This is a genomic window from Acinetobacter sp. YH12129 (genome assembly GCF_013418685.1).
GTDB lineage: Bacteria > Pseudomonadota > Gammaproteobacteria > Pseudomonadales > Moraxellaceae > Acinetobacter > Acinetobacter amyesii.
In genome coordinates, this window is the sequence record NZ_VPBP01000013.1 from 1 (window position 1) to 81,008 (window position 81,008).

Consider the following 81,008-nt stretch of genomic DNA (forward strand, 5'->3'; position numbering starts at 1 on the left):
TCCAGATTTAAATCCAATAGAAAATATGTGGTCACGAGTCAAGGCGATTCGAACTAAGTTTAGAGTTAAAGATATTGATAAATTATTTAAAGATTACTGTAATGATTTATTTGGTATTTAGCTATAGGTGCAAAAATGACATTGTGTTTCAATAACACAGTGACTAAAGTATCCCTATAAAATTACTGGGTTTTATAAACCACAGTTACAACAAAAACTTGGAGCATTTATGCGAACTCTCTACCAGTTTCCACTCTCACATTTTTGTGAAAAGGCGCGCTGGTTACTCGATCATAAAGAGTTGGATTATGTGGCTCATAATTTAATGCCGGGTGTACATCGTGCATTTGCACAGCTTAAAACAGGGCAAAACAAATTACCGATTTTACGTGATCAAGATCATTGGGTTGCAGATTCAACTCAAATCGCCTTTTACTTGGATGCGACCTACCCCGAACATAGTCTGATCCGTCCAGATGTCAAACTGCGTGAAGACGCTTTAGAAATTAATGAACTCTCCATTGAGTTAGGCCAACATGTGCGCCGTTGGGGGTTGGCACATGTATTAAATGAAAGTGAAGAATCACTTGATATTTTAATTGGTGAAAAGGGCTATTTACGTCAGTTTGAAAAATATTCCAAGCCCATTATAAAGGCACTGGTTTCTAAAGGTTATCAATTAGATACGGATAAGGTTGCGGCTTCACGTGAGCGATTGGACGAAATTGTGGTTGATTTAAATCAACGTCTGATCGAACAAGGTGGGCGTTATTTTGTAGGCGACCGATTAGGTTTGGCTGATATTGCAGTGTGTTCAATGTTGGCGCCGATATTAGAGATTGTTGGAACGCCGTGGGAAAAAGAGCATGGCGAAACCTTGTCAGAAGAGTTTAAAGCTTACAAAGCCTATTTGAGCGATTTGCCTTTAGGTCAATATGTGCAACGTATATACCAAACAGAACGTAACGCACGTGTAGATTGGCGTGGTGTATAAGCTCTTTATATGAAAACTTTGCGTCATACTGCTTTAAAAAAGCGCGCCTAACAGCGCGCTTTTTCATCAGACATTCAATCCTTAAATATAGCTTTGTTGTTGAATATCCAAAATATTCAGCACTGGACTGATACTATCGGCTTGTAAAGTATTCAGCGGCATAACAGGGTAGAATATATTGCCTAGCGCATCCTTAATACTTGGGATGATGGTGGAGATATCAAAATCACCTTGAGCAGAACCTAAATTTTCCAATAGGTCATTAATATTCGGTAATTGGCCCGTGAGGTTTTCAGTCAATTGGTTGAACTGATCCGTGATAGAACCAAGATCAATTTTTTCAGGAGCAAGATTGCCAAGTAAATCGCCAAGATCTGGAATGGTCAGTTGATCGAGGAACTGAGTCGCTTCACCATTGCTGTCCATCAGAGCAATGACTGGTTTCAACGAGTCAATCACTTGATTTAAATTAGTTGAAAGCGTCAGTAAGGCTGGATTGTTGACCACATCCAAAATGGTGCTCACGCTATTTAATACATCATAAATCGCTTTGACGGTTTGAGCCTGATCCGTATCGATGACATCGCTTTTTGCCAGTAAATCTAAAAGCGGATTAAGTCCTTTGATCACCCCTGAAATGGTCTCAGGGATATTGCCTTGGTTGGCTGATGAAATGGCGGTCACTAGATTGGTCACACTTCCAATCACAGTCGGTAAAGCATGGCTCAACTGTTCCATATCAATAGTTGAGTTATCTTTATTGATTGAGGCTAATAAAGGTAGGAGGGCACTCGTTGCACCTTGTGCAATTTGCCCAAAGTCAATGTTTCCAGAAGACGAGCTCCCAATCATCTGAATAATGGGTTGCGCATATTCTAAAACTTGACTGAGTGTATTGATAATTTGCGTTGAATCCGTTGACCCAGTTGCGCTTCCAAGCATAGCAAGCAATGGTTTGATGGCATTTACAGCACTGCTAATATTGTCAGGAAGATTACCTTGATTATTGGTGCTACTCAGTAAACTTTGCAAGCTGTTGACAATGGTAGGTAAGGATTGAACCAACTGATTCATCTCTGTTGAGCCAGCGTTGCCACCTAAATTTTGTAGGAGCGGTTGCAGTGTTGTCATCAAAGTCTTGAGTGCATCCGAATTTGAACCGTTATTGGATGTAAGACTTTGAATCGTGCTAATCACTTGGGGCAGCGTTTTAGTCAGTGCGCTAAAATCAAAAGACTTTGTGCCACCTAAATTACCCAATAATCCTGTCAGCGTATCCGTGATATTGGTTGTAGGTTTAAGCGGGCTAAGTAGGTTACTGACCGTGCTGCTAATTGTACTGAGCTGTAGGGAAGGGCTTAGTACAGAACTTAATTTTGAGCTGAGTGAACTCAGTGATTTAATTGCCATGTTTATTCTTCCGTTTTTGTTTTTTTTGTATATTTATGAACCGCCGCTATTTTTTAATGTAATTACCAAACCAAGTAAATAAGTGAAAAAAAAGAAATGTGACATAGAGCGCACATTGAAAAATAAAGTAAAAATAAAAAATTGAAAAATATAAATAAAATATCTTTCCCTTTTATCTGAAATTGATTTATTCAGATCAATGGAATGCATTTTTGAAGCTTTATTGGTAGGTTGTCTAAAGGCGTTATTTAGAATATAAAAACTAAACTTTGATGAAAAAACATTCATTTAAACACGATATATATGAAAATTATTATGTTCATAATGCATATGAGCTTTATTATTTTTAATAAATCATGCTATACATGAGAAAACTTGCACATAAATGCTGATTTTAAAACTTAAAATAACATTGAAAATGACAACAGGTGTTTGATGAATCTGGATCATCAGCACTGTTTTCAAAAATGGCTGGAGTAGACTGATGGAACTAGACCGTTTTGATAAACAAATTTTAGAAATTTTGACCCATGAAGATGTCAATTTAAATGAACTGTCAGAGCGAGTGAATTTATCGGTCAGTTCAGTTCATCGTCGGATCAAACAATTGATTGATCACAATATTATCAGTGGTCTAAAACGTGAAATTAATTATCAAAAATTGGGCTTTAGTTTGCATGTGCTGCTACAGGTGTCCTTAAGCAAACATGATACAGATACTTTTGCTAAATTTTTAGAAGCATTAGAAAGTATTCCAGAAGTCATTAATGCATTTTTGGTGACAGGGCAGTCTGCCGATTTTATTGTGGAAGTCGTTGCACGGGATATGGAAAACTATAGTGAAATTTTACTCAAGCGCATTGGTAAAATTGAACACGTAGTTGCATTACATTCGAGCTTTGTAATTAAACAATATAATGTTTTTAACTGTAATGGCTTATTAAATAAGGTTTAAATGCAGCCCTCATATATAAACTCAAACAGTTGAAAGCTAGGCAATAAAAAACGCACCGAAGGGTGCGTTTTATACTTCACTCGATTGAACTATAGAGCTTCTAACTCAGCCATCACTTCATCGGTGAATTCAACGTTGGTATACACGTTTTGAACGTCGTCAAGATCTTCAAACATATCAATCATTTTGATGATTTTTTTCGCTTGTTCGATATCTGAAATTAACGCTTTAGTTGAAGGGTTCATGACCACTTCGGCGTTATCAGATTTTAAACCTGCTGCTGCAAGTGCATCCTGAACCTCACCGAAAGTTTCAGGTGTGGTGATAACTAGAATTTCTTCTTCGTCCACTTCGATGTCTTCAGCACCCGCTTCTAAAGCGACGTCCATGATTTGATCTTCTAAAGAAACATCTTCAAAAGTAATCTCACCACGTTTGGTAAACATATAAGCTACTGAACCTGCAGTACCTAAATTACCATCAGTTTTCGAGAAGCAATGACGAACGTCAGGAACAGTACGGTTCAAGTTATCCGTCATTGTTTCAATGATGACCGCAACACCACCAACGCCATATCCTTCGTAGGTTACTTCTTTTAGATCGGTATTTTCTTCACCGCCCACACCACGTTGGATCGCACGGTTAATGGTGTCACGTGTCATGTTTGCAACTAATGCTTTTTCAACAACAGCACGTAAACGTGGGTTAGACGCTACATCACCGCCGCCTAAACGTGCAGCTGTCACGATTTCACGGATAAATTTTGTGAATACTTTAGCGCGGCTCGCATCTTGTTTTGCTTTACGATGCTTAGTATTAGCCCACTTGGAATGACCCGCCATGCGAAATATGCTCCTTGTAGATTGGCCTTATGCCTATCAAATTGAGCAAATTCTACCATAATGGCTTTTTTGTGTGAAAGTACTGGATTTCAGGAATTGAGTAGTTGAAAAAAAAATATCCAAATTTGAGAAAATAATGCGAAATGTCTAAACGCTCGTACTGTAATTTTTCTTATGATGAGAATTGGGCTGAAAGGAGCGAGGTGATCTTGTTATAAAAGGAAGATATAAATGTACAATGCATGGAGCACGATACATTTATATCTTTAAGTACGTATATCTTAAAAAAACGTGAATGGCACTTAGTCTTTATTTTTAGGTTCTGGGATCACGATGTCTAAACCTACTTTATCTTTATAGAGCTGCTTAATTAAAGCTAAATCGTGATCGAGGTCAGTTGGGTAAATCTTACCGAAAATACCGCCTTGTTTGGTTTTTGAGTTGGCATACATTAATACAATTGGCACACCTGCAGCTTTAGCGATATACCAAAAGCCTGTGCGAATCGGTTTTCGTGCTTCACCACGTTCTGCTCGTGTCGCTTCTGGAGCAATGACTAAATTAAATTTTTCATTGGCTTCAAAATGCTCAACCATTTGAGTCACGATGTCTTTATTGGCTTTACGGTCTACAGGAATACCGCCAATCGCTTCAAGAACAGGTTTAAATGGACCTTTAAAGAGTTCTTTTTTTATCAGCGTGTGAATTTTAATGTCGTAAATTTGGCAAAGGGCCAATGAAAGAACAGCATCCATCATTGAGGTGTGTTCAAAGCCGACGATCACTTGTTTATTTTCTAAAACATCAGGTTCTACGTGGTATTTCCAGCCCGCCAATTTAAATGCGGATTCGCCAATAAACTTTTTCAACATAGTCGGTGATACGGTGATTTAAAAAAGGTGTAATTTCTGCTTGTTTGTCCTATGAGTCAAGAGCATTTAAGTGAGCTTTGATCTGAATTGTGCATATATTTCAAATCGGAATAAGAAGGGGGATTGAAGACTGATATTTTTTAGCAATAAATCGGCTAAATTTTATATGGTAAAGCTATCATCATAGATAAAAATACTCTTAAAAATTTGCTAAATATGGCTAGGCACCGTCAGAAATTCTTATTAGACTTTTGTCGTAGGTTAAAAATTTTAGCCTGTTGGTCTTAACTCGATTTCTAACGGAGAACTCAAGCATGATTTATTTAACTGCTGTGTTATTCGCTGTTGCAATGTTTGCTTTGATTGTTATTTGGTCAATTGTTGAGTTTTATTTGGACTTAAGAAAGCCTGAACAGGTTGAGTCTTAATTTTTGCGCTTTTAAAATGCGAAATATATAGTATTTCTAAAAGTCATGAATCAAAAAACATTTGCTTATAATGAATAAAATAATATCTTTTAAGTATAACAAATCGTGACTTAATTTACGGGTATTTAGAACTTAAGCTTTTAAATTTTTCTTGAATGTATTTTTTTATAACCTACTTCTCGTATTAAGCAATCGTGGCTTACTCAAGCTGGCTTGAAGTTTTGTACGTATCTATAGGTTATCTGCCATATCTTTTAAAGCCTTAGACTGACTTTATTTAGTTTTTAACATTAAAAAACCCCTCACGATTAATGCACGTAAGGGGTTGTTTTATATGGTGGGCCCACACAGACTTGAACTGTGGACCAACGGATTATGAGTCCGCTGCTCTAACCAACTGAGCTATAGGCCCTATATTCTGAATGTGTTATTTATCAACAAGTTCAGACGCAAAGCATACTAGCGAAGATTTTTTTAAAAGACAAGCCTTTTTCTTCACGGCTGCACACTAACACAACAAATTGGCTGTAGTTGCAGCAGTTAAGCTTTGATTCGACCAAAATGCACAAAGTGTCAAATCCTATCGTGATGTAAATCACGACAAAAGTTATCAAACAGTCAAAATAACCTTATAATAATGCCCATTCTTGTCAGTACCGTGCCCAACAGCGTATAGATTGGTACTGGCCTCACATTTTTAAGTCAATGTCCTACAGTTATTCGGCTTATGTTTTCATTTTTATGTGTTGCACTGACACATAAGAATATTTAGGTGCCCACATGGAAATTAAGGTTAATTATCTCGATAACCTTCGACAAGAAGCCAAATTTGATGACTTCACGGTAATTGCCGACCAACCTATTCGCTATAAAGGTGATGGTTCTGCTCCCGGACCATTCGACTACTTTTTAGCGTCATCAGCATTATGTGCAGCGTATTTTGTAAAAGTGTATTGTGCGGCGCGAGACATTCCGACAGATAATATTCGCTTATCACAAAATAATATTGTTGATCCTGAAAACCGCTATAAGCAAATTTTCAAAATTCAAGTTGAACTACCTGCGGATATTTCTGAAAAGGACCGTCAAGGTATTTTGCGTTCAATTGACCGCTGCACGGTTAAAAAAGTGATTCAAACTGGTCCTGAGTTTGTCATTGAAGAAGTAGAAAGCATTGATGCAGATGCACAAGCTTTACTTATGCCAAATTTAGCGTCAGACAGTACCACGTTTATTCCGGGTAAAGATCTGCCATTAGAAGAAACCATTGCCAATATGTCAGGTATTTTGGCTGGTTTAGGCATGAAGATTGAAATCGCGTCATGGCGTAACATCGTGCCGAATGTTTGGTCTCTACATATTCGTGATGCACAATCGCCCATGTGTTTTACCAATGGTAAAGGCTCAACCAAAGAAAGCGCATTAGCTTCGGCTTTGGGTGAATTTATTGAACGTCTCAATTGCAACTTCTTCTATAACGACCAGTTCTGGGGTGAAGAGATTGCCAATGCTGACTTTGTGCATTATCCAGATGAAAAATGGTTCCAACCCGGCCCAGAAGGCGAGTTACCTACTGAAATCTTAGATGACTACACACGTGAAATTTATAACCCAGAAAATGAGTTATTAGGTACACATCTATATGACACCAATTCAGGAAATATAGCACGCGGTATTTGCTCTCTTCCATTTGTCCGTCAGTCCGACGGTGAAACAGTGTATTTCCCATCAAACTTGATTGAAAATTTATACTTGTCAAACGGGATGAGTGCAGGGAATACCTTGGCTGAGGCTCAAGTGCAATGTTTATCGGAAATCTTTGAGCGTGCGGTCAAACGTGAGATTTTAGAAGGTGAATTGGCTCTACCAGATGTACCAGAAGAGGTTTTAGCCAAATATCCAAGTATTGTTGCGGGTATTCAAGGCTTAGAAGAACAAGGTTTTCCTGTATTGGTAAAAGATGCTTCACTTGGTGGTCAGTACCCTGTGATGTGCGTAACCTTAATGAACCCACGTACTGGTGGGGTTTTTGCATCTTTTGGTGCGCACCCTAAACTCGAAGTAGCTTTAGAGCGTAGCTTAACCGAGCTTCTACAAGGCCGAAGCTTTGAAGGTCTAAACGATCTACCAAAACCAACGTTTAGCTCAAATGCAGTCACTGAGCCAAATAACTTTGTAGAACACTTTATTGACTCAAGTGGTTTGGTGTCTTGGAAATTCTTTAGCGCACAATCAGACTATGATTTTGTAGAGTGGGATTTCACATCTGAAGGTGAAAATGCCAATGCGGAAGAAGCTGCAGCGATGTTTGCGATTCTAGAAGACATGGGCAAAGAAGTGTATATGGCGGTATACCAGCATCTAGGTGCTACGGCATGTCGTATTTTGGTTCCGGGTTATTCTGAAGTGTATTTGGTTGAAGACTTGGTTTGGGATAACACCAACAAAGCTTTGGACTTCCGTGAGGATATTTTAAACATTCATCGCCTAGATGAAGACGAGTTAGTGTCATTGGTTGAGCGCTTAGAAGAGCTTGAGGTGGATGATTACACGGATATTGTGACGCTCATCGGGATTGAGTTTGATGACAATACCGTATGGGGCCAATTAACGGTTCTTGAGCTCAAACTACTGATCTATATTGCCTTACAAGAATTTGAAGAAGCAAAAGAGTTGGTCGAAACCTTCCTTCAGTACAACACTAATACAGTTGAACGTGGTTTGTTCTATCAATGCATGAATGTGGTTTTAGAAGTTGAATTGGACGATGACTTAGATCTCAATGACTATGAACATAATTTCCGTCGTATGTTTGGTGACGAACGTATGGATGCAGTGATTGGTTCAATGGATGGCAGTCTTCGCTTCTACGGTTTAACTGAAACCAATATGCAACTTGAAGGTTTAGATCGTCATTTACGTCTGATTGATAGCTATAAAAAATTGCATGCTGCACGTGCGAAGTTTGCCAGTCAGAACGTTTAAATCTGGGCTTGTGAATAACGTTACTCATGTGATCATCTATTTGAAAAAACTCTCCTAAGGGAGAGTTTTTTTTGTGCGAAATTTGCTGAAAATTAATCTATATCTGTGATGCTGATATTAATAAAAATCCTTAGAACTCAGGTGAATATAAGGCAGGCTTAAAAATAACCGATTATCCGAAATTGTGTCATTTTAAAGTAAAGATATTTGACTCATTGGAAAAATATGATAATAAATTAGCTATGGCGTGTTTAGGCATGATCATAATATTTCAGGACGAAATATTCAGAAGCACATTAATAAATAAACGGGAGTTTTAACAACATGCTTCAATTATTCAGAAAACTATTTTGCATGCATATTTACGAATACGAGCAAATGGAAGAAATCGGTTCGCACAAGGAATGTCGTAAGTGCGGTGTGACAAAGTAATGCAGAGTCTCAGCCAAAAAAAGTGAGCGAAAGCTCACTTTTTTAATGCCGGTCAATATTGAAATCATTAAAATAGAAATACATTCACAGTTTTTATGCAGATATGAGTAAAGATTTTCAAGCCGAACGTTATACCGTCGATGCCAATATGGCAGATACCATTGCATGGTTATTACAACATCAGGATTGCTTTGAATCTTTTCATTATGATGTGATTCAGCAGCAATTGGTGGTTCAACATGCTAATGGTCAAGACATTATTCGTGAAGGGGATTATTTAAATGCAGGCTATGGAATTTTAATAACAGCACATAACTTTGTTAAGTAAACGATATATTTTCCCTACTCATGGTGATTTAGCCATTTCATTTGTTCGCACCATCTCTTGCATTGCACTTTGATACCTATCACTGATCATTCAATTGAACTAAGCCCCGAACTTCGGGGCTTATTTTAAGCCATTTGCATGGCATCAGTTGAAAGCTGTGCAGCATTTGGTTTGGGCTGTTCAGCCACTAAACCGAGTTTGCTAAATAAAAGCTGATCTTTGCCTTCGCCTGCATTTGGCGTGGTCAGTAGTTTTTCACCAGAAAAGAGTGAATTTGCACCTGCCATAAATGCCAAAGCTTGTTCTGAATCACTCAGGGATTCACGACCTGCAGAGAGTCGAATATAGCTTTTTGGCATAATGATCCGTGCGACTGCAATGGTGCGAATCCATTCGATGACATCGAGTTTCTCAACATCAGCAAGTGGGGTACCTTGAATAGGCACAAGGAGATTGATCGGCACAGATTCAGGGTGAATCGGCAGCGTTGCCAACTCCATCAGGAAGGCGATACGGTCATCACGGCTTTCACCTAAGCCCACAATTCCGCCGCTACAGATTTTCATTCCAGATTGGCGAACATAGTCTAGCGTCGTTAAACGGTCATCATAGCTACGCGTGCTAATGACATTGGGATAATACTCACGAGAGGTATCGAGGTTATGGTTGTAATAATCTAAGCCTGCCTCATGTAGGCGCTCTGCTTGAGACTGATTCAGCATGCCAAGGGTCATACAGGTTTCAAGTCCCAGCGCTTTGACTTCACGCACCATTTCTAGCACATAGGGCATGTCCCGTTCATGTGGATTGCGCCATGCAGCGCCCATACAAAAACGCGAAGAACCTGAGGCAAGCGCAGCTTTCGCTTCATTGATGACTTTTTCCACAGCCAGACGTTTTTCAGCTTCTAATCCAGAGTCATAATGTGCAGACTGAGAGCAATATTTACAGTCTTCAGGGCACTTACCGGTTTTAATCGAAAGTAAGGTGCTGACTTGAATATGATTGGCTTGGAAATATTCACGGTGAATGGTCTGTGCTCGGAATAATAAATCCATCAATGGTTGTTGATACAACTCTTGTATTTCTGGGTGTGTCCAGTCATTTCGGTAGCTCATAAATGATCCATATTTTCTGCCTAATGCAGATCATCATACGTAAAATTTGCAGACTTCCAAGACTATTTTGTAACATTGAAAGTTGGCTAAAGTACATTGAAATGGCTTTTTTAAAGAACTTTTGATATTTGAGATACTTACAAAGTTGTGTTAAATGCCAGCACAATCGCTGCAATGTTTATTTTAAGATGAAAAATTAAGTTTCTTTGATTGCGTCACTAAATTTTAGCTTAAATGAAAACTTTGTAAGGATCTAGAAAATATAGAATCAAATCCATTAAAGCATCTTTGAGTTTTGTTCTGTAATTGCCCAATCAATATGAACTTGCACAATCGCGTCATGTTTTTCGCGAGAATTTTTTAATGATTGAACAATATTTGAACTGTATGGTGCATTGCCTAAGCCAATGGCGATATTTCGCATAAAGCTTTGATAGCCTGTTCGTCGGATAGGACTGCCTTCAGTGCAGCTTAAAAAGGTGGCTTCATCCCATTGCCAAAGATCTAATAAACTCACTTGATCGAGACCATGACGTGGATAAAAGTCCTCAATTTGAGTTTTATGCGCAAAGCTATTCCATGGACAGATAAGTTGACAGTCATCACAGCCAAACACACGGTTGCCAATGCCACGGCGTAATTCTTCAGGAATGATGCCTTTATATTCGATGGTTAAGTAGGCAATGCATTTACGTGCATCTAACATATAGGGCTCAACGATGGCCTGAGTTGGACAGATATCAATACAGGCTGTGCATGAACCACAATGTTTGGTTGTCGGAGAATCAAAAGGCAAATCGAGTGATGTAAACAGCTCACCTAATACAAAAAATGAGCCTGATTTTTTATGGATCAGTAAGGTGTGTTTGCCTGTCCAGCCCATGCCTGCATTTTCAGCTAAGGATTTTTCAAACACTGGTGCAGAGTCGGCAAAGGGTCTAGATTCAAAATCTCCGATTTTTTCACGGATGATATTCGACAAGGTTTTTAAACGACCACGCATGACTTTGTGGTAGTCACGACCTCGTGCATAGCGTGCAATGATGGCTGCATTTGGCTCATTAGGAACATAACGTGGTTTTGGGGTTTCGACCAAATAATCCATGCGGACACAAATGATACTGCGGGTGCCGGGGACTAAAAGTGCAGGATTGGCACGTTTTTCAAGGTTTTCCTCTAGGAATTTCATATCGCAATGATAACCACGTTCTAAATATTCTTTAAAACGAGGGAGTTCCTCTTGAGCATCTGGCTTTGCGATGACACAATCAGAAAAACCTAAATTTAAGGCTTGTGCTTTAATCCATGCTTTTAGGGTTTCTGGATCATATTGATCGACAGGAATTTTTTGTGCAGGAGTTGAAGCGGCCATAATCATAACAAGGAAAAACAATGCGTCTGCAAGTTTACCATAGCCCTGTTTATCTTAGCCAAAGTATTCAAGCTTGGGAGCAGCGTTGGTTTGCTCAGCACAATAGCAGTTATGGTCTGATGCAGCAGGTTGCATGGTCGATTGCTCAGCAACTCATTCCAATGTTAAAGCAGCAAAATTTAAAAAATATTGCAGTGTGTTGTGGGCAGGGCAACAACGCAGGTGATGGCTATCTTACAGCGCAATACCTACAGCCAGCAGGCTTTCAAGTTGATATCTATGCCGCTGAAATAGGGGCATCGAAGGACTTACATTCTGCAGTACAGGAAGCGATAGATCACAAGCTTAAGATCTATACACATTTTGATTTTCAGCGAGATTATGACGTCTATATCGACGCATTATTTGGTATAGGACTCAATCGTGAACTTTCTAGCGAATGGCAAGCCATTATTCAACGATTGAATGCATGCATGGGACTCAAAATTGCGATTGATATTCCAAGCGGATTACATGCCAATACAGGGCAGCCTTTACCCATCGCATTTCAAGCCGATTATACCTTTACGGCATTGGGTTTAAAAGCAGGGCTATTTACAGGTCAAGCGAAAGAATATGCAGGTGAAGTTTCGGTGATGGCATGTATACCGACTGATGCAGAGCTAGAGCCACTTGCTCATTTGTCGCCGCAGAAAATAGCCTTACCTGCGCGTCAAGCCTTTGGTCATAAAGGCAGTTATGGCCATGTTTTGGTTGTTGGTGGCCATGCAGAAATGGGTGGGGCGGTGATTATGGCTGCTGAGGCTGCATTCCATGCAGGTGCAGGTAAGGTTACGGTTGTTTGTGATGCACGACATCACACCGCTATTTTGGCGCGCGCACCGAATATTATGCTACGCGATATCAATGCATTAACTACAGAAGCAATTCGGCAACTGATCGATCAAGTCGATGCGATTAGCTTTGGCATGGGGCTTGGTCGTGACGATTGGGCACAACAGCAGTTTCAGTCATGGTTTCCATTGATTCAGCAGTCAACCTTGGAAATTGTTTTGGATGCAGATGCCTTATGGTTTCTAGCTGAAGCACCTAAAAATTTGAATGCACGAACCTATGCAACGCCACATCCGGGTGAAGCTGCGAAATTACTGGGTATAACTACTGCTGAAGTTGAAGCAGATCGTGTACAAGCAATTCAGTATTTAAAAGAAAAATTTCAAGGTCAATGGGTGCTTAAAGGCGCAGGCAGCTTAATACTTGAAGATCAGCTTTGGATTTGCACCGCAGGTAATGCAGGAATGGGTACAGGCGGTATGGGAGATGTGCTTGCAGGGATGATTGCAAGTTTAAAAGCACAATTCCATCAGCAAATACATCTGCATGAAATCGTAAGCCTGCATGCTTTAGCAGGTGATGTATTGGCGAAGCCGGGGATGCGTGGTTTGCAAGCGCAGGATATGGCCCAAGCGGTTTATCATGTGGTTAATCATTCAGGAGTTAAAGACTAAAATGCATGCAGTTAAATTGAGAATTCAAGGTAAAGTGCAGGGTGTTGGCTACCGTCGTTGGTTTGAGCAGCAAGCGCTTGCACTCGGTTTAAATGGCTATGTGAAAAATCTAGCGACGGGCGAAGTTGAAGCGCTGATTATAGGAACTGAAGACGCCATTCATAAAATACTGAAACACAGTCTGGTGGGGCCGTTACGAGCAGACGTGACTAAAATCGATCAGCAAGAAATTCCAATGCATGAATTAGACTATAGCGGTTTTAAAATGATTCGCTAAATTTGATCACTAGATTAGGTGGGCTTTTGAAAACAGAATGAATTACTGAACTATATGATTTGACGATTATTTACCGACGTCGAGTGCTTACACGACTTCGGCCGCGAGCCATACCACCTAAGGCATTCAGTACAGCCATTTTACTCATACTACCAGACGCATGCGCATGACAAATTGCGGCAGCCAAAGCATCGGCTGCATCCTGCTGGGGTTTGATGCTTAGGTTCAGAATGCGCATAACCATCATTTGGACTTGCTCTTTATCAGCAGCCCCATAGCCGACCACAGATTGTTTGATTTGACGTGCAGTATATTCAGCGACTTGTAAATCTAAATTGGTTAAAGCGGCAATGGCAGCACCGCGTGCTTGACCTAGTTTTAGGGCTGAGTCAGGGTTTTGAGCCATAAAGACTTGTTCAACAGCAGCTTCAGTAGGCCCGTGAAACTTTACGATGCGATCAATACCAGCAAAGATACGTTTTAAGCGTTCAGGCATTTCTGTTGTTTCGGTACGAATGGTGCCAGCATCGACAAAACGTAGTTTAGAGCCATCCTTCTCGATGATGCCGTAACCAGTTAGGCGAGACCCAGGGTCAATACCGATAATTAATGACATGTTTGCCCTATTTGCCCTTTAAAAATAAAATAATGCCCATATTGTTACATAAGCGTGTCAAAAAAGCTTGATAGTGATTGAGCAGTTGAACGCAACACCTTAAATTAATTTACTGAGATTTGTTTAATTTTCATGAAATTATTTCTTCTGATTTTAGCAGGCTTGATCCTGGAAGTGTTTGTCTGGATCGGTGTGGGCGACCTCGTCGGCAGCATGTGGTATGTCTTTTTCTGGTTCGTGGTGGCCTTCTTTATAGGGATGAATATTATCCGTAAATATTCATCAGGTCTGATGCCTCAAATGCAGCAAATGCAAGCAGGTCAAATGAGTAATGATCCAGCTTTAACTGGAAATTTACCAAAAATTTTGGCTGGTTTCTTATTGCTGTTACCGGGTCTAATCTCAGATATTATGGCATTACTTATTTTGATTCCACCTGTACAAAATGCCATGAAAGCAGTCATGATGAAAACAATGATGAAGCGTCAGCAAGCCATGATGGAAAAAATGATGGGTGGCATGATGGGCGATATGGGAGGCATGGGCGGTGCTCAGGGTCAGAACCCATTTGCAGATATGATGCGTCAAATGCAAGATATGCAAAATCAGCAATCAGGTCGTGATTCATCCGTTATTGATGGTGAAGCTCGTGAAGTGACGCCAGATGCGAAACAAATTGAACTGAAAGATGTCAATAAAAAATAATTAACTCAGTATGAAAGGCCGAATGTGTATTCGGCTTTTTTTTTGCGTAAATTTTGATACGGCCTAAAAATAAACCTTGTGTTGCCAACAAAAAAATTGAACAAGCGATATAATCTTCACGTTTTAATTCAAATGAATCAGCTTGCATGTCACTGTTATTCACCATCTGTGTGCTTCATTTTGTTGCGCAGTTGAGTCCCGGTCCAGATGTATTATTAATTGCTAAAAGTGCAGCATCAACAACGCGTGCAAATACCTTAAAAATTATTGCGGGGATCTCTGTCGGGATTGTGGTGTGGGTCGTTTTAACCTTATTGGGCTTTACGGTTCTGGTTGAGCAATTTCCATGGATACAACAAGTTTTAATGGCTGTTGGTGGATTTTTCTTAGCGAAAATGGGTTGGGCGATGTTTAGTGGTGGGCTTAAAAGTTTAAATCAAACAGCCAATTTAGAAGATGGGCAGGCCTTAAGTCAGCAGAATACTGAAAATTATTTCTTATTAGGTTTATTTACGAATTTAGCTAATCCGAAAACACTGATCTATTTTAGTAGTGTGTTCTCACTGGCGTTGAGTTCATCAGCCAGTAGTAACCTAAAAGCACAGCTTGCTGTCATCATTCCGATTCAAACTTTTATTGTGTTTAGTCTGTTTATGATGATTATGTCTTTGCCTAAAATTAAAGCACTCTACCAACGTTCGGGTAGTTATATTGATGTGGTTTCAGGGGCGTTATTTTTAATTTTTGCGATTTGGCTGTGGTTCGACGCAATTAGAATGTTCAATCTTCAATAGCTGCAAACATATTGCTGTCAGCAAAGCGAAAGCCAAGTATTAGAACTTGGCTTTTTTTATGTGCCAATTTTATTGCTCTGGATTGGTTTGATCTTGGTCTTTAGACGGTGCTATATTTGATGGATCTTGTGCAACATTGGTAGTTTCAGCATGATCATGATCACGATAACGGTTCGGTTTGAGGGTGGTTTCGGTATTTTCAGAGCCTTTGTATGATCGGCTACGATTGGCGCGTTCACGCAAACCGCCTTTTTTGATTAACTGCACCATCGTCTAGAACCTCATTGCTATTGCCATAGTTTAAAGAATTTTCCTCGTGAAGATAAGTGAGCAGGGCGATGCTAGCGCATAAAAAAGCCTGAAATCATTCAGGCTTTCATCATTTTAATTTATCTCTTTGAATGACTTTAAAGCAACCCGATAACGGTGCTTAAATTCAGCTTAGCTAAAATTTTACACATTGCCAGCCTGTTCATGGGGCTATATTTGGCTGTTGTAAAAAAGCTTAATTTTTACCATCCTGCTTGAGTACTTCAAAGATGTTGAGTTGGGTTGTAGCTTCAGTATCGTGCTGTTGCAAATACACTTGGACACTCTTAAATAGAATGGCAACAGCCAAACAACTGAGTATGCAAAATATCCAAAAGCCATATGGGCTACGGATATTATGCGAGCCACATTCGGAACATTCTTTATCGCTTGAAGCCAATACTTTATTGCAACAAGCACAGTGATATTGATAGTGCATTGCTTTTCTCCATTTAGTCGAATTTGACCAACATTCTTGTTGTTATTGTCAACCATCAATCCGTGATGATTGTTTTATCTTAATGTGCAAATAAGCTGCTGTACAAGTTTTAAACGGTTTGTTTTGCTCATTATTGTGTAAGTGAAAAGCGTCAGAGAGTTAAATAATTGTTTTATTGATAATTTAAATATGAAACAAGACATGAATTTTCAGTCATAAAAAAAGCCAGTTCGAAAACTGGCTTTTGTTGTTCTGTTTAAACTGAATTATTGACCAGAACGGATGATGTAATCAAAAGCAGATAATGATGCTTTCGCGCCTTCACCTGTCGCAATGATGATTTGTTTGTAAGGTACTGTTGTACAGTCACCGGCAGCAAATACACCTTTTACATTGGTTTCGTTACGCTCGTTAATTACGATCTCACCACGGTTTGAAAGTTCAACCGCTGTTTCTTTTAAGAAATCAGTGTTTGGTAACAAACCGATTTGTACAAAGATACCAGCCAATTCAATCGTTTTGATTTCATCTGTTGCACGGTCTTTGTAGTTCAGTGCAGTCACTTGTGAACCATCACCGACCACTTCTGTAGACAATGCATTCATGATCACAGTGGTGTTCGGTAAGCTATTTAACTTGTCTTGAAGGACTTGGTCAGCACGAAGCTTGGTATCAAACTCAACAAGTGTTACATGTTCTACAATACCAGCAAGGTCAATCGCCGCTTCGACACCTGAGTTACCACCACCTATGACTGCAACACGTTTACCTTTAAACAATGGACCGTCACAGTGTGGGCAGTATGCAACACCACGAGTACGGTATTCTTGCTCACCTGGAACATTCATCTCTCTCCAACGTGCACCTGTTGAAAGAATCACTGTTTTAGATTCAAGTTTTGCACCATTCTCTAAAGTCACTTCAACTAAGCCATTGGCTGTTTGGTCAGCACCTTTGATGTCAGATACACGTTGCAAGTTCATAATGTCCACACCGTACTCACGTACATGTGCTTCCATTTCAGCAGCAAACTTAGGACCTTGAGTCTTTTGAATCGACGTGAAGTTTTCAATGTCCATCGTATCCATGACCTGACCGCCCATGCGTTCAGCCACGATACCTGTTTTAATGCCTTTACGTGCTGCATAGATTGCAGAAGTATTCCCCGCAGGGCCGCCACCAATCACAAGAACATCAAAGGCTTCTTTGGCATTTAACTTTTCAGCATCTTTTGCGGCAGAGTTGGTGTCTAATTTAGCAATGATTTCTTCCAAGGTCATACGACCTTGACCAATGTGCTCACCGTCTTGGAATACCATCGGTACAGCCATGATTTTGCGTTCTTCCACTTCTTCTTGGAAGAATGCACCATCAATCATGGTTGCAGTTGTACCCGGGTTGTAAATTGCGATCAAGTTAAGTGCTTGAACCACGTCAGGACAGTTATGGCAGCTTAAAGATACAAACACATCAAAGTCAGTTTTAAGACCTAGACCTTTGATAGTGTTCAGTACTTCGTCAGAAACTTTCGGTGCATAACCTGAAGTTTGTAGCAAAGCTAGAATCAAGGACGTGAACTCATGGCCCATCGGCAAACCTGCGAAGAATACACGTGGTGTTTCACCTGCTTTTGCAATACCAAAGCTTGGCGCACGGCTGTTGTTACCATCAAAACGTGCAGTCACTAAATCAGATAAAGCGGCAACTTCAGTTACCAATTCTTTAATTTTGTCTGATTTGTCCGTGCCGTTTAAAGTCGCGACGATTTCAATCGGGCCTTCAAGGCGTTCAAGTAAGGTTTTTAATTGAGCAGAAGTATTTTGATCTAACATTGCTAACGTCTCCAGAGGAGTAAATTTATTTGATGAGAGAATGATAGAACAAACCATTAAATAGGTGAAACGGTTTGTTTTTATAAAATTAATCGGTTTTACAAATCAAATAGTTAAATTTCTTTCTAAATCATAAGAATATACCGATGTGAATGCAGTCAATATTGGGCCACTATCGAGAAATACAAGTTAAATAGTGGAAAAATAAACGAATTCATCGCGCTTTAAGCGAGAGAATGCTAGAGTCAACGCTATTGTATTGAGAACTTTTTAAGGAAATGACATGCAGGTTAAGAAAGGGATTTATCAGCATTATAAAGGTCAGTTGTATCAAGTCTTTCATGTTGCAACACATAGTGAAACGCGTGAAAAAGTTGTGGTCTATCAGTGCTTGTATGACGACTATTCCATGTGGGTCAGACCCTTAGAGATGTTTATGGAAACCGTTGAAATTGATGGTGAAGTAATTCCACGTTTTAAGCTGATCCAAGAAACCCACTAAGTAGATATTTAGTACTTCAATTTATAAATATGAATGAAATAGCAAAAGGATAGAATCATAAGCATGGATACAAATTTTAAAAACTATACGCAACAACTCTATGCAGACTTTAGTGCTCACGATGCTGCGCAAAATCACCGACTTGCGCGTTACCGAAATATTGAGCCTGAGTCTGCACTGTTTTTGGCTATGCAAATTCGCTTAAAACAAGCCAAACAAATCTTGGAAATTGGAACATCTACAGGCTATTCCACGCTGTGGTTAGCAGATGCTGCGCAGTCTACACAAGGGCGGGTCGAAACCATTGAAATTGATGCAGCGCGTATCGAACAAGCTAAACAACATGCGGCAAATTTAAGCTTAGCCGAATACATCGAATTTCATCAGGGCGATGCACTGCATTTTTTACAGCAGTTAAATCAGCGTTATGACTTCATTTTATTAGATGCAGAACGTGATGCATATGTGGCGTATTGGCCATATTTAGCTGAATTGATACAAGCTCAAAGAGGCGTGTTAGTCGTGGACAATGTGCTATCACATGCCAATGAGGTCGCTGAATTTATCCAACGTGTTGAAGCGGATGATCGTTTTATCAGTACGACATTAAATGTGGGTGCAGGGCTTTTTATGGTGAGTTGGCGCAACTAAAAATCAGGGCATTCAGCCCTGATTTGATCGAAAATATTTTTTAATTAATAAAATACTGTTGCTATAGCGCTAAGCTTGTAGCGGTTTAACCCTGTAAGCTTACTCGTGAAAAATGTAGATCATATTCTAGATATTTGTGGACAAATGCCGTTTTATCACTACATCGAAGTAAATTATCATAAATAAAAGGTGAAACTGGATAAAAGAGATCCCCAGAACCATTCGCATAAAATATTTTTAAGTAACGTGAAGAAGAACTGTATTTCCAAGAAGTTACAACAGTTGTTGTCATAAGCCACCCCCTTATTGCGTTGTTATAGTCATACTGCAGTTAAAGGTTTATCTCATTTGAAATTAAGACAAATTCAGGGCGTGGAGTATTGCAGAATTGTTAAAAAATAATGTTTTATCTCACATTTTTTTTCATTTCTTTATCAACTAATTTGATAAAAATAATGCCAGTTCAGAGAAATGCCATAAGCGTCATTCTCCCATATTAGTGTAAGGAGAGTTAAAAACTACGGCATTGTTCTGATTTATTGCCTTTGACTTGGTTGTTGCTGCCATTAATTGAAAAAGCATTTTCAAGACAAATTAAATTACCTGCGATTTCATTATTATTTAGCACAATATTGCCATTATTTTTCTTTAATGTGAGGTCGCCTGAAATTTGGTTATTGAGGAGTTGGATGTTTTTCCCTGTCGTAAAATCGACATTGCCACTGATATTGTTATGATTGGCAATGATCTTAGTAAAATTTTTATTCGATTCAATATTGCCTTTGATGTGGTTGTCATGCAGTTCAACACTGGCGCCATTTTCTAAAATAACGTTGCCATGAACAATTAAACCTTCAAGCTGACAATTTTTTTTGACTTTAATATCTTCACGAATACTTTGGTTTTTAATTTCACCTTCGCAGTTCACGGCAGCAAAAGTCGTAAACGAACATAAAATTAAACTGATCGAGACGAAATATTTTTTCATGGGCTTACATCTTCCTGAAATAAGCAATTGACCTAAAATTCAAGTTAAAAATACTGAAATACCGACAAAGATGTAAGTCTAAACCATCAGGTATGAGGCGCATTTTTATTATATTTGTGTAAGTGCTAAGTTGATGAATATCTATAGATAGATGGAAAGTGCTAGGGCGTTATAGCTGTATGAATAAAGTGTGAACTGCGTAGGGTGTATAGAGGTACATACTCGCCAATAATAGGCATAAAAAAACCACGCTAAAAGCGTGGTTTTTGAATCAGTTCAATCTAATACAGATTAGATTTTACCAACTAGGTCGATTGAAGGAGCAAGAGTTGCGTCGCCTTCTTTCCATTTAGCTGGGCAAACTTCGCCTGGGTGAGCGTGTACGTATTGAGCTGCTTTAACTTTACGAAGAAGTTCTTGAGCATCACGACCGATACCACCAGCGTTGATTTCAACGATTTGGATTTTACCTTCTGGATCGATAACGAAAGTACCACGATCAGCAAGACCGTCAGCTTCGATTAATACGTCAAAGTTTTTAGCAAGAGTCCAGTTCGCATCACCAACCATTACGTATTGGATTTTTTTGATTTCTTCTGAAGAATCGTGCCAAGCTTTGTGAGTGAAATGAGTGTCAGTAGAAACTGAGTAGATTTCAACACCTAGTTTTTGGAATTCTGCATAGTTGTCAGCAAGGTCACCAAGTTCAGTTGGGCAAACGAAAGTGAAGTCAGCTGGGTAGAAGAATACAACAGACCATTTACCTTTAAGATCAGCTTCAGTTACTTCGATGAATTGACCATTTTGGAATGCAGTAGCTTTAAACGGTTTAACTTCAGTATTAATTAAGCTCATCATTGTCTCCATGATTGAGGTTTGTTTTTGATTTCCAATAGGGTACAGAAATTTTTCTTATTGCTGAAATAGTATTTTTACATAACTAATATCGGAAAATCCGAATTAATAGTGATTTACTCATTTCCCAATAGACCAGTATTTCATCTCATTTAACCGCAGTTGTGTGAGGATTAAATGACAGGAACTACCCTAAACGCCCTACACAGACATGAAGTCACACCCCTTAAAATTCAAGGGTAAAATTTAAAAAAAGTGATTTAAATTTTTCTATTGTTGATTTAATCCATCTTTAGGCATGCCGATTCGCTCATCAGCGAAGCATTTCTTTTGTTCAATTAGGCGGATGAAGGGGGATATGGCGAATTCATCCTATTTTCAGATTTGAGATCTAAACCGCACCACGCCAGTCGCGCCAGATAAATTCACTTCGGGTTTTCAATTGTTGCATTGGGAAATGCGATGAAACCGAGTAGAATATCGGGTTTCATGTAGTTGTAAGGCGTATTCTTGGTGGCGAAAGATTTAAATGTAGATCAGATGGTGATGGCTCGTGATGTTCACCGTTTAAATCGATTGCGTAAGGGAAAAGACGCCAACGAAAAGCAGCATAAAGAACTGTTTGAAAAGTCGAATGCGAAAGTCCGCGAACGGATTGCCCGCATCCCAAATATTAAATTAAATCAAGACTTACCTGTTACGCAGTATGCAGACAAACTGATCGATGCGATTCAAAAGCATCAAGTGATTATTGTGGCAGGTGAAACCGGTTCGGGTAAAACCACACAGTTGCCTCAAATTGCCATGCTTGCAGGTCGTGGTTTAACGGGTTTGATTGGCCATACTCAACCCCGTCGACTAGCAGCGCGTAGTGTTTCGCAACGTATTGCAGAAGAAGTGGGCGAAAAGCTGGGGGAGTCGATCTCCTTTAAAGTTCGTTTCAATGAACAAGGTTCACAAGATTCCATCGTTCGGTTAATGACCGATGGTATTTTATTGGCTGAACTGGCCAATGACCGATTCTTAAATAAATATGACACGATTATTATCGATGAAGCACATGAACGTTCGCTGAATATCGACTTCATCATGGGCTATCTCAAACAGCTCTTGCCTCGTCGTAAAGATCTCAAAGTCATTATTACTTCAGCAACTTTAGACGTAAATCGATTCTCGAATTACTTTAATGGGGCACCTATTTTTGAGGTCGAAGGTCGAAGCTTCCCTGTAGAATTGCGTTATCGTCCGATTTCAGAGCTGAGCATTGTCGGTAGTGATGATGATGAATTTGACGATTTTGAAGAAAATTTACCTCGTGCCGTGGTTTCAGCTGTAGAAGAATGTTTTCAAGATGCGCAGGAAAAAGGTCATCCTGAACATGCCGACATTTTGATTTTTGCCAGCACTGAACAAGAAATTCGTGAGTTACAGGAAACACTGCAAAAGTTTGGGCCAAGACATACCGAAGTTTTACCTTTATATGCTCGATTGGCTTTGGCAGAACAGCAAAAGATCTTTAATCCATCAGGCGGTGGGCGACGTATTATTATTGCCACCAACGTGGCAGAAACGGCTTTAACCGTACCGAATATTCGCTACGTAGTTGATAGTGGCTTTGCACGGATATCCCGTTATAACTATCGCTCACGTGTACAGCGTCTACCGATTGAGGCTGTATCACAGGCGGCAGCAAATCAGCGTAAAGGTCGTTGTGGTCGTATCGCGCCGGGTGTGTGTATTCGACTATATTCAGAAGAAGACTTTATGAGTCGTCCTGAATTTACCGAGCCTGAGATTAAACGAACCAACTTGGCCTCGGTTATTTTGCAAATGCAAAGTTTGGGCTTTGGTGAATTAGAAGACTTTGATTTTATTGAGCCGCCAGATCATCGTTTGGTGAATGATGGTCGTAAGCTTTTGATTGAGCTTGGGGCGATGGTTGAGAAAGGGAAAGCCCCTCTTTCGCAAAGAGGGGTTGGGGGAGATTCTATTGAAAGTAATCCCCCTAAATCCCCCTTTACAAAAGGGGGGCTTCCTCCGGCGAAGGGTGGTGGTTTAACCAAAATTGGTCAGCAAATGGCAAAAATGCCGATTGACCCACGTCTTGCACGGATGATTTTGGGTGGAGCGCATTTTGGCGTATTAAATGAAGTCTTAATTATTGTCGCTGCTTTAGCGGTACAAGATCCACGTGAACGTCCTGCGGATAAACAAATGCAGGCCGATCAGAAACATGCTTTGTTCCGTGAAGCTGACTCGGATTTCTTGTTCTATATCAAATTATGGGAAGCTCTAGTCGCAAATCGTGACATGAGTGAAAATAAGCGTCGAACTTTTGCACGCAACCATTTCCTGAGTTGGTTACGCCTCCGTGAGTGGAAAAAAACCCATGAGCAATTGGTGGATTTGGCTCAGGGCTTAAAACTGTCCTTTAATGAAAAGAAGGCCAATTATGAAAATCTGCACCGTGCGTTATTAACGGGTTTACTTTCATTTATTGCCAACAAAACCGATGAACGTAATGTGTTCATGGCAGTGCGTCAGCAAAAGGCACGCATTTTCCCTGCATCAACTTTGCATAAAACCAATACACCTTGGGTCATGGCTTTTGAGATGGTGGAAACCTCTCAGGTATATCTTCGTACATTGGCGAAAATTGAACCTGAATGGATTTTATTGGCTGCAGGCGATTTATTGAAGCATCATTATTTTGAGCCGCATTGGTCGAAAAAATCTGGTGTAGTCAATGCCTATGATCAAATTTCTTTGTTTGGTTTGATTATTGAGCCACGTCGTCAAATAAATTATGAAAAAGTGGATCATCCTGCGGCGCATGAAATTTTCCTACGAGATGCGTTGACGACGGGACATTTGGGTATTACGCCACCGTTCTTAAAACACAATTTATTAAAACTCGAAGAAGTTGAGCGCGTTGAAGATAAACTGCGTCGTCGTGATTTGGTGGTGGATGAAGAAACCATCTACCAGTTCTATGCTGCTAAAGTGCCTGAAGAGGTGGCAAGTCGTCGTAGTTTTGAAGACTGGCGTGCAACGGTAGAACCGCAAAATCCGCGTCATTTATTTATCGATGATGATTCGCTTTGGATGAATGACCGTCCAACGACTCAGCAATTTCCAGACTACCTACGCAATGGTGAGCTGCGTTTGGCTGCAAGTTATCGTTTTGACCCAAGTCATGATGAAGATGGTGCAACGGTCAAAATTCCAGTTCAAGCTTTGCCGCAAGTGGATGAAAATATTTGGTCATGGGGTATACCTGGTTGGCGACAAGACCTGATTGAAGCCTTGCTTAAAGCATTGCCTAAGGATAAACGCCGTCACTTGGTGCCAATACCAGATACAGCGCGTAAATTAATGGATCGTGTCGATGCCGTGCATTTGCGCGAGCATATTTTTAGTTTCTTGGCGTTCCAACTACGTGGTGAGCAAATCACAGATAAGGACTTTTCTTGGGAGCGCGTTGAGCAATATCTGCTGCCTTTAATCAAAGTCATTGATGAAAAAGGCCGTGTGATTGAGCAAGGTCGTGATCTAGATGAACTCAAAGCACGCTGTCGTACGGAAACTCATAGCCCAGTCAAACAGTTAAAAGGTGAGTTTAAAACCTTCCCTGATAATTTTGTGTTCGAAGCATCACAAAAAGTCACGGGTGTGGTGGTGAAACAATACCAAGCGCTTGTTCCAGTCAAAGGCTTTGCAGAGTTGGATGCCAAAGATGAATCGGGTGTGGTGATTCAGACTTTCAATGACCAATTTGAAGCAGTCAAACAACACCGCGAAGGAATCATTCGTTTGGTTCATATGCAGTTGGGTGACTTAGTTCGTCAGTTGAAAAAACAGATTTCTAAACCCTTGGCATTGGCTTATTCACCGCTAGGCGACAAAGCCAAACTAGAGCAAATGTTAGTTTATGCCACACTTCAGCTTGCAATAAATGAGCTACCTGTCAATGTGCAGGAGTACCAAAACCTGATTTTGAATGTAAAGAAATCTTTCTTAACCCATGGGCAACAAGCATTAGCCGTTTTAACTGAAACCTATATTCAATGGCAGGATATACGTCGGAAATTGTTGGTTTTAGATGATTCTGTGTTTGGAAAGAACATTGATGACATTGAAGATCAACTCGATTTGATGCAACTTTCAGATTTTGTTTATGGCAAAACTTCCGATGTGTGGCTCGAATTTCCAAGATATTTGAAGGCATTAGTCTTGCGTTTAGACCGCTTGCCAAATAACCTACAAAGGGACAATTCTGCCATTGATCAAGTTGACCCATGGATGGAAAAATTATTTAAGTTTAAAAATGACACTCGCCTTAAAGAATTGTATTTCATGGTTGAGGAGTTACGCATCTCTATTTTCTCTCAACCAATGAAGACCAAGATGCCAATTTCTCCATCCCGCTTGCAAAAAGTATGGGATAAGCTCGGAATCAGTTAAGATATAGGTAATTTCTAAAAGGAGTTTTACATGGGCATCCGCATTACGGGTACAGGTCTTTATCATCCAGAAGACGTAATTACTAACGAAGAGTTAGTTGAAGCTTTAAATGCTTATGTGGAACAGTACAACAGCGACAATGCTGAAAAAATTGAAGCCGGTGAGCTAGAAGCGCGCCGTGGTTCAAGTGCAGAATTTATCGAAAAAGCGTCTGGCGTGAAAGCACGTTATGTTGCTGAAAAAAGCGGTATTTTAGATCCAAAACGTTTACGCCCAGTGCTACATGAACGTCCAAATGATGAAATTTCGCTACAAGCGGAATGGGGTGTTGCTGCGGCTAAACAAGCGATGGAAAATGCAGGCGTGACTGCAGAAGACATCGATGTAGTGATTTTGTCTTGTTCAAATATTCAACGTGCTTATCCTGCTGTAGCGATTGAAATCCAAACTGCATTGGGTATTCAGGGCTATGCATATGACATGAACGTTGCATGTTCAGCTGCAACTTTTGGTATCAAACAAGCCTATGACGCGATCAAATCAGGTGCTCGTCGCGTGTTATTGGTGAACGTTGAGATCACGTCTGGTCATACAGATTTCCGTATGCGTGACTGTCACTTCATTTTTGGTGACGTTGCAACGGCTTCGATCATTGAAGAAACTGAAACCAAAGCTGGTTTTGAAGTGTTGGATATTGACCTGTTTACTCAGTTCTCAAACAACATTCGTAACAACTTCGGTTACTTAAATATGAGTGAAGTCGATGCTGACATCGACAACAACCGTTTCCGTCAAGACGGTCGTAAAGTATTTAAAGAAGTGTGTCCATTAGTGGCGAAAATGATCACTAAGCAATTGGATGACAATAAAATTGCGGCAACAGATGTAAAACGCTTCTGGTTACACCAAGCAAATGCCAGCATGAATGAATTGATTCTGAAACTGGTTGTAGGTAAAGAACATGCTCAGCCAGACCTTGTGCCAATCATTCTTGATGAATTTGCCAATACTTCTTCTGCAGGCGTCATTATTGCATTGCACCGTACTGCGAATGAAGTAAACCATGGCGAATACGGTGTACTTTGCTCATTTGGTGCAGGCTACTCAGTAGGTTCTATACTTGTTCAAAAACATGATGCTGCCTAAGGTCGGTACATTTGCAGGTTGAACATGATGCAAAATGGATAAAGCGTTTAAGCGCTTTATCCCGCATGTATTTCACGCCAACATTTTTAGGCGCTGAATACATCGATGCATCTAAACCTGCAATGTATGTAGGGAATCACACAATTTACGGTGTACTCGATTCACCGGTGATTATTGATTATCTCTACAATGAACATAAAGTGGCTGTGGTTAGTATTGCTGATCATAGCCATTTTTATTTGCCCGGTTGGCGTGGCATGGTCAAAAAGTTCGGTGCAGTCCAAGGTATTCAGGACTATGTCAGAACAGTGATGCAACAAGGCTATTCCATTTTAGTTTTTCCCGGCGGCGGTCGAGAGGTATTGAAGCGAAAAGGAGAAGCCTATCAACTGATCTGGAAGCAACGTTATGGCTTTTTAAAACTGGCTCAAGAATTTAATTATGACATCGTGCCTTTTGCCGCTTTAGGTGGGGATGAAGTCTTTGAACTGGGTTTCGATGCCAGTGTGATCGTTGAACATCGTTGGTTTAAACAACTATTAAAAATACAAAAACTCGATAAATTATTACGCCATGGTGATGTGATTCCGTCTTTACCCAAACGGATTATCCCCAAGCGCATTCCGTTCTATTTTCAATTTTTACCCCGTCAAAGTTTAAGTCATATTCAGAGTGTGGAGGATTTAAAGCGTTATCGAGAGGCTCTACAACAAGATATTTACACTGCGATAGAACAGCTCAAAAGAATCCGTGCAGAACAACATTCTACAGATCAATAATAGTGACTACTCTGAAACTTTATCTATTTTTTATCCGTCACAGCTCAAAATCATAGAGAATGAGTCACAACATTTGTCTTTCGGTATTTCAAACTAATGCCTTTGCATTGACCTTATGAACATCATTTTGGCCGATTAATGGCAGTAGTCGGAGTATTAAACTTTGACTATAGTGAAGGTTGAAAAATAATCAACGATCGTTAGGGCGGAAGATGGAACAGAACAGCTTGACCCCGCAGCTTGAGCATATTGCTCGGCAACTTATTCGAATATCTCCAAGTTTAAAGCAGTTGTATCAAGAGCAAATGGATCTTGCTACAGCACTCAATTCACAAAATATCTTTAAAATTGAACAAGAGCAGCACCGCATTCAACTGTGTAATGGACTGTGGACCTTACAGCTACAAAGTCGTGAATCGATTGGCTATCAGTTTCCTAGAAGTCCATTTAGACCCATCAAAATTGCTGAATTGCATACGACAGTGCCATGTATTGAAGTAGTAGAAGATTTCTTATTTCATGAATTGTATTTTTTTACTGGCGACCTAAAGCCGCAACATTCACTCTTGCTCAGAGAAAAAGCACAGCAATTTAGACAATTGATCTTACAGTCGATTTTTCAACATCTAAATGGGCCAGCGCGTGTTCAGCAGTTTTTAGCACAGATGACAGCAGTTGAAGCGCAAATTTTTGATCAGCTGATGCAAGAGCAGCAGATTTATCAGACACCGCTATTACAAACGTATATCGAATGCCAAATCTGTCTACCACATTGGTTGATGCAAAAGATTGAGCAGATGTTTGCGCTTCATTCACTTACAGAAGCTGAAATATTGCCGATACAGCTCTTGATGGATAGTTTGGACGAGATTTGTTTTGCTACAGCACAATTTTTAGATCCAACGATTTACCGGATCATGAGTTTGAGTTATGAAGATCGGTTCAATTTACAAGAATTAAATGAACATATAGAAGATATTATTTTGTTGCTCGACCATGCATATGAGCGTCCCAATTTGTTGGGTTTTATTCGTTTGATGCATCGGGATGTTTGGGCAGAGCAGGACATATTAAGCCACAGTAATTTTGTGCAAGCTACAGCAATTTGGCAAAAAAAATGTGGAAAACTCCCTTTACTCGATAACAACCGTGCAGTGCGATGGGTGTTCAAGCAGTCAGTCGAAGTGTTGGATTGGCTGAGTCGTAATTTTCAACACAGTAATGTACGAGTGGCTGTGACGGCATTAAGTTTTGTCGATACGCAGCATATTCATCCCGCATTGATTCTTACAACCTTACAACATTTTCAATTTGTTGCAGCGCGCTTATTTATTCAAAATTGTCATACGATTGCGCATGAACATGATTGGTTTAATCATGAAAAAAATCTACAGTTTGTTTTACAGCGAAAATATCAGCAGCATGATGACCATCGTGTAGTGATCAGCCCATCGATTTTGTATTTAGATGAGTGGTTGATCTTAATGCGACAGGTGTTAGGCGCAGAGGATCAGGCCATAAAAAAAGTCTATCTACCTTTGAGCCGTATTATGCAGGCCTATCTGCAACATTTAGTACGTTGTACGCAGCATTTACCGCAGGCTTTGATGGATTATATCCATCCAGAAACCCAAGAAAATCGCCAGTTTTTAAGTATGTTACGACAGCATAAAATTCAACTGCAGGATTTTCGAAATTTATTTTATTTAAAGCATGCTAATTTAAGAGTATCTGTATTTGATGCATATGTGCGTGACTATGTTAGTGCGACTTATTCTACAGGTCATACAGTCCCTAAAAATATTACCTGGAATGGGGTCTTTCATCAGGCGGTGCATTGGCATGCTAAGCAACAAAAGCAAGAAGTGTTAACTCAATTAAAGCGTAAATTTCAGACAACAGTCTGGCAGCCATTTACAACAGAAGACAAAATATATTTTCAAGAGTGGGTCTTTGAAGAATTAAAAACCATCGATCGAATTATTGATGAATCTATTCACTTTAAACATTGTTTGGCATTAAGTTATAGCGCCAGTATCATTGCAAGAGTATATGTAGCTTTTCATATGTACCATCCCATTTTGCATGTATCGATGACTTTGGGCTGTCATGTGCAAAACCACATTTTGGTTTTTGATCAACTTGAGTATTCAAATAATACCCAAGCAGAAATAGAAAAAGTAAATATCGCCAAAGAATTTTTAAATAGGTTCAATAGCTTAAAGTAAGATTGGCGAAATACGGATTTAGTAAACTGTGTTGTGCGCTTAACTTTTGAGTCAAAAATCGTTAGGCTATAGCCGTTCTTTTACGGTATAGGTCTTATGAAACAAGAAACTGCACTCAAGCTGCTCAAAGCAGGCGAAAATGTGTTTTTAACAGGTTCGGCTGGTGCAGGTAAAACTTATACTTTAAATCAGTACATCAATTATCTAAAAGCGCGCAAAGTGCCGGTGGCAATTACGGCTTCTACAGGGATTGCTGCAACCCATATGAATGGCATGACAATTCATACATGGGCAGGGATTGGGATTAAAGATGCGATTTCCGAAGATGAGTTAAAGCGCTTAAAAGAACGTAAATATTTAAAAGAGCATTTGGAAAATGCCCAAGTTTTAATCATCGATGAAATTTCGATGTTGCATGCCAAGCAATTAAACTTGGTGAATAAAGTTTTAAAATTTTTTAAAGACAGTGAAGATGCTTTTGGGGGGATTCAAGTCATTGTTGCAGGTGACTTCTTCCAGTTACCCCCTGTGGGACGCAAAGGTGAATTAAACCGTGACAAGTTTTGCTTTATGTCTGAGGCATGGGTAGAAGCGAAGTTTCGCGTGTGTTATTTGACCGAACAACATCGTCAGGGTAATGACTATCTCAATGATATTCTAAATGCGATTCGTGCTCAGCAAATTACGGGCGATCATTTGCATGCTTTAAGGCAGACAAGTTCACAAAATATAGGTGAAACCTTTACGCGCTTGTATACCCATAATATGGATGTAGATAGTATTAACTATAAACATCTAAATGAAATTGAACAGGAATCTCGCCAGTTTGATGCTCAATGCGATGGTAATGACAAACTGATTGAAACCTTAAAATCTTCAGTGCGTGCGCCGGAAACTTTGACCTTAAAGAAAAATGCCAAAGTGATGTTTGTAAAAAACAACTTTGACGTGGGCTATATCAATGGCAGCCTCGGTGAAGTGATAGGTTTTGAAGAAGATGATGAATATGGCATCTTGCCTAAAGTAAAACTCACTGATGGCACGACCTTGGTGGTAGAACCTGAAACATGGTCTGTCGATAATGATGATGGTAAAACCATTGCCAGTTTCCAACAAATTCCACTGCGTTTGGCTTGGGCGATCACCATTCACAAATCTCAAGGGATGACCCTGGCAGCGGCTGAAATTAACTTGACGCATACTTTTGAGAAAGGTCAGGGTTATGTGGCATTGTCGCGTTTAAAAACATTAGATGGTTTGCGTTTACTTGGTTTTAATGAACAAGCCTTAGAACTCGACAGTTTGGCCATTAAAGCTGATCGACGCTTTCAGGAACTCTCTGATGAAGCGGAAACCAATTTTGCAGAGGCTGATTTAACCGTACAACATAAAGCCTTTATTCGTCATTGTGGTGGAACGCTGAATGAAGTGGAAATCGAGCGCAATGAAAAGAAAATAGCCAAAACTGGTGCAAAACAAAGCTTTGCCACAGCGACTTTAGATCAAACTCGGGAGTTGTTTGAGGAAGGTTATGAAATTCAAGATATTGCAGTGGAGCGTGGCTTAACACCAGCCACCATTATTAACCATTTGGCTCGTCTGCAAAAAGAGCAAGGTTTAGATATCTCGGTGGCACATCCGGGAGAAGATGTGGTTGAGCAGGTGCGTAAAATCTATAAACGCTTGGCGAAGCGACAAGACCCAGCACATTATAATGATGACGGCACGGTTAAGTTGCGTCCAATTGTGGAGTTAACCAGTCCACGCATGGGATATGACCAAGTTCGTTTGGCTTTATTATTTGTGGAATAATGGATATATGGTGCATACGAAAAATACTGATGAATAAAGTGTGGTTAATATCGTTCAATAGATTTAACAGTAGACTGTCTAAAGGATTCGTATTTTTCCTAAGCGATGGTTTACACTGTAGCAAGTTAATTTGCTAACGATTTGAATTATGACTTTTAGTGCATGGTATTCACTGCGTAAATTTGTCTATAACAATTTACATAATGATGATTATGAAACTAAATTTAGTCATTTTCTCAACTATGCTTTGATATTGCTGATTTTAGGTAATGCTGCTGCGGTTTTACTCGAATCGGTCAATGATATTTATTTGTCTTATCAAGTTTACTTTGATTTTTTTGAAAATTTTTCAATCATTGTATTTAGTGTTGAATACGTATTGAGGCTTTGGTCGATTGCAGATAAAGACCCATTTTACTCCGCTTGGCGTAATCGTTTGAATTGGGTAAAAAGTGGTGGCGCAATTATTGATTTATTGGCAATTTTACCTGCATATCTAAATTTCTTTGTCCATTTTGATTTGCGTTTTTTACGTATTTTACGATTACTGCGTTTATTAAAATTAACTCGATATTTTGTGTCGTTGCAAATTTTGTTACGTGTCATTGAACGTGAAAAAGGTTCATTTCAAGCTGTTGTTTTTATTTTATTTATTATGATTATTATGGCCGCAGCTGGGGTGTATTTAGTTGAGAGTAAAGCACAGCCAGAGGTCTTTAGTTCTATTCCTGCGTCCATGTGGTGGGCTGTTGTTACTTTAACGACGGTCGGTTATGGCGATGTAACACCGATAACCCCTGTTGGGCGGATATTAGGTGCAATGATTACGATATTAGGGGTTGGCTTGGCAGCATTGCCAGCAGGTATTTTAGCCAATGGTTTGGCACATGAATTGGAGCAACGCAAACAACAATTAGAACTCAGTTTTCGTGAGTTGATTCAAAATCGTGAAATTGATTTTGTACTTGAGCCTGAAAAAATCGAAGAAATCCGAAAAACAGTGGGTTTAACCCGTGAGCAAACACAGGATATTATTTGGCAATTGTTACGTGAGCAAAAAGAGGAATCATTAAAGCAGGAGCGTGAGCAGTATGCATATTGCCCGCATTGTGGAAAAAAATTACCTGATTTGTAATGTGAAAAAAACACATTAGCTAAAGATGATTCAGTAAAACTTGATGAAGTATATTCATGTTAATAAAAAATAGTTAAATAAAATTTATGATGAATATGATTCATAAATATCATGATATGATAAATATAATTTAAAAATACTGATTTTCAGCTCATTCAGTATGTCGTTTGTGGAACTCATTATGTTGGAATTACGCCATCTCAAAACATTATTGGCACTCAGAGAACACGGTTCTTTGGTCGCTGCATCTAATGATTTGTGTTTAACACCTTCTGCACTTTCACACCAGTTGAAAGAGCTAGATCATTGGTATGGGGTAGAGGTTGTGAACCGACGCACACGTCCTGTGACCTTTTCGAATGTTGGGCAACGTTTACTACGCCTTGCCGATGACATTTTGCCGCAAGTTCAAATTGCGCAATCGGACATTACACGTATTGTGCATGGTCAAACCGGCCGAATTATTTTTTCTTCAGAATGTCATAGTTGCTTTGATTGGCTCATGCCGTTATTGAATGTCTACCGTCAGCAATACCCCGATGTAGATTTGGACTTTGCTTCTGGCTTTGAAGCCAATCCGCATGAACTATTACAAACGGGCGAGTTTGATCTTCTGATTACGGCAGATCCGATCAATTTAAAAGGTGTGGAATATTTCCCTATCTTTGAATATGAGTCTCGTTTGGTATTGTCAAATACACATCCATTGGTTCGTGCGACAAATGTGACTGTTCAAGAATTAGCAGAAGAAACGCTGATTACCTATCCGGTTGATAAACATCGTTTAGATATCATGGCAAAATTATTTTTACCGGCCAATATTCAGCCTAAACACGTTCGTACTACAGATTTGACCCAGATGCTGATTCAGTTGGTTGCAAGTGGTCGTGGTATTGCGGCATTACCAGATTGGGTGGTAAATGAATATGAACAAAAAGGTTGGGTGACCTCTCGACGTTTAGATTGTGTTTCACCTGAAGGTTTAAGACGGACCTTGTACGCAGGCTATCGTACCGAAGAGGCTGAAAAAAGCTATTTTGAAGGCTTCCTAAAACAGTTGGCCAAATTCTCACAAAAACGCAATCAATATTATTCCAACTAAGGAGGAGCTATGACTCAGAGTCTTTTTGTATACGGGACATGACGTCTAGGTCAGCCCAATGCTCATGTGATGGAGCACATAGGTGGCGAGTGGAAGAAAGGTGTGGTTTGGGGTGAGTTAGAACATAAAGGCTGGGGTGCGGCGATGGGCAGTCCGGGCATCCGTTTATCGAAGGCAGGTCAAGCCATTGAAGGCTATGTTTTTATCTCTGAAAACTTAGCAGCTCATTGGGCTGCTTTAGATGAATTTGAAGGTGCTGAATATCAACGTGTGGCTGTTGATGTGCAATTGGAAGGCGGAGAATGGATGCAGAGTGAAATTTACGCTTTGAAATAATATTGAGGGGAGAGTCGTAAAATACGTGGGTCATCCATACATTACGTGGGTCATCCATACATTATGACTTTCCCCAACCTGCGAAATATGTATCGATGATTCTGCTTGCTCTGTTGTTTCCTTGAGTGCAATTTTTTAAAGAGCCGTATCTGAAAGAGTTGTATCTAAAGTGCTTGAATGCACAGAAATCACTTTAAGATTGCTATACAAGTGGATGAATAATTTTTAGAATTGAGCTGTATCTCACACTGAAACCTGTTTGAGCTCAATCATGCCGAATACTATAGAACCCTCACCAACTCAACTCATGTCTGTGATTCAAACGCAGACAGCAATTGCCAAACTGGGTTTAGATCTAAATGCAGTGATGACCGTAGTTGCAGAACAGGCGCAGCAGATTACACATGCAAAAGGTGCAGTTGTAGAGTTGGCTGAAGATGGTGATATGGTCTATCGTGCAGTGTCTGGTGGGGCGAGTCATTTACTGGGTTTAAGACTTCATATTGAAAATAGTTTATCGGGTCTATGTATAGCGCAAAAACAAACACTGTATTGCCAAGATTCGGAAACAGATGCACGGGTAGATCGCGTGGCATGTCAACGTGTTGGATTGCGTTCGATGGCTGTGGTGCCATTGATTCACTGTGATGAAGGTGTTGGTGTTTTAAAGATTTACTCTGACCAAGTCGATGCCTTTCAGGAAGCTGATTTACATATATTGAGTTTGATGTCTGAGTTGATCGCTGCGGCGATGTACCATGCAACACGTTTCGGTGCGACAGAGCTATATAAATTGGCGACTCAAGATAGCTTAACCGGCTTAGCCAATCGGGCTTTGTTTGTCGACTTTTTACGCCAAGGTATAGAAAAAGCTCGCGCGCAGAAAAAAGTACTGGGTATCTTGATGATTGATATGGATGGTCTGAAGCCGATTAATGATCAGTTTGGACATCGCATTGGGGATGCTGCACTGAAAGAAATTGCACAGCGCATTTTGCGTGAAACACGTCAAGATGACTTGGTTGCACGCTTGGGCGGTGATGAATTTGCTGTGATTTTAACCAATATTGCCAACTTAGAGCGTGCGCAAACGGCGATGAATCGAATCGCAGAAAGTTGCGGACTGCCATTTGCATTCGAGCAAATGAGCTTGAAAATTGGTGCCAGTATTGGCATGGCTTTATTTCCAGAGGATGCCGAATCCATCGATCAATTGGTCGAAATGGCTGATTTGAAAATGTACGCCAATAAGCGTGAACGGAAACAAATCAATCCTGAATAACTCACTGCTTAAATAATTCATTCATAGTTATGCAGGTAAAGTCGTTCACTACCTTCATATTATCTAAAGTATCGCAAAACGTTTTGATGAAAACTTGTCCTGTCTCAAACAAATGCAGATGCCATGACTAAGTATCGTTGTTTAATTTAAATCAAAGTGCGCTTAGCATGTGACGGTGCAAGATGATTAAATAATTGAAAAATCATCTAAGGTCATTTGTTTTTTGACTCAAAATAATATTTTGAATTGTTAAGCTGTGCACTATTGCATGGCGAAAAGAGCATGACAATTCAATGAAAGGGATGTCAAAAGATTTATTCATTATTGCGGCAGGTTTTATTGCTGCAATGCATATCGGGAAATTACCGCCCGCGATACCTGTATTACAGCAGCAACTTGGTATTAGCTTTATTCAGTCTGGTTTATTGCTTTCATTGGTACAGGGCGCAGGAATGTGCTTTGCATTGTTGATTGGCAGTTATATCCAAAAAATTGGATTTAAACTGTGTATCTTGTTGGGCTTAAGTCTATTGACGATAGCAAGTGCATGGGGGAGCTTTGCACAAAGCTTTGATGTCTTGTTGCTACTGCGTGTCATAGAAGGATTTGGCTTCTTATTGGTGACACTCACAGGGCCTGCATTTATCCGTCAGCTTGTACCGCTACAGCACATCAGCGCAAAGATGGGGCTGTGGAGTGCCTATATGGGTGGAGGTATGGGCATTGCCTTATTGGTTGCGCCATTTCTAATTGCTCAATATGGTTGGAGTGTGGTTTGGCTCAGTTTCGCTATGATTACTGCAGCATTACTACTCTGTATCGCTATGTTTATTCCTCAGCCTAATGTGGCGCTGAATACAACACCTATTATTGGTCTCATTCGGGATACTCTGAAACATCCTGCAGCATGGCTTTTGGCGCTCATTTTTGGGACATATGCAGGGCAGTGGTTTGCATTGGTGGGTTTCTTACCGATGATTTATGCACAAAACCAAATTTCAGCTGAATTGGCAGGCGCTTTAACAGCCAGTGTTGCCGTTGCGAATGCGGTGGGTACATGGGGGTGTGGACTGTTATTACAGCGTGGTTTTCAAGCTAGAACTTTAGTCCAACTGGGTTTTGCTGTCTTGATCATTTGCTCTTTAGGATTTTATCTCTCTAAAGATGCGTTACCTTTTTTACTGCAATATTTAACGGTGTTTAGTTTTTCGCTTTTTGGAGGCTTGGTTGCTGCGACGGTCTTTGCACAAGCACTGCATTTTGCACCTTATCCTGCGGCAATTAGTACGACGGTCGGCATGATTTTACAATGTTCTGCAATTTCCCAATTTGTTCTGCCACCTGTGATTGCCACTGTGGTTTCACAGACTGGAGCGTGGTTTTGGGCGGGTATCTTGATGTCAGCGTTGTCATTCGTTGGAATCATGCTTAGTCGGCGTTTATTTAAAATGTAGCATGGCTCAAATTAAAATTTTTTAAACCGCTATGTCAGCAACGGCCTTATTGCTTAATCCCAATCAGTAGCGACAAGATGCCTGCTGCAATGAGTGGGCCGACAGGTACACCACGCAGCATCGCAACACCTGCGACTGTCCCAATCAATAGCCCGGCAACCACATCTGGCTGATTGGACATCAGTTTGACACCGCGACCGCCTAACCATGCGACAAAGACGCCAATGGCGATTGCGACGAGGGATTTCCAACTTAAAAAGGATTTTAAAATTGAATCGCCGGGTATTTTCCCGCTAGCGATCGGCGTGAGTACGCCAATGGTTAAAATAATAATGCCAATGTTTAAGCCATATTGTTGCAGATAGGGGAAAAATTCACTTAAAGGCGTGATGCGGAAAATAATCAAGACACCTGCTGCTATGGTGATCGCTGTATTGTGGCTAAAGATGCCACAAGCCAATAACACCAATAACACGATCAGATTTAAATCCAACTGAGACATAGGAAATTCGTGAGAAACTTCAATAAATAATCAATAGTGTAGCGCAGAAACATTAAAAACTGGCGTTCAAGATTATTTCCGCTATTTTTCCTGCAAGTTGGCTCGTGGTTCAGTATAAAATAGCAATATATGGTGTTTATTAGGTTGTTCTATGTTTTTGGAAAAAATGCTGCAATCACAAGGTTTTGGTTCGCGTAAATATTGCCAACAGTTGATTAAAAATGGTGCGGTCGAAATACACGGTGAGATTGTAGATAATCCAAAGCAAAAACTGGACTTGAATGATTTAACTTACAGTGTGCATGGTCAGGACTATGTCTATCGTGAGCATATCTATATTGCGTTAAATAAACCCCAAGGTTATGAATGTTCGCATCAGGCAACCCATCATTTTAGTGTTTTTGAATTATTTGATGATGTGCTGTTAAATCGTGGTTTGCAATGCGTCGGGCGACTGGATCAAGACACCACTGGACTGTTGCTGCTCACGGATGATGGTCAATATCTGCAAGCACTGACACACCCTAAAAAGCATGTTGCCAAAGTGTATTCGATGCATACCGCAGATCCTGTGACGCCTGAGCAAATGCAACAATTACAACAAGGCGTGGAGCTGCGAAACGAAAAAGGCATTTTCGCTGCAACCGATGTGCAGCTATTGGCTTCACAGCAATTACAAATGACTGTCCATCAAGGGGTATATCATCAAGTGAAGCGGATGTTGGCGGCTGTCGGTAATAAAGTTGAAACTTTACATCGTGCTCAAATTGGACAATTAAAGCTTGATGATCTCGCTGAGGGTGAGTGGGTCTATTTGAATGCGGTGCAAATTGAACAATCGAAATTTCGTGAAAATATCACTGCATAGTAATGTGTACTGGGCTTTGATATGTCATCATTCAAAGGATGAATGTGTGGTATTAAAGCCCCTAAATATGTCTGCTAATTATTTATTTAAAGATGCGTTTCTAATATGCGTTGATGATGTTTTTAATGCCGAGCAAGGCATTAGCGAATAAAGTAATGATAAGTTTGAAATTCATCATCTTTAATGAAGCCCATCGATTCATAGAGCTGATGTGAGTGATAGTTATTTTTTTGAGTTTCGAGGCTGATTCGAAGCGCACCTTCATGTTGAGCAAAGAGAACCGCGGTATCGATCAATTGTTTGGCTGAACCCTGACGACGATATACAGGGCTGACATAGACATCATCTAAAATATAGTAGGTTGAACAAGCCACAGATGAAAAGCCCAAATACAGTAAGATAAACCCAGTAATCACATCATCTTTTAAGCAAATAAAAATTACGCTTTCATTATTTTCAAAACGTTGTCTTAGAAATTTATATGAGATATCAAGATTAGAAGAGGTGCCATAAAATTGGCGATATTCATCAAATAAAACAGCAAGTGGATGAAGGTCTGCTTCTGTTGCGCGTCGAACGATCATTTTTTTCTATACTCCATGCTATTTTTATCAGTCTTGCATGAAGCATATCGAATTTTCGAAATTGGTTGATTTATAAATTGTTTATAAATGCGACAGTGTTAAGTTTTGTCACCTTCACCCAAAATTGCATTGAGCTCTTCAAACAAGTCGAGATGATCATCATCTAATAATGGATCATTATTTAAAATTTCTAATTCCGCAGGGCTAATTTCAGTGGTTGAAATGGCTTGGGCTTCTTGTTGTTTTAATTTGCGTAACTTAATCAATTGTTCAATATTGATATTTTGGTTTTCAATAGAGAAGGGGATTGATTTGGTTAAAACAACTTGTTTAAAGAATAGACGTACAGCCTGTGCAGGTGTAATGCCTAATTGTTTAAACACGGCAAAGGCCTGTTTCTTTTCCTGTGAATCGAGGCGGATTTGGTAGACTTCAGTTTTTCTCATATTCTTAGAAAGCTTTAAAATACTTAACTTTTCGCATTTATTCTAATCAAAACTATCATAAATTCAAGAATGTTCGGCAGTATTTTATCAATTTAATGTAATGACAATCGATTTACAGTGTCAATTCATAGGCAGAACTGAATTGAAAAGCCTGCTCTGTCACAGGATCGATAAACTCAAGATGTTTCGCAAGTAGTTGTAAAGGTTGGCTGAAATCATCCTCTGCCTTATGTTGCACTACTGGATAAAAGGGGTCGTTTTGAATTGGAATGCCCAAAGCATTTAAATGCACACGGAGTTGGTGCTGCTTGCCGGTATGTGGCTTTAATTCATACTTAGCGCGGTTTCCATGCTGCTGGATCAGCTGAATGAAGGTTTCGCTGTTAGGTTCACCATCTACTATTTGCATTGTATAAAAAGGTTGACCTTTTTCCATGCGATAGCGAGTTGTGATTGGGAAATTTAATTCATCTCGATAAGCTGCAATGGCATGATAGGTTTTTTGAACGTTTCGAGTGGCAAACATCTGTTGATATAGCCCACGGCTTTCGACACATTTGGAGAAGAGCACCACGCCGGCAGTTTCACGGTCTAAACGATGAATCGGCGTTAGCTGTTCAAGCTGCGTTTGCTTTTTGAGTCGAACCAACAAGGTTTCTTGTACATACTGACCGGTTGGACTCATGGTGAGAAAATGCGGTTTATCGACCACGATGAAATGATCATTTTCAAATAAAATCTGATGCTCGAAGGGAACATGGATTTCATGCGCTAAGAATCGATAATAATAAACATGACGATTTGCTTCAAAAGGACTGTCTATCGTTAAAACGTCACCATTTGCGGCATAGACCAATCCATCTTTAAATCGTTGTTGCCACTCTGCTGCTAGGATATGAGGAAATTGCTCACACAAATATGCATAGACGGTAGAGGCTTGTGTGTGTTGACCGTCAAGGAAGACTTTGCTGGCACTGACACCATTGATCATTGGGGGAGTAAATTCAAAACTGTGCATGAAGAAAGATCTAAAAACTGAGCAAATAAAGCAGAGAACACATCATGAAAAATGCTCAATCTATAGTGTGAACATATCCATTTTAGCCAGTGCGATGCTATCATATTTAATTCTTATGTACATGTTGTGAGTAATATGCAGTATTCATTCAGTCTGGAACTTAATAGTGAAGTCGATACCCAAAACTTAGCTACCGTACTGGCGACGCATTTTACGACGGGTGTAGCGTATTTAATTGGTGACTTGGGTGCAGGAAAAACCACGTTAACCCGTTATTTTTTACAACACTTGGGTCATCAAGGTGCGGTAAAAAGTCCGACCTATACATTGGTTGAACCTTACAATATTCAAGGACAAGATATTTTTCATTTTGACTTATATCGTCTCAACGACCCCTATGAGCTTGAACTCATGGGCATCCGTGATTATTTAGAAACGCCGAATGCCCTATTTTTATTTGAATGGCCATCAAAAGGGGGCGACGAAATCCCTGCGGCTGATTTAATTATTAATATTGAAAAGTCTGCGGATGAAACCACCCGTACAGCGACTTTAAGCTCTACTTCAGAAACTTTGCAAAACGCTTTGGAGCAAAAATTTATCCATGCTGAATGAAATCAGTGCCCGCCGCATTCGAACGCTTGATCCTGCCTTAGCCAACCAAATTGCCGCAGGGGAAGTGATTGAACGTCCCGCTTCTGTGGTCAAAGAATTACTGGAAAATGCCATTGATGCAGGGGCGACTGAGCTGATTGTTCGTATTGAACAAGGCGGCAGTACACTGATTGAAATTATAGACAATGGTCGGGGCATCCACCCTGAAGATTTACCTTTGGCGGTCATGCGCCATGCCACCAGTAAAATCCAAACTGCTGAAGATTTACATGCCATTGTCAGTTTGGGCTTTCGTGGGGAAGCCTTGGCTTCGATCGCTGCGGTGTCTCGTTTGACACTGACCAGTAGCCAAAATGATGACGGTGTAGGCTATCAGGTCGAAGTAAATGGCACCGCATTTGATTCGCAAGAAATTCAGCCTGTGGCAGCGACGCAAGGCACAACCATCCGTGTGCAAGATTTATTTTTTAATGTACCTGCACGGCGTAAGTTCCTCAAAAAACCGGGGACTGAGTTTGGACATATCGAAGAAATTGTCCGTCGTTTAGCATTGACCCATTTTGATATACGTTTTGTCCTTGAGCATAACAATAGCATTAAGCTGAACTTGCCTATTGCAGATAGTGGTGCGCTGCGTTTTCAGCGGGTGCAACAATTATTAGGCCGTCAATTTACTGAAAATGCGTACTGGATGGATGCTGATAGCGTCAATATGCGTCTCAGTGGGTGGTTAGGTCATCCTTCAGATGCACGTGCGCAAGCCGATATGCAATATGTCTATGTGAATGGACGTATCGTAAAAGACAAGACAGTTTCACATGCACTTCGCATGGCCTATGACGGTATTTTGCATGGACATCAACATGCGGCTTATTTGTTATTTATGGAAGTTGATCCAGAAAATATCGATGTGAATGTGCATCCAACCAAGCATGAAATACGTTTTCTAAATCAACGTGAAGTACATGAGTTTGTGCGCCATTTTGCCAAATCGACTTTAGCGCAATTTCAAACCGCGACAGCCGAATTGTCATCTGCAATGAAACTCGACGGGCAGGCACATGAAAATATTATTCCGCAGCCGCGTCATCAGGAACAATTTTCATTACATCAATCTCAGCCAGTTGCAGAGCAAGGCTCAAATTTTGTCAGTCCAGAGATCTCAGGCGGACTCACTGACTTTAGTTCACCTGCAACAGTGCAATATGCTTCTAATCATGCGCCAACAGGGCAGGAAGCTTATACACAGCAATATTCAAATGCGTCGAATAATAGTGCTGGATATCAGTCAAATTTAGCGGGTTCCAGACAGCTCAACAATGCATTGCAAAGTTATTTAGCGCCTCTACGTCAAACTGAGTCTTCAAATGATCCTAATATCGCTTTAGCTGAGCATATTCAGCAGAAAGTCGATGAGCATCCTTTGGGGATTGCCATTGCGCAATTGCATGGCATTTATATTTTGGCGCAGAACACAGAAGGTTTAATCATTGTTGATATGCATGCGGCACATGAACGCATCGTTTTACAACAAATGAAAGCGGCTTGGGATAAACCTGAGTTTTGGACATCACAGCAATTGCTGATTCCTAAAGTCGTCAATATCAGTCGGATGCAAGCCATGCGCGTCGATGAGCTCAAAGAACAATTGGCACGATTAGGTTTGGAAATAGACCAATATGGCGATGAGCAAGTTATTGTCCGAGGTGTTCCTGCAATTTTGCATAAAGCAGACTTTGATGCGCTGATTCCAGATTTACTAAATGATTTAGACCCAAGTGATCAGGTTGCAGGGTTACTACAAAAGCGCGATCAAATTTTGGCAGGCATGGCCTGTCACGGCGCTGTACGCGCACACCGTATTTTAAGTCTATCTGAAATGAATGCATTACTGCGTCAGATGGAACAAACTGAATTTGCCAGCCAATGTAACCATGGACGTCCGACGTGGCGTGCGTTTCCATTGGCACAGCTAGATAAACTTTTTGCTCGGGGAGAGTAGTTTTACATGTCAAATCAATTGCCGGTCATCAACTTAATGGGACCAACTGCAAGCGGTAAAACCGCCTTGGCATGTGAATTATACGAGCAAGGTGGATTTGAATTAATTTCTGTCGATTCTGCTTTGGTTTTTCAGGATATGGATATTGGTACGGCCAAGCCGAGTAAAGCTGAGTTGGAGAAATATCCACATCATTTGATTGATATTATCAGTCCGCTTGAAGTGTATTCAGCAGCGAACTTTGTAGAAGATGCATGTGTGCTGATTGATGATATGCATGCACGAGGTAAAACACCGATATTAGTCGGTGGTACGATGTTGTATTACAAGGCTTTATTGGAAGGGTTGTCTTCAAACTTACCGAGTGCAGACTATGCCGTACGTGCTGAAATTGAAGCCAAAGCTGAGTCGCAAGGTTGGGATGCTGTATATGCAGAATTGTGCCATGTCGACCCATTGGCAGGTGAAAAATTTAAACCGAGTGATAAGCAACGAATTATCCGTGCGCTCGAAGTTTTTAAGTTAACCGGTAAACCCATTACTCAGTTACAAGCTGAGCAACCTAACAACGTACCATACCGATACAATTTTCATAATTACGCATTATTGCCCGACCGATTAGAATTACATGAGCGTATAGCTCGACGTCTAAAAATAATGTGGGAAATTGGATTTTTAAATGAAGTGAAAGCTCTCATTGAAAAATACGATTTAGATGAAAATTTACCCTCTATGCGCTCAGTTGGATATCGTCAAGCTTTAGATTTTTTGAAAAATAGTGATCAAAGTAGCGAAAAACAGCGTGAAATGGAGGATAAGGCACTTTTTGCAACACGACAACTTGCAAAACGTCAATATACTTGGTTAAGATCTTTGCAAGAAACGCATAAATTTACTACATATTTAACTGCGCAGCAGGCTCAAGAAGACTTGCGAAAGTGCTACGGATAAAGCAAAATTTACAGACTACCTTTTTGATAATTTTTAATTGAAAAGTAAAGGTAGCTTTTGCGCTGATTTTTATTATTTTTTGGAGTTATAACATGTCTAAAGGTCAAACTTTACAAGATCCGTTCTTAAATTCTCTCCGTAAAGAACGTATTCCAGTGTCGATCTTCCTTGTAAACGGTATTAAATTGCAAGGTCATATTGAATCTTTCGACCAATACGTTGTTTTATTAAAAAATACTGTAAGCCAAATGGTTTACAAACACGCTATTTCAACTGTTGTTCCAGCACGTAACCCACGTCCTGCTGGTGCTCCTGCTGGTGCTCAAGGCGCTGCCGGCTTCGGTGGTCAACAAGGCGGCTTCGGCGGTCAACAAGGTGGCTTCGGTGGTCAAGGTGGCTTTGGTGGTCAAGGTGGCTTCGGTGGTCAAGGTGGCTTCGGTGGCCAAGGTGGCTTCGGTGGTCAAGGTGGTTTTGGCTCTCAAGGTGGCTTTGGTGGTCAAGGTGGCTTCGGTGGTCAAAGTGGTTTCGGCGGTCAAAATGCTGGTTTTGATGGCGAAACTAAATTTGAAGATGCTCAAGACGACGAAAACAACAATCGTTAATTGAATTAAAAAAACCTCCCAAATGGGAGGTTTTTTTTGCCTATAAAAGAGTAGATTGTTTTCACAAAGGGTATGTAATAATTACTAAAGTGCTGAATGATGATAAGAATCGACATAAAAAAACCAGCCGAAGCTGGTTTTTTGTTTATTCACTTATTTCTTTTTACGATCTAGAGTAGGATCTTTAATTTCAACATAGGCATTGTTGCGAATTTCACGTAACCAGCTGTCCAGTTCAGTGTCAAATTGACGCTCACCTAAAATCTGACGGGCCATACGTTCTTGTACTTCATGTGTCATATCTTGTTGACGTGTATCGGTCACTTGAAGGATGTGCCAACCAAACTGTGACTGAAAAGGCTTGCTGATTTCACCTTTCGCTGTTGATTTCATCATTGCTTCAAATTCTGGAACCATAACACCTGGGCTAACCCAACCTAAACTACCACCATTGGCAGCAGAACCAGTGTCATTCGAGAACGTTGAAGCCAAGACCGCAAAATTTTCACCCTTTTGTAGGCGATTATACAAGTTGTCGATCATTTGCTTGGCATTTTCAGGACTCACGACCTCAGATGGTTGAATCAGGATATGGCGAGTTTGGTATTGAGGAACAATGGCTTTTTGTTCGCCACTTTTACGGTCGACCAATTTTAAAACATGAACGCCATCACGTACTGAAATTAGTTCAGTGGTTTGACCGACTTGCAAAGGTGCTACACGTGCAGCAAGTTCATCTGGAATATCAGATAAGTTGCGGAAGCCCATATCTGCACCGTCAACTTTAATGTCTTTGGTGCTGTATTTGTTGGTAATCGCTTTAACATCGTTACTTGCTGCCAGTTCTTTGCGAATGTCTTCAGCGATTTTAACGGCATTATCACTGCTAGCAACGCGTACATGTAAGACGTGGACTTGATTACCTAGCGCAGCTTGACCTTGTGGTGAACTTAAGAAGTTTTTCACATCTTGGTCACTGATTTGAATACGAGAAGTGACCAACTGTTGGCGTAAGCGTTGTAACGCGATGTCTTCAGCGATGCGTGCACGTAAACCTGCATAGGTATTTGGTGCAACAGCATCTAATTTTTGCTGAAACGCTTCCAAGCTTGGAGAGCCGGCATCTTTCGCAACTTTAAGTACGGCTTCATTGAGTGATTTTTCATCCGCTTTGACGTTATAGCGTTTCACTTGTTCAAGCTGTGCTTGGCGCGTAATCAGCTGTTCTAAAGCTTGTTGCTGCAAGTATTCGGTCGGTGGGATGGTTTGTTTTTTTGCTTGAAGTTGGTGAGTAATTTCGGCAATGCTTTGATCAAGATCACTACGTAGAATCACGCTATTGTCAACGACAGCTACAATTTCATCTTTAGGTTGCGCAGCAGCAAATACAGATACAGAAGTCGATAGGCAAAGTGCCAAGGCTGACGCTTTAAAAATTTGTTTTAACTGTTTTGTCTTCATTAACGTTCTGTCCAAGATTGATTAATATTGTTAAAACCCAACACTCGGTTTTCAAGCAAAGAGGTTAATTTATTGTTGAAGCCACCTAAACCTTTTAGGGTGAACTCCGCCATAATGGCACGTTTTGGTTTAACATCTGAAGATGTTACATCATCTAAATCGTTATAGTACGAACGACCATAAACTGAAACACCCCAGCAGCATGACTCGTAGTTCACACCAAGTAAATATTCACGCGCAATACTGTTGTCGAGGTCATATTGTGCATGACCGATAATACGCCAGTTATTGTGAATAGGTTGAATAAACGATGCTACTGCTTGGTCATAGCTGTCTTGGCGATTCGGAATGTCTTTACGATAGAAATAACCGACATTGTATAAATTGCCTTTATTTCCTGTGTAATACATTTGAATATCGCGCTGAGCATTATCACCATTCGCCATCCATGCAGAATTGGCATTCACACTGATGCTGTCAGATAGTTGGCTAGAAATGCTCACGACAGGGCCGGTATGGCGTTCGGTATCAAATTTATCAGAGACGTTGTTTAGAGTGACGCGACGGTCTTCAAAATAGAAACTTTGACCAACGCTGGCTTTTAAACGCTCAAGACCAACATCATCAAATAAACTATAGCTCAAGCCTAGAGATGCGAAGTTGTTGTCTTCTAAACGGTCATTACCATAGAACCGACGCGGGCTAAACAATTGGTCATAATTAATTGACGCTGTGGTTGAGTCAAAGTTCGGGTTAGTGTCTTGGTTTTTGTATGGAGAATACGCATAAAAGAAACGTGGCGTTAAGGTTTGTAGATAACGACCTTCGCGCTCCATCACAAGACCCGCATCTAAAGTTAATTGCGGTACAATGACCGATTTACTTTCACTACTAGAGTGATTGTTATTTGTATTTGCACGATCAACGGTATCTTGGTCGTAAATCGTGTTGACGTTACGAATAGACACTTCTGGGATTACAAAAGACCATGGGTTACGATAGTTATAACGCACACTAAAGTCGTTATAAATACGTGCACCACTTGGCTCATACATTGTCGCATCACTATTGTTTTGCGGAATATTATCGCCACGCAGATTCTTTTTAAAATAAGCCGTATCGTTGTTGAATTCGTACTGTAAGCCGAGAGGATTACCAGTCTTGTAGTTCAGTAGGAATTGCGGCAAACGCGCATACGGACGGTCTTCATCACTGACAGTTTTATCCAGTGTTTGGAAGTTTTCAACTTTGAGCTGTGCTTTTAGCCCAGGGATACCATTTTTATAATTGAGTTCCCATGCACGGCGTAAGTTCAGGTCAGTTTTTGAGTTTGGATTGTTATTGAGATCTGAGAAATAGTCTTTATCAGATGCATAATTGTATTCTAAATTGGTTGTAAATTGATCGTTAATTTTCCAGTTATGAAGGAAATGTAAGTCTTTACGATCCTGATCATCATACTTTTGGTCGGATGGTAAATAACCACCCCACACCATAGCTGAACCAAAGTTTTTGGTCAAATAACGGAATTCACCTTCCATCATTGCACCGCGGTCTGCGATATAACGCGGCGTTACCGTAGCATCATAGTTTGGTGCAAGATTCAGATAAATCGGTACCGCAAGCTCAATACCACCGTCATTGGTAAAACCAAAGCTCGGGGTCAAAATACCAGTGGTACGACGGTCATCAATCGGGAAGTTGAAATAGGGCACAGCCATCACAGGTACGTTTTTTACATATAATGTTGTACCTTTGGTTTCACCGCGGCCAGTTTCTTGATTCAGCTTAATTTTGTCTGCTTGAATTTTCCACGTTGGTTTTTCATCGGGTGGACAGGTGGTATAAACCGCATTTTCTAATTCAAGGGTTTCGGTTGAAGTACGCGAAATTTTTTCAGCACGACCATGCGCATGCTGCTGTTCAGCAATAAAGAAGCTGTTATTTAAATCACCCTGTTGGGTTTTTAAATTGTAATCAATTGAGTCACTTTGAGAGATCAGCCCAAACTGTGCCATTTGCACGCGGCCAGAAGCATTGGCGTAGGTTTGGGTTTTATCAATTTTGATTTGATCGGCACGAATTTGACGACCTTCTTGGTCAATCAGAACATTACCTTCAAGAATGGAGTCGCCATTCGGGTCAAAATGACCATAGTCTGCGGTAATGGTTGAAGTTGCATCTTCAGGTGCGACTGCTTTCGTTGTTGGAGCAACTGGGGTAATCCAGGTGCCTGTACAAAACGCAGAACTTAATTGATTGGTGTTGCGAATCTGTGCTTCAGGTGCAGATTTATCGACATAATATTGTTCGAAGAACTGCTGCCCAGGGTAAGCTTCTGAAATGTTTTGTTTGAGTTGTTCTGTATCGTCATCCGTGGACGGGTTTGAAACAGGTGCTGCATAGCTTGGTAACGAGCTACCACATAGAAGGGTTAAGATCGCAGTCGCTAAAGGATTAAATTTAAACTGATGCTTCATTTGTCTCATTAACCAGGTATGCTTAATCGCAATTAATTATTGTCGCATCATAGAGAAAAAGTTGATAAGTAGCTACACTTAGCACTTTAAAAACTCAGCCTGTATTAGAATTTATCGCAAATGAATACACAACGTGAACAATTGATACAAACATGGATTTCATCTGTACTCGATTCAGATCAATTTGAAATTAACTTCTTAGCAGGCGATGCAAGCTTCCGTCGTTATGCACGAATCAAATTGAATAATAAAACATTTATGCTCATGGATGCACCACCAGAAAAAGAAGATTGTGGTCCTTTTGTGTCGATTGATGAATTTTTTGATGCACATGGCGTGCGTGTACCACATATCGTGGCCAAAGACCTTGATCAAGGCTTCTTATTGTTAGAGGATTTTGGTGATGTTTTATTGTCCACGTTGTTGAATGATCAAACAGTAGACGCACATTATGCTCAAAGTTTTAAACAGTTGATTCAATTACAGTCAATTGATGGTACTGCGCATTTTCCTGCATATACCTATGAAAAGCTGATTTCTGAAATGGAGCTGTTAACCGATTGGTTATTGCCATCTCTACAAGTGCAGCCTACTGAAGAAGAATCGGCACTGATTAAACGTACCTTTGCTATCTTAGCCAATGCTGCATTGGCTCAGCCTCAAGTGATTGTGCATCGTGATTTTCATAGCCGTAATTTGATGGTACTAGATGGTGAGCAAGATCAGGGCGTGATTGATTTCCAAGATGCTGTGATTGGTGCAGATACTTATGATTTGATTTCTATTACACGTGATGCCTATGTGCAGTGGAATGCAGATCGCGTTTATGCATGGTTTAAAACGTTCTATGATTTGTTGCCTGCATCGGCTAAAGATGGTCGTAGCTTTGAGCAATTCAAACAAGACGCCGACCTGATGGCGATTCAACGTCATATCAAAATTTTAGGTATTTTTGTGCGCTTATTTGAGCGTGATGGTAAATCGGGTTATCTCAAAGATTTGCCGCGTGTGATGTGGTATTTACTTGAAGAAAGTAAACCGTATGCAGAATTAAAACCTTTTATGCAATTTATTCAGGCTAAAGTATTGCTGAAATTTGAAGCCAAATACGGCACTTATGAGGTTGTTGCATAATGAAAGCCATGATTTTAGCGGCGGGTCTCGGAAATCGGATGCGCCCTTTAACATTGTATAAGCCAAAGCCTTTGCTTGAAGTGGGTGGAAAACCACTGATTGTTTGGCATATAGAAAAGTTAAAAAAAATTGGCGTAACTGAAATCATCATCAATTCTGCATGGCTTGCAGATATCCTGATTGGTACTTTGGGTGATGGTTCGCAGTTTGGTGTAGATATTCGTTGGACACGTGAAGCGGAAGGTCTGGAAACAGCCGGTGGCATTATTAATGCTTTACCTTTGCTTGGGACAGAACCGTTTATTTTAGTCAATGGTGACGTTTGGACGACCTACGATTTTTCAGCCTTGCTCAATATTGAGCTAAAAGATGACTTGGCACACTTGGTCTATGTGACTAACCCAGCGCAACATCCAAAGGGTGATTTTATCTTGGATGCTGGGCGTAGTTATACCTTTGAGCAAGAACATGCAGGCGAGGCACTCACCTATAGCGGAATCGCAGTTATACATCCAAACATGTTTAATGGATTGGAAGCAGGCAAGCGTCCGCTCGCACCTTTATTGAAACAAGCTATGTTGGATGGAAAAATTTCTGCAGAGAAAATGCAAACTGCGTGGGTTGATGTTGGCACACCTGAGCGTTTAAGTGATCTAGATCTACAGATTCGCCAAGGCATGTACGATTAAGTGCATATTCGCTAAGCGTTAGCTACTGTTCCACGGCTTAGAAATCGGTATACTTCAGTTAATTTTTATTGAGATGTCTTCTTTATGCATCCTTTTTTTCAAGACTTAAAGCAAGGTAGTCAAAAGCTTGGCTTAGATTTGAGTGAAGAAGCATTAAATCTATTGCTGAAATACCAAGATGCCCTAGTGCTGTGGAACAAAGCGTATAACTTGACTGCTATTCGTGATCCTAAAGAAATGTTGGTTAAGCATTTATTGGATAGCTTAAGTATCCTAAATGATTTGCCTGCAGGTCGTTTATTGGATATCGGTACGGGTGGTGGCATGCCGGGCATGATCATTGCACTGTGTCAGCCTGAACGTGAATGTGTGCTTTTAGATGCCAACGGTAAAAAAATTCGATTCTTAAAACAATTTATTGCTGACTTAAAACTAAAAAATGTCATTGCGGTACAAACACGTGTCGAAAATGAAGACAGCATTAATGAACTGGGGCAGTTTGATGTGATCACCAGTCGTGCTTTTGCATCGTTAACGGATTTTGTGGATGCGTCTAAACCGTATATGCATGCGCAAAGTATTATCGCGTCGATGAAAGGCTTAATTCCTGAAGAAGAAGTTGAAACACTGAAAAGTGATTTCAAGATTGATATCGTTGCATTAAAAGTTCCACGACTTGATGAGCAGCGTCATTTAATTTTTCTTAAACGTATTTAAAATTTTCAAAGGACTGGGGTTACCATGGCTCAAATTATTGCGATTGCAAACCAAAAGGGTGGCGTAGGTAAAACCACAACGGCTGTGAACTTGGCTGCATCTTTAGCCATATTAAAAAAACGAGTTTTACTTGTGGACATGGATTCACAAGGCAATGCCACGATGGGTTCGGGCATTCAAAAAAATGATTTGTTGTATTCAGTCACGGATGTCTTACTTGGTGAAGTGCCGATTGAAACCGCTATTTATAAAGCGGAAGTGGGCTATAAGGTTTTAGGTGCAAACCGTGACTTAGCTGGCGTTGAGCTTGCAATTGCAGATCAAGACGGTCGTGAGTTTATTTTACGTGAAGCATTGGCAAGCGTCGAAAAAGACTTCGACTATATTATTGTCGATTGTGCACCAAGTTTAAGTTTGATCACTGTCAATGCACTTGCAGCGGTACGTGCTGTGCTTATTCCAATGCAGTGTGAATATTATGCACTAGAAGGTTTGGCTGACCTAACCCAAACCATTGACCGTATTCAGCAAGCTTTAAACCCAGATCTAGAGATCGTGGGTGTGCTGCGTACCATGTATGATGCGCGTAATGCCTTAACACGTGATGTGTCTGCTGAGCTTGAACAATACTTCGGTCAGAAACTTTATGACACGGTCATTCCGCGTAATATTCGTTTGGCTGAAGCGCCTGCGCACGGTTTGCCAGTGATTTATTTTGAAAAAAGCTCGAAGGGTGCAGTTGCTTATTTGAACTTGGCAGCTGAGATGTTAAAAAAAACCAAAGTAAAAAAAGGAACTAAAGCATGACCGTAAAAAAACGCGGACTGGCTAAAGGTCGTGGTCTGGATGCCTTACTCGGCTCAATCCAAAAAGAAAAACTACAGCTCGAAGCAAAAGCTTTAGATCATGGACAGTTAAAACAAATTGATGTGCATTTATTGAAACGTGGTGAGTATCAACCGCGTCGTTTCATTAAAGAACAAGATTTACAAGAACTTGCTGCATCGATTGAAAAGCATGGCGTCATGCAGCCAATCGTGATTCGTCCTGTTGAAGATGAAAAGCATCCCTACGAAATTATTGCTGGTGAGCGTCGTTGGCGTGCGGCTCAGCTTGCAGGTTTAACCGAAGTTCCAGCCATTGTTCGTGACTTGAGTGACCAAGTGGCAATTGCCTTGGCATTGATTGAAAACATTCAACGTCAAGATCTGAACCCAATCGATCAAGCTATGGCTTTACAACGCTTCCATGACGAGTTCGGTTTAAGTCATCAAGAGATTGCCGATACGGTCGGTAAAGCACGTACCACGATTAGTAACTTGCTACGCCTGTTGTCTTTAGCGGATCAAGTCAAAGACTTTATGCAGCAAGGTTTGTTCGATATGGGGCATGCACGTGCGATCTTGACGTTAAAAGCCAAAGATCAGCTTAAAGTTGCTGAAATGGTGATTGAAAAAAGTATGTCTGTACGTCAAACCGAACAATTTGTTCGTGATTTGAATGCACCAAAACAACAAAAAGCGAAACCAAGTGTTTCATCAGACATTCAGCAACTGACACAACGTCTCTCTGATCGTTTCAGTGCAGATGTGAAAATTGATCATAATAAACAAGGGAAAGGCAAGCTGGTGATTAGCTACCATACTCTTGAAGAGCTAGATGGCATTTTAAATATTTGTCTAGCTGAATAATTTTTAAATTCGATTTATTGGGGAAAATCAAATGTGGGAATTAGTCAAAGCGGGCGGGTGGTTAATGATCCCGCTCGTCATTTGTTCGATCTTTACGGTAGCCATTACCATTGAGCGTTTTATTCGTTTAAAAAAATCAATGGTGTTGCCAAAAGACTTGATGATGAATGTGAACACATCAGTGAAAGATGTGGTGCAGCAGCTAAAGCAAAGTCCAACTTTACAGCAAAGTACATTGGGTCGTGTCTTGGATGCAGGTTTTGCCAGTAAAGATCAAAACGAGCAATATGCACGTGCGCAAATGGAAGTCACAGCGTCACAAGAAATTGGTTATTTAGAAAAAAATATCAACTTTTTGGGCACCTTAAGCGCTGTTGCACCGTTACTAGGTTTGTTGGGTACGGTGATCGGTATTATTGAAGCATTCTTAATAATTGATATTGGTACCAATAGTGATCCAGTGTTGATGATGCCGGGTATTTCTAAAGCCTTGATTACCACTGCTGCCGGTATGTTAATTGCTGTGCCTGCATTATTTGCGCATCGCTATTTCCAACGTTTGGTTCAGGAATATGTGGCTGAGTTAGAACAGCAGTCGACATTGTTTCATGCCGCTTTGTTTTATAAAAAAACACCTGAAGTAGAAAGTCAGGACATTCAGAAAGCCAGCTGAGTGGAGACTGCGCATGAAATTTAAACGTCGTCAGGTTGAAGATATTCATATCAACCTCACACCGATGATTGACTGTTTGATGTTTATTTTGGTGTTCTTGTTGCTCTCGACTACCTTTAATCAGATGAGTCGAATGAACCTCACTTTGCCAGATGCACAAGGTGTTCCACCTAAAAACTATGATCAAAAAATTGAAGTTGTGGTGGATTCATCAGGCCATTATTCTGTCAATGGTCAGTCATTGGCCAGTAAAGAAGTCTCTGATTTGAATACTGCAATTAAACAGACAGCCAATGATCGTCGTGATTTAATGTTTGTGATTGCCGCAGATGCAAAAGCAACACATCAAGATGTGATTCGGGTGATGGATGTTGCAGGTCAACTTGGATTTGTGAATATCAACATCAGTACCAAAGTTCCAACTCGAGGTTATTAGTGAAGCACGATTTTAAGGTCTATTTACGCCTATTAAGTTATTTAAAACCTTTTTGGGGAATCGGCCTGCTGGTTTTGCTTGGTTTCGGTATTAATGCTGCGACAGAAGTTTCTGTCGCAAAATTATTGGAACGCATTATTGAAGCCATTCAAAACAAAGATCAAAGCTTTACAACCTTATTTCCACTCTTGGTGGTTTTATTGATGTTCTTCCGTGGACTCGGTTTGTTCATGGGGGGATATTTTACCGCAGTGATTTCTCGAAACTTAATCTTTAATATTCGTCAGCAAGTGTTCGCAAAACTCATGCGTTTGCCTTCGCAATATTATTTAGATAATTCGAGCGGTCATATCACTGCAAAAATTATGTATAACGTTGAACAGTTGACGGCAGCATCATCTGAGTCACTGAAAACGATTGTACAACAGGGTCTGATTACCATCGCATTATTGGGTTATTTGCTCTATACCAACTGGCGTTTAACTCTGTGTATTTTGATTTTTGGTCCAATTATTGGGCTGATTATCCGTAAAGCATCCAAGCGCATGCGTAAATTATCCATGCAAGTGCAAAGTACCATGGGTGATGTTAACCATGTGGTGCAAGAGACAGTGCAAGGCAACCTAGTGGTTAAGGGCTTTGCAGGGCAAGATTATGAACAAAAACGTTTTTATGAAAGCTCAATGGAGAACTTACGCCGCGGCTTAAAAATGGTTGTGGTGCAACAACTCAATAGCCCAATTGTTCAGTTGATCATGTCGATTGCACTCAGTATCGTGATGTATATCGCGCTACGCCCAGAGATTTTACAAGATACATCAGCAGGTGAGTTTGTAGCGTATATCACTGCCGCAGGTATGTTGAGTAAGCCGATTAAAACCTTAACGGATGTCAATGAAAAACTACAACGAGGCATGGCAGCAGCTTATTCAGTTTTTGAATTGCTTGATATGCCTGAAGAAGTAAATAACGGCACGCTTAAGCCTGCTTTGAAAGGTGATGTCGAATTTAAAAATGTTAATTTGATCTATGCCGATGGTCACCATGCGATTCATGACTTCAATTTAAAAGTGAATGCAGGACAAACCGTTGCATTGGTTGGACGTTCGGGTGCAGGTAAAACCTCACTGGTCAATCTGTTGGTGCGTTACCAAGAGGTATCCTCAGGCCAATTGTTGCTTGATCAGCATGATATTCACGACATAGAACTTAATAGCTTGCGTACTCAGATTTCGATGGTCAATCAGCAAGTGGTTTTGTTTAACCGAACAGTGCGTGAAAATATTGCTTATGGACAGCTCGAGCATGCAACAGATGAGCAAGTTATTGCTGCTGCCAAAGCTGCATTTGCGCATGATTTTATAATGGATTTACCGCAAGGTTATGACACGCCATTGGGTGCGCAAGGTTTAAATCTGTCCGGTGGTCAACGTCAACGGATTGCGATTGCGCGTGCCATTTTGAAAAATGCACCGATTTTAATTTTAGATGAAGCGACTAGTGCGCTGGATAATGAATCTGAATTTTATATTCAGCAAGCATTTGACGCTGCGATGCAAGATCGTACCACGATCGTGATTGCACATCGTTTATCGACCATTGAAAATGCAGACTGTATTGTAGTGATGGATAAAGGGCGTATTATTGAACAAGGTTCGCATACGGAATTGATGGCACAACGTGGTGCATATTACCAACTTCATCAGCGTAATTTTGAGGAAAATTAAGTCATGTTTTTTGCACAATTGATTCAGGATGCTTGGAATGAACAGGCAAAGTGGCTCGTTGTGTTTAGACCTTTGTCATGGCTTTATCGTGGCGGCTTTTTACTCAATAAAAAACTCTATCAATCGGGTATTAAGCAAAGCTATAAAGCGCCTATTCCAGTCATGGTCATTGGAAACATCACAGTGGGTGGAAGTGGTAAAACCCCATTGCTCATTCATTTGGTCAGTTATTTGAATAGCTTAAAGCTGCGTGTTGGTGTGATCAGTCGTGGCTATGGTGGTCAAGGACCATTTCCGGCCTATGTGGATTTAGACTCGACGGCTGAAATCGTGGGTGATGAACCGAGCTTAATCGTTCAATCTACTGGCGTGCCGATGGCAGTCGGTCCAAACCGCCAGCAGAGTATTGAATTGCTGCTGTCTAAGCATGAATTGGATTTGATTATCTGCGATGATGGTTTACAGCATTGGGCGCTTCAACGCCAGTTGGAGTGGATCGTACTGGATAATAACCGTGGTTTAGGCAATGAAAAATTATTACCTGAAGGTTATTTGCGTGAACCGAAAAAGCGCCTTGCCAGTGGGACGGTCATTGAACATTCAGCAGATCCAAGTTCTCCACTGAATATGCACTTAGAAGCGGCGCAGCCTTATTTGCTCAATAAAGATCTTGTGACGACATTTGATGCAAATAAAGATTTTTATGCTGTGGTGGGTATCGGCTTTCCGCAACGCTTTTATAAAACCTTAGAAAATATGGGGATTCATCAATTTCAATGTCATGAATTCCCAGATCATTATGAATATGAACTGAGTGATTTGCAGTTTGAAGATGCCAATCCCATCATTACCACTGAAAAAGATGCAGTTAAAATTTTAGCGATCCTCAAAAATAATCCAGATTTTAAAAGAGAAATATGGGTTGTTCCTGTTGATGCAGTGTTATCACCTGCGTGTTATGAAACTTTGCATGCACAGTTGAAACAACTGGGTCTGAAACTTCCCGAAGGCATTTAATTTATGAAACATATTGTTATTCCTGCACGTTTTTCAAGTTCACGTTTACCAGGTAAGCCATTGCTTGAAATTCACGGCCGTCCGATGATTTTACGTGTAGTCGATCAAGCCAAAAAAGTTGCAGGATTCGATGATCTTTGTGTTGCTACAGATGATGAACGTATTGCCGCAGTGTGTCGTGCGGAAGGGGTTGATGTGGTATTGACCTCTACAGAGCATCCATCTGGGACAGATCGTTTAAGTGAAGTTGCGCGTATCAAAGGTTGGGCAAGTGATGACATTATTGTCAATGTGCAGGGTGATGAACCTTTGCTTCCCGCTCAATTGGTAAAGCAAGTTGCACAATTACTCGTTGATCAGCCGACATGTTCAATGTCGACACTCTGCGAGCCGATTCATAGTCTAGATGAGTTTCAACGTGACAGTATCGTCAAAGTGGTGATGTCAAAGCACAATCAAGCGCTGTATTTCAGTCGTGCGACTATTCCGTATGACCGTGATGGTGCAAAGCTAGCTGAACAAACCTTGCATGATCAGGCTTATCGTCATTTAGGTCTTTATGCATACCGCGTAAAACTGCTTCAAGAATATGTCACTTGGGATATGGGGGTGCTAGAAAAATTAGAAAGCCTTGAACAATTACGCGTTTTGGAAAATGGTCACCGTATTGCCATTGCTGTGGCAGAAGCGAACCTACCACCGGGCGTAGACACTCAAGCTGACCTTGATCGTTTGAACCAAATGGATGTTTCAAACTTCGAATAAGGTTAAACGATTTATGCAAAATGACATTGTGGCGCAAGTGTACCCTTGGCAGCAAAATACATGGAATACATTAACCAGCCGTTTTCCACAACTGGGACATGGCGTGCTTTTGTATGGCAAAAAAGGCTGTGGTAAAGAGGCATTTGCAAAACAATTTCTTGCTTGGGTGCTGTGTCAAAAACGTGATGAGCGAACTGAGCCATGTGGTGAGTGTGGGAGTTGCCAGTGGTTAAAGTCAGATACACATCCAAATTTTGTCCATATCAGTACAGATGAAGACAATAAAAAGCAAAACGCCAAAATTAAAATCGAGAAAATTCGTGATTTATTGCCTTTTGTACAGCAAACCGTAGACGGTTGGCGAGTTGTGTTGATTGAGCCTGCTGAAGCATTAAACATTGCATCATCAAATGCATTGCTGAAAACATTGGAAGAGCCGGGCGAGCGGATTGTGATTATGTTATTGGCAGAGCATTATTTGAAATTGCCGGCAACCATTCGCAGTCGAATGCAGCACTATGCATTGGATCGTATTGAACCGGAACAATCACAGCAATATTTACAGCAGCATTTGCCCGATAGTGGTGAAACCCAGCGCAAAGTTCTCATGAACTTAGCTAGTCAAATGCCATTACAAGCGATTTCATTGGCAAGTAGTGAATGGCTAAATATGCGCCAAGAGTTTCTACAAGATTGGCAAAAACTTGTGACACAAAAAAATATGCCGATGGCAATTGCGACCAAGTGGAATAAAGCTCTGAGTTTTAGTGATTTTAGTCAAATGTTTGAATACTTGTTGTCCGATATAATTTGTGTCAAGCTAAATCAATCCATAAAAAATATAGATTTGGATTTTGGGGTGTTGGCAGAGCAATATTCGCTCGAAACACTCTTTGGGATTTATACAGAATTACAGCAGTCTAAGCAGTTCATTGAGCAGAACGTACAGGGGAATCTGGTCGTAGATGAGCTTTGCATCAAACTGATGAATGTTTAATTAAGGGGAAACATCATGCAACCACGTATGGGCGGGATCGTTCACGCTAATATTCCAGATGTGGAAACACTTTTTGCGAGCTACATGCCTTATGTCGTTGGTGGCGGTTTATTTGTACCATCAAAGCAAGCTGTGAAAATGGGTGATGAGGTTTTCTTATTGGCGACTTTGCCTGAACAAAGTATAAAAATTCCTTTGACAGGGAAAGTGATTTGGATTTCGCAAAAGCAAAATGGCATTAAACCACAAGGCTTTGGAATTCAATTAAGCGGCGAAAAAGGCGTTTATTTCAAAACAGAAGCAGAACGTTTACTTGCAGGGCTTAAATCTGAGGGGCGTAGAAGTTACACTATGTAGTTACAACAGTGAAGACTTGTAGGTACATATTGTGTTTGTAGATACCCATTGCCATTTAACCATGCTTGACTTAAGCCCTTATGAGGGTAATTTAGATCTTGCATTGGATCAGGCTCGTCAAGCCGGGGTCTCAAAATTTATGAGTATCTCGGTTGATCTAGATGACCATATCGAACTTTCAAAAATTGCATCACGTCATGCTGATGTGGGTTATTCCGTTGGGGTTCACCCATGTGAAGATCCTGCAACGATGGCTCGGGCAACAGAAGAATATCTCATTGAATTAGCACAACCTGAAAAGGTTTGGGCGATTGGTGAAACAGGGCTGGACTATTTTCATAGTACAGACTTTATTGCAGAGCAAAAAGAATGCTTTGCCCGCCATATTCACGCATCACAAGCTGTAAAAAAACCAGTGGTTGTTCATACCCGTTCTGCAAAGCATGATACGGTGGATATTATCCGTGCAGAGAAATCCACTCACGGTATTTTGCATTGTTTTACTGAAGATTGGGAAACGGCAAAAGCGGTCTTAGATTGCGGTTATTACGTGTCATTTTCAGGCATTGTTTCTTTTAAAAATGCACAAGATTTGCGTGATGTGGCCAAGCAAGTGCCACTGGATCGAGTGCTCATTGAAACAGATAGTCCATATCTTGCACCGATGCCCTATAGAGGAAAGTCTAATGAACCAAAATACGTTCCTTATGTAGCCAAAGCCTTAAGTGATGTATATGATAAGTCAATTGAAGAGATGGCTTTCATTACAATGCAAAACTTTGAAAATCTCCTCAATCTTAAGTAAATAATTTGAATTGATATAAGAGTAAGAGAGTATAGGGTGAAGATGGATCGTCAAGCTCAGTTTAGAGCAAGAGAGGCATTAATTTTCCAAGTGGCAGAGCAGCTGCTATTGGAAAATGGCGAAGCAGGGATGACACTAGATGCGCTAGCGGCAGAACTCGACTTGGCAAAAGGGACGTTATATAAACATTTTCAAAGTAAAGATGAACTATATATGTTGCTCATTATTCGTAATGAACGCATGTTATTGGAAATGATTAAAGACACCGATAAAGCTTTTCCTGAACACCTTGCTTTCTTTATGTTGCATCACTTACATCACCCAGAACGTACAGTGTTGTTTCACCAAATTGAAGAGCGTTTATCGACAACGGGTGTGGGTATTCAGCACTTGTTTAGTGAACTATATCAAGTGCGCAAACAACGCCTACGATTGATCATTCGTATGACTGAGCGTTATTTGGAGTCGATTCAAAGTAGCATGCCAGTACGTGATTATCTTGCTTCGATTTGGTCACTTACACATGGCGCCGCAGCAATTTTGAACTCTAGTTTTTATCAGCGTTATTTGGGTTCAAGAGACACCTTGCGGGTTGCTTATATTGATCAAGCCTTGGCCTTACCAAAACAAGTGCATGCGGTTGCTCAATTCGCTTAAAGGCTGCTTATGAAAAGTGCATCACCATCATCGGTTCGTGGATTCACCCTCGTAGAATTGATGGTGGTGATTGTGATTATGGGCATCATGGCCTCATTGGTGCTTTTAAATATCGGTGGGACAGATCAACGCAAAGCCATGCAGGCACGTGAAGTGTTTGTAATGGATCTGAAACGAATTTTACGCGATGCAAATGATCAAGCTTTGATATTGGCCTTACAGCAAAACGCTGGAACGGATGTCAACACGCAAAGCTATGCGGTACAAGAATATTTACCAGAACAAAAACGTGTAGAAAATAGTATTTTAAATCAGAATAATAAATGGCAAAACTATAAAGATTTTGAAACCCGAGTATTACCTGAAAATGTCTCTTTTACGATTCAGCCTTTAGATCAGCAGTATGCAAATGCCAATAATGATGATTTGTTAAATACCAATGCACCCAAGTTGATTTGGTTGGGCAATGGTGAGGTAAAGCCTGTGCGTATACAGTTTTATTTTGAAGAACGTCCCATTGGTAATGAAATCGAAATCGATCATTTAGGGAAAGTTAATGCGGGCTAAAGGGTTTACACTACTTGAAGTCATGGTGGCATTGGCGATTTTTGCGACTGCGGCAATGGCTTTGTCTAATGTTGCGATGCAATATACACAGTCGACAGCACACGCAATTTTAAGAAATAAAGCACAATTTGTCGCGTTGAATGAAATCGCTAAGATGGAAATCAATCGTGAATGGATGACGGGTACTGCATCTAAACAAGTCACTGAACAAGGCGAACAATGGCAAATTGACAAAAAAGCCCAAGCCACCATTAGTCCAAATGTACAACGGATTGATATCCAAGTGAGTTTGATGAATGCTGAAACAGGCGATGTTGAAGCAGGGATTAGCAGTTTGGTGTTCTTTAACTATAAGGCTCCGTTGGATGAAAATAATAACTAGAAAAAAACGTACATCTCAAGATATGCCTGTGCTTGTACAGCAAGGAATGAAGAATCAAGCAGGATTTACCTTAGTTGAGCTTTTGGTTGCGATTGCTATTTTCGCAGTGCTGTCTGCTTTGGGTTGGAAGGTTTTTGATTATGTCTCGAAAGTGAAGGAACGAAACGCAACCCATGAGGCAAGGCTGAGTCAGTTGCAAGATGCCCATCAGCAAATTCTCAGAGACACAGTACAAGCTGTGCCCTTAACTGCCAATATTAATGGAGATATTCAACCAGCGTTAGTATTGCAAAATGGCCGATTTAATTTCAGTAAGACAGGTGTCACTGATCCATTAAATCAGGGCATTGCACCTGACGAGCGAGTGGAATATCAATACAAAGCTGATGAAAAAAAATTGTATCGGCTAAAATTTAAAAATCTCAACCAAACGGGGCATGATCAGCCAGATTCGAGTGTTTTACTGGATAATATTGAACAATATAAAATCACGGTACTCAATCCAAATGAGTTGGACAGTTGGCCAGATTCAGCTGCAGATATGAATAATGAAAAAACCATACAACTGTTACCACGCGGTATCAGGATGCAACTCACAGTCGATGGGACAGACTATGAATGGCTATTCAGTTTGTTAAATACTGATTTTTTATTGGATAAAAATAAGAATGGTTAACGGTCAGGTTGTGGGGTCATTTGAAGTTCGGAGTTGCTTATGAAACAGCAACGCGGCATTGCTTTATTAACCATCCTGATGATGGTGGCTTTGGCAACCATTGTTGCAGCAGGCATCGCAAAACAACAAGCCAATACTTCTGAAAATACCGCCTACGTGATGCGCCAAAATCAATCGATGTTATATGCGAAAAGTGCCGAAGCATTTTTTGCCGAACTTCTGGTAAATGATGCTGAAAATGCAGGGCAGGTGGATCATTTACAAGAAAATTGGGCTCAGCCTATGCCAGCCTTTCCTGTGGAAGGTGGAACTGTTGCAGGTGTGCTCCAAGATGAATCTGGCAAATTTAACCTCAATAGTTTGGTTTCAGAGGAGGGTGTGGTAAATGACAAAGCAAAGTTATGGTTTGAAAAAATATTGCAGCGTGTTGGTTTACCCGCAGAATTAAGTCAAGCTGTGATCGATTGGCAAGATGAAGATGATGAGACCTCTGGCCCGATGGGAGCTGAACTGGCGTACTATCGTGGTTTAAATAATGCGGCACTACCGCCAAATGCAAAATTTCATAGTGTGGAAGAGTTGAAATCAGTCCGTGGTTTTGAAGGTGCTCAATATAAACTGATTGCACCCTATGTGAGTAGCTTGCCCTCGCATGAAACAACGGTAAACATTAATACCGCTCCTGCATTTTTGTTGGCAACCATGGATGATCGTTTAGATGTCAATGCAGTCGAACAAGCTTTGCAACAAAAAGCTGCCAAATTTGAACATTTTGAAAATATCAATGATTTATGGGCAATGGAGCCATTTGCACAGGTGAGCACAGAAAATCGAGAAGTTTTAAACTCACAATTGGGTGTGCAGTCGAACTATTTTAAAGCGCAAATTGAAATTATTTTAAATGAAAGAAAGCGTCAATTTACCAGTGAGTTAGTGCGAAAAGATAAAGATGTATATGTGGCTTTTCGCAGTATGGCACCATTTTAGGTCTTAAATATCGCTAAATTTTCATGATGCCTTTTCCCAATTGTGCTGAACAGCAAAATTAATGCCTCTTGTTAGACTTTTGCATTATAATCTCTGAGAACCCATAGATTATTTGATTGCATTACGACATATGTTAATTCGTAAGTTATTTAAGTTTGAAAACGCGCATATCGTGCGTAATTGCACGTCAGACCGCTGCAAACGTTCCATTCATGGACACAGTTATAAAGTCGAACTATTACTCAAAGCGTCGAAACTTGACCATGGACAAATGGTTTACGATTTCGGTTTGCTCAAAGGGGTTATTAAAGACTTATTTGACAGTTTTGATCACGCGATTTGTTTTTGGCAACACGATGATACTGAGTACATTCGTGCCTGCAAACAGTTCAGTGCACGTTGGGTTGAACTACCCGTATCGCCCTCAGCAGAACAGTTTTCACGAATCTTCTTTTATTTAGCACAACAAGTTCTAAAATCAACAGAAACTCAAAATGGTGAGGGTGATGTTGAGGTGTATTCTGTGATTGTGCATGAGACAGACACAGGCTATGCGCAAAGCTTCTTAGAAGATATCAACAACGCACAAATGGGGTTGTTGCAGTTAGATCAAATTATCTTCTCCGAACAGGTTCAGTCGGAATGGAACGATACCCAGATGTATGAAAAATTAAAACAGGGTCAAAAATTTTTAAACCCTGCAGTTGATTTACAAGTTAAAATTTAAGTAAATATTTGGTTTTATTAGGATTGGTTAACAGTGATGTCTTTAACAGAAGAGCAACAAGCAAAACTCGCTAAAGTGCAGCTTGAGCCTAGCTGGAAATATGCCCTAAGTGAGTTTTTGCTTAGCCCCCGCATGGATGAGTTAAAAGACTTTCTGCTACAACAAATCAAACAGGATAAAGTGATTTATCCACCGAATCCGCTGATTTTTAATGCCTTAAACACGACGCCTATGGCAAATGTAAAAGTGGTGATTTTAGGCCAAGACCCGTATCATGGGCCAAATCAGGCACATGGCTTGAGTTTTTCGGTACAAAAGGGGGTTGCATTACCACCTTCTTTACGTAATATTTTCCATGAGTTAAATACCGACCTTGGGGTACCTGTGTCAAAACATGGGGACTTAACACGCTGGGCAGAACAAGGTGTTTTGCTTTTAAATGCGGTACTGACTGTTGAGGCTGGGCAACCAACTTCACATCAAAAACGTGGCTGGGAAGATTTTACAGACCATGTGATTGATGTTTTAAATGAACAACGTGAGCATATTGTCTTTATTTTATGGGGGGCATATGCACAGCGTAAGGGACAACGCATTGACCAAAATAAGCACTTGGTGCTAAAAGCCGCGCATCCATCTCCTTTGGCTGCAAACCGCGGTGGATTTTTTGGTTGTAAGGTGTTTTCAAAAAGTAATAATTATCTTAAACAAAATGGCATTGAGCCAATAGACTGGCAGCTGGACGCATGACTTATTCTCCCGTTTCAAAAAATTATCACCCGGATCTGATTGTTGAAGAAGCGAAAAAGGGCTGGCGCATTGTTCGCTTGAATCGCCCAAAATCGCTTCATGCATTAGATGAATCAATCTGCACAGCGTTGCTTGAAGTGTTTCAGGACTTTCAACACGATGATGCTGTAAAAGCGATTTGGTTAGATTCCACTACGCCGAAAGCATTTTGTGCAGGTGGTGATGTACGCAAATTGCGACAATTGGTGGTCAATGATGAAGTTGAAACGGCGAATAAATTTTTTGAACAAGAGTATGCCCTAGATTTGCTGCTGCATAATTATGCAAAGCCGATTTTGGTTTGGGGCGAAGGTTATGTGATGGGTGGTGGTCTAGGTCTATTTATGGCCGCACCTTTCCGTTTGGTGACACCTTATTCACGTTTAGCAATGCCTGAAATTAATATCGGTTTGTATCCAGATGTGGGTGCGACGCGTTTCCTTGCTGACCGTGGTGCCATTGGGTTGTTTACTGGGTTAACGGGCTCAATTATGACCGCAGCAGGTGCTTATGGTATCGGTTGGGCAACGCATATTTGTGATGCACAGCGTGATAACGTACTTGAAACTGTCATCAATATTGATTGGGATCATTATCCAGCAGGCGATTTTCGTGCCATTGATGACACTTTAAATAGTATGCATCGTCCTGTGGGGCCGGGGCCATTACAAAATTCATTGGATGTGATTCAAAGTGTGTGCCGTGGGCATAATTTTGAACATGACTATGAATCAATTATTGGTTTAAGCGATGCGCGCAGTGATTGGCTACGCCAAGCCAGTGAAAATCTACAAAAAGGTTCACCTGCAACCGCAGCATTAACATGGTTGTTGTGGCAGTGGGGCAAGCAAGTGCATTCTTGGAATGAAGTGTTTGAACTAGAAACCCAAATTTCGGATTGGAAAATTCGTCACGCGGACTTTGTTGAAGGTGTGCGCGCCCGTCTAGTCGATAAAGACCTCTCTCCAGAATGGAAAAAAGGTACAGATCTTTCCCTCAAAGGAATTCTGGCTGATGAGCCTCCTGTAACCAATATTGACAGTTGGAATGTACTGTTAAGACAGTATGGTGTAATTTAATTAATTGATGTCTGAACAAAATCTATATAGTGATGAACATTGGATGCAGCTTGCTTTCGAGCAGGCTGCACAAGCTGCCGAATTGCAAGAAATTCCTGTAGGCGCAGTCATTGTGAGTCAAAATCAAGTCATAGGTGCAGGGTTTAATGCGCCGATTTCTCTGAAAGATCCCACCGCACATGCGGAAGTACAAGCTTTGCGACAAGCTTGTTTGAATATCGATAATTACCGATTACCTGACGACGCAACTTTATATGTAACTTTAGAGCCATGCACAATGTGTGTGGGTGCTTTGGTACATTCAAGAATAAAACGAGTGGTATTTGCGACGACTGAGCCTAAAGCAGGTTCTTTGGTCAGTTCGCGTCAATTATTAAATTCAGGCTACTATAATCATATCTTTGAGTTTGAGCATGGTTGCCTACAAGAGCAATGCTCCCAACAATTAAGTGATTTTTTTAAAATGCGTCGTGAACAAAAACGACTGATGAAGTTACAGGAAAAAGCCACTTTGACTGAACTTAATTTAAAAAATCAAGTAAACTCTACTGACAATTAATATTGTCAAATAATATAGGGTACACCATGAAATCCATTCAAGTAAAAAAAGAATTTAATGCACCGGTCAAGCAAGTTTTTGACTTACTTTCAAAACATTCGACCTATAACGTGGCTTTTGCACCGATTCAAGTGGTGCGCGTCAAAGATTCTGCAGATCCTGAACGTCCTGATGGTGTGGGTTCTGTACGTCGTATGGGCTTTGGGCCAGTGAAGCCGTTACAAGAGCAAATTACCTTGTTTGAGCCAAACCAACGCATTGAATATAAGATTATTAAAAACCCACTGGTGAAACATCATTTGGGTGTGATTCAATTCGAAGCGATTGATGCTGCGCGTACTTTAGTCACTTATACGATTGAATTACAGGCGCGTGCGCCATTCGTTAGTCAATTAATCCTTGCGCAACTGAAGTCAGCGATTAAAATTGGTTTTTCAAAACTTGCAAAAACCGTATAAACAAAAGTGGAAGAGCAATGACAGTTCAAATCATTACAATTGATGGCCCAAGTGGCTCAGGTAAAGGAACATTGGCAGCAAAAATTGCGGCACATTATCAGTTCCACTTACTCGACTCAGGTGCGTTATATCGTCTGTTGGGATTGTCATTGCATAAGCAAGACTTAATTGATGCATTAGACTCAAAGCTTGATGAATGCGTAAAAATTGCAACAAATTTAGACATACAATTTGTGACAAATGAAGCAGGTGTTTCGGTGCTTTTAGATGGTGAAGATGTCTCAAAAGTTATCCGTACTGAGAGAGTCGGAGAGTTTGCCTCAAAAGTTGCTGCAATTCCTGCACTTAGAACTGCGCTTTTAGAACGTCAGCATGCCTTTGCTCAAGCACCTGGTTTGGTTGCAGATGGCCGTGACATGGCAACTACGATTTTTCCCAATGCTCAAGCCAAGATTTATTTAACGGCTTCTGCTCAGTCCCGTGCAGAGCGCCGTGTAAATCAGTTGCAGGCTATGGGCGTGGATGTTAAAATAAACGACATTTTAGCTAATATCGAAGCGCGTGATAAGCGAGATATGGAACGCACAGTCGCTCCACTCAAGCCTGCGCCAGATGCTTATTTCATTGATAGTTCAACTTTGAGTATTGATGAAGTATTCACGCTGATGACGAATTACATCGATCAGCAATTAGCAAACTAAAGAATTTTCAGCAGAAGCATAGCTTGATCAGTCTTATACGGACTATGTAGACGCTTAATTAAACCGGCCTTGTCTGATCCAAGACCGCTGACTTTACTAGGTATATCATGACCGAATCTTTTGCAGCCCTCTTTGAAGAAAGCGAATTAAACCTCAACGTTGAAAAGGGTGCTGTCATCCAAGGCGTTGTAGTAAATATCGACTCTGACTGGGTAACAGTTGACACTGGCCTTAAATCAGAAGGTATTGTTGACCGCGCTGAATTCTTAAATGAACAACGTGAACTTGAAGTTCAAGTTGGCGACACTGTTGACGTAGTTGTTGAAGCTCTTGACAACGGTATGGGTCAAACAGTTTTATCACGTGAAAAAGCTAAACGTGCTGAAACTTGGACTAAACTTGAAAAAATCTTTGAAGACGGCGAAATCGTTACTGGTGTTATCTCTGGTAAGGTTAAAGGCGGTTTCACTGTTGACATCGGTCCAGTTCGTGCGTTCCTTCCAGGTTCTTTAGTTGATACTCGTCCTATTCGTGATACTACTCACTTAGAAGGTAAAGAGTTAGAATTTAAAGTAATCAAACTTGATGCTAAACGTAACAACGTTGTTGTATCTCGTCGTGCTGTTATGGAAGCTGAATCTTCAGCTGACCGTGAAGCTCTTCTTGCTCAGCTTGAAGAAGGTCAAACAGTTACTGGTACTATTAAAAATCTTACTGACTACGGCGCGTTCGTTGACCTTGGCGGTATTGATGGTCTTCTTCACATCACTGACATGGCTTGGAAACGTATCAAGCACCCTTCAGAAGTTGTTGAAGTTGGTCAAGAAGTTACTGTTAAAGTACTTAAATTCGACCGCGAACGTAACCGCGTATCTTTAGGCCTTAAACAATTAGGCGAAGATCCATGGTTAGCGATCATGAACCGTTATCCTAAAGGTTCTATCGTTAAAGCTCGTGTAACTAACTTAACTGACTACGGTTGCTTCGCTGAAATCGCTGAAGGCGTTGAAGGCTTAGTACACGTTTCAGAAATGGACCACACTAACAAAAACATCCACCCATCTAAAGTTGTTCAGATCGGTGACGAAGTTGACGTTATGGTTCTTGAAGTTGATGAAGAGCGTCGTCGTATTTCTCTTGGTATCAAACAAACTCGTGCTAACCCATGGGAAGAGTTTGCTAAAGAACACGACAAAGGTGAAAAAGTTTCAGGTACGATCAAGTCAATCACTGACTTCGGTATCTTCATCGGTTTACCAGGCGGTATCGATGGTCTAGTTCACTTGTCTGACATTTCTTGGAACGAACAAGGCGAAGAAGCTATCCGTCGTTACAAGAAAGGTGACACAGTTGAAGCGGTTATCCTTTCAGTAGACGCTGAAGGCAACCGTATCAGCCTTGGCATCAAACAAATGAACAGCGATCCGTTCAACGATTTCTTAGCTGCTAACGAACGCGGTGCGCTTGTTAAAGGTACTGTAACTGCAGTTGACGCTAAAGGCGCTACTGTTAAGTTAGCTGACGAAGTTGAAGCGACTCTTAAAGCATCTGAAATCAACCGCGACCGCGTTGAAGATGCAACTAAGTTCCTTGAAGTTGGTCAAGAAGTTGAAGCTAAAATCATCAACGTAGACCGTAAATCACGTTCTATCAACTTGTCTATCAAAGCGAAAGACGAAGCTGAAGAAAAAGAAGCGGTAGCTAACTTGAACAAGACAGCTACAGCATCTTCAGACAATGGTCCTAAGACTATTGGTGATTTGATCAAAGCTCAAATGAACCACTAAGTAAGTGTTTGAATTGTATTATTAATGTAAATTAATTAATATTTTTTACACAATTACTGTAACGGTAGCGTAGTAAGTGATTATTACGCTACCGTTTTGTATTTAAACAGGTTATTATCAGGAAACTGATCCTAGGTAGCTTGATAATTAAAGAGGTCGCAGATGACTACTGAAGCACTTAATAAGTCTGACTTAATAGAGCGTATTTCTCTTAAAAACCCACACTTAGCTGAACCCTTAGTGGAAGAGGCCGTTAAGATAATGATCGATCAAATGATCGAAGCGTTATCTACAGACAACCGAATTGAAATCCGTGGTTTTGGTAGTTTTGCATTACATCACCGTGAACCACGTGTGGGTCGTAACCCAAAAACAGGTAAATCAGTAGAAGTTGCAGCAAAAGCTGTACCGCACTTTAAACCTGGTAAAGCTTTACGTGATGCGGTAAACGAATCTGCAAACTAATTCAAAACATTGTTAGGGGTGTTTATGCGTTACGTATTGGTCGTAATTTTACTGGTTCTATTTGGATACTCATTGGCTTTGGTTCTGCAAAACGGAACTGAACTTTCAGTCGATTTGTTATTTACACAAGTGCCTGCAATGCGTTTAGGGCTTTTATTGCTATTAACCTTGTCTTTAGGTTTGGTGTTAGGTCTTTTATTGGCAGTGCAAGTATTTCGAGTATTTCAAAATAACTGGGAAATTAAACGTCTACGTAAAGATATTGACCGCCTACGCAAAGAGCAAATTCAAACTGCTCAACTGGCTGCTGCTGAAGCGGCTGCACATACGCGTCATGAAAAGACAGTTTTAGATATTGATGCGAATGAGCGTCCTTCTAACCCGTTATAATTGGGTTTTAGAAGTAAATTAACTACTTTTATGAGTAGATTTAAATTTTATATTTAACACTCCGGTGGATCATCGGGGTGTTTTTTTATGGGCTGAAAAAATAAAACGCTTATCTCAAATAAAATAATGAGATAACTCAATTCAAATTAATCATTTCAAATAACATGAGTTTTATGACTTTCTGATCAAGTTGAATCCATCTATAATGCACTAATTTTGTCAAAATGAAGGGTAAGTCTCTTGAGTATCATCGTTGCACTAGATGCTAAAAGCCAATATGACGCACTTACAATTGCAGAGCAGTTAGATCCTGCATTATGTCGAGTTAAGGTTGGTAAAGAGTTATTTACCCATGAGGGTCCAAGTGTCGTTAAGGCATTGCATGATAAAGGTTTTGAAGTATTTCTAGATCTAAAATTCCATGATATTCCAAACACCACAGCGCAAGCAGTTTGTGCAGCTGCGGATATGGGTGTGTGGATGGTCAACGTTCATGCATCAGGTGGTCGTAAAATGATGGAAACCTGTGTAGAGCGCCTAAAAGCAGGCAATTACAATACTCAGCTGATTGCTGTTACTGTTTTGACCTCGATGGGTCGTGAAGATCTTGCTGATTTAGGTTTAGATGTTGAACCCTTTGAACATGTGAAACGTCTTGCGACTTTAACGAAAGAAAGTGGTTTAGATGGTGTAGTGTGTTCGGCGCAAGAAGCGAAAATGTTACGTGAAACTTTGGGTGCAGAGTTTGCTTTAGTGACACCGGGTATCCGTCCTGCGGGTTCTGCTGCTGATGATCAAAAACGAATTGTGACACCTAAACAAGCCATGCTTGATGGTTCTACACATTTGGTGATTGGCCGTCCAATTACTAAATCGGAGAATATGCGTCAGACTTTAAAAGATATTTTGGCGACACTTTAATATTTACCCTCTCTCTAACTCTCTCCCAAAGGGAGAGAGAAAGTCCTCTCCCTTTGGGAGAGGATTTAGGTGAGGGGGTTAGATAGCCGCCAATATACTTACCAATATAGGTGCAAGTACAGAAAGGATAAAGCCGCTGACCATGGCATGTGGAATAAAATCATTCCCACAGGCTTGTTTGACCATGGGTAGGGTGACATCCATAGCTGTTGCACCCGCAGATGAAATTGCAGAGCGTGGGTAGCGCCAGCCAATAATATACATAAATACAATCGCAAAAATTTCTCTGAATAAATCATTCATCAGCGCGATACTGCCGAGATGCGCATTCTTTAATTCAGTCACGACGATGCCTGTCATCGAATAGAAACCGTAGCCTTGTGACAACATAATCAAATCTTTCAAACTGATTTGTGGCAATAGATAGGCAGCAGCAAAAGCGCCCAAAAGTGAACCGACGATACAGCCGAGTGGAACAAGTAGAATTTTCCAATTTAACCAAGAACGATCGAGCGGTGAGTAGGCGAGATCAAGCCCAATCAGAAACATGAAGACTAAAAGTAGATCCCAAGTACTCATATGTGGCTGAAGACTAAAATGTGCTGCAATTTCGGCAAAAGCATAACCTAAACCTAATGCAATAAAAGCATAGCTAATATTGATGAGTGAGCTTGTCACTAACTGCATGGACACTTTGCCATGACTGGGTTTATAGCCTAAAAGCTTAAACAAAATATAGCAGCAAATAAAAGCACCCATTGAGGTCAATAGTGCAATAAGTACTGATGAAGAGAGGATTTGCAGAGGTGCTGGAATAGTGTGTAATGTTTCAGAAAATTCGATCGCAATCGCAAATAACAAAATATAAGTAAAGTACGGCAGGAGTTTAAAGGCGATTTTTTCAAGCCAAGTGGGTAGGCGACGTGCAAGAATAAAACCAAGCCCTAAACAGGCCAAGAGCTGGAAAATCAGCCAGAAAGATTGCATAAAAAATAGGCAGATAATGAATACCTGCCTATTATGACCTGTTATTGCTTAAGCTGCATGACTAGATTTTGTTTTACTTAGGAGTCGAAAATCAGCTGGATTTATTTTTCGAGTAGCGAGCCAATATTTCCATGTATAAGTTGGCCACAGTGCAAAATTTTTACCGCCATTTTGTTGATACCAGCTCACGCAGCCTGATTGCCATACCGTGCAATCAAGCATGTCTTGTACATGAGTGTTAAATTGATCTTGCACCTGATCTTTGACAGCGATGGCTTGAACATTAGATTTTGAAACCAATTGCATCATTTGTAAGATGTAATCGACTTGTGCCTCAATCATAAATACCACTGAATTATGCGCAAGTACGGTATTGGGGCCTAATAATTGGAACAGATTTGGAAAGCCTTTGGTGCAAATGCCATAAAAACTTTCTGCGCCAGCTTGCCAAACTTGTTTGAGTTCTTGAGCATTTTCACCAATACATTCAAAGGACTTGAGATAAATACGTGGGTCAGTAATAAAGCCAGTCCCATAGATTAAGCAGTCAATTTCACGGGATTTTCCATCTTTGGTAATAATGGCATTTTCAGTGATTTCTTGTATTGCATCACTGACCAATTCCACATTAGGTCTATTAAAGGTTGGAAAGTATTTATTAGAAATTAAAATGCGTTTACAACCCATGATGTAGTTTGGCGTTAGTTTCTTGGCAAGTTCAGCATCTTTGACTTGGTATTTAATATACAGTTCTGCCAGTTTTTGCGCATATTTCATGGTGGTTGGTTTAACAATTGGTACGACACGTGATTCGTTGGTCCAATACAGGCGAGCGCGGTGAATTTTTCGAAACCAATCATATTTTTTAAATAATGATTTTTCTAAACCATGATAACTACGTTCATCTCGTGGAATGACCCAAGCCGCGGTACGCTGAAAAACATACAGTTGCTGTGTTTGTGGTGCGATTTCTGGAATGTATTGGATGGCACTGCCGCCTGTACCAATCGATGCGACTTTTTTGCCTGCTAATGGATATTGATGATCCCATTGAGAAGAATGAAACACTTTACCCTTAAATTTTTCAATGCCCGGAATGTGTGGAATTTGCGGGACATGTAGCGGGCCAGATGCAAAAATCACGTATTGAGCGATAATTTTAACGCCATCTTTAAGTTCTAAATGCCAGTCACAGGTTGATTCATTGTATTGGCTTGAAAGCACTTCACTGTTAAAGCGACAGAATTGTTTTAAATTATATTCACGGGTGACGTGTTGGATATAGTCAAATATTTCCGGCGCTTCGGCGTAACGCTTTGACCAATCTGTTTTGGGTGCAAAAGAAAGTGAATACATATGTGATTGCACATCGCAGGCAGCGCCAGGGTAGCGGTTTTCACGCCAGGTTCCACCAAAATCATTGGCTTTTTCGAGGATCAGAAAATCTTGATTACCTTGTTGTAAAAGTCGTATCGCCATAGCAATACCACCAAAACCACCGCCGATGATGGCGATTTGTGTATGTATTTCAGAATTGGCGTTTGGGGTTTGCACTGTTTTTGTTTGCGCTTCCTGCATCATTTTTTTAATTCCAAGCGAGATTACAAGCTAAGCATACTTGAGTTCATAACCAGAACAATATGATTGAGGTGACAGAAAAATTGATCGAAACGGCAATGTTCATAATTGCAAATTTGTAGTAAAAAAGAAGAAATTTAATGTCATTTTACGATTTATGAAACGATCTATTCTAAGCCTGATGTATTTAGTACAAGGAATGCGTAAAGCAGGCGTAGATGTCGATCAACGTTTGCAAACTATCGGGCTGCGTGTCGATGCACTCGATCCTACTTCGGTGATTCATCCGAGTTTGGAGTGGGATGTACTGAAAGTCATTGGTAAAGATGTAGAACCTGAGCAAGGGTTATTTATTGGTCAGCATTATACGTTGGCGGGTTATGGTCCGTTGCTGATGTTATTGGTCACCAGTGATACTTTACGCCAAGCTTTAAATCAGGGGATTCGATTTCAACAGTTGACGCATCTAACTGGGCGTTTGAGTTTGCAAATCAGTCAGCATAAAGTGGCCTTATGTTATCAACCCCAAGATGTGTATGCACCACTGGGTGCATTATTGGCACAGTCGGAAATTTCTGGAACGTATAAATTCATCCGTGATCTGTACAAAATGATGGGTCTATCTACACCGCAAGTTCAAATTGATTTGCCGTTTGCTGAACCCAAAGATCCTGAAAAATTAAAAATGTTTACTGATTATTATGGCTCTCAAGTTCGATTTGGTGCGCCATTTGCGGCATTTTGGTTCGATGAAGATGTTTTAGATATTCGGATCCCTTCCGCAGATATTATTACTTTTCGATTATATGAGTCGAAATGTATTGCGGAGTTAGAACGTTTAAGCGCCGATGAAGATGCGCCATCATTGGTTCAACGTGTGCAAGATTATTTGGAATTACAAAGTGGTGCGATGCCAAGTATGGCAGCAACTGCTCAAGCGTTGAACTTGCCTGAAAGAACTTTGCGTCATCAACTGCAACAGTTAAATACCAGTTATAAGCAAATTCGTGAAGATATTATTAAAGATAAAGCACTCCGTATGATTGAATATAATGAATATTCAATTGAAATGATTGCAGAATTGCTGGGCTATTCAGAACCTGCGGCGTTTAATCATGCGTTTAAACGTTGGTTTGGGCATAGTCCGAGACAATATAATAAATAGCCAATGCGCTTTACTGCCAAAGTGTTATATCTTCGAGTTTATTCTTCGTTATAATTCATTTAGCCCAAAAAAGTATTTAATGATATGTCAGATTTTCAGTCACCACACAACACCGCATTTACTCCGATTTCACCGGCTGAGCGTTATGCTCAAGCCTTAGCATCTGGTCAGTTTTTACCAGATCAGGAACAGGCGCAAGCGGTGCATGAGTTGGATCGAGTTTGGCAAGAATTAATCCAACGTTTTAAGGCTTCTAAAAAAGCGTTTCGTCGTTTCCGTCGTCAAACTGCACCGAAAGGGGTGTATATGTGGGGCGGTGTAGGACGTGGTAAAACGTGGCTGATGGATCAGTTTTATGATTCTGTGCCATTTCGACGCAAAACACGTATGCATTTCCATCACTTTATGCAGTACGTACACCGTGAATTAAATAAGCTTTCAGGTCAGCGTAATCCACTAGACCTTGTTGCCGACCAAATTTATAAAGAAGCAGTCGTGATCTGCTTTGATGAATTCTTTGTATCCAATGTCACGGATGCGATGATTTTGAGCGATCTATTCCAAAAATTATTTACACGTGGCATCACCCTTGTTGCAACATCTAACATTGCACCAGATGGCTTGTATAAAAACGGGATCCATCGTGACCGTTTTATTCCAACCATTGAAATGGTGAAAAAGAACTGTGTGATTTTAAACGTAGACTCAGGCGTAGATTATCGTTTACGTGTATTGAAACAAGCACAGTTATTTAAGTCACCGTTAACACATGAACATAAGTTGTGGATGGCGCAGCGTTTTACCGCATTAACGCAAACCCAAACAGTTTCACAAGAGCCAATTATTATTAATCAGCGTATTGTGGAAACCATTGGTCATACGGAAGATGTACTGTGGTGTGAATATTCTGAACTTTGCCTAAAACCACGTAGCCCAGCGGACTTTATTGAAATTGCCAATATTTATAATACGGTCTTGGTGAGTAATGTGCCGCACATGACGGATTATTTGTCTGAAGGGACTCGTCGTTTTATCTATCTAGTTGATGAGTTTTATGACCGTGGTGTGAAGTTGTTGCTTACTTCAGAAGATACGATTATTGAATTATATCAAGGTGAAAAATTGGCATTTGAAATTGAGCGTACACGTTCGCGCTTATTGGAAATGCAATCTGATGATTATCTACATACATCTCACCGTCAAATCAATGCACCAGAATCTACGGCAGAAAATTAAGCGTTTCTGTTGGAATGAAAAAAGAACGTCTTGATGGCGTTCTTTTTTTTGATTTTTAGTTTTAGAAAACATGTATAAATTAAGAAAAGCTGTGGAACGAACAATAGAAGTTAAAGCAAAGTCTCATGATAAAAGCATCATTAAATAAGAAGTATGGCTGTTTAATAATTCATCGATAAAAGCGTTAAATTTAAACTGATTGGTTGAAGTTGTAGCATCGACATTGGCAGCATTTCATGGCTTAATCGAGTGAGTTTGTTTGACGCTTGGGTCTATTTGTTCAGTTTTAGAACAAAATTCTGCACTTAAGTCTAATTTCGACATTTCAAAAACTTTATACACTGTAAAAAGGTATTCAGGCTGATGATGACGTCGTATTTCTGATCTTTATTATGTTGAATGATGAGGGTATTTCATTACATAGAAAATGATCATTATTTAGGAATGTGATAGTACTATTCAGCAAAGTATAAATGGGTATACTAGAATCTCTTGTTATAAAAAATAGCAATATCAGGAAAGACAATGACTGCACGTATTCAAAAAGGCAAGTTAGCGATTGCTAAAGAACTTTACGATTTCATCGAAAATGAAGCACTACCGGGTTCAGGTTTAGACAGTGAAACTTACTGGAAAAACTTTGAACAAGTCGTTGTCGATCTTAGCCCAAAGAACAAAGCACTATTGGCTAAGCGTGACGACATTCAAGCGAAAATTGATGAATGGCACCGCAACAACAAATTTGAACTCGAAGCTTACAAAGCTTTCCTTACTGAAATTGGCTACTTATTACCAGAAGTAGAAGATTTCCAAATCAGCACAGAAAATGTAGACGAAGAAATCGCATTATTGGCTGGTGCGCAATTAGTAGTGCCTGTACGTAATGCACGTTACTGCTTAAACGCTGCGAACGCACGTTGGGGTTCACTCTACGATGCTCTTTACGGTTTTGACGTGATCTCTGAAGAAGACGGCGCGGAAAAAGGTAAGGGCTATAACCCAGCTCGTGGCGCAAAAGTTATCGAATTTGCTAAAAACTTCTTAAATGAGACTTTCCCACTAGCTAATGGTTCCCATGCAGATGCAACTAAATATGCGGTAGAAGGCAAAAAGTTAGTTGTAAGCCTAAAAGATGGCTCAACTGCAACTTTAGCGAAAGAAGCTCAGTTTGTTGGTTTTAATGGTGACGAAGCTGCACCAACTGAAATCGTACTTTTAAACAATGGTTTACATGTAATCATTGAAGTTGATGCGACGAGCCCAATTGGTTCAACAGATGCTGCTGGCGTGAAAGACTTAGTTCTTGAAGCTGCGGTAACGACAATTCAAGACTTGGAAGACTCAATTGCAGCAGTTGATGCTGAAGAGAAAGTTGAAGGCTACCGTAACTGGTTAGGCTTAATGAAAGGTACGCTTTCTGAATCTATCGAGAAAAATGGTAAAACCGTTACTCGTACATTAAATAAAGATCGTACGCACAAAAACTTGATCGGTGGTGAAACTACACTTCACGGTCGTTCATTGATGTTACTTCGTAACGTGGGTCATTTGATGACAAACCCTGCGATCCTTGTAGATGGTGCTGAAATCTACGAAGGTATTATGGATGCATTGATCACACCGTTATTGACGTTTGCAGACATTAAAGGCGAAAACGAAAACAAGAACTCTCGTAAAGGTTCTATGTACATCGTTAAGCCAAAAATGCACGGTCCAGAAGAAGTTGCATTTGCAGTTGAATTATTTGAGCGTGCTGAACAAGCGCTTGGTTTGCCTGCGAAGACTTTGAAAATCGGTATCATGGACGAAGAACGTCGTACCTCTGTGAACTTGAAAAACTGTATCGCGCAAGCGAAAGATCGCACGATTTTTATTAATACAGGTTTCATGGACCGTACGGGTGACGAAATTCATACGTTCATGGAAGCAGGTCCATTCGTTCGTAAAGGCGAAGTGAAGTCTCAAATCTGGTTCCCAGCGTATGAAAACCGTAACGTGATGATCGGTCTACAAGCAGGCTTACGTGGTAAAGCGCAAATCGGTAAAGGCATGTGGCCAAAACCAGATATGTTGCTTGATATGTACAAAACTAAGATTGAGCATCCAGAAGCTGGCGCAAGCTGTGCATGGGTTCCGTCTCCATCTGGCGCTGTAATTCACGCGATTCACTATCATCAGTGCAATGTTTCTGAACGTCAAAAAGAGTTGTTGAATACTCAACCGCTATCTTTAGATGACTTGTTAACACCGCCTTTAGCGACAGATACAAACTGGTCTGAAGAAGAGAAAACCAAAGAACTCGAAAATAACCTTCAAGGTATCTTGGGTTATGTGGTTCGTTGGGTTGATTTGGGTGTAGGTTGTTCAAAAGTTCTAGACATCAACAATGTTGGTTTGATGGAAGACCGTGCAACTTTACGTATTTCTTCTCAACACGTTGCGAACTGGTTACGTCACGGTATCGTAACTGCTGAGCAGGTTGAAGAAGTATTTAAGCGCATGGCGAAAGTTGTAGATGAGCAAAATGCCAACGATCCACTTTACACGCCAATGGCACCAAGCTTTGATGGTTATGCATACAAAGCTGCTTATGACTTAGTATTCAAAGGTGGCGAGCAGCCTTCTGGTTATACAGAGCCGCTTCTTCATGCTTACCGTTTAAAATTAAAAGGTTATACAGGTGACTAATCTGTAAATCAAAAAAAGCCTCTTCGGAGGCTTTTTTTATTGCTTGAGAAAGTTAGAATGTCGACATAAAAAATCAAAAGGAAACGCCATGTATTTATGGAATGTAAATCGGTTGGTGGATGATATAAGACTGAATAAAGTCTCTGAAACCCATTATAAAAACTACTATATTGCCAGCTCAATATTGATTTTCTTTAGCTACTTAGCACTGACGTTAACCCCAGAATCCAAACCTACAGAAGCTTGGGCTTCGTTTGTTTTACAAGTTGGTCTGCTGATTAGCTGGGTGAATGCCATATTTAAAGCCAATGGCGGCGAGCAAGGCCGAGATTTTTTAAAGCGCTTTATCGCATTGTATCTACCCGTGACCATTCAGAGTTTAGTTCTCTTTATTGCCATCGGCATTGTCATCGAAGCGCTACTACCCATGTTGACCGTAAACATGGATGAGGCTGCACTTGAGCAACTCACCACAGTTAAAGATCTGAGTTTTGAAGTCGTCATTAGCTGTTATATTTATTGGCGCATCTATAAAGCGATGCGGCAGATTCATCAGCCTGTTTAAAGTATAAGGTTGTAAAAGAAATTAATTATAAAGTTTTATCCTGTTTTTCTCATAGCTTTTCAATGCTGAAGCCTTTACATTGGGATGAATGATAAAAATAGGATGGAAGCGATGTCAGCATATACAGCATTAGATTTGCAATATATTGGTGGACAGTGGAGAGCAGGGACTTCAACGCGCCACATCAAGAATATCAATCCCTTTAGCCAAGCAGAGATTTTTGAATTGCAGGCAGCCAGCAGTGTCGATGTAGACAGTGCTTATAGTGCGGCAGAAGCTGCCTTTAAATCAGAAATGACTAAGTCCATTGAAGTACGTCAGCAAGTTATCAGCAAATTAGCTCAAACCATTCAGCAGCGCAGAGAAGAAATTATTCAATGGCTGATAGATGAATCTGGTAGTACACGTTTAAAAGCCAATATTGAAGTTGATGCAGCGCTTGGCATTATCCAAGAATCGCTGAGTTTTTCTGAAAAAATGCAAACTACTCAATTGGAAAGTAAAGACCCGAGCCGAAAGAGTTTTGTACTGCGTAAACCCTTGGGTGTCATTGCGGTGATTAGCCCGTGGAATTTTCCATTTCATTTGTCGATGCGTTCTGTGGTGACTGCGATTGCCTGCGGCAATAGTGTAGTGCTGAAGCCTGCAAGTGACACGCCTGTGACAGGTGGAACGTTGCTCGGAAAATTATTTGAAGAAGCGGGTTTGCCGCATGGCGTATTAAATGTCGTTGCAGGCAGTGGCAGTGAAATTGGCGACTATTTTGTAGAGCATCCTGTACCTAAAATGATTTCATTTACAGGTTCAACTGAAGTAGGTCAACAGGTGGGGGTGAAAGCTTTGGCAAGTTCACGAATTAAGCGTTTAGCGCTGGAACTTGGCGGCAATGCGCCTTTGGTCATTTTAGATGATGCAGATTTAAATTTAGCCGTTGAACTGACCGTGATGGGGCGTTTTTTGCATCAAGGACAAATCTGCATGAGTACCAATCGAGTGATTGTGGATGAATCCTTGCACGATGCTTATGTTGAAAAATTAATTAAACGGGTAAAAAGCATTGTGGTCGGTAATCCGAATGATACTGAAACCCTGATAGGGCCTATCATCAACAAGGCACAAGTCGATAAATTAAAAACCATTATTCAAAATGCCATTCAGCAAGATGCGATTTTAGCCTATGCAGGCGGCATTGAGGGTCAATTGATTGCACCGCATATTTTCACCCATGTCGATGCGCACGCTGATATTGCATTAGAAGAAAGCTTTGGGCCAATCTTGCCAATATTAAAAGCGCGAGATGAAGCGCATGCACTTGAATTGGCGAATTCAACCCGATTTGGTTTATCGAGTACGGTATGTACGTCAAACTTAGCGCGCGGCGGAGAGTTTGCTGCCAAACTCGATATAGGCATGACGCATATCAATGGCATCAGTGTGGCGGATCATTCTAATGCACCCTTTGGTGGTGAACGTAATTCAGGCCTTGGCCGTTTTAATGGTGAGTGGATATTTGAGGAATTTACCCGCACCCATTGGCAGACTTTCCCCGCTTAAAATACACAAAATGAAGTCTATTTTATCTTGTGCAATAGACTTCACAACAGGTTCTGTTGCGCAGGAGCAGGACCTCTCTAGTTTATTTCCATGAAATATCAGGAAGTATATAGTCCCAAAAACGACTCCAACGTGTTTTGTAATACAGAAAAGCGCCAATATCCTGACTTGAACAATTATTCTGATAGTACATTTGCTGATTCATCAACAGCATAGGCTTACGTTGCAAGGTCGTTATATACAGCTTTACCTGCACTTTATAATTGTAGATTGAATAATTAGAAGAAATAGTCTCGGTTTTCATTTTTTGGATATTGTGAATATACACATCAAACTTCAAGCCATTTTTGTAATCCGTTGCCTCATGAATTGTTCGATCTTCGATTGGAATAAGCGGATTGTTATCACTAAACGCTAAATATGCATTATGTTTTTGTTTTCCTTGTTGATAATTAAACTGAAGAGCTGAATTTGCAGTATAGCCAAATCCTAAAAACTATAGAACAATAGAGATATGGGATATTCAAAAGATTTTAAAGACAAAGTCATAGAAATTATGATTCGAGATGAAATGTCTGTGCGAAAAGCAGCACAGCATTTTAA

Annotated in this window: 78 protein-coding genes and 1 tRNA gene; 58 read left to right on the forward strand and 21 right to left on the reverse strand. The window is 40.4% G+C overall.

Features of this window, described 5'->3' with window-relative positions:
* Nucleotides 1-229: 229 nt before the first annotated feature.
* Nucleotides 230-994 carry a glutathione S-transferase family protein gene (locus FTU65_RS08405; RefSeq protein ID WP_180012150.1) on the forward strand — a complete coding sequence of 255 codons (765 nt, stop codon included), beginning with the start codon at nt 230-232 and terminating at the stop codon, nt 992-994.
* 81 nt (nt 995-1,075) lie between these two features.
* Here the strand turns inward: FTU65_RS08405 and FTU65_RS08410 are convergent, their stop codons facing one another.
* Complete coding sequence (locus FTU65_RS08410; RefSeq protein ID WP_180012148.1) at nt 1,076-2,404, reverse strand: hypothetical protein; 1,329 nt, start codon at nt 2,402-2,404, stop codon at nt 1,076-1,078.
* 484 nt (nt 2,405-2,888) lie between these two features.
* On the opposite strand from FTU65_RS08410, the gene FTU65_RS08415 reads away from it, so the two are divergent.
* Nucleotides 2,889-3,359 carry an Lrp/AsnC family transcriptional regulator gene (locus tag FTU65_RS08415; protein WP_111885999.1) on the forward strand — a complete coding sequence of 157 codons (471 nt, stop codon included), beginning with the start codon at nt 2,889-2,891 and terminating at the stop codon, nt 3,357-3,359.
* An 89-nt stretch (nt 3,360-3,448) separates the two neighbouring features.
* Here FTU65_RS08415 and FTU65_RS08420 read toward each other — a convergent pair whose 3' ends face one another.
* From FTU65_RS08420 to FTU65_RS08430, 3 genes are all read right to left on the reverse strand, one after another.
* Nucleotides 3,449-4,201: a YebC/PmpR family DNA-binding transcriptional regulator gene (locus FTU65_RS08420; protein ID WP_111886000.1), complete on the reverse strand. Its 753-nt coding sequence runs from the start codon at nt 4,199-4,201 to the stop codon at nt 3,449-3,451.
* Nucleotides 4,202-4,503: 302 nt separating this feature from the next.
* Nucleotides 4,504-5,073, reverse strand: a complete 570-nt coding sequence (locus tag FTU65_RS08425; protein WP_078189041.1) for a 1-acyl-sn-glycerol-3-phosphate acyltransferase — start codon at nt 5,071-5,073, stop codon at nt 4,504-4,506.
* A gap of 763 nt (nt 5,074-5,836) precedes the next feature.
* Nucleotides 5,837-5,913: transfer RNA gene (locus FTU65_RS08430), tRNA-Ile, on the reverse strand.
* Between the two features lie 368 nt (nt 5,914-6,281).
* Here FTU65_RS08430 and FTU65_RS08435 point away from each other — a divergent pair.
* Nucleotides 6,282-8,486 (forward strand): OsmC domain/YcaO domain-containing protein, encoded by a 2,205-nt coding sequence (locus tag FTU65_RS08435; protein WP_180022550.1) that lies wholly within the window; start codon nt 6,282-6,284, stop codon nt 8,484-8,486.
* A gap of 535 nt (nt 8,487-9,021) precedes the next feature.
* The gene (locus FTU65_RS08440; RefSeq protein ID WP_180007368.1) at nt 9,022-9,246 is read left to right on the forward strand and encodes a hypothetical protein; all 225 of its coding nucleotides are present in this window, start codon (nt 9,022-9,024) and stop codon (nt 9,244-9,246) included.
* A gap of 125 nt (nt 9,247-9,371) precedes the next feature.
* On the opposite strand, the gene bioB is transcribed toward FTU65_RS08440, so the two are convergent.
* Nucleotides 9,372-10,364: a biotin synthase BioB gene (gene bioB / locus FTU65_RS08445; RefSeq protein ID WP_180022549.1), complete on the reverse strand. Its 993-nt coding sequence runs from the start codon at nt 10,362-10,364 to the stop codon at nt 9,372-9,374.
* Nucleotides 10,365-10,641: 277 nt separating this feature from the next.
* A complete protein-coding gene (gene queG / locus FTU65_RS08450) occupies nt 10,642-11,736 on the reverse strand; it encodes a tRNA epoxyqueuosine(34) reductase QueG (protein WP_180003130.1) in 1,095 nt (364 codons plus the stop codon).
* Nucleotides 11,737-11,756: 20 nt separating this feature from the next.
* Here queG and FTU65_RS08455 point away from each other — a divergent pair, with 20 nt between their 5' ends.
* Nucleotides 11,757-13,244, forward strand: a complete 1,488-nt coding sequence (locus tag FTU65_RS08455; protein ID WP_180022548.1) for an NAD(P)H-hydrate dehydratase — start codon at nt 11,757-11,759, stop codon at nt 13,242-13,244.
* 1 nt (nt 13,245) lies between these two features.
* Complete coding sequence (locus FTU65_RS08460; protein WP_168379658.1) at nt 13,246-13,521, forward strand: acylphosphatase; 276 nt, start codon at nt 13,246-13,248, stop codon at nt 13,519-13,521.
* Nucleotides 13,522-13,591: 70 nt separating this feature from the next.
* On the opposite strand, the gene ruvC is transcribed toward FTU65_RS08460, so the two are convergent.
* Nucleotides 13,592-14,137, reverse strand: coding sequence for a crossover junction endodeoxyribonuclease RuvC (gene ruvC, locus FTU65_RS08465; protein WP_078189034.1), 546 nt, complete (start codon nt 14,135-14,137; stop codon nt 13,592-13,594).
* 132 nt (nt 14,138-14,269) lie between these two features.
* On the opposite strand from ruvC, the gene FTU65_RS08470 reads away from it, so the two are divergent.
* Together FTU65_RS08470 and FTU65_RS08475 are read left to right on the forward strand one after the other, a co-directional pair.
* A complete protein-coding gene (locus tag FTU65_RS08470; RefSeq protein WP_180022547.1) occupies nt 14,270-14,842 on the forward strand; it encodes an FxsA family protein in 573 nt (190 codons plus the stop codon).
* A gap of 146 nt (nt 14,843-14,988) precedes the next feature.
* Nucleotides 14,989-15,636 (forward strand): LysE family transporter, encoded by a 648-nt coding sequence (locus tag FTU65_RS08475; RefSeq protein WP_180022546.1) that lies wholly within the window; start codon nt 14,989-14,991, stop codon nt 15,634-15,636.
* Between the two features lie 69 nt (nt 15,637-15,705).
* On the opposite strand, the gene FTU65_RS08480 is transcribed toward FTU65_RS08475, so the two are convergent.
* The 3 genes from FTU65_RS08480 to ahpF all read right to left on the reverse strand — a co-directional run bounded on the left by FTU65_RS08480 (nt 15,706) and on the right by ahpF (nt 18,216).
* Nucleotides 15,706-15,906, reverse strand: coding sequence for a hypothetical protein (locus tag FTU65_RS08480; RefSeq protein WP_180066649.1), 201 nt, complete (start codon nt 15,904-15,906; stop codon nt 15,706-15,708).
* 235 nt (nt 15,907-16,141) lie between these two features.
* Nucleotides 16,142-16,384: a hypothetical protein gene (locus FTU65_RS08485; RefSeq protein WP_078192893.1), complete on the reverse strand. Its 243-nt coding sequence runs from the start codon at nt 16,382-16,384 to the stop codon at nt 16,142-16,144.
* Between the two features lie 266 nt (nt 16,385-16,650).
* A complete protein-coding gene (ahpF, locus tag FTU65_RS08490; protein ID WP_180065241.1) occupies nt 16,651-18,216 on the reverse strand; it encodes an alkyl hydroperoxide reductase subunit F in 1,566 nt (521 codons plus the stop codon).
* A 283-nt stretch (nt 18,217-18,499) separates the two neighbouring features.
* Between ahpF and FTU65_RS08495 the strand changes: the two genes are divergently transcribed.
* Together FTU65_RS08495 and FTU65_RS08500 are read left to right on the forward strand one after the other, a co-directional pair.
* Nucleotides 18,500-18,718, forward strand: a complete 219-nt coding sequence (locus FTU65_RS08495) for a DUF1653 domain-containing protein (protein ID WP_180010283.1) — start codon at nt 18,500-18,502, stop codon at nt 18,716-18,718.
* A 57-nt stretch (nt 18,719-18,775) separates the two neighbouring features.
* Nucleotides 18,776-19,369 (forward strand): O-methyltransferase, encoded by a 594-nt coding sequence (locus tag FTU65_RS08500; protein WP_373683457.1) that lies wholly within the window; start codon nt 18,776-18,778, stop codon nt 19,367-19,369.
* Nucleotides 19,370-19,454: 85 nt separating this feature from the next.
* Here FTU65_RS08500 and FTU65_RS08505 read toward each other — a convergent pair whose 3' ends face one another.
* From FTU65_RS08505 to ahpC, 3 genes are all read right to left on the reverse strand, one after another.
* Nucleotides 19,455-19,661, reverse strand: coding sequence for a KTSC domain-containing protein (locus FTU65_RS08505; protein WP_078189026.1), 207 nt, complete (start codon nt 19,659-19,661; stop codon nt 19,455-19,457).
* Between the two features lie 219 nt (nt 19,662-19,880).
* Nucleotides 19,881-20,357 (reverse strand): hypothetical protein, encoded by a 477-nt coding sequence (locus FTU65_RS08510; protein ID WP_180010285.1) that lies wholly within the window; start codon nt 20,355-20,357, stop codon nt 19,881-19,883.
* Nucleotides 20,358-20,648: 291 nt separating this feature from the next.
* A complete protein-coding gene (ahpC, locus tag FTU65_RS08515; protein WP_005097370.1) occupies nt 20,649-21,212 on the reverse strand; it encodes an alkyl hydroperoxide reductase subunit C in 564 nt (187 codons plus the stop codon).
* A gap of 513 nt (nt 21,213-21,725) precedes the next feature.
* On the opposite strand from ahpC, the gene FTU65_RS08520 reads away from it, so the two are divergent.
* From FTU65_RS08520 to FTU65_RS08565, 10 genes are all read left to right on the forward strand, one after another.
* Nucleotides 21,726-25,676: a DUF3418 domain-containing protein gene (locus FTU65_RS08520; protein WP_180010286.1), complete on the forward strand. Its 3,951-nt coding sequence runs from the start codon at nt 21,726-21,728 to the stop codon at nt 25,674-25,676.
* Nucleotides 25,677-25,706: 30 nt separating this feature from the next.
* Nucleotides 25,707-26,822, forward strand: coding sequence for a beta-ketoacyl-ACP synthase III (locus FTU65_RS08525; protein WP_180010287.1), 1,116 nt, complete (start codon nt 25,707-25,709; stop codon nt 26,820-26,822).
* Between the two features lie 11 nt (nt 26,823-26,833).
* A complete protein-coding gene (locus FTU65_RS08530; protein WP_180010288.1) occupies nt 26,834-27,601 on the forward strand; it encodes a 1-acyl-sn-glycerol-3-phosphate acyltransferase in 768 nt (255 codons plus the stop codon).
* A 212-nt stretch (nt 27,602-27,813) separates the two neighbouring features.
* The gene (locus FTU65_RS08535) at nt 27,814-29,829 is read left to right on the forward strand and encodes a hypothetical protein (protein ID WP_180010289.1); all 2,016 of its coding nucleotides are present in this window, start codon (nt 27,814-27,816) and stop codon (nt 29,827-29,829) included.
* A gap of 96 nt (nt 29,830-29,925) precedes the next feature.
* Entirely contained in the window at nt 29,926-31,641 is a 1,716-nt protein-coding gene (locus FTU65_RS08540; RefSeq protein ID WP_180003112.1) for an AAA family ATPase, read from the forward strand.
* 148 nt (nt 31,642-31,789) lie between these two features.
* Nucleotides 31,790-32,776 carry an ion transporter gene (locus tag FTU65_RS08545; protein WP_180007353.1) on the forward strand — a complete coding sequence of 329 codons (987 nt, stop codon included), beginning with the start codon at nt 31,790-31,792 and terminating at the stop codon, nt 32,774-32,776.
* A 181-nt stretch (nt 32,777-32,957) separates the two neighbouring features.
* A complete protein-coding gene (locus tag FTU65_RS08550) occupies nt 32,958-33,878 on the forward strand; it encodes a LysR family transcriptional regulator (RefSeq protein WP_078189020.1) in 921 nt (306 codons plus the stop codon).
* 69 nt (nt 33,879-33,947) lie between these two features.
* Nucleotides 33,948-34,214, forward strand: coding sequence for a gamma-glutamylcyclotransferase family protein (locus FTU65_RS08555; RefSeq protein ID WP_257222647.1), 267 nt, complete (start codon nt 33,948-33,950; stop codon nt 34,212-34,214).
* 271 nt (nt 34,215-34,485) lie between these two features.
* Complete coding sequence (locus tag FTU65_RS08560) at nt 34,486-35,496, forward strand: sensor domain-containing diguanylate cyclase (RefSeq protein WP_180066651.1); 1,011 nt, start codon at nt 34,486-34,488, stop codon at nt 35,494-35,496.
* Between the two features lie 302 nt (nt 35,497-35,798).
* Nucleotides 35,799-36,950: a CynX/NimT family MFS transporter gene (locus FTU65_RS08565; RefSeq protein WP_257222980.1), complete on the forward strand. Its 1,152-nt coding sequence runs from the start codon at nt 35,799-35,801 to the stop codon at nt 36,948-36,950.
* Nucleotides 36,951-36,996: 46 nt separating this feature from the next.
* On the opposite strand, the gene FTU65_RS08570 is transcribed toward FTU65_RS08565, so the two are convergent.
* A complete protein-coding gene (locus tag FTU65_RS08570; RefSeq protein WP_180010292.1) occupies nt 36,997-37,452 on the reverse strand; it encodes a DUF441 domain-containing protein in 456 nt (151 codons plus the stop codon).
* 151 nt (nt 37,453-37,603) lie between these two features.
* Between FTU65_RS08570 and FTU65_RS08575 the strand changes: the two genes are divergently transcribed.
* Nucleotides 37,604-38,320 (forward strand): pseudouridine synthase, encoded by a 717-nt coding sequence (locus FTU65_RS08575; RefSeq protein WP_180066654.1) that lies wholly within the window; start codon nt 37,604-37,606, stop codon nt 38,318-38,320.
* Nucleotides 38,321-38,460: 140 nt separating this feature from the next.
* On the opposite strand, the gene FTU65_RS08580 is transcribed toward FTU65_RS08575, so the two are convergent.
* From FTU65_RS08580 to FTU65_RS08590, 3 genes are all read right to left on the reverse strand, one after another.
* Nucleotides 38,461-38,904 (reverse strand): GNAT family N-acetyltransferase, encoded by a 444-nt coding sequence (locus FTU65_RS08580; protein WP_168378877.1) that lies wholly within the window; start codon nt 38,902-38,904, stop codon nt 38,461-38,463.
* A 98-nt stretch (nt 38,905-39,002) separates the two neighbouring features.
* Nucleotides 39,003-39,350, reverse strand: a complete 348-nt coding sequence (locus FTU65_RS08585; protein WP_078189014.1) for a type II toxin-antitoxin system RelB/DinJ family antitoxin — start codon at nt 39,348-39,350, stop codon at nt 39,003-39,005.
* 112 nt (nt 39,351-39,462) lie between these two features.
* Nucleotides 39,463-40,368 carry a pseudouridine synthase gene (locus tag FTU65_RS08590; protein ID WP_180066656.1) on the reverse strand — a complete coding sequence of 302 codons (906 nt, stop codon included), beginning with the start codon at nt 40,366-40,368 and terminating at the stop codon, nt 39,463-39,465.
* Nucleotides 40,369-40,503: 135 nt separating this feature from the next.
* Here FTU65_RS08590 and tsaE point away from each other — a divergent pair, with 135 nt between their 5' ends.
* The 4 genes from tsaE to hfq all read left to right on the forward strand — a co-directional run bounded on the left by tsaE (nt 40,504) and on the right by hfq (nt 44,538).
* Nucleotides 40,504-40,983, forward strand: coding sequence for a tRNA (adenosine(37)-N6)-threonylcarbamoyltransferase complex ATPase subunit type 1 TsaE (gene tsaE / locus FTU65_RS08595; RefSeq protein ID WP_180065245.1), 480 nt, complete (start codon nt 40,504-40,506; stop codon nt 40,981-40,983).
* A complete protein-coding gene (gene mutL, locus FTU65_RS08600) occupies nt 40,973-42,985 on the forward strand; it encodes a DNA mismatch repair endonuclease MutL (RefSeq protein ID WP_180065246.1) in 2,013 nt (670 codons plus the stop codon). The genes tsaE and mutL overlap by 11 nt, the downstream gene beginning before the upstream one ends.
* A gap of 6 nt (nt 42,986-42,991) precedes the next feature.
* Entirely contained in the window at nt 42,992-43,936 is a 945-nt protein-coding gene (gene miaA, locus FTU65_RS08605) for a tRNA (adenosine(37)-N6)-dimethylallyltransferase MiaA (protein ID WP_180065247.1), read from the forward strand.
* Nucleotides 43,937-44,028: 92 nt separating this feature from the next.
* Nucleotides 44,029-44,538: an RNA chaperone Hfq gene (gene hfq / locus FTU65_RS08610; RefSeq protein WP_168378882.1), complete on the forward strand. Its 510-nt coding sequence runs from the start codon at nt 44,029-44,031 to the stop codon at nt 44,536-44,538.
* 153 nt (nt 44,539-44,691) lie between these two features.
* Here the strand turns inward: hfq and FTU65_RS08615 are convergent, their stop codons facing one another.
* Together FTU65_RS08615 and FTU65_RS08620 are read right to left on the reverse strand one after the other, a co-directional pair.
* Complete coding sequence (locus tag FTU65_RS08615) at nt 44,692-45,999, reverse strand: peptidylprolyl isomerase (protein WP_180065248.1); 1,308 nt, start codon at nt 45,997-45,999, stop codon at nt 44,692-44,694.
* Nucleotides 45,999-48,479 (reverse strand): LPS-assembly protein LptD, encoded by a 2,481-nt coding sequence (locus FTU65_RS08620; protein WP_180065249.1) that lies wholly within the window; start codon nt 48,477-48,479, stop codon nt 45,999-46,001. The genes FTU65_RS08615 and FTU65_RS08620 overlap by 1 nt, the downstream gene beginning before the upstream one ends.
* 120 nt (nt 48,480-48,599) lie before the next feature.
* On the opposite strand from FTU65_RS08620, the gene FTU65_RS08625 reads away from it, so the two are divergent.
* The 28 genes from FTU65_RS08625 (at nt 48,600) to pyrF (ending at nt 70,632) form a co-directional block, all read left to right on the forward strand.
* The gene (locus tag FTU65_RS08625; protein ID WP_180065250.1) at nt 48,600-49,613 is read left to right on the forward strand and encodes an aminoglycoside phosphotransferase family protein; all 1,014 of its coding nucleotides are present in this window, start codon (nt 48,600-48,602) and stop codon (nt 49,611-49,613) included.
* Nucleotides 49,613-50,302, forward strand: a complete 690-nt coding sequence (gene murU / locus FTU65_RS08630) for an N-acetylmuramate alpha-1-phosphate uridylyltransferase MurU (RefSeq protein ID WP_180065251.1) — start codon at nt 49,613-49,615, stop codon at nt 50,300-50,302. The genes FTU65_RS08625 and murU overlap by 1 nt, the downstream gene beginning before the upstream one ends.
* Before the next feature lie 84 nt (nt 50,303-50,386).
* Complete coding sequence (rsmG, locus tag FTU65_RS08635) at nt 50,387-51,019, forward strand: 16S rRNA (guanine(527)-N(7))-methyltransferase RsmG (RefSeq protein ID WP_180003083.1); 633 nt, start codon at nt 50,387-50,389, stop codon at nt 51,017-51,019.
* 24 nt (nt 51,020-51,043) lie between these two features.
* Nucleotides 51,044-51,826 (forward strand): ParA family protein, encoded by a 783-nt coding sequence (locus FTU65_RS08640; protein ID WP_078188958.1) that lies wholly within the window; start codon nt 51,044-51,046, stop codon nt 51,824-51,826.
* On the forward strand, nt 51,823-52,710 hold the full coding sequence (locus FTU65_RS08645; protein ID WP_180065252.1) for a ParB/RepB/Spo0J family partition protein: 888 nt from the start codon (nt 51,823-51,825) through the stop codon (nt 52,708-52,710). Before FTU65_RS08640 ends, FTU65_RS08645 begins: the two co-directional genes overlap by 4 nt.
* Before the next feature lie 31 nt (nt 52,711-52,741).
* The gene (locus FTU65_RS08650) at nt 52,742-53,383 is read left to right on the forward strand and encodes a MotA/TolQ/ExbB proton channel family protein (protein WP_180040230.1); all 642 of its coding nucleotides are present in this window, start codon (nt 52,742-52,744) and stop codon (nt 53,381-53,383) included.
* Between the two features lie 13 nt (nt 53,384-53,396).
* On the forward strand, nt 53,397-53,819 hold the full coding sequence (locus tag FTU65_RS08655; protein ID WP_180022523.1) for a biopolymer transporter ExbD: 423 nt from the start codon (nt 53,397-53,399) through the stop codon (nt 53,817-53,819).
* A complete protein-coding gene (gene msbA / locus FTU65_RS08660; RefSeq protein WP_180054581.1) occupies nt 53,819-55,546 on the forward strand; it encodes a lipid A export permease/ATP-binding protein MsbA in 1,728 nt (575 codons plus the stop codon). Before FTU65_RS08655 ends, msbA begins: the two co-directional genes overlap by 1 nt.
* A 3-nt stretch (nt 55,547-55,549) precedes the next feature.
* Nucleotides 55,550-56,563, forward strand: coding sequence for a tetraacyldisaccharide 4'-kinase (gene lpxK / locus FTU65_RS08665; protein ID WP_180054578.1), 1,014 nt, complete (start codon nt 55,550-55,552; stop codon nt 56,561-56,563).
* 3 nt (nt 56,564-56,566) lie between these two features.
* Nucleotides 56,567-57,328 (forward strand): 3-deoxy-manno-octulosonate cytidylyltransferase, encoded by a 762-nt coding sequence (kdsB, locus tag FTU65_RS08670; RefSeq protein WP_180010302.1) that lies wholly within the window; start codon nt 56,567-56,569, stop codon nt 57,326-57,328.
* A 13-nt stretch (nt 57,329-57,341) separates the two neighbouring features.
* Entirely contained in the window at nt 57,342-58,325 is a 984-nt protein-coding gene (locus FTU65_RS08675) for a DNA polymerase III subunit delta' (RefSeq protein ID WP_180010303.1), read from the forward strand.
* Nucleotides 58,326-58,340: 15 nt separating this feature from the next.
* Nucleotides 58,341-58,682 (forward strand): PilZ domain-containing protein, encoded by a 342-nt coding sequence (locus FTU65_RS08680; protein WP_111885061.1) that lies wholly within the window; start codon nt 58,341-58,343, stop codon nt 58,680-58,682.
* Nucleotides 58,683-58,713: 31 nt separating this feature from the next.
* The gene (locus FTU65_RS08685; RefSeq protein WP_168378895.1) at nt 58,714-59,487 is read left to right on the forward strand and encodes a TatD family hydrolase; all 774 of its coding nucleotides are present in this window, start codon (nt 58,714-58,716) and stop codon (nt 59,485-59,487) included.
* Nucleotides 59,488-59,529: 42 nt separating this feature from the next.
* A complete protein-coding gene (locus FTU65_RS08690) occupies nt 59,530-60,144 on the forward strand; it encodes a TetR/AcrR family transcriptional regulator (protein ID WP_168378896.1) in 615 nt (204 codons plus the stop codon).
* 9 nt (nt 60,145-60,153) lie between these two features.
* Entirely contained in the window at nt 60,154-60,711 is a 558-nt protein-coding gene (locus FTU65_RS08695) for a type II secretion system protein (RefSeq protein WP_180010304.1), read from the forward strand.
* Complete coding sequence (gene gspI, locus FTU65_RS08700) at nt 60,701-61,093, forward strand: type II secretion system minor pseudopilin GspI (RefSeq protein WP_078188947.1); 393 nt, start codon at nt 60,701-60,703, stop codon at nt 61,091-61,093. The genes FTU65_RS08695 and gspI overlap by 11 nt, the downstream gene beginning before the upstream one ends.
* A gap of 46 nt (nt 61,094-61,139) precedes the next feature.
* The gene (gene gspJ, locus FTU65_RS08705) at nt 61,140-61,769 is read left to right on the forward strand and encodes a type II secretion system minor pseudopilin GspJ (protein WP_180003180.1); all 630 of its coding nucleotides are present in this window, start codon (nt 61,140-61,142) and stop codon (nt 61,767-61,769) included.
* A gap of 39 nt (nt 61,770-61,808) precedes the next feature.
* On the forward strand, nt 61,809-62,756 hold the full coding sequence (gene gspK, locus FTU65_RS08710) for a type II secretion system minor pseudopilin GspK (RefSeq protein ID WP_078193662.1): 948 nt from the start codon (nt 61,809-61,811) through the stop codon (nt 62,754-62,756).
* A gap of 130 nt (nt 62,757-62,886) precedes the next feature.
* Nucleotides 62,887-63,483 carry a 6-carboxytetrahydropterin synthase gene (locus FTU65_RS08715; protein ID WP_180066658.1) on the forward strand — a complete coding sequence of 199 codons (597 nt, stop codon included), beginning with the start codon at nt 62,887-62,889 and terminating at the stop codon, nt 63,481-63,483.
* 36 nt (nt 63,484-63,519) lie between these two features.
* On the forward strand, nt 63,520-64,233 hold the full coding sequence (ung, locus tag FTU65_RS08720; protein ID WP_078193660.1) for a uracil-DNA glycosylase: 714 nt from the start codon (nt 63,520-63,522) through the stop codon (nt 64,231-64,233).
* Entirely contained in the window at nt 64,230-65,351 is a 1,122-nt protein-coding gene (locus FTU65_RS08725) for an enoyl-CoA hydratase/isomerase family protein (protein ID WP_180010307.1), read from the forward strand. Before ung ends, FTU65_RS08725 begins: the two co-directional genes overlap by 4 nt.
* A 7-nt stretch (nt 65,352-65,358) precedes the next feature.
* On the forward strand, nt 65,359-65,910 hold the full coding sequence (gene tadA, locus FTU65_RS08730) for a tRNA adenosine(34) deaminase TadA (protein ID WP_111885055.1): 552 nt from the start codon (nt 65,359-65,361) through the stop codon (nt 65,908-65,910).
* Between the two features lie 26 nt (nt 65,911-65,936).
* Nucleotides 65,937-66,368 carry an SRPBCC family protein gene (locus tag FTU65_RS08735; protein ID WP_180010308.1) on the forward strand — a complete coding sequence of 144 codons (432 nt, stop codon included), beginning with the start codon at nt 65,937-65,939 and terminating at the stop codon, nt 66,366-66,368.
* Between the two features lie 17 nt (nt 66,369-66,385).
* Nucleotides 66,386-67,069 (forward strand): (d)CMP kinase, encoded by a 684-nt coding sequence (gene cmk / locus FTU65_RS08740; protein ID WP_168378902.1) that lies wholly within the window; start codon nt 66,386-66,388, stop codon nt 67,067-67,069.
* A 107-nt stretch (nt 67,070-67,176) separates the two neighbouring features.
* Nucleotides 67,177-68,856 carry a 30S ribosomal protein S1 gene (gene rpsA, locus FTU65_RS08745; RefSeq protein WP_168378903.1) on the forward strand — a complete coding sequence of 560 codons (1,680 nt, stop codon included), beginning with the start codon at nt 67,177-67,179 and terminating at the stop codon, nt 68,854-68,856.
* Between the two features lie 162 nt (nt 68,857-69,018).
* A complete protein-coding gene (locus tag FTU65_RS08750; RefSeq protein ID WP_067767464.1) occupies nt 69,019-69,321 on the forward strand; it encodes an integration host factor subunit beta in 303 nt (100 codons plus the stop codon).
* A 24-nt stretch (nt 69,322-69,345) separates the two neighbouring features.
* Nucleotides 69,346-69,711: a lipopolysaccharide assembly protein LapA domain-containing protein gene (locus tag FTU65_RS08755; protein ID WP_078188931.1), complete on the forward strand. Its 366-nt coding sequence runs from the start codon at nt 69,346-69,348 to the stop codon at nt 69,709-69,711.
* Nucleotides 69,712-69,951: 240 nt separating this feature from the next.
* A complete protein-coding gene (gene pyrF / locus FTU65_RS08760) occupies nt 69,952-70,632 on the forward strand; it encodes an orotidine-5'-phosphate decarboxylase (protein ID WP_180010309.1) in 681 nt (226 codons plus the stop codon).
* A 78-nt stretch (nt 70,633-70,710) separates the two neighbouring features.
* Here the strand turns inward: pyrF and FTU65_RS08765 are convergent, their stop codons facing one another.
* Together FTU65_RS08765 and FTU65_RS08770 are read right to left on the reverse strand one after the other, a co-directional pair.
* Nucleotides 70,711-71,619: a lysine exporter LysO family protein gene (locus FTU65_RS08765; protein WP_180066660.1), complete on the reverse strand. Its 909-nt coding sequence runs from the start codon at nt 71,617-71,619 to the stop codon at nt 70,711-70,713.
* A 48-nt stretch (nt 71,620-71,667) separates the two neighbouring features.
* A complete protein-coding gene (locus tag FTU65_RS08770; RefSeq protein ID WP_180065254.1) occupies nt 71,668-73,197 on the reverse strand; it encodes an NAD(P)/FAD-dependent oxidoreductase in 1,530 nt (509 codons plus the stop codon).
* Between the two features lie 157 nt (nt 73,198-73,354).
* Between FTU65_RS08770 and FTU65_RS08775 the strand changes: the two genes are divergently transcribed.
* From FTU65_RS08775 to FTU65_RS08795, 5 genes are all read left to right on the forward strand, one after another.
* A complete protein-coding gene (locus FTU65_RS08775; RefSeq protein WP_111885051.1) occupies nt 73,355-74,362 on the forward strand; it encodes an AraC family transcriptional regulator in 1,008 nt (335 codons plus the stop codon).
* A gap of 84 nt (nt 74,363-74,446) precedes the next feature.
* Complete coding sequence (gene zapE / locus FTU65_RS08780; protein WP_111885050.1) at nt 74,447-75,598, forward strand: cell division protein ZapE; 1,152 nt, start codon at nt 74,447-74,449, stop codon at nt 75,596-75,598.
* A 525-nt stretch (nt 75,599-76,123) separates the two neighbouring features.
* Nucleotides 76,124-78,286 carry a malate synthase G gene (locus tag FTU65_RS08785; RefSeq protein WP_180010311.1) on the forward strand — a complete coding sequence of 721 codons (2,163 nt, stop codon included), beginning with the start codon at nt 76,124-76,126 and terminating at the stop codon, nt 78,284-78,286.
* 88 nt (nt 78,287-78,374) lie between these two features.
* Nucleotides 78,375-78,851, forward strand: coding sequence for a hypothetical protein (locus tag FTU65_RS08790; RefSeq protein ID WP_180010312.1), 477 nt, complete (start codon nt 78,375-78,377; stop codon nt 78,849-78,851).
* Between the two features lie 111 nt (nt 78,852-78,962).
* Nucleotides 78,963-80,405 carry an aldehyde dehydrogenase family protein gene (locus tag FTU65_RS08795; protein WP_180010313.1) on the forward strand — a complete coding sequence of 481 codons (1,443 nt, stop codon included), beginning with the start codon at nt 78,963-78,965 and terminating at the stop codon, nt 80,403-80,405.
* Nucleotides 80,406-81,008 lie beyond the last annotated feature (603 nt).

What these genes read in the sequence shown, in the direction of transcription:
- queG (WP_180003130.1), bottom strand. Translation starts at nt 11,736, where the DNA reads ATGGCCGCTTCAACTCCTGCACAAAAAATTCCTGTCGATCAATATGAT.
- FTU65_RS08770 (WP_180065254.1), bottom strand. Translation starts at nt 73,197, where the DNA reads ATGCAGGAAGCGCAAACAAAAACAGTGCAAACCCCAAACGCCAATTCT.
- ung (WP_078193660.1), top strand. Translation starts at nt 63,520, where the DNA reads ATGTCTTTAACAGAAGAGCAACAAGCAAAACTCGCTAAAGTGCAGCTT.
- FTU65_RS08790 (WP_180010312.1), top strand. Translation starts at nt 78,375, where the DNA reads ATGTATTTATGGAATGTAAATCGGTTGGTGGATGATATAAGACTGAAT.
- rpsA (WP_168378903.1), top strand. Translation starts at nt 67,177, where the DNA reads ATGACCGAATCTTTTGCAGCCCTCTTTGAAGAAAGCGAATTAAACCTC.
- gspK (WP_078193662.1), top strand. Translation starts at nt 61,809, where the DNA reads ATGAAACAGCAACGCGGCATTGCTTTATTAACCATCCTGATGATGGTG.
- miaA (WP_180065247.1), top strand. Translation starts at nt 42,992, where the DNA reads ATGTCAAATCAATTGCCGGTCATCAACTTAATGGGACCAACTGCAAGC.
- hfq (WP_168378882.1), top strand. Translation starts at nt 44,029, where the DNA reads ATGTCTAAAGGTCAAACTTTACAAGATCCGTTCTTAAATTCTCTCCGT.
- cmk (WP_168378902.1), top strand. Translation starts at nt 66,386, where the DNA reads ATGACAGTTCAAATCATTACAATTGATGGCCCAAGTGGCTCAGGTAAA.
- FTU65_RS08560 (WP_180066651.1), top strand. Translation starts at nt 34,486, where the DNA reads ATGCCGAATACTATAGAACCCTCACCAACTCAACTCATGTCTGTGATT.
- FTU65_RS08570 (WP_180010292.1), bottom strand. Translation starts at nt 37,452, where the DNA reads ATGTCTCAGTTGGATTTAAATCTGATCGTGTTATTGGTGTTATTGGCT.
- FTU65_RS08650 (WP_180040230.1), top strand. Translation starts at nt 52,742, where the DNA reads ATGTGGGAATTAGTCAAAGCGGGCGGGTGGTTAATGATCCCGCTCGTC.
- FTU65_RS08440 (WP_180007368.1), top strand. Translation starts at nt 9,022, where the DNA reads ATGAGTAAAGATTTTCAAGCCGAACGTTATACCGTCGATGCCAATATG.
- FTU65_RS08565 (WP_257222980.1), top strand. Translation starts at nt 35,799, where the DNA reads ATGTCAAAAGATTTATTCATTATTGCGGCAGGTTTTATTGCTGCAATG.
- tsaE (WP_180065245.1), top strand. Translation starts at nt 40,504, where the DNA reads ATGCAGTATTCATTCAGTCTGGAACTTAATAGTGAAGTCGATACCCAA.
- FTU65_RS08525 (WP_180010287.1), top strand. Translation starts at nt 25,707, where the DNA reads ATGGGCATCCGCATTACGGGTACAGGTCTTTATCATCCAGAAGACGTA.
- FTU65_RS08735 (WP_180010308.1), top strand. Translation starts at nt 65,937, where the DNA reads ATGAAATCCATTCAAGTAAAAAAAGAATTTAATGCACCGGTCAAGCAA.
- FTU65_RS08545 (WP_180007353.1), top strand. Translation starts at nt 31,790, where the DNA reads ATGACTTTTAGTGCATGGTATTCACTGCGTAAATTTGTCTATAACAAT.
- FTU65_RS08640 (WP_078188958.1), top strand. Translation starts at nt 51,044, where the DNA reads ATGGCTCAAATTATTGCGATTGCAAACCAAAAGGGTGGCGTAGGTAAA.
- FTU65_RS08435 (WP_180022550.1), top strand. Translation starts at nt 6,282, where the DNA reads ATGGAAATTAAGGTTAATTATCTCGATAACCTTCGACAAGAAGCCAAA.
- ruvC (WP_078189034.1), bottom strand. Translation starts at nt 14,137, where the DNA reads ATGTCATTAATTATCGGTATTGACCCTGGGTCTCGCCTAACTGGTTAC.
- FTU65_RS08765 (WP_180066660.1), bottom strand. Translation starts at nt 71,619, where the DNA reads ATGCAATCTTTCTGGCTGATTTTCCAGCTCTTGGCCTGTTTAGGGCTT.
- FTU65_RS08470 (WP_180022547.1), top strand. Translation starts at nt 14,270, where the DNA reads ATGAAATTATTTCTTCTGATTTTAGCAGGCTTGATCCTGGAAGTGTTT.
- FTU65_RS08555 (WP_257222647.1), top strand. Translation starts at nt 33,948, where the DNA reads ATGGAGCACATAGGTGGCGAGTGGAAGAAAGGTGTGGTTTGGGGTGAG.
- FTU65_RS08715 (WP_180066658.1), top strand. Translation starts at nt 62,887, where the DNA reads ATGTTAATTCGTAAGTTATTTAAGTTTGAAAACGCGCATATCGTGCGT.
- FTU65_RS08460 (WP_168379658.1), top strand. Translation starts at nt 13,246, where the DNA reads ATGCATGCAGTTAAATTGAGAATTCAAGGTAAAGTGCAGGGTGTTGGC.
- FTU65_RS08615 (WP_180065248.1), bottom strand. Translation starts at nt 45,999, where the DNA reads ATGAAGACAAAACAGTTAAAACAAATTTTTAAAGCGTCAGCCTTGGCA.
- FTU65_RS08475 (WP_180022546.1), top strand. Translation starts at nt 14,989, where the DNA reads ATGTCACTGTTATTCACCATCTGTGTGCTTCATTTTGTTGCGCAGTTG.
- rsmG (WP_180003083.1), top strand. Translation starts at nt 50,387, where the DNA reads ATGCATCCTTTTTTTCAAGACTTAAAGCAAGGTAGTCAAAAGCTTGGC.
- FTU65_RS08485 (WP_078192893.1), bottom strand. Translation starts at nt 16,384, where the DNA reads ATGCACTATCAATATCACTGTGCTTGTTGCAATAAAGTATTGGCTTCA.
- tadA (WP_111885055.1), top strand. Translation starts at nt 65,359, where the DNA reads ATGTCTGAACAAAATCTATATAGTGATGAACATTGGATGCAGCTTGCT.
- gspJ (WP_180003180.1), top strand. Translation starts at nt 61,140, where the DNA reads ATGAAGAATCAAGCAGGATTTACCTTAGTTGAGCTTTTGGTTGCGATT.
- FTU65_RS08775 (WP_111885051.1), top strand. Translation starts at nt 73,355, where the DNA reads ATGAAACGATCTATTCTAAGCCTGATGTATTTAGTACAAGGAATGCGT.
- FTU65_RS08575 (WP_180066654.1), top strand. Translation starts at nt 37,604, where the DNA reads ATGTTTTTGGAAAAAATGCTGCAATCACAAGGTTTTGGTTCGCGTAAA.
- FTU65_RS08620 (WP_180065249.1), bottom strand. Translation starts at nt 48,479, where the DNA reads ATGAAGCATCAGTTTAAATTTAATCCTTTAGCGACTGCGATCTTAACC.
- FTU65_RS08415 (WP_111885999.1), top strand. Translation starts at nt 2,889, where the DNA reads ATGGAACTAGACCGTTTTGATAAACAAATTTTAGAAATTTTGACCCAT.
- zapE (WP_111885050.1), top strand. Translation starts at nt 74,447, where the DNA reads ATGTCAGATTTTCAGTCACCACACAACACCGCATTTACTCCGATTTCA.
- FTU65_RS08680 (WP_111885061.1), top strand. Translation starts at nt 58,341, where the DNA reads ATGCAACCACGTATGGGCGGGATCGTTCACGCTAATATTCCAGATGTG.
- FTU65_RS08580 (WP_168378877.1), bottom strand. Translation starts at nt 38,904, where the DNA reads ATGATCGTTCGACGCGCAACAGAAGCAGACCTTCATCCACTTGCTGTT.
- FTU65_RS08420 (WP_111886000.1), bottom strand. Translation starts at nt 4,201, where the DNA reads ATGGCGGGTCATTCCAAGTGGGCTAATACTAAGCATCGTAAAGCAAAA.
- FTU65_RS08675 (WP_180010303.1), top strand. Translation starts at nt 57,342, where the DNA reads ATGCAAAATGACATTGTGGCGCAAGTGTACCCTTGGCAGCAAAATACA.
- gspI (WP_078188947.1), top strand. Translation starts at nt 60,701, where the DNA reads ATGCGGGCTAAAGGGTTTACACTACTTGAAGTCATGGTGGCATTGGCG.
- FTU65_RS08540 (WP_180003112.1), top strand. Translation starts at nt 29,926, where the DNA reads ATGAAACAAGAAACTGCACTCAAGCTGCTCAAAGCAGGCGAAAATGTG.
- FTU65_RS08750 (WP_067767464.1), top strand. Translation starts at nt 69,019, where the DNA reads ATGACTACTGAAGCACTTAATAAGTCTGACTTAATAGAGCGTATTTCT.
- bioB (WP_180022549.1), bottom strand. Translation starts at nt 10,364, where the DNA reads ATGAGCTACCGAAATGACTGGACACACCCAGAAATACAAGAGTTGTAT.
- FTU65_RS08625 (WP_180065250.1), top strand. Translation starts at nt 48,600, where the DNA reads ATGAATACACAACGTGAACAATTGATACAAACATGGATTTCATCTGTA.
- FTU65_RS08795 (WP_180010313.1), top strand. Translation starts at nt 78,963, where the DNA reads ATGTCAGCATATACAGCATTAGATTTGCAATATATTGGTGGACAGTGG.
- FTU65_RS08725 (WP_180010307.1), top strand. Translation starts at nt 64,230, where the DNA reads ATGACTTATTCTCCCGTTTCAAAAAATTATCACCCGGATCTGATTGTT.
- FTU65_RS08785 (WP_180010311.1), top strand. Translation starts at nt 76,124, where the DNA reads ATGACTGCACGTATTCAAAAAGGCAAGTTAGCGATTGCTAAAGAACTT.
- FTU65_RS08695 (WP_180010304.1), top strand. Translation starts at nt 60,154, where the DNA reads ATGAAAAGTGCATCACCATCATCGGTTCGTGGATTCACCCTCGTAGAA.
- FTU65_RS08410 (WP_180012148.1), bottom strand. Translation starts at nt 2,404, where the DNA reads ATGGCAATTAAATCACTGAGTTCACTCAGCTCAAAATTAAGTTCTGTA.
- FTU65_RS08655 (WP_180022523.1), top strand. Translation starts at nt 53,397, where the DNA reads ATGAAATTTAAACGTCGTCAGGTTGAAGATATTCATATCAACCTCACA.
- FTU65_RS08690 (WP_168378896.1), top strand. Translation starts at nt 59,530, where the DNA reads ATGGATCGTCAAGCTCAGTTTAGAGCAAGAGAGGCATTAATTTTCCAA.
- murU (WP_180065251.1), top strand. Translation starts at nt 49,613, where the DNA reads ATGAAAGCCATGATTTTAGCGGCGGGTCTCGGAAATCGGATGCGCCCT.
- FTU65_RS08455 (WP_180022548.1), top strand. Translation starts at nt 11,757, where the DNA reads ATGCGTCTGCAAGTTTACCATAGCCCTGTTTATCTTAGCCAAAGTATT.
- lpxK (WP_180054578.1), top strand. Translation starts at nt 55,550, where the DNA reads ATGTTTTTTGCACAATTGATTCAGGATGCTTGGAATGAACAGGCAAAG.
- FTU65_RS08645 (WP_180065252.1), top strand. Translation starts at nt 51,823, where the DNA reads ATGACCGTAAAAAAACGCGGACTGGCTAAAGGTCGTGGTCTGGATGCC.
- FTU65_RS08480 (WP_180066649.1), bottom strand. Translation starts at nt 15,906, where the DNA reads ATGGTGCAGTTAATCAAAAAAGGCGGTTTGCGTGAACGCGCCAATCGT.
- FTU65_RS08425 (WP_078189041.1), bottom strand. Translation starts at nt 5,073, where the DNA reads ATGTTGAAAAAGTTTATTGGCGAATCCGCATTTAAATTGGCGGGCTGG.
- FTU65_RS08510 (WP_180010285.1), bottom strand. Translation starts at nt 20,357, where the DNA reads ATGAAAAAATATTTCGTCTCGATCAGTTTAATTTTATGTTCGTTTACG.
- FTU65_RS08590 (WP_180066656.1), bottom strand. Translation starts at nt 40,368, where the DNA reads ATGCACAGTTTTGAATTTACTCCCCCAATGATCAATGGTGTCAGTGCC.
- FTU65_RS08535 (WP_180010289.1), top strand. Translation starts at nt 27,814, where the DNA reads ATGGAACAGAACAGCTTGACCCCGCAGCTTGAGCATATTGCTCGGCAA.
- ahpC (WP_005097370.1), bottom strand. Translation starts at nt 21,212, where the DNA reads ATGAGCTTAATTAATACTGAAGTTAAACCGTTTAAAGCTACTGCATTC.
- FTU65_RS08505 (WP_078189026.1), bottom strand. Translation starts at nt 19,661, where the DNA reads ATGACAACAACTGTTGTAACTTCTTGGAAATACAGTTCTTCTTCACGT.
- FTU65_RS08495 (WP_180010283.1), top strand. Translation starts at nt 18,500, where the DNA reads ATGCAGGTTAAGAAAGGGATTTATCAGCATTATAAAGGTCAGTTGTAT.
- FTU65_RS08405 (WP_180012150.1), top strand. Translation starts at nt 230, where the DNA reads ATGCGAACTCTCTACCAGTTTCCACTCTCACATTTTTGTGAAAAGGCG.
- ahpF (WP_180065241.1), bottom strand. Translation starts at nt 18,216, where the DNA reads ATGTTAGATCAAAATACTTCTGCTCAATTAAAAACCTTACTTGAACGC.
- FTU65_RS08550 (WP_078189020.1), top strand. Translation starts at nt 32,958, where the DNA reads ATGTTGGAATTACGCCATCTCAAAACATTATTGGCACTCAGAGAACAC.
- FTU65_RS08585 (WP_078189014.1), bottom strand. Translation starts at nt 39,350, where the DNA reads ATGAGAAAAACTGAAGTCTACCAAATCCGCCTCGATTCACAGGAAAAG.
- kdsB (WP_180010302.1), top strand. Translation starts at nt 56,567, where the DNA reads ATGAAACATATTGTTATTCCTGCACGTTTTTCAAGTTCACGTTTACCA.
- FTU65_RS08755 (WP_078188931.1), top strand. Translation starts at nt 69,346, where the DNA reads ATGCGTTACGTATTGGTCGTAATTTTACTGGTTCTATTTGGATACTCA.
- mutL (WP_180065246.1), top strand. Translation starts at nt 40,973, where the DNA reads ATGCTGAATGAAATCAGTGCCCGCCGCATTCGAACGCTTGATCCTGCC.